The sequence below is a fragment of the Devosia sp. SL43 genome (assembly GCF_021729885.1).
GTDB lineage: Bacteria > Pseudomonadota > Alphaproteobacteria > Rhizobiales > Devosiaceae > Devosia.
The window spans coordinates 1821295-1934554 of the sequence record NZ_CP063401.1; the positions used below are offsets into that span (position 1 = coordinate 1821295).

A 113260-nucleotide genomic window follows, 5' to 3' on the forward strand; every position below is an offset into this window, starting at 1 on the left:
CCTGCTGCTTGAGCACTGCCAGCAATTGAAGAGCCGCCACAAGGCCATCGCCCGTGGTGGTGAAGTCCGACAGGATGATGTGGCCCGACTGTTCGCCGCCGACGTTAAAGCCCTTGGCGCGCATGGCTTCCAGCACATAGCGGTCGCCCACCTGGGTGCGTTCCAGCGTCAGCCCTAGCGTCGTCAGGTAACGCTCGAGGCCCAGATTGGACATGACGGTGGCGACAATGCCCCCGCCCAGCAGCATTTCGCGCTCGAGCCAACTCTGGGCGATGACGGCCATGAACTGGTCGCCATCAACCACATTGCCCTTTTCGTCGATGATGATGACGCGATCGGCATCGCCATCGAGCGCAATCCCGATATCGGCCCGCATTTCGCGCACCTTGTCGGCCACTGCCTGCGGTGCGGTGGACCCGACCTTATGGTTGATGTTGTAGCCATCGGGCTCGACACCGATGGTGATGACTTCGGCACCCAGCTCCCAGAGCGCAATGGGGGCGACCTTGTAGGCAGCGCCGTTTGCGCAATCGAGAACCACGCGCAGCCCGGACAGATCGACGTTCCGCGGCAGGGTGCGCTTGGCATATTCGATGTAGCGCGTGCGCGCTTCCTCGTCGCGATGCGCGCGTCCGATATTCATGCCATGCGCCAGCATCGACGTACTGTCGCTATCGATCAGTCGCTCGATATCGGCCTCGACCTCATCGGAAAGCTTGTAGCCGTCGGGTCGGAACAGCTTGATCCCGTTGTCGTCGTAGGGATTGTGCGACGCCGAAATCATGACGCCGAGATCGGCGCGCAGCGACCGTGTCAGCATGGCAACGGCCGGTGTCGGCATCGGGCCGAGGAAGTACACGTCCATGCCCACCGCCGTGAATCCGGCACCCAGTGCGCTCTCGATCATATAGCCCGAGCGGCGTGTATCCTTGCCGATCACCACGCGGTTACGATGTTCACCGCGGACGAATTTGTGCCCGGCAGCCATGCCGATCTTCATGGCGAGTTCAGGGGTCAGCTTCTCGCCATTGGCGAGTCCACGAATACCGTCGGTGCCGAAATATTTCCTGGCCATGTTCTGCCCCTCATTCGTCCTGTCGCAACCGTAGCGCGCAACTGTTAAGACCGCTTTTCGGCGGAAATAACGCAGAAATCGTCAATGCAAAAGGGCCGCCTCGCGGCGACCCTTCCAGATTGTCTATGCGCCTCAGCTACCCGGCTGAGGCTCAAGCCCACCCTCTGGCGGCGCGTCGGGGCGTTTCTTCCCCGACTTGCCGGCCGATGGCACGCCACTGGCCTTGTTGGACGGGCCGCTATCATCCGGACGAACCGGCTGCTGGCCATCCATCAGGGCGCGCAGCTCGTCGCCGGTCAGCGTCTCGTATTCGAGCAGCGCCTGGGCAATCGCCTCCCACTGATCGTGGTATGTGGTGAGGATGTCCTTGGCCGAAGCCTCGCCATCCTCGATCAGCTTGCGCACTTCCTGGTCGATGATGCGGGCCGTGTCGTCGCTCATGTTGGTCGACTGCGTCACCGAGTGGCCGAGGAACACTTCCTGGTCGTTCGACTTGTAACGGACGCGGCCGAGCTTCTCGCTCATACCCCATTCCATCACCATCGAACGGGCAAGGCTCGTCGCCATCTGGATATCACCCGAAGCGCCCGACGTGACCTTTTCCGGACCGAACTTGATGATCTCGGCTTCGCGACCGCCGAACAGCATGGTGAGGCGAGCCAGCGCCTTTTCGCGCGAGAACGAATAGGTATCGCTCTCGGGCAGGGTCATCACCATGCCAAGGGCACGGCCGCGCGGAATGATCGTCGCCTTGTGGATGGGGTCGATGCCCGCAACCTTGAGCGCGATGATGGCGTGGCCGGCTTCGTGATAGGCGGTCAGCTTCTTCTCGTCCTCGGACATAGCCATGGTGCGGCGCTCGGCGCCCATCATGATCTTGTCCTTGGCATCTTCGAACTCGGCATGGGTGACGAAGCGCTTGTTGCGCCGCGCCGCCATCAGGGCCGCCTCGTTGACGAGGTTCATCAGATCGGCGCCGGAGAAACCGGGCGTACCGCGAGCCAGAACCTTGAGATCGACATCCGGTGCAAGCGGCACCTTGCGGACGTGAACCTTGAGCACCTTTTCACGGCCCGACACGTCGGGGTTCGGCACCACGACCTGGCGGTCGAAGCGGCCGGGACGCAGCAGAGCCGGATCAAGCACGTCGGGGCGGTTGGTGGCGGCGATCAGGATGATGCCTTCATTGGCTTCAAAGCCATCCATCTCGACGAGGAGCTGGTTGAGGGTCTGTTCGCGTTCGTCGTTACCGCCGCCCAGGCCAGCGCCACGCTGGCGACCGACGGCGTCGATTTCGTCGATGAAGATGATGCAGGGTGCGTTCTTCTTGGCCTGCTCGAACATGTCGCGGACGCGGCTGGCGCCAACGCCGACGAACATTTCAACGAAGTCCGAACCCGAAATGGTGAAGAACGGCACGTTTGCTTCACCTGCCACCGAGCGGGCAAGCAGCGTCTTACCGGTACCCGGAGGGCCGACCAGCAGCACGCCGCGCGGGATACGACCGCCCAGGCGCTGGAACTTGCCCGGATCGCGAAGGAATTCGACGATTTCCTCAAGATCCTGCTTGGCTTCGTCCACACCGGCAACGTCCTCGAACGTCACCTTGCCATGCGACTCGGTCAAGAGCTTGGCGCGGGACTTGCCGAAGCCCATAGCGCCGCCACGACCACCGCCCTGCATCTGGCGTATGAAGAAGAACCACACGCCGATGATGACGATGAACGGCAGCCAGGAGCTGAGCAGGATCGACCAGAACGGGCTCGATTCAGGGGCACGCGCCGTGATCGACACGCCCTTGTCTTCGAGCCGGTTCACGACATCGGCGCCATCGGGCAGCACGGTTTCGAACCGCGTGCCGTCGCGCAGGGTGCCGCCGACGATATTGTTGGTGATGGTGACGCTGGTGACGCTGCCGGCGTCGACGTCCTTGACGAATTCGCTGTAGCTCTTGTCGGCAACCGAGATCGAGCGGGTCGAAGACTGGAAGACCTGGAACAGGCCCATCAGCATGAAGAGTATGACCAGCCAGATGGCGAAGTTGCGGAAATTTCCGTTCATCAATCCTGTCCCGGAGAGGGCCTGCGCGAGACGGCGCGGCGCGTTTGCCGAATGTATGTCCGGCAATGGGGCGTTACAAGGGCAAGACCTGCGGCCCTTTGGGCGCTCCGTCCAGTCATAATGTCGCGATTGGGTTAATACGCGGTGGGGATTTGGAAGGTTCCATCCGGTCGTGCGAAAGCGCCGCCTGGGATGCGGTTGTCGAATGGAGCAGCGATGGCGAGACCGCAGTCTCGATGGGTAGTCAAAAAATGATGAGGCCGAAGTCTCGCCATCGCGCCGGGATTTTCGCGAGTTTGGACCAGGTACGCTGTATCGCAAGCGCAGCTGCCAGATTCCCCCCGCTCGATGGAAGCGACCTCCCATCCCCGACTATCCCCAGCGCAGATCACTCGTCATGACCGGGCTCCTACGCGGGCGACGGGCACACTGTACGCGCCGATTTGCCGGTGGGGATAAGGGGGATAACCGGAGTTGACTGCGAGATCGGCGCACGCGCCCTCAATCGATCAGCAACTGCACCTTGATGCGTTCGTCGAACGACCAGCCGCCTAGCGCCAGCACCCCGCCGGCTGCATCCCGAACGATCGGCGCCGTGCGGATGGCCTCCGCTGGGGCCGTGACCTTGAAACCCAAAAACTCCTCCAGCCGGTGGCGCGGAAGGTAATCGGCCACGCTGGCGGTCAGGCCGGCTTCGTCCGAGCCGTTGATGATGCGGAAGCGTTCATCCCAGACCAGTTCGCCATGCGGGGGCAGAATTGAGTCGGGCGGCAAGACCCGGCCCGGCTCGCGGGCCACGATCACGGCGCCATCCTTGATGCGGATGACACAGCCCAACACGGTGGTCGCCTTGGGCAGGCCCGCTTCAGCGATGGTCTGGCGCAGCCGCTCGACCTGACCCAATGCGCGCGGCTTTTGCCGTCCGCCGACGATATTGAGCACGCGACCCAGCAGGCGCGTCGAGATGGCTGGCGAGAGGCCAACCAGTGGCGTCAGCTCAATGCGCGCGGCGCCAAAGCCATCAAGCCGCACAATTTCGCTGAAACAGCCATCGGCCATCTGCGCGATGGCGGCATCGGCCTCAGCCATACGCTCGGCGAAGGTTGCGATGGTGGCCGCATCGAGGCCCAGCTCGGCCAGACCGGGCATGGCCTGGCGCCAGCGCACGCGCTCGTAGTGCGTATCGACATTGGACGGGTCGTCAGCAGGGATCAGGCCCGCCGCAACCACCACGGCGCGCAGGGCCTCGGGGTCGATATCGAGCAGCGGGCGATGCACGCGGATGCCTTCGACTTCGGCAATTGGCGCCATGCCCCGCAGGCCCTCGATGCCGCTGCCATGGGCCATGCGCATCAGCACGGTCTCAGCCTGATCGTTGCGATGATGCGCCGTCAGCAGCAGGCCGACGCCGTCGGCAGCCATGGCTGCACCCATCAGACGATAGCGCGCGATGCGAGCCGCTTCCTGCACCCCGCTCTGCGGCTTCTCGCCGGTCCAGGCCAGCCCTGTAGCCGCCAGGTCGAGCGAGCGCGCGAGATCGAGCACCATGGCGACTTCGCCTGATGCTTCGGGCCGCAGGCCATGATCGACCGAATAGACGTGGAGCCGCGGTGGATTGGGGCGGTCCGCCGCCCAGCGCTGTACCAGCAGCAGCAGCGCCAGGCTGTCGGCACCGCCGGAAACGGCCAGGCCAATGGCAGGTTCGCCGGCAATCCCGGCGAACAGCGCTTGGAGGCCCGCTGGCGACGCGATGTCAGGTGCTAGGCGGGCGGGCATTCGGCTCCAGTCTTTTCGGCAGCCAGACGTGCTGCCAACTCAGGCGTGAGGCTGGTATAGGTGGCCTCTACCTGTGCGAAGGTGCGGCAGGCGACCTCGCGCTCCCCGACCCCGGCCATGGACGCACCGAGCTTGATCAGCAGGTCGGGGGCACGCGGGCTGGATGGCGCGGCCTGATAGGCCTTGAGCAGGACATCGGCCGCTTCATTGTAAGCTGATCGCTGCATCAGGGCATCGCCCAGGAAGCTGGCGACATCCGGCGCTTGCGCGTTGTCGGGGTAAAGCGACAGGAACTGGCTGAACTGGTCTTCCGCAAAGGCATAATCGCCCGCGGCCAGGGCCTGATAGCCGGCGGCGAACTGCGCATCTGCGTCCGGATTGCCGGTATTGGCGGCAGCCGGATCATAGCTCAGGTCGATGGGTTGGCCGGTGTTCAGATCGACACCGCCGCTGGCGCCAGTGCCAACCAGCGGATCGGCGGAATTGCCGACATCATCCATCGGCGCGGCTGCGCCTTCGTCAAAGGTCGGATCGAACTCAGCTTCGCCCGGCAGCGGCTGTACGCCCTGTTCGGGGATGACAGTCAGCGGCACGCCGTTGGCGTCGGTTGGCACGGCATTGGGGTCCTGCGGCAACGCCTCGGGCTGCGTCACGCTGCCGGGTTGGGTTGCCGCATCAGGTTTTGGGCCGGCACCGCTTTCAAGTGCCTGCAGGCGCGCCTCGTTGCGGCTGACCAATTCCTGCAATTGCGTGAGCTGGAAGGTCAGGCCTTCGACCTGGCCATTGAGCACGCGGTTCTGCTCTTCGAGCTGCTGCAGGCGCACCAGCAGCTGCGCCACGTCCTGGCCCTGGGCTACGAGGATAGGCGCCTGCTCGTCGCTGCGCACCTGCCCGACATTGGCCGGCGGCGTGTTGAAGATGGCGGCATTGACCAGCGCCGGGGTTGCGATCCCGATGGCCAACGCGGCGGCAAAGGCCACACCCATGCGCGCCTTGGTGGATTTGGTCGTCTTCAAGAAACTGCCTCCAGTCGTCCTGCCTTATGGCAAGGAACCATGAACCTTCGAAGGCACGCGGATAAAGGCAAATTTTGGTCAAAAGAAAGCGCCCGGGCCAATTACGCGGCTCCGGGCGCTCTTGCCTCCAGTTTGCACTGGATCGCTTCGGCTCCGCCCTAGGGCAGAGCCGGTTTATTGTTACTGGACGACGGTGACCGCGCGGCGGTTCTGCGACCAGCAGGAGATGTCGTTACAGATCGCCACCGGGCGTTCCTTGCCGAAGGACTGGCTGGTTATGCGGGCCTGGTTGACGCCACGCGACACCAGGTAGTTCACCACGACCGAAGCGCGGCGGGCGCCCAGGGCGATGTTGTATTCACGGGTACCGCGCTCGTCGGCATGGCCTTCGATCATGATGCGGTAGTTCTGGTACTGGTTGAGCCAGGCAGCCTGCTTGTCGAGGGTGGCCGAGGCTTCCGAGGTCAGAGAGCTCGAATCGGTTTCGAAGAACACGCGGTCACCGACCGACACCAGGAATTCCTGCTGGCTGCCCGGAGCGCCACCGCCCGGCCCGAGATTGCCGACACCGGTCGGCATGGTGTTGGGCGTGCGCGAACAGGCCGCAATGACCACGACGAAAAGCAGCATGGCGGCAGCGCGCAATGCGGTGTTGAGGGGTGCGGTAATGACCACGGGGAGCTCCTGAAAGGCGATAATCTTAAGTACGGCATTTACCGCGCTTAATCTTAAGGCCGGGTTTTCCAGGAAGGTTAATCTTGTCCTATCGCGGCGCGAATGTGGCGGGAATCCTGGCTTTTTCGTGATGGTGCTGAATTGCCACAGGATATGGGGGCGTTCACGTTAAGGTTAAGTGGGGTGGGCGCACTGTTGCCCGCCACTGCCACGATGTCATTCCGGCGAAGGCCGGAATCCATGCGGCGAGCCAACCGCAATCTGGATGCTGCGGGTAGCCACGGACCTGGATCCCGGCCTGCGCCGGGATGACATCGTGGGTGTTGGTTGTCAGGCGGACGATAGCCGGTAGAGCGCCGAACCATGGCTTGGCAGCGTCGCGGAGACATCGCCGGAGACAATGCCAACGTCCCGCCCGGCCCACAGATCGCGCACGGCGACCGTGCCGGTTACACCCAGCCGCGAGAGCTTGAACGGCACCACTTTCTCCGCCTTGGACGTATTGAACAGCGCCAGGTAGTGATCGCCATTCTCCGCCCGGGCGCTCCAGATGCGCGTGCCGTCCAGCTCGAAATGCGGCCGGTTGTCGGTGGAGCTCTGGTTGACCGCGAGCACTTCGGCATTGGTCAGAAGGGCCAGCGTGGCCTCGTCGAGATGGCGCAGGTCGCCGCCCATGATCAGCGGCGAGCGGGCGATGGACCACAGGGTCATCAGCGTCTGCTGCTCGTCGGGCGTGAAATTGGTGTCGCGGTCGCCGAGCGCGAGACGGCCGAGCGGCAGCATGTCGGCATCGGGCCAGGCGCCTGGCTGGCGCCAGGGGTTCCAGTTTTCGAGACGGGTGAACTGGGCATCGAGCATGGCCCATTCGTCCCAAAAATCGTCACTGATGCGCCACATCTGGGCATGTTGCTGCACATGGGCACCGCGCAGCAGCGGCGTTTCGCCGGGCGACAGCGACAGCACCATCGGTCGGCCAGAGTTGCGGGCCGCCAGCGCGGAGGCCTCGATCTCGGGCGCATGCGCATCGTAGGGCCGGCTCATATCGTCCATCTTGATGAAGTCGACGCCCCAGGAGGCGTAGAGCGCGAAGATGGAGTCGTAATAGGACTGAGCGCCAGGCTTGCTCATGTCGACGCCGTACATGTCAGGGTTCCAGCTGCAGATGCTGGAGGTGTCGGCGATATCGGCGGCGTGGAGATTGGTGCCGAGGACTGGCAGGTTCTGCTCGACTGCGAGCCTGGGGATGCCGCGCATAATGTGGATGGCGAATTTCAGACCCAGCGCGTGGACCTTGTCGGCGATGGGCTTGAAGCCGGCACCATTGGCGGCTGAGGGGAAGCGGTTGAGCGCCGGCGTCACCCGGCCATAGCCGTCCATCGTCGGGACGGGCTTGGCATTGTAGGTGTAGCTCTGCGCTGCCGGCTCGTACCACTGGATGTCGATGGTGAAGACATCATAGCCCGACGGCAGCAGCTTGTCGGCCATGATGGCAGCTGTTTCCAGCGCCTGCGCCTCGTTGATCGTGGTGGCAAAGCTGTTCCAGCTGTTCCAGCCCATGGGCGGGGTCGGGGCGAGGATGGTCATGGAGACACCTGATCTTGAAAACAAGCGCGACTATTCAGTCGACCTTCCCTCCCCCTTGAGGGGAGGGATCGAGGGTGGGGGTCCGTCGGCAGTCCACTAAAACGACCCCCTCCCCAGCTTCGCTATGGCCTGCGGCCAAGCTGCGCTACCCTCCCCTCAAGGGGGAGGGTGGGCAAGAGCCCAAGTTTTCGGACTAAGCCCGCAAGCCCGACCAGGCCGGATCGCTGGCATAGCTCTCGGTCGGGATGGTGAGCAGGTTGCGGCCCCAGATGTCGACGCTCATCAGCTTGGGGCCGTCATTGCCGCCCGGATCCTGGAAGAACATGATGACGCGGCCGTTCGGGGCCCAGGTTGGGCCTTCGGCGTGGAAGCTCGAATAGAGCATGCGTTCGTTGGACCCGTCCGGGTTCATGACGCCGATATTGAACTGGCCGCCCGACTGGCGGGTGAAGGCGATCATGTCGCCCGTCGGCGACCAGACCGGGGTCGAATAGCTGCCCTGGCCGAAGCTGATACGCTGGGCATTACCGCCGCCAGCACCCATCATGTAGATCTGCGGCGAGCCGCCACGATCGCTTTCGAACACGATGCGCGAGCCATCGGGCGAGAAGGACGGACCGGTATCGATGGCCGCGCCCGAGGTGAGCTGGGCCGGGCTGCCGCCGCCAGTGCCCACGGAGTAGATGTTGGTCGCGCCGCTCTGTTCGACCGAGAACACCACCGTGCCACCATCGGGCGAGAAGCGGGGCGCGAAGGTCATGGCGCCGACATTGGCCAGGCGCTGCTGACGGCCGGTCGACAGCTGCAGCAGATAGACCTGCGGATTGCCCTCGGCGAAGTTCATGTAGACGACCATGTCGCCATTGGGCGAAAAGCGCGGCGTCAGCGCCATCGAGCTGCCGTCGGTCAGGTACTGCACATTGGCGCCGTCCTGATCCATGATGGCGAGGCGACGCACGCGATTGGCCTTGGGGCCGCTTTCCGCCGTGTAGATGACGCGGGTATCGAAATAGCCCGAACCGCCGGCCAGCGCTGTGTAGATGGCGTCGGAAATGATGTGCCCGACCCGTCGTGAGGAATTTGGATCGGTATTGTAGCTCTGGCCGACCACCTGCGCCGCCTGCCGCGTGTCCCAGACACGGACCGAGGACGAGATCGTGCCACCACGTTCGACGCCGCCCATGACCAACGCGTCGACATTGGCAGTGCGCCACACATTGAAATCCGGGGTGGCATTGACGTCGCCGACAGCGACCGGGAGCGATGCCGGATCGAGCGGCAGGAACAGCCCCGAACGGCGCAAATTGTTGCGCACGATATCAGCGATTTCGCGGCCGAAGGTCGGATCGGACGACGCGAAATCCGGGACAGCGATCGGCAGCGGCTGAAAGTTACCACCACGCACATCTACTTCGACCTGCGCTGAAGCCGTACCGCCGGCCGCCAGAATAGCGCCGGCCGCTAGGCCGAGTTTGAGTGTGTGTCGACGTGTTACGAGTGTCATTTGCCGTGCCTTGAATTGTCTCTTGTGTCGGTGGGGTTTGAAGAACCCGATATTATTCTCTCGCGTCGAAGTTGAGGCGAACGTTCATGCCTGCCGCCATCACATATGGACCGCAGGCGCTCACCGCGCGCATGGCCGCATTTGCATAGGCCAGAGTAGTCGAGTCAGATACTTCGCTCGCCAGCTTTGGCGCGCTGGGCTGTCCCTGGGCGTCGAAAATGACATCCACTTTAGCAGTGGAGCCCATTTCCGGCGCGCCTATCGGCATGACCAGACATCCCTTGATCTGCGCTGACAAGGCCCCAATCGCTGTTGCACTTAGGGTAGCCGACGTGCCTGTCGTATCGCCCAGTGTCGGCGAGCCGCCCTGGCCTGTCGTCGCTCCCGTTGTGTCGTCCCGATTGATGATGTTGGAAATGTCGTCGGCAAGTGTCGCATCGAGCTGCGGCGCTGGCTGTTCCTGTTCGACCTGCTCCGCCGCAGCCGCCTGGCGAACCCGCTCCTCTTCCTCACGCTTCTTGCGCTCGGCTTCGGCGGCAGCAAATTGCTCGCGCAACTGGGCCAGATTGCTCGGGCGCGATGCCGGAACGGGGGCCGCGACAGCCGGCGTCACCGGCTCCGGCGTCGGTTCGGGCGGCGTCGGCTCAGGTTCGGGCTCCGGCTGTGGTTCAGGTTCAGGCTCAGGCGCAGGTTCGGGCTCCGGTGCAGGAGCAGGCGTGGCGACCGGCGTCGGCCGGGTCTGCGGCGTGGGCGGAACCACGGGTTCGGGTGTTGGCTCGGGCACTGGCTCCGGCTGCGGGGCAGGCTCGGGAGTGGGCTCTGGTTCCGGAGTCGGTTCGGGCTCGGGTGCCGGGGTCGGCTCCGGCTCGGGTTCCGGCGTCGGCTCGGGCGTCGCCTGTGGCGCAGGGGCGCTATTGGTCACGGGTGCCGGCGTTGGCAGATCGGCGGGCGACGGGGTCGGCTGGTCCTGCTCGGTATTGCCGGTAGGCTGGGCGACCTCGGCCGGCTGATCGTCTTCGACGATCGAGGGCGTATCGGTCTCGACGACGGTGCTGTCGAGCTGGCCGGCGCGGATATTGGCATATTCTTCGATGGGCACTAGATCGACTGCAATCGACTCGACAACCGGCGTCAAAGGCTCCGCAAACCCCAGGTTGATGAGACCTATGGTGAGAACCGCGAGGTGGGCAACGATCGAGACGGTTACGCCGGTACGCATCGGACTGGACTACTGATCCGGCTGCGTAATGAGGCCGATCTTGGAAAAGCCTCCAGCCGACAGCAGGCCCATGACCCGCATGACTGCGCCATAGTTGGCGCTGGTATCGCCGCGCAGGAAGATGCGATCCTCGGCGCCGTTGACGCCCATTGTGTTGAGCTGATTGATCAACTCGCCTTCAGCAACCGGCGTCTCGTCGATATAGACCGCGCCGTCTGGCGTGACGCCGACGGTGACCGGATCGGCCTGGTTGGGCATGGCTGCAGCCGACGAGGTCGGCAGGTCGATCGGCACGCCAGCGGTCATCATCGGCGCGGCGACCATGAAAATGATCAGCAGCACCAGCATGACGTCGACCATCGGCGTGATGTTGATCTCGCTCATCACCGCTTTCTTGCGGCCGCGACGACGGCGACCCCCGCCTCCGCCACCTGCTGAAACACCCATCGCCATATCAGCGGCTCCGCGCTTCGAGCTGGCGGGAAAGGATGGTGGAGAATTCGTCGGCAAAGCCCTCAAGGCGCCCGATCATCTTGGAGGCGTCAGCGGAGAGCTTGTTATAGGCGATAACCGCCGGGATAGCGGCAACGAGGCCAATGGCGGTGGCGAACAGCGCCTCGGCGATGGGGCCGGCGACGACGGCAAGGCTGGTGTTGGACGAGGCTGCGATGGCGGTGAAGGCATTCATGATGCCCCAGACCGTACCGAACAGGCCGATAAACGGGCCGGCCGAGCCGATGGTGGCGAGGAAGCCGAGGCGCTTTTCGAGGGCTTCGCTCTCGCGGGCAATCGCGACATCGAGCACCTTGTCGAGGCGCTGCTGCATACCGACGAAGCTAGCGGCATTCTGCTCGTGGCTGCGCTTCCATTCCTTCATCGCAGCGACGAACACCGCGCCGAGGCCGCCCGAAGGCTTCTCGGCCTGCTGCTGATAGAGCTCTTCCAGCGACTGGCCGGACCAGAATGTGCGCTCGAACCGGTTCATTTCGCTATTGGTACGGCGATAGGTGATTGTCTTGTCCACGATGATGGCCCAGCACCAGATCGAGGCGCCCAGCAGCCCGATCATCACCGATTTGACGATCCAGTCGGCGGCCCAGAACAGGCCCCATATGGACAAATCGGTGTGCGGAGCAACGGCCCCCACAGCATCCATGGCTTCCATGTCGTGATCCTTTTCGGCCCGGTTCGTATCGACCGACCCACTAGCATCAGGCGATGGGGTCGAAATCTGTCAAAATTAAGAGAAATGCCCGGTTTACCGGGCCTTTGCGGACCGACATACGAGCACGTGATCGCTTTGCCGCAATTATGGTCAAGAACTGGTTAACAAATGGAGTCCGAGGGACTGTGGCAGCTGCATGGCGGGCATGATGCCACCCACTAAGCTTTGGTACCAAACCGCTCGATGATCGCCCGCGGCATCCGCGCCGGGCCGCCTGATGTCTTGATGGCCACAACCATGACCGTGGCACGCGTCAGCACCGTCTCATCGCGCAGAATGGACTGGGTCAGCGTCAGCCGCGCCCCGCTGATGGCGGCGACTTCCGTCGTGACCGTCAGCAGATCGTCGATATGGGCGGCGCCATCGAACTGGATATCCATCGAGCGGACAGCAAAGGCGATGCCCTGCGCTGCCAGTTCGGAATGGTGGATCCCCTCATCGCGCAGGAATTCGGTGCGGCCGCGCTCGAAGAACTTGAGATAGGCCGCGTGATAGACATTGCCGGAAAAGTCGGTGTCTTCGTAGTAGATGCGGACCGGAAAGCGGTGCTGCGTCATGTGGTGCCACCCAGTTCGACCAGCACGATTTCGGGGCGCGTGCCCAGCCGGATCGGCCAGCCGGAATAGCCCAGACCAGCGCTGACGATCAGGTGGCGCTGCCCCTCGACGTAGTGGCCATGCACATATCGGCTGCCATGGCGCGACGGCACCACCGGCGTCTGTCCGAACAGCCGGACCTGACCGGCATGAGTATGGCCCGACAGCGTCAGCGCCACGCGATCGGGTGTGTCGGGGAACAGGTCGGGCTCATGCGCCATCAGGATGATGGGTTCGTCGCCATCGATCTGCGCCAGGGTGCCGTCGAGGTCGTCGACGCCCAGACCGCGGCCATGATCGGAGTGGCGCGGCTCGAAAGCGAACTGGTCGCCCAGACCCGCCAGCCAGAACGCTCCGCCGGGGGTGGCGATGCGCTGCGCCTGGTTGGTATAGACCGGGATGCCCACCCCCTGCAGGGCAGCCTCGGCAGTCGTGATCCGCCCGGCGGGAAGATCGGCGCGCCGATAGCCGTCGTAGTCGTGATTGCCGAGTACGGCATGGACGCCCAGCGGTGCCTGAAGTGTGGACAGTTCGGCGGCCCATTCCTTCGGGCGAAGATCGCGGCTGAAGCGCGGACCGGCGGCATAGTCACCCAGCAGCAGGATGATATCGGGGTTGAGCGCATTGGCCTCGGCGCAGATGGCGCGCAGCCGCGCCGCATCCATGAAGGGCGTGCAGGCGTGGAAATCGGTCAGAACGGCGATGCGGAGCCGCATGCCGGGGGACCAATTGGCCAACCGTGGCTGATAACGGGCGACGTGGGTCAAGCCGGGGCTCGCTCGTCGTGGACGATATGCGCCGGATGGCTCGGCAGATTGCGCAGAAAGTCGGGCAGCCAGCGGGGCAGCAGGTTGACCGTTTCCAGGGCATCGCCGGCCAGCGGCACCCAGTGGAATTTCAGCTCATGCCCCTCATCATGCCGCATTAGCCAGGGCGACTGTCCGTTTGGCGCCTGGCCGGGCAGATGCACGGCGTAGAAGAACCCGAGTTCGTGGAAGTCCTCGCCGACCCGGTGGTAGAAACTCTCCGAGGTAGCCACCAGCGCGCCGACCTCGCCGGGCATGTCCAACTCTTCGGCGATCTCGCGTTCGAGGCTGAGGTGGCTGGGTTCACCCAGCTCGACGCGCCCGCCCGGCAGCATGAAATAGTCGTCATCATCCTCGCTGGTGATCAAGACGTGGCCATCGACAATGATGATGCCGGCGACCCGATAATTGAAGCGCTGCCCGGCGATGGGGAAGCTGATGATGTGGCGGTCGCTCATTCTTCGGGCTCCTCGAACAGGCTCGCCTGCATGCCGACAAAGCCCTGCGGCACGATTTTTCCCAGGTGCTGGAAGGCAGCGCCTGTCAGCATGCGGCCGCGTGGCGTGCGCTGGATGAAGCCCTGCTGGATCAGATAGGGCTCGACGATTTCCTCGATGGCATCGCGTGGCTCCGAGAGCGCCGCAGCAATGGTCTCGATGCCGACCGGGCCACCATTGTAGAAATCGGCAATGGTCGTCAGATAGCGCCGGTCGAGCTGGTCGAGGCCCCGCGCGTCGACATCAAGCCGCAGCAGCGCCTTGTCGGCAATGGCCCGGGTGATCTCGCCGGCATTCTCCACCAGCGCGAAATCGGTGACCCGGCGCAGCAGTCGCCCCGCAATACGCGGCGTGCCGCGCGAGCGACGCGCAATCTCCATCGCCCCATCGGGCGCCATGGGCATGCCAAGCAGGCGCGCACCGCGCTGCACGATCAGCACCAGCTCCTCGGGCGTATAGAAATTGAGCCTCACTGGAATGCCGAAGCGGTCACGCAGCGGCGTGGTGAGGAGACCGGCGCGGGTGGTGGCGCCGACCAGGGTGAACTTGGCCAGATCGATGCGGACGGAGCGGGCGGCAGGGCCCTCGCCGATGATCAGATCGAGCTGAAAATCCTCCATCGCCGGATAGAGGATTTCCTCGATCGCCGGGTTGAGCCGGTGAATCTCGTCGATGAAGAGCACATCGCGCTCTTCGAGATTGGTCAGCAATGCCGCCAGATCGCCGGCCTTGGCAATGACCGGACCGGACGTGGCCCGGAAGCCGACGCCCAGTTCGCGCGAAATGATCTGCGCCAGCGTCGTCTTGCCCAGCCCCGGCGGACCGACGAACAGCACGTGGTCAAGCGCCGCGCCGCGCTGCTTGGCCGCCTGGATGAAGACCTCGAGATTGGCCCGCGCGGCGGCCTGGCCGACGAACTCGGAAAATCCGGATGGGCGCAGGGAGACATCGAGCGGATCGTCACGGCCGGCGGCGGGGGAAGTCAGGGTCACAGGAGCCCCTCTACTGCGGTCATGGCATCCAGGCGTGTCGCCTTTCGGTCGAACGTCGCGGTCGTGCTGCAACCAGCCGTCTGGTTCTGCAGGGCAATGAGCGCGTCGTTGAAGCCGCAGCGAGCGAGTTGTCCCAGACCCAAGGCACGAGACACCAGCCGCGGATCTTCAACCTCGATGCCCGGGCTACGCAGCAGTTGCCGATAGCCTTCATGGACCGCGTCCATGGGAAACTTACGCACCTTGGTCAATACGTTGAATGCCTCCGCAAGGACGATGAGACTTATCCGAATGGGCTGGTTGTCGAGATTGCCCATGAGCAGCTTTGCCTGCTTCGACTGCATGTCGTCATCAGCGGCCAGGAAACGAACAAGGACGTTGGTATCAACGCCCAGCACGAATACGCTCGTCGTCTTCCGCCAGCGCCGCAGCGTAGGCTTCCTCTTCTTCATCGATCGACATCGAACCAGCCGGCGACTTACCCAAGATGCCCGCCAGCGAGGCGACTGGAACATTGCGGGGCATGATGATGTATCTGCCGTCCCGCTTGATGAACTCCACTTTGTCGCCCGGCCTTAGTCCAAGGTCATCCCTGACATCCTTAGGCAAGGTCATCTGGCCCTTGCTTGTAACAGTTGCCGTTGCCATGTAAGACGATCTCCTTACCAAATCAAAATAGTAAGGAGTTGCGGATAAAACAAGGCCATCAAGAGCTCAGCTCCCGCAATCCCATACGGATCAGCGTCTCGGTCTTAATCCCATCGCCCTCACGGGCCACAATCCTGGCGAGGGCCGCCGAGGCCTGCGCGCTGGAATAGCCCAGATTGGTCAGCGCCGAGACGGCGTCAGTGATCGCCGACGGTGCCACGCCTTCGCCTAGCGCTGCCTGGAGGCCCAGCGTGCCAGCATCGATGCCCGGGCCTGACGGGACCTTGCCCTTGAGTTCGGTGACCAGCCGCACAGCAAGCTTGGGCCCCACGCCATTGGCGCGGCCAACCATGGCCTTGTCCTGCAGCGCAATGGCGCTGGACAGTTCAGCGGGCGACAGCGCCGAGAGAATGGACAGCGCCACCCGCGCGCCAACGCCCTGCACGGTCATCAGCAGGTTGAACCAGCCCTTCTCGCCTTCGCTCGAAAAACCATAGAGGCGGATCATGTCCTCGCGGACGATGGTCTCGATGAACACCACCGCTGACTCGCCAACTCGAGGGAGCGCCTGCAGCGTGCGGCTTGAGCAAAAGGCCTCGTAGCAGACGCCGCCGCAGTCGATCAGCACGAAATCGTCGCCGAAACTGTCGACCAGACCCTTGAGCTTGCCGATCATGCAATGGCCCTCAGGCGTTGATTGGAAACGCGGTGATGCGCGTGGCAGATGGCGATGGCCAGCGCATCGGCAGCGTCAGCGCCCTTGAAATCTGCTGCCGGCAGCAGCGTCTTGACCATCAACTGGATCTGTCCTTTGTCGGCATGACCCGTCCCGACAACGGACTTCTTGACGAGGTTGGCGGCATATTCGGCGACCAGCAGGCCACGTGCAGCTGGCGCCAGCAACGCCACGCCGCGCGCCTGCCCCAGGAGCAGCGCGGAGCGCGCGCCAGCATTGACGAAGGTTTCTTCCACCGCAGCCTCATGCGGCGCAAAGCGGTCAAGCACCTCACCCAGCCCCGCAAACAGCAAGGCCAGCCGCTCAGCCAGCGAGCCATCGACCGGCGGTGTCACCGTGCCGGCCGCGACGAAGGTCAGGCGATTGCCCTGGGTCTCGATAACGCCCCAGCCGCAACGGCGCAGGCCCGGATCGATGCCGATGATTCGCGTAACGAGGTTCATGCGCAATCCTTATTGAGCGGCACCCAGCCTACCAAGCCCTATGTGAACAAAAAGGCAACAGGATCAGTGGAAAACCCATGGACCGATAAAATTGAATCTATCGCGCAAACACCATCTTCAACAGGCGGCCCTAGCTTCCCCCGTGGGAATGCAGGGACAGTATTGATGACGGGACTTGGGACTGAGCTACCGAAGCGGGCGTGGCTGCGAATCCAGCGGACGACGGCAATGATCACCGCAGTTTCGGTGGCGCTGTCAGTTATCTTCACCAACATGATCATGGAGACCTTCTCGGCGGGCGTGAATGTGCAGGGGCTCGCGGTTTCGATCGTGATGCCGCTGGCTCTTGGTGGTCCGATGGTGTTCTTCCTGATGCACAAGCACGAACAGCTGCGCCACGCCAACCAGCAGCTGGTGCACCTGGCCTCGACGGACTGGCTCACCACCTGCCTCAACCGTGGCGCCTTCACCGGCCTGGTGATGCGACATCTGGATCGCCGGACTGCTGACAATGAAGGCGGCGCGCTGCTGATCGTTGACGCCGACGAATTCAAGAGCGTCAACGACCGCTTCGGACACGACAGCGGTGATGAAGCCCTGCGCCAGATTGCCGATGCCATCCGCTCGGCTGTCCGCAGCACCGACGTGGTCGGGCGCCTGGGCGGCGAGGAATTCGGGATCTTCCTGCGCGGCGCCGATCTTGCCGCTGCCGATCATGTGGCCGAACGCGTCCGCCATGCCGTCTCGAGCATCCAATTTATGCCCAACGACGTAACCTGCCCGCTCTCGGTGAGCATTGGCGGGGCCGCCTATACCACCAGCACGCAATTTTCCGACCTCTACCGCCTGGCCGACCAGCGTCTATACGACGCCAAGAACACCGGCCGCGACCGCGTCGCCATGATGCAGGCCGCCTGAGCGATGGGGATCCCGCCAGCCTGATTTCTGCCGCCTCGCTTTTGACCGCTCCATTCCGGCGCCCCGGCATCGGACAAGCACTTTTTGAGAAGCCGGAGATTTTTTGCTCATGCTGCCTTCCAAGACTTTGACCGCAATGCAGAGCTGGTCCAGCGTTGGGCGGTGGACATTGTTCGGCACCATGGCCTGCGTCCTGGTCTGCGTCACCTTCAACGCAGTGATCTTTGATGGGTTGGGCACCCTGGCCCTGCAACGCGCCATTTTCAGCGCCATCGTGCTGCCCATCCTGCTGGGCGTGCCGTTGTTCTTCTATATGAGCATGCGGCTGCGCGGCCTCGCCATCACCAACCTGCGGCTGGGCCTTGTCGCCCGTACCGATAGCCTCACGACCTGTCTGAACCGGGGTGCATTCACCAGCAAAGTCACAACGCTGCTGGCGCAGCGCGAACCCCACGCCACCGGGGCCATGCTGATGATCGACGCCGACAACTTCAAGGCCATCAACGACCTGTTTGGCCATGATGCCGGCGATGAGGCCCTGACCATCATCGCCCGCTCCATACGCGCCGTCCTGCGCAATGGCGATCTGGTCGGTCGCATGGGTGGGGAAGAATTCGGCGTCTATCTGCCCAGTGTCGATCAGCGCGGCGCCGAGATGATCGCCGAACGCATCCGCCGCTCGGTCAACCTGGCGGTGTTTGCGCCCGATGGTCGCCAGCGCCTGCTGTCGGTCAGCATTGGCGGCGCGGTCTTCGAAGGGCCAGCCAGTTTTTCCGAGCTTTTCCGCATTGCCGACCAGCGGCTTTACCGTGCCAAGCAGACCGGCCGCAACCGCGCGACCGTCGTCCATGTAGCGGACCATCCGTTCATCGACCTCAAGCGCACGGCATGAAAAAGGGCGGCGCCATTGGCACCGCCCGGACATTAGTCGCCGCCTGCCACAATCAGGCCTCGAGTTTGGCCGCGTCTTCGTCGCTCATCTCGAAGTTCGAATAAACGTTCTGCACGTCGTCGTCTTCTTCGAGCGTCGCGATCAGCTTCATCAGCGAAGCGCCCTTGTCGGCATCGATGGGCGTATTGGTCTGCGGCTTCCAGATGGCCTTGACCGATTCGGCCTCGCCCAGCACCTTTTCCAGGGCTGCTGCCACTTCCACCATCGCCTCGAAGGAGGTGGTGATGTAGTGGCCTTCCTCGTCGCTCTCGACGTCGTCGGCGCCCGCCTCGATGGCCGCTTCCATGACCTTGTCTTCCGAGCCGGCCTTGAGCGGATAGGTGATCTCGCCGACCTTGTCGAACATGAAGCCAACCGAGTTGGTTTCGCCCAAGGCGCCGCCGCTCTTGGAGAAATAGGAGCGGACGTTGGAGGCGGTGCGGTTGCGGTTGTCGGTCAGCGTCTCGACGATGACGGCGACGCCGCCCGGGCCATAGCCCTCGTAGCGGATCTCGTCATAGTTCTCGCCATCCGACCCGATCGCCTTCTTGATGGCGCGATCGATGTTGTCCTTGGGCATGGAGAGGGCGCGCGCATTGACCACCGCCAGGCGCAGGCGCGAATTGAAGGCCGGGTCGGGCATGCCCATCTTGGCGGCCACGGTGATTTCGCGAGCCAGCTTGGAAAAGACCTTGGAGCGCGCCGCGTCGGACTTGCCCTTGCGGTGCATGATGTTTTTGGCGTGTGAATGGCCGGCCATCGGTCACTCCCCTCGTGGTAAGAATGCTGAAATGTGGTGGCGCGTTATAGGCAAGCGCGCGACGCTTGTGAAGTCGGGCTAGTGCGGGATCGGCGTCAGCACGATCCGGGCGCCGTCTTCGGCGAGGCGCTCGGCGATGGCCTTGGCATCGGCCTGGCTCAGCTCGCCAGTGATCATCAGCATGCCACCCAGAATGGGGCTGCGCACGGTGGGGGAAGTCAGCAGTTCCCCATCGACACGCAGCTCGATGACATTGCCGACATTATCAGTGGTCAGCTCACCAAACACCTTGGCCGCCTCCGGGGTCAATGTGACCTCGATGCTTGGCTGAGCCGAGATCGGGTCGAACGTGGCTTTCGCGCTCGCCACGGCGAGTTCGAAATCGGCCGCCAGCACGGGCTGAAGAAGCATCAGGCAAGCGATGATAAAACGAGTGAGAAAGCGCATGCTATTCCTCCGCGAAATCGGGTTCGGCCTGCGCCAGCGACCCACCTATGCGTACCGGCAGCACCCTTGTGGCCAGCCCCGTGCGCGGATCGGTTTCGACAGCCACGCCGCACAGCGTCGCCTCCCCTTCGGCAGGGGTAAAGCGGCCATTGGCAATACCGGTGAGGAACCGGTTGAGCGGCTCGTCGGCCTCGACGCCGATGATGGAATCGAAATCGCCGCACATGCCGGCATCGGCCATCAGCGCGGTGCCGCCCTTGAGGATACGCTGATCAGAGGTGGGGATATGGGTGTGGGTGCCGACCACGAGGCTCACCCGTCCGTCCATGAAAAAGCCCATGCCCTGGATTTCCGAGGTCGCCTCGGTGTGGAAATCCACGATGATGGCATCGGCCTGCTCGCCCAGCGGACAAGCGGCGACGGCGGCCTCGACGGCGCGGAATGGATCGTCGACCGGCCCCATGAAGACGCGGCCCAGCGCGTTGATGACAAGCACGCGGTGGCCGTTTCGGCCCTCGATGAACATCGCACCGCGGCCCGGCGTGCCCGGAGCCATGTTGATCGGACGGATCAGCGTGGTCTCGCGCTCGATATAGCTGAGCGTGTCGCGCTGGTCGAAGGCGTGGTCGCCCAGGGTCACGATATCGGCGCCGGCATCACGCAGGCTTTTGAAATGCGGCTCGGTCAGGCCGCGACCATGGCTGGCATTCTCGCCATTGATGACGACGAAGTCGAAGCCATAGCGCTCGATGATACCGGGCAACCGCTCGGCAACGGCATCCCGGCCGGAACGGCCCACCACGTCACCCAGAAATAATAGCTTCATGCGGAATTGCCGAAATGGCGAATACCGGCTTCGGTGACGACGGCGTCGAGCGGCACGTCATGGGCTTCGCGCGGAATGGCGTCCAGCTCCTGCGCCGCAAAGGCCAAGCCAATCAGCTTTGGCTTCTTCTTCATGCTTGCCAGCGTGCGGTCATAGTAGCCGCCGCCATAGCCAAGGCGGGTGCCCAGCCTGTCAAATCCAAGTAGGGGCATGATGACGATGTCAGGCTCGGCCTTGGGCGCAAGTTCGGACGGTGCCAGTGTGCCGAAGCCGGCCTCGTAGAGCGAGGCCCCCTGCTCCCAGACGCGCAGGTCGAGCGGTTCATCGGGGCCGAGCACCACGGGCAGGACAACGATTTGGTTCCTGTCCATCAGCCGCACCAGAATGGGTTGGCAATCGAGCTCGTCGCGGATGCGCCAATAGGCGGCCACGACGTCGCCGGCATGCAGGGCAATGCCTTCAAAGAAATGATGCGTAACCGCCCGCGCGGCATCAGCCCGATCGGCCTGCGGCAGGGCGGCGCGGGCCGCATGTGCCTTGATCCGCAGCGCGGCCTTGGCTTCTTCGATCTTGTCGTCAACCATGCGCCGCGCTGCACTCTCGAAAATAGGGGCCACCCTGGCCGTGGGATAAGCGATCCCGGGAACCTACTTACGTAGGTGGGCGCCGTATGTCCGAACCCACGGGTCCGGTCAGGGACAGCTCCCTAGAGATCGATTAAGGCCCCGGGGATATTGGTATCCTCACGCACCGGGCAGCTAGCAAGATATAGGCGCTTTAGCGCAGAGTGCAAAGGGCCGTCAGAGCAGTTCGAACCAGTTTTGCAGGCCATGTAACACACGCAGGACGATCACATCCTCGTTCTCGACGATGTAGAGGATGTTCTGCGAGCCGCAGGTCATGAGGCGGACGAGGCTGTTGGCAGCCTGACGCTCACGAGCCAAATAGGGCATCGCCGCGAGCTGGTCGAACATCTCGACGACCTTCAGCGTGTACATTCGGGCATGGTTGTCACCGAAGTTGAGTATCCCGTCTTCCGCAACGTGCTGCATATCCACGGCCGCATCGTCAACGAACCGCCAAGCCATTGCTTACGCCGACTTGCGCGCTTCGGCGGCCGCCTTCGCGCGAGACATGACGCGCTCTACCAACTCATCCCGGCTGATCTCGACGATCCCACTCGCCAACGCATCATCCACGATTTGTTGCAGCTTCTGGCGCGCCTCCGCTCGCTCCTGGTCGCGTCGGACCAGATCGCGGACATAGTCGCTGCTGTTGCCATAGCGGCCGGTCTGGACCTGCTCTTCCACCCAGGCTTTCATTGCGTCGGGCAGGGATATGTTCATCGTGGCCATGTCGAACTCCTTGCCGACATTTTAGGACATTTGGCAAAGATTGCCAATGCCCGACCACTTGCTCTCCCCGCCGACGACCACCACTATGTCTCCAGCAAAGCGAGGTGTGACAATGCGGCTGGCCCTCGCGACGATCCTGTTGTTGATGGTCGGGCCAGCCACAGCAGAGGATGCGGCCACCCCGCCCGAGGCGCCCCGATGCGGCACCTATATTGGCCAGTCGGTCTGCATCGCCGCCGATAGCTATGTCGCCGATGTCTGCGCTGCGATCGAGACCTATGCCGATCACTACATGCTGCCACCGGCCTTCTTTGCCCGGCTGATCTGGCAGGAGAGCCGGTTCGATCCCAACGCCATCAGTCCCGCAGGTGCCCAGGGCATCGCCCAGTTCATCCCATCGACGGCCGCACTGCGCTCGCTGCAGAGCCCGTTCGATCCGGTCGAGGCGCTGTTTCGATCGGCCGAATACCTGCGGTTCCTGGAGATCAAGTTCGGCAATCTGGGCCTGGCGGCGGCCGCCTATAATGGCGGCGAACGCCGCATCTCCGACTTCCTTGCCGGAGCAGGCGGCGTGGCGGCCGAGACACGCGGCTTCGTTTCCGTCATCACCGGGCAGTCCATCGACTACTGGCGCAGCGACATCGCGGCGGTCGACTACGACCTCCACCCGGACAAACCCTTTGCCCAAGCCTGCGCCGACATGGCCAGCCGCGTTGCCATCCCCACCATCATGGCCAAGTCAGGCGAGTGGCAGCCCTGGGGCGTGCTGATTGCCGAGAACTTCTCGCCCGAAATCGCGCGCGCCGCGTTCACGCGCGTTCGGGCCCGGTATGCCGAGCTGTTCGACGGGCACGACATGCTATTCATCACCGGCCGGAACCTCAGCCTGGGCACGCGATTGCGCTATGCAGCGCAGGTGGGGTTTCCCGATCGCGAACAGGCAAATGCCTTCTGCTCGGCGCTGACCGCGCAGGGTGGCGCCTGCCTGGTACGGCGCAACGAATAGTCAGGAATGCGGCAGCGGCGAGGTTTCGTCGAGCACGCCGGCAACGCCTTCGAGCGCCTTGGCGGCTTCGGCCAGCTTGCCGGCAAACTTGCCTTCCAGTGCCTCAATTTCGGCAGCCACTTCCTGGCCGGCACGGGTCAGCACGGTAACCTCCCGCTCCAGTTCCTTGATCTTGCGCTCGGCCTCGGCCAGCTCGTCGACAACGGCAATGCCAGCCATGACAGTCAGCCTGTTGTCGCCGATTTCACCGACGACGCCCTTGAGAGATTCAACATGGCCGTTGAGCCGCTCGGCCAGCCCGATCAGACGCTTCTGCTGACCCTCTTCGCAGGCCATGCGATACTTGCGGCCGTTGATCTCGACATTGACCTCGGGCATATCAGCTACTCCGCCTTGGCCAGGACTTCGCGCACCGTTTCCATGGCTTCCACCAAGCGGCGCGACACATCATGCGCGCTGTCGTCGAGCCGCTTGGCGCGCGCGGCGGCCTTGTCGAGTTCGGTGGCCAGCCGCGACCGCTCATGCACCAGGCGTTGCGTATCGATTTCAATGCGATTGTGCTGACGTAGGCGAGTGCTCAGATTCTTGACCGAATTGTCGAGCCGCGCCATGGCGCGATCGAACCGCGCCGTAGCGGCGGCAAGACCGTCTTCAAGTTCCGTGTCACTCATTGCTACTACGGTCCTCAACCTGCGGCGATTCCAGCGCCCACAGCGTGCCCCAGCACTAGCTGCAATGCAACCTTGTGTGCAACCGGCGAAGCTGGCCTTGTCATTGACAGGCAATCCGAACCTGTTATGCCTCGAACCCGCCTTTGGGAGGAGGCTTCCGGCGCCTCTTCTCCCCAGTTTTCCAGCCTCAGAAAGCGGTTTGCCCGATGACGAACACAGCCCAGCAGAACGATTTGGCCAATGCGATCCGCTCCCTGTCGATGGACGCGGTCGAGAAAGCCAATTCCGGCCATCCCGGCCTGCCCATGGGCTGTGCCGATATCGCGACGGTGCTGTTCACCAAGGTTATGAAGTTCGATCCCGCGGACAGCAAGTGGGCTGACCGCGACCGCTTCATCCTCTCGGCAGGCCACGGCTCGATGCTGCTCTATTCCAGCCTCTACCTGCTCGGCTACGAGGACATGACCATCGACCAGGTCAAGAACTTCCGCCAGCTCGGCTCCAAGACCGCCGGCCATCCGGAATACCATTTCGCCCAGGGCATCGAGACCACCACCGGGCCGCTCGGCCAGGGTCTGGCCAATTCGGTCGGCTTTGCCGTCGCCGAAGCCAAGCTGGCTGCCGAGTTCGGTTCCGACATCGTCGATCACCACACCTGGGTGCTGGCCGGCGACGGCTGCCTGATGGAAGGCATTTCGCAGGAAGCCATCGCGCTGGCCGGCCACCTCAAGCTCAACAAGCTGACCGTGATCTGGGACAACAACTCGATCACCATCGACGGCGCGGTGTCGAACTCAGACTCCACCGACCAGATCGCCCGCTTCAAGGCGTGCCAGTGGAACACCATCGAGATCGACGGCCATGATCAGGACGCCATCGAGAAGGCGCTGCTCCAGGCCAAGAAGTCGGACAAGCCGACCCTGATCGCCGCCAAGACCACGATCGGTTTCGGCGCCCCCAAGAAGGCCGGCACTGAGAAGGTGCATGGCGCCCCACTCGGCGCCGAAGAACTGGCAGGCGCCAAGGCTGCGCTGGGCATCACCTATCCGGCTTTTGAAATCCCGGCCGAAATCCTCAACACCTGGCGCGCCGCCGGCACCCGCAGCCAGAACATCCGTGGCGAATGGCAGTCGCGCCTCGCCGCATCGGCGCACAAGGCCGAGTTCGAACGCCGCATGAAGGGCGACCTCCCGGCAGCCTTCGGCCCCGCCATGGACGCCTACAAGAAGAAGCTGGTCGAGGATAAGCCCAAGGTTGCGACCCGCAAGTCGAGCCAGATGGCGCTCGATGTCATCAACGCCGTGCTGCCCGAGACGCAGGGCGGTTCGGCCGACCTGACCCATTCGAACCTGACCAACACCAAGGAAATGGTGCCGTTCCAGGCCGATAACTACAATGGCCGCTACATGATGTACGGCATCCGCGAGCACGAAATGGCCGCGGCCATGAACGGCATCTCGCTGCATGGCGGCCTGATCCCCTATGGCGGCACGTTCATGGTCTTTACCGACTATGCCCGCCCTGCCATCCGCCTTGCAGCGCTGATGGAACAGCGCGCCATCTATGTCATGACCCATGACTCGATTGGTCTCGGCGAAGACGGCCCGACCCACCAGCCGGTGGAACACCTGACGGCCCTGCGTGCTATCCCGAACCTGCTGGTCTTCCGCCCGGCCGATGCTGTGGAAGCCCTCGAATGCTGGCAGTTGGCACTGGAAAGCACCACTGCGCCGTCGATACTGGCCCTGTCGCGCCAGAACCTGCCGGCCCTGCGCACCGAGTACCAGGCCGAAAACCTCTCGGCCAAGGGTGCCTATGTCATATCAGGCGACAAGAACGCCGACGTCGTGATCTTCGCCACCGGCTCGGAAGTCGCCATTGCCGTCGAAGGCCAGAAGCTGCTGGCCGTGCAAGGCATTGCCGCCAAGGTCGTGTCAGTTCCCTCGATGGAACTGCTGGCCAAGCAGTCGGACGCCTACAAGGCCGAGCTCTATGGCAATGCCAAAGCCCGCGTCGCCATCGAAGCCGGCATCGAAATGAGCTGGAGCAAGCTGCTGGGCGACAAGGGTCGCTTTGTCGGCATGCACAGCTTCGGCGCGTCGGGCCCGATCGAGAAGCTCTACGAACACTTTGGTATTACGGCCAAAGCCGTTGTTGATGCCGTCACCGCGCAGTTGTAAGACGGCGCTGCCCTCCCTTTCCTAACTCCCTCCCTCCCTAGGAGCGTCTAATATGGCAGTCCGCGTCGCCATCAACGGTTTTGGCCGCATCGGCCGCAACGTCCTGCGCGCCATCATCGAATCCGGCCGCACCGATATCGAAGTCGTGGCCATCAACGATCTCGGCCCAGTCGAGACCAATGCCCACCTGTTCCGCTTCGACAGCGTGCATGGGCGCTTTAACGGCACCGTGACCGTTGCCGGCGACACCATCGATGTGGGTCGTGGCCCGATCAAGGTGACCGCCGTGCGCGACCCGGCCGAGCTGCCGCATGCCGCCATGGGCGTCGACATCGCGCTCGAATGCACAGGCATTTTCACCTCCAAGGAAAAGGCCAGCGCCCACCTCAAGGCCGGTGCCAAGAAGGTCGTGATCTCGGCCCCTGGCGACGGCGCCGACAAGACCATTGTCTATGGCATCAACCATGCGAGCCTCACCAAGGACGACGTGGTGATCTCGAACGCCTCGTGCACCACCAACTGCCTGGCGCCTGTTGCCTATGTCCTGCACAAGGAATTCGGCATCGAGAAGGGAATGATGACCACCATCCATTCCTATACGGGTGACCAGCCGACGCTCGACACCATGCACAAGGATCTCTATCGCGGCCGTGCTGCTGCGCTCAGCCAGATCCCGACCTCGACCGGCGCTGCCAAGGCCATCGGCCTGGTGCTGCCCGAGCTCAAGGGCAAGCTCGACGGCGTGTCGATCCGCGTCCCCACCCCCAACGTCTCCTGCGTCGATTTCAAGTTCATCACCAGCCGTGATGTGACGGCCGACGAGATCAACGCCGCCGTCAAGAGGTATGCCGATGGTGAGCTCAAGGGCATCCTGGGCTACACCACCCAGCCCAACGTCTCGATCGACTTCAACCACGACAGCCATTCCTCGACCCTGGCCTTCGACCAGACCAAGGTGATGGGCGGCAATTTCGCGTCGATCCTGAGCTGGTACGACAACGAATGGGGCTTCTCCAACCGCATGGCCGATACGGCCGTTGCGCTGGGCAAGACGCTGTAGAAGCGCGACACGACTACTGTTGAGGGCGCCGAGGCGCCCTCTTTCGTATCTTCTGCTCAGTGCTACAGGAGATAGCCGCCTTGAAGACAACCAGTAGGCTTATGGCGGCAGCGCTCATCGGCGCACTTTGTCTGGCTACCCCGATTAGTACGTTCGCCTGCCAGTTGGACTATCCCCCGGGCATGACCCACCCGACCTGGGAAGACAAGATTGTCGACGCGGAAGAGATATTCATCGGCCGCGTGATTTCCATTCAAGACAACGTCAACAAAGAAGATGAAGTCGTCTTCAGCATAGAGACCCCTATCAGGGGGAACCTCGGACCAATTTTTGAAGCGCTCCAGGGCTCCGGTGGAGATTGCGGCATCCCATTCGAGGTCGGTCAGTTTGTGCTATACGCGGGAAACGCAATCTGGAGCCCGACAGAGTTTCTCTCGGACCCGCTGACCACAGAACAACGTCGCAAACTGGCTTTTGTTAAAGGAAGGTTCTTTGGCTCGCCAGGTGTCCAATGAGCCTTGATCGAACCATCCGCTGGCGTGGCCTCGACCCCGAGACACTGGAGCAATGCAACGTCGTGGCCAATGGCCGCGATACGCGGGTTCGCGGCGCCATCATCACGCCGGACTACGGCCTGTTCTACCGGCTCAAGCTCGACGAGAACGGCCACCTGCGCACCGCGCGGCTGGAGCGCACCGATGGCAGGATATTGGAGCTGTTCTCGGACGGTGCCGGCAACTGGTCGGACGACCGTGCCGAGCCGCTGCCCGATCTGCGCGGCTGCATCGATATCGATATCTGGCCGACGCCCCTGACCAATTCACTGCCGCTGTGGCGTTGCGACTGGGTCGTGGGCCAGCCGCAACGCTTCGGCATGGCTTGGGTGGACGGCGATGCGATGACCGTGCGCCGCGATGTGCAAATCTACACGCAGTTGGACGGCCGCCACTTTCGCTATCAGGGCGCCGAGGGTTTCGAGCGGGTGCTGGAAGTGGACGATGACGGGCTCGTCGTGAGCTACCCGGGCCTGTTCGAGCGCGCGTGAGACCTACTGTGCAATAGTGGTTTGGCTCGGCCGCATGGCGACCACCCCTTCCGTCCGCGCCCGCACCTCTGGTGTGGCGAGGCAGGTCGCGACGGCCTCGTAACCCGGCGCGCCGGGATAGGCATCGACCAGCGTCGGCGGGCTGTGATTGGCGGGACAGAGGATGATCGCCTCGTCCGGACCGACGGCGGCCAGGTCAAGGATGGCGCTGGAGCGCGTCATCAGCATGAGGGGGCGGTTCGGCGAACGGCGCGCCCGCAGCAGCGCGATCAGCGCCTCCTGCGTCGCGTGATCGAGCCCCTGCTCCACCATGTCGACGACCAGCACACGCGGGCCTTCAGCCTCGATTTCGGTCAGCAGCGCGAGCAGGGCGTCGGAAACCGCTCCCCCCTCCTCGACAAGCCAGGCCATGGCCTGATCCACCCGTTGCCGCAAAGCCGGATCGGCAGCCAGCCTGCCTTCGACACCGTTGCCGCGATCCAGCCCAACAAAGCGCCCACCTGGCAATTCCTCGGCCAGCCGCATGGCGAGCCACGTCTTGCCGCTGCCCAGGGGACCGATGATAAAGCTCAGTGGTTGCAGCGCGCCGAGTTCGAACCACTCCCCGCCCCAGGGCCACGGCAGCGCGAAGCCAACGGCGGGCGCCTGGCTCTCGGCGAGAATTGCCGTCAACGCCCCGACATCGGGCACTTTGCCTGCCGCGAGGTCCGACCGTAGCGCTCGCACCCGTGCGAGCGTCTCGCTCATCTGCCGCGACTGACCCTCAAGCCTGGTTTGATGCACCGCCAGCGCCGCACTGAGGTCACCGGGCTCGCCACCGAGCACCCGTCCGACTTGTGCGAGGCTGAGGCCAAGCTGCCGTAGCGTAACAATCTCACTCGCCCGTTCCATGGCCTCGGGCCCATAGGCGCGCCAACCGGCGGCACTGCGCGTTGGCGAGAGCAGGCCGCGCTGCTCGTAGAGGCGCAGCGCCTTGGTGGAAACACCCAGCCGCTTGGCGGCCTGGGTCGGATTGAGAAAGACTGCGGAAGAGGGCATGGAATCGCCTCGCTGTTTGCTGACCGCCTGATCTATCGAGGCTGCCCCAGGGGACGGGTCAAGGCACAAACAGTTGTCGTGCCAGAGTCATCAGATCGGGCTAGAAGGGCCGCATTGATGGTTGCGGGGGCCTAAAGCCATGTTCCACATCATGCGCCGCATCTTTGCCGGCCTGCCGGTCGCCTCGGTCCTGATCGGCTTTGCCGGCCAGCCGGCGATGCTGATGCTGCCACCCGCGCTCACCGCGAGCTATGTGCTGATCCGCGACCGCATCATCCGCCGTCGTGTCGGCCTCGCCGCCTGGCCCAGCGACGGCTTTGCCCGGCATGTGCTTGTCGACGACCTTGGCCGACTGGTCTGCCTGACCATAGCGGGCATACCGCTGTTCTTTGTCGGCCACGCCCTGCGCGGGCTGCTGCCAGCAGCCTGAGATTTTTCGCCCCGTTGCCTTCCCCCCTGCGCGCACCTCTGCTACGCCACGGCGACTAGACCGGAGGCCATCGCCATGAGCGCGCATTTCAAGACTCTCGACGAGCTCGATCTCACCAACAAGCGCGTGCTGCTCCGGGCCGACCTGAATGTGCCGGTGGCCGACGGCAAGGTGACCGACGCCACCCGCATCGAACGCCTGGTCCCCACTATCAGAGAGATCGTCAAGCGCGACGGCAAGGCGATCCTGCTCAGCCATTTCGGCCGCCCCAAGGGCAAGGTCGATCCGGAATTCTCACTGGAACAGGTCTGCGAGGCCGTCGCCAACGAGACGGGCCATCCGGTCGGCTTCGTCGCCACCGATTGGATCGATGTCTCAGCCGCCAAGGCGGCGATCGACTCGGCGCCTGCAGGCTCGGTGCTGATCCTCGAAAACACCCGCTTCCATCCCGGCGAGGAAGCCAATGATGTCGAGCTGGCCCAGCGCATGGCCAGTCTCGGCGACGTCTATGTCAACGACGCCTTCTCCGCCGCCCACCGCGCCCATGCCTCGACGGCTGCGCTGGCCCATCTGCTTCCGGCGGCCGCTGGCCTAGCCATGCAGGCCGAACTGGAAGCGCTCGAAGCCGGCCTCGGCAAGCCAAAGAAGCCCGTCGTCGCCATCGTCGGCGGCGCCAAGGTGTCGTCCAAGATCGACCTGCTCGAAAACCTGGTGACCAAGGTCGATGGCCTCGTCATCGGCGGCGGCATGGCCAACACGTTCCTGCACGCCCAGGGCTATGGCGTCGGCAAGTCGCTGTGCGAGAAGGACCTGGCCGAGACCGCGCTCCGCATCATGGACAAGGCCATCGACAGCGGCTGCGCTATCATTCTGCCGATCGACGCTGTGGTCGCCTGGCACTTCAAGGCCGATACGCCTACCCGCCTCTATGGCGTCGACGCCATCGACAATGACGGAATGATCCTCGATATCGGCCCCTCCTCGATCGAGCGCATCATTGGCGCCATCGACGATGCCCACACCGTGGTGTGGAACGGCCCGATGGGCGCCTTCGAAATGAACCCCTTTGATGCCGGCACCGTCGCCATCGCCAAGCACGTCGCCAAGCGCACGCATGACGGCAAGCTGACCTCGGTCGCCGGCGGCGGTGACACCGTCTCCGCCCTCGCCCATGCCGGGGTGAAGAACGACTTCACCTATGTCTCCACCGCCGGTGGCGCCTTCCTCGAGTGGATGGAAGGTAAGCCCCTGCCAGGCGTGGACGCGCTGAAGAAGTAATTTCCGCGATCGTCATCCGGCCAGCCGCGCCGGACGACGTGGCCGCGCTGGTTTCACTGGATAGCGTCGCGACCCTCGAACCGGCTCGCGTTGCCGAAATCGCCGCATGGATCGATGCCGGCTTCTGCTTCCTGGCCAGCCGCGACGGCCAGCCGGTCGGCTATGGTGTCCTGCACCACCACTTCTTCCATCGCGGCATGCTCGAATTGGTCATGGTCGATCCCCGGCATCGGCGGAGCGGCATCGGGCAGGCCATCATCCGCCATGCCATAGCGAACTGCCGGACCCCGCAGCTCTGGACCTCCACGAACCAGTCCAACGCCGCCATGCAGGCGCTCTTGGCCCAAATGGGTTTCGTGCCGAGCGGCATAATCGAGGGACTGGATGCCGACGATCCAGAAATGATCTATCGCATCGAGACGGCCGCTCCTCCGCCTTTCGTCGCATAACCACAGGTCTAATCGCGCGGCAAAAAACGAAAGTCTAATCTCCGGTCAAATCCAGTTCCCGAGGTCAGACCGATGCCGAAGTCCCTCAATGCCATTGCCCAGAAGCTGATGGAGCCCGGCAAGGGCATCCTGGCGGCCGACGAATCCGAAGGCACGATTGCCAAGCGTTTCGCCAAGATCAACCTGCCCAATTCGCTCGATCTGCGCCGCGACTATCGCGAGATGCTGTTCCGCTCGACCGACGCGATGACCAACTACATCTCGGGCGTCATCCTCACCGAGGAAACCCTCGAGCAATCGGCCGCCGATGGCTCCTCGTTCCGCGCCATTCTTGCCGATGCCGATGTCATTCCGGGCATCAAGGTCGACCGCGGCGCCTTCCCGATGCCTGGCGACAATGGCGAGAAGATCACCGAGGGCCTTGATGGCCTGCGCCAGCGCCTCGAACGCTACGCGGCGCTCGGAGCGGGCTTTGCCAAGTGGCGCGCCGTGATCACCATCAACGACGTAGCCCCGACCCGCAACAATATCCGCGCCAATGCCCACGCCCTGGCCCGCTACGCCATCCTCTGCCAGGAAGCCGGCATCGTGCCGGTGGTCGAGCCGGAAGTGGTTGGCGACGGCGATCCGGGCAATCACTCGATGGAACGCTGCGCCGCTGTGACCGGCGACGTGCTGGAAAACACCTTCAAGGAACTGCGCCTCGCCGGCGTGGACCTGGCCGGCATGCTGCTCAAGCCCAACATGATCATGCCGGGCGTCAATTCCCGTGAGCGGCCGAGCTACGAAGACGTTGCCAAGCGCACCGTCGCCGTTTTGCGCGAGCATGTCCCGGCTGCCGTCCCCGGCATCGCTTTCCTGTCGGGCGGCCAGACCGATGAAGAGGCCACCGCGCACCTCTCCGCCATGAACCAGATCCAGGGCAAGCCCTGGCCGATGACCTTCTCCTATGGTCGCGCCCTGCAGAACGTTGCTCTGCGCACTTGGGCCGGTCGCCGCGAGAACTTCCCCGCCGCCCAGGCCGCCTTCACCCATCGCGCGCACATGAACTCGCTGGCAGCCCTCGGCAACTGGACCGGCGAGCTCGACCGCGCCGCATAATTCCTGTTCTACCGACGTCCCAACGTCATAACTGATGCGCGTCCTCCTCCCAGGGGGCGCGCATTTTCTTTTGCGCCGGTTCCTGGCTTCGCCTATTGGAGAAACGTCCTCTTTGTCGCCAAAATACCCGGCCACATGAGGAGCGCGCGTCGAGTATCCGGAACCCCATGCCCCCCCAGCTCTATCTGATCACCCCAGTCGCTGCCGATCCGGAAACTTTTCCCGCCACGCTGATGGCCGTGCTGAGCAAAGCCGAATTCTCGGCCCTGCTCGTCCGCCGCGGCGGACTGGACGATGCCAGCTATGCCAGGCTTGCCACCGCGCTGATCAATGTCGGCCAGGGCGCCGGCTGCGCGGTGCTGCTCGAAGACGACGCCGCCTTGGCCAAACGCCTCGGCGCCGATGGCCTGCATGTGACTGGCGGTCCCAAGGCCGTCAAGGATGCTGTGGCCGCACTCAAGCCTGATCTGATCGTTGGCGTCGGCAATGTCGGCAGCCGTCACGACGCGATGACCGCGGGCGAAATGGATGTCGATTACCTGATGTTCGGTCCGCTGGATGGCGAGAGCGACCCTGCTGCAATCGACCTCACAGAGTGGTGGGCATCGACGTTCGAAATTCCCGCCGTACTGAGCGATCCGCAGGCCGGCGCCGATGCCGATAGCCGCGGCGCCGAGTTTCTGGCTTTGTCGACCAGCGTCTGGTCTTCCCCTTCACCCGCCGCAGCCGTGGCGGCCATCGTTTCCGCATTGGGAGAGAGTGCATGAGGCGCCTGTTTCCCCTGCTGGTCCTGCCGCTGCTGACCCTGCCGGCGCTGGCCCAGGATGCTGCGGCGCCAGTCGAGCCCGCTGCGACCGAGGATACCCAACCCAACCCCGCCGAGCTCATCAGCGAGCAGGTCTTCGGTCCGCGCGTGCCGACCGATCTGGCGTTCGGTGCCTTTCAACGCGGCTATTTTCTCACGGCACTGGAATTTGCACTGCCCCGCGCGGAGCAGGGCGACGCTGCGGCCCAGACACTGATTGCCGAGCTTTACGCCAAGGGCCTGGGCGTGGTGCAGAACGATCAGCGCGCCGCCGGCTGGTACCAGCTGGCCTCCGACAATGGCGACATGCTCGCCACGTTCGAGCTGGCGCTGTTCTATCAGGATGGCATCGGCGTGCCCAAGAACCGCGCGCGTGCCGCCGATCTGTTCAAGAAGTCGGCAGATGCGGGCTACATTCCCGCCAAGTACAATATGGCCCTGCTGCATGTGGAAGGCACCTATGCCGCGCCCAGCCTCGTCACGGCCGCCGGCCTGATGAAAGAGGCCGCCGATGCCGGCCTGCCGGAAGCGCAGTATGACTATGGCAGCATGCTGATCGAAGGCGCCGGGCTGGCGCCCAATCCGACCGAAGGCACGCGCTATATTGGCCTCGCCGCCGAGCAGAACCTGATCGCCGCGCAGATTGACTACGCGACACTGCTCTATATGGGCCAGGGGATCGAACGCGACGTGGCGGCCGCAGTGTCCTGGTATGCCCGCGCCGCCGATGCCGGCAATGCCGTGGCCCAGAACCGCTATGCCAAGCTCCTGGCTGTCGGCGAAGGCGTGCCGCTCAATCTCGAAGACGCCGCCATGTGGCGCGCGCTGGCCCGCCGCCAGGGGCTGAGCGATCCGTCGCTCGATCGCTTGCTGGTCTCCATTCCGGAGGCCGAGCTGGCCAGCGCCGAGGAACGGGCGCGCTTCTGGCCGTCGCGCCCGCCCACCGAGGAAACCATCCTCGAAATCCCTACCACCGGGGTGCCTGAGACGACCGGCCCGACCCTGCCGGTGCCGACCGAGGTGCCCTCCGCCGAGACACCCGCGGCGCAAGACCCTTGAATATCAGGGCGTTCTGAGGCAATAAGCCGGCACGCCAACCAGCTCAATCAACCTTCGGCCAGCCGCATCCGGCGCGCGTGGCCCGCTCCGACAATTTCGCGTACCCGAAAGCAGCATCCGCATGGCCAAGATCAATGGCAACGAAATCCGCCCCGGCAATGTCGTCAACCACCAGGACCGCCTCTGGGTCGCGGTGAAGGTTGACCATGTGAAGCCCGGCAAGGGCGGCGCCTATGCCCAGGTCGAACTCAAGGCCATCCTTGGCGGCACCAAGCTCAACGAGCGCTTCCGCTCGGCCGAAACGGTCGAAACCGTCGAACTCGAATTCCGTGACTTCACCTATCTCTACGAACAGGGCGACAGCCTCGTTTTCATGGACCAGGACAGCTACGAGCAGGTCGAGCTGCCCAAGGACTTCGTCGGCGAGCGCGCTGCATTCCTGCAGGACGGCATGAAGATCACGCTCGAAATGCACGAGGAAACCCCGCTCGGCATCAAGTTCCCCGCCAACGTCATCCTCGAAGTCACCGAGGCCGACCCGGTGCAGAAAGGCCAGAGCGTTTCCAGCCAGTTTAAGCCGGCTATCCTTTCGAACGGCCTCAGGGTCCTGGTGCCCCCCTTCATCGCTGTGGGCGAACGCATCGTCGTCGATACGACCGAGGCCACCTACATGCGCCGGGCCGACTAATCATGGCACGCTCAGCAATCCTCAATGTCATGGTCAACGCCGCCATCAAGGCCGGCAAGTCGCTGACCAAGGACTTCTCCGAAGTCGAGAACCTGCAGGTTTCCCGCAAGGGCCCGGCCGATTTCGTGTCCAAGGCCGATCTCCGGGCAGAGCAGATCGTCTATGACGAACTGCTCAAGGCCCGCCCGACCTACGCCTTCCTGATGGAAGAAGGCGGCGAGGTCGCCGGCACCGACGGCCAGCACCGCTGGCTGATCGATCCGCTCGACGGCACCACCAACTTCCTCCACTCGATCCCGCTCTTCGCGGTCGCGATTGCCCTGGAGCGCGCCAACGAGATCGTCGCCTCTGTCATCTACAATCCGGTGATGGACGAGCTCTACACTGCCGAAAAGGGCGGCGGCACCTGGCTCAACGATCGCAAGCGCCTGCGTGTCGCCGGCCGCAAGTCGCTGGCTGATGCCGTGATCTGCACGGGCATCAAGACCCAGGGCACAGCCAACGACGCGCTGCAACTGCGCCAGCTGGCCCATATCAACCCCGCCGTTGCCGGCATCCGTCGCTCGGGCTCCATCTCGGTGGACATGGCCTGGCTGGCCTCGGGTCGCTACGACGCCATTTGGGAAGCCGGCCTTGCCCCCTGGGACGTGGCGCCGGGCCTGTTGATGGTCAAGGAAGCCGGTGGCTTCGTGTCCGATTATGCCGGCAGTCCGGGCTCGGTTTGGAATGGCCAAGTTGTCGCCGGCAACGAAAGCATCCAGGCCGCCCTGCTCAAGCAGTTGCGCTCGATCCAGTAGGTATTTGACTCTTTGCCCCCGCCCGGAGAGGCTGGGGCATGGGCCATCTCTACGACATCTTCGTTGGAACGATCTTTATCGCCGGCACCGTGGCGCTGTCGCTTGCCGTCTACCTGACGGCGCGTTGGTTCACGCGCAAGGCGCCGCCGGATCGCCACCCGGAAATGGCTGGCGCCATGGTCATGCGCATCGGCGCCCTGCACGGGTTGATCCTCGCCCTCGTCTTCGCCCAGGAAATGGCCGGATATCAGCGCCTCGAAACGCATACGGCGACCGAGGCCAGCGCCATCGCCGATGTCTATAACGACGCGGCGCGCTACGACCCGGTGGCACTGATGCCGCTGCAGCAGACCATGGTGTCCTACACGCGGGAAATCATCGAGTCCGAATGGCCATCGCTCGGCCGCGATGAAGGGCTCAGCGCCGAAGCCTGGCTGCAATGGGAGCGGGCCTATGCCATGGCGCTGGACCTGGAACCCGCGAATGCGCGCCAGACCAGCCTGCGCGACCACATGATCGCCCAGCTCCATGCCATCGCAACCGCCCGCAATCTGCGGGACGCCGATGGCAGTGGGTCAGTCTTCGTTTTGTTCTGGTTCGCCGCCCTGTCAGGAGTCGTGCTGATCGCCCTGGGCTACTACAGCCATCGCCCCGAGCCGCACAACCTGGTGCTGATGAGCCTGTTCAGCGCCTATACCGGCGTCATCCTGTTCCTGATCTACGGCTTTTCCAACCCCTATGCAGCGCCAGCGGCGCTGTCGCCGGCACCGATGGAGCGGCTATACGAGCAGATCTCGGCGCCGTCTCAGTAAGCGGGCTCAGGCCGGTTCAACTGCTGTCGAATGCGGGCTGTTCTCAAACACACGCAGCTCCTCGAACCAATTCATGTCCTCGAAACTGCAGAAAGCTGGGGCGCGCAGTTCGATGACAGGCGCACGACGCCGAATGTCGGCAAAGGCCTGATCGAGCGTGGCCTTCCAGCCCGGTAGCGCCGCATCGTCGAGCCAGTCGATGACATAGGCCATGGTGATGTGGAACTGGTAGCTGTCATGGTCGGGATGGCGATAGCCGAACGCCTCGGCAAAGCCATTGCGCCAATCAGCCATGGCATAGCGGTCTTCGTCCGTAACGCCGTCGACGATCAAGCCTGTCGGCACCACAGCGGTAACCTCGACATTGAACGGCCTGCGTGGCGCGAACAGCTCTAGGCGCTTGGCGAACAGTTCGGTCATCTCGGCGATCGGCGTATCGCCAGCCACGTCCGCCGGCCAATAGGGCATGTTGCGGCGGCCCTCGATAATGCCCTGGAACAGGGTCATGTGGTAGCTCTCGATCGGTGTGAAGGCGAGCTTGCCGGCATCGGGCATGGCCCGGAAGCGGTCGCGGACGTCCGCGAGCACGCTCTGTGTTTCGGAGCCTTCCACCAGATGACAGACCACGGTATTGCCCGGCTCAGGCTGGAAGACACCAGACCGGTCATAGCGGGTGCCCAGATGCCGCGGCGGCAAAGCATGCGCTGTTTGGCCATAGTGGGCGGCGAGTTCGTCCAGATTCAGAGGCATCAGCAAATATCCGGGTTGTGATCGGCCAACCGCATAGTGCTGCAAGACGAAGCTTCCATGACGCTTGGCCACTCGTTAACCTTTGTCATTGTCACGCCTAACTGCGCTGACTAGTCTGCGCACTGTGATTTGCGCGTATGGGCAAGGTTTCAGGCAAGATGACGCAAGGCTACGATCCCTACCACCTGGCCAGCCCGACCGTTTATCTCGTCAAGATCCTGATATTCCTCGTGCTGGTGGCGCTGGTTGCCGCCATTCTCGGCACCCAGATTCTCACATTCTTCTGGGCCAACCCCTTCATAAACTCGCTGATCTTCTTTGCCCTGTTCGTCGGCATCTTCCTCAGTTTCCGCCAGGTCATCCGCCTGTTTCCCGAAGTGAAATGGGTTAATTCTCTGCAGGACGGCAGCACCACCAATGTGCGCCCGCCCATCCTGCTCGCCCCGGTTGCCGGCATCCTGCGCGAGCGGATCGGCGAGGCGGTGATCACCCCGTCCTCGATGCGCTCCATCCTCGATTCGGTGGGTAACCGCCTCGACGAAGCCAAGGACACCTCGCGCTACCTTACAGGCCTCCTGGTGTTCCTCGGCCTCATGGGCACGTTCTACGGCCTGCTCGAAACCGTCACCTCGGTGGCCGGTGTCATCAACGCCCTCGATGTCAGCAACGGCGATTCCGCCTCCCAGTTTGCCAGTCTGCGCGAGGGCCTGTCCGCCCCGCTTGGCGGCATGGGCACGGCGTTTTCATCCTCGCTATTCGGCCTCGCCGGCTCGCTGGTGCTGGGCTTTCTCGACCTGCAGACCAGCCAGGCGCAAAACGCCTTCTATACCGATCTCGAAGACTGGATGACCTCGATGACCGAGCTCGACCATCCGGTCACCGCCATGCAGGCCAATGCCGGCGGGCCGGAAATGCAGGCCATGTTCGACAAGCTCGGAAGCTCGATGCAGAACCAGAATTCGAGCCAGAACGCCATCCGCGCCATGGCCGAGCTGGCACGCGGCATCGACGGTCTGGTCAAGCATATGCGCACCGAGCAGGATGACCTGCGCAAGCATATCGACGAGCAGGGCGAGACCAACCGCAAGCTGCGGGAGCTGATCGACGCCGTGCTGACCCAATCCGACACCGATCGGCGGAACTAGCCCATGCCGGGAGCCCGTTCCCGCCGGCGCGTCGAGGCCAATTACTGGCCCGGCTTCGTCGACGCCCTGTCGAGCCTGCTGCTCGTCATCATCTTCATGCTGTCCCTGTTCATGCTGACCCAGTTCTTCTTGGGCCAGGAACTGGAAGGCCGCGACACCGCCCTCGCCCGCCTCAACAGCCAGATCGCCGAGCTGACCGACCTGCTGCAGCTCGAACGCGCCAACGCGGACGACCTGAACACCCAGATCGCCACGCTGACGGCGACATTGGGCTCCGCCCAGGCTGACAATGCCAATCTCAACACGCAGCTGGCCGGCATCGGTGCTGGTATCGACGGCAAGGACGAAACCATCGCCGGCCTCCAGGACGATCTGCTGTCGGCGCAGGAATTGTCCGACGAGGCCAATGCACAAGTGGCCCTGCTCAACCAGCAGCTGGCCGCTCTTCGCACCCAGATCGGCGCGCTGGAGGCCGCGCTCGAAGCCTCGGAAACTCGCGACACCGAATCCCGCACCCAGATCGCCGACCTCGGTCGCCGCCTCAACCTGGCGCTGGCCCAGCGCGTGCAGGACCTGACCCGTTATCGCTCCGACTTCTTCGGCCGCCTGCGCGAAATCCTCGAAGGCCGCGCCGATGTCCGCGTCGTCGGCGACCGCTTCGTGTTCCAGTCCGAAGTGTTGTTCGAGCCCGGCCAGGCCGACGTCCAGTCCGAAGGTCTGCCCGATCTAGACGCCCTGGCCGACGCCATCCTGCAGCTCGAAACCGAGATTCCACCTGACATCAACTGGGTGCTGCGCATCGACGGCCACACCGATAGCCGCCCGATCAGCAATGCCCGCTTCCCCTCGAACTGGGAACTGTCAGCCGCCCGCGCCATCTCGGTGGCGCAGTATCTGGTGACGCGCGGCGTATCGCCCAACCGGCTGGTCGCCGCAGGGTTCGGCGAATTTACGCCGCTCGATCCGGGTGAGACGGATGAGGCCTATCGGCGGAACAGGCGCATCGAGTTCAAGCTGACCGAGGGTTAGCGCCACGCCCTCGTGGTTCGAGGCGCTAAAGAAGCGCACCTCACCATGAGGGCTGTCGTTGGCTCGGTGTCCCAGTAGTCCTCATGGTGAGGTGCGAGCTCTTGCGAGCCTCGAACCACGAGGGCGTGGCTCTCAGCCCGCCACGTCATCCAGCCGGAACTGCAACCGGGCCAGCTCCGCGTAGCGCCCGCCCTTGGCCACCAGCTCGTCATGCGTGCCCTGATCGATGATATGCCCGGCATCGAGCACCAGTATCTTGTCGGCGTCGCGGATCGTGGCAAGGCGATGTGCGATGACCAGCGTAGTGCGGCCCTGCATCAGATGTTCAAGCGCCGTCTGCACCAGCCGCTCGCTCTGCGCGTCGAGGGCACTGGTAGCCTCGTCCAGCAACAGGATCGGCGCGTTCTTGAGGATGGCGCGGGCAATGGCGAGGCGCTGCTTCTGCCCGCCCGACAGCATGACGCCACGCTCGCCGACCATCGACTGATAGCCCATCGGCAGGTCCGTGACGAAGTCATGCACCAGCGCAGCCTTGGCCGCCGCTTCGACCTCGGCATCGCTGGCTTCGGGTTTGCCGAAGCGGATGTTGTCGGCCACCGTGCCGGCAAAGATCGTCGGCTCCTGCTCCACATAGGCGAAGCGCTGGCGCAGATCGCGTAGCCGGACCTTGCGCAGGTCGACGCCGTCGACCAGGATTGCCCCGGACCCGACATCGTAGAAACGCTGCAACAGCGACAGCGTCGTCGACTTGCCCGAGCCCGAGGCCCCCACCAGAGCCACCGTTTCACCCGAGCCAACGGTAAAATTGAGATCGGTCAGCACCAGCTCGTGCCCACCGGTCTGATAGCCAAAATTGACATGCTCGAACGTCACCGTGCCCAAAGCCGGCACCGGCAGGGCAACCGGATTGACCGGATCCTTGATGGCCGGTTCGGTATCGAGAATTTCGGTCAGCCGTTCGGTCGCGCCCGAAATGGTGGCCAGCATGCCCATGACTTCGCTGACATTGGTCAGTGCGCCCGACGCCATCAGCGCATAGACGAGGAACTGCGCCAGCTGACCCGCCGTGACCGTACCCTCGAACACCGAGCGGGCGCCCCACCAGATGAGGAAGACAACGGCAGCCGTGCCGAGGAAAATGACCATGCCAACCAGCACGGCGCGAGCCCCGAGCCGCTTGACCTCGGCACGATAGCTGTCCTGGCTGCGCTCGTCATAGATGGCCGACTGTACCGGCTCCTGCGTGAACGCTTTGACGGTTCGCGTCGCGCCCAGCATCTCCGTCGCCATGGCCGAAAGATCGGCCAGCGCATCCTGGGTGCGGCGGGACATGCCACGCAGCCGACGAGAGAACGCGATGATCGGGAACAGCAAGGCTGGCGCCGCAATAACCACAGCCAGTGTCAGCACCGGGCTGGTGAGGAACATCATCACCAGCGCACCGATGATGGTGACGATGGAGCGCAGGGCCAGCGAGAAACTCGAACCGACCGCAGCCCGGATCACGCCCACGTCGCCATTGAGCCGACTGGTGAGCTCGCCCACCCGGTTGGTATCGAAATAGCGGGCGTCGAGCCCCAGCAAATGGGCAAAGACGGCCTGCCGCAGATCGGCCAGCACTTTTTCGCCGATGATCGAGATGAAATAGAAGCGCGCGCCGCTGGCCACGCCCATGATCAGCGCGATTCCGACGATCAGCCAGCCATAGCGCGTGACGTTTTCAAGGTTCTTGGTGAGGAAGCCTTCATCGATCGCCCCGCCCAGCACCGCCGGGATCGCCAGCGACGACGTCGCCGACACCAGCAGAAACAGCACCGTCAGCGCCAGTCGCACCGGATAGCGCAGCACAAACGGCATCAGGCGCCGCAGCGGCTGCAGCTTGCGCGGCGTGATGACGTCCTTGGGCACAATCTTGTCTGGATCGGCCTGAACCGGGACCGCCTGGTCTGTCATCGATCGGTTACGCCATTCTGGTCGAGGTCCGCCCGGAAGCCCCGGGCGCGCTGAGGCACCGATATAGGCACTGCACCCGGTACGGGCAACAGCTTTGTCCGGCAGCAAATTGCCGCGGCACGCCCTTGCAGATCGGTCAGGCTTTCTGTATGAAGCCGCCAACACGAAGTTCTAGATGGCTCTCCGGGCGCTCAGGCGCCCGTTTGATTTGAGGCGACTGCGATGAAGGCTGATATCCACCCGGACTACCACTTGATCAATGTGGTGATGACCGACGGCACCAAGTACCAGACCCGTTCGACCTACGGCAAAGAGGGTGACACCCTTCAGCTCGACATCGATTCCAAGACCCACCCGGCCTGGACCGGCGGCACGGGCCAGCTGCTCGACCGCGGCGGCCGCGTCTCGCGCTTCAAGGAACGCTTCAAGGGCCTCGGCATCTAAGCCGATCTCTGTTGGAATTCGAAAAGCCCGGCCATTGCGCCGGGCTTTTTGTTTGCCGTGGGCTCGGCATGCCACGATCGAGAAGCCTCAGGCCCGCGCGAAAGCCGCCTTGAGCCGTGCCAGCTGATCGGCAATGCCATTGGCCGTGCTTGGATCGAGTTCCGGCATCTTGCCGCGTTCGAGCGTATCGAACTGCATCACGCGATCGAACAGGCGGTCGCCTTTGTCGACGAAATTGCGCAAGACTTCGGGCAATTGGTCATAGCCCGGGCCGCCGCGCTCGGAGGGCGTCGCCGAAAACTTGACCTTCTCCTTCTCGGAGCGGGCATTTTCCTTGGTGATCTCGCCTTCGTTGACGGCACGTTGCAGCAGCAGCCAGGAGGCGAGCTGCATCAGTCGCGTCGTCAGGCGCATCGATTCGGTGGCATAGAGGAATGAGGCTTCGCGACCCAGGATACGGCTGTCGGCGCGTCCGTCGCCATCAAGATAAGCGGCCACTTCCTCGATCAGGGCCATGCCTTCACGATAGAGCAGGTCGAAGCCGCCGGAGGCCACGATACGCGGCCCGATGGCAATGGCTGGTCCTGTCTCGTTCAGATCGGTCAAGCCATCGGCTCCTCTCGCATCGTGTCATGCTAGGCGCAAATGCCCACCCCGTCATCCCCAGGCTGCAATCAACCTGAAAAGAGCTTTAAGATCAGGGCGATACGATGACCAGACCATACCCCAGAAAAGAAAAAAGAGCGGTAAGAACCGCTCTCGAAGTTAACAGGGAGGCGTCAAACAGAGGGAGAAACCACTCTGAAAAATCCAGAAGATCTGAATAACCTCAAGTTAGCAGCAAGAGATTAATTGCTAGTTAACAGGAGTCGATTTCTTAACCTTGGAACTTTTGCCTTTGTTGACTGTTCTCGCTTCCAGCAAGTCATGGTGAACAGATTATGAATGACCCGTTCCGATCCCGTGCAGCCCGACCAGGGCATGGTGCGGATATTGGCGCTATGCCGAGATGGGAGACGACGATGACAACGATATCCGCTGGAGCAGCCGCTGGCCTTCTCGTCGCGCTGATGGTGGTAGCAACCGATGGCCGCGCCGCCGAGGTGATGACACCAGCCAAGCTGGATAGTGCCGTCACGCAGCCCAGCTCGACGCGCACGGTCTATCAGCTGCGGTCGCCCCGCACGCTCGGCAAGGTCGACGCCGAAAGCGCCTTCGCCGCTAGAATTTGAAGATCGAATCGGCTGCCTTGCGCGTCGCGCCTCTCGCGTCGATTGCGACGCGCAGGCGGGCAATCTCGCCTTCCAGCAGGCTGATCCGATCTGTCAGCTCTTCCACCGACATCGTATCGATTGCCATCCCGACTTCGTGGGCCTTAGGCTTCTTGATGTCTTCGTCGTCCATGCCAGCCTCCTTGCGCCTCTTGTTCTCCCAATAGTCTAGCGCACGAGGCTTGCCCGGCAAGCCCGCTTCGACGAGCATGCGCGCATGACAACTCCCGCTAACATGCAAGCAGTCGCGATTAGCAGTCCCGGCGGCCCCGACGTCCTTCAACGCCAGACTTGGGCCATGCCGCCCTGCCGCGTCGGCGAGGTTTTGATCCGCGTCGCGGCGGCCGGCGTCAATGGTCCCGATCTGGCCCAGCGTCGCGGCCACTACGATCCGCCACCGGACGCATCACCGCTGCCGGGGCTCGAAGTGGCTGGCGAAATCTTCATGGTTGGCGATGGCGTGACCGATTGGCAGGCCGGCGACCGCGTCATGGCGCTCTGCAATGGCGGCGGCTATGCCGATTTCGTGGCGGTGCCGGCTGGGCAGGTTCTGCCGGTCCCCACTGGCTTGACGCTGATCGAAGCGGCCGCTTTGCCTGAGACCTGGTTCACCATCACCCAAACCCTGGTGATGCGCGCGGGCCTCGCGCCCAGCATGACCGTGCTGGTCCATGGCGCAGCCGGTGGCATCGGCGGCGCGGCGATCCAGATCGCGACCATCCTCGGCGCCCAGGCCATTGCCGTGGTCTCCTCGACCGACAAAGCCGCCTATGCCATACGGCTCGGCGCCATCGCGACGATTGACTACACAATCGAAGACGTCGCCGCCCGCGCGCTGGAGCTGACCGCCGGAAAGGGCGTCGACCGCGTCGTCGACATTATCGGCGGCGCGATGACGGAAAAGAACATCGCGGCCTCCGCACGCGGTGGCCATATCGTGCAGGTGTCAACGCTCGACGGCGCCACGGCGCCCGTATCGCTACGCGCCATCATGGCCAAGCAGCTGACCCTGTCCGGCTCCACGCTCCGTCCGCAGACGCCGGCCACCAAGGCCGCCATCGCCGACCGCATCCGCAAGGACCTGCTGCCGGCGCTATCGGCGCCCGGTTTCCTCAAACCTGATATCACGACCTTTCCGATTGACGACGCTCCAGGCGCCCATCGGGCGATGGAAGGGCGGCAGCATATCGGCAAGATCGTCCTAGTCACGCCGTTCGGGGCAGGGAAATAGCGACAGTAGAAGTGGATCATATCCACAATCCCATTGCGGATCGGGGACCAAATCCATATATTGCAACCTGTTCCCCCTCAGCATGAAGCAAAGAGGCGGAGCGGCCCGGAGGAAAACCGGCCGCGCCTGCAGGAGAGATTTATCATGACCACGCCACTGTTGATGCCCAAGGCGACCGCCGTCTGGCTCGTGGACAACACGGCGCTGTCGTTCGAACAGATCGCAGCCTTCTGCACTTTGCATCCGCTTGAAGTTCAAGGCATTGCCGATGGCGATGTCGCCGGCGGCATCATGGGCGTCAACCCGATCCAGAACGGTCAGCTGACCCGCGAAGAAATCGAGAAGGCCGAGGGCGATCCCAGCTATCGCCTCAAGCTCAGCGAGCCCAAGGTTCGCGTCGCTGCGGCAAAGCGCAAGGGTCCCCGCTATACCCCGATCTCGCGCCGCAACGAGCGCCCCAACGCCATCAAGTGGCTGGTGCGTAACCATCCCGAGCTCAAGGACGCGCAGATCATGCGTCTGGTCGGCACCACCAAGTCGACCATCGACTCGGTGCGTGAATCCACCCACTGGAACTCCGCCAACCTCGCCGCCATGGACCCGGTGACGCTGGGCCTCTGCAGCCAGATCGACCTCGACCTCGAGGTCAAGCGCTCGAGCAAGGGCGGCCCGGGCGTCGACGAGCCGGAAGAAGGCACGATGCTGATGACGGCCGAGGAAGCCCTCGCCCGCTCCGGCGCCCGTGGCCACTCGGAAGGTCCGGATGGCGAATTTGCCGCCAACGATCACCGCCCCGAGCAGGCGCAGGACGATTTCGACGCGGACTCCGTGTTCTCCAAGCTCAAGTCGCTCAAGAGCGACACCGACAACTAAGAAGGTTCGGCCAGCGGAATGGAAAACAACATCCTGCTGGCCATCTTCGTTTTGTTGGCAGCCAGCGTCGCGCTGGTGCCGCTGGCCAAGGCGGCAGGCCTTGGCACCGTTCTGGGCTACCTTGCAGCGGGCGTGCTGATCGGCCCCTACGGCCTCCGCCTCGTCGCCGATTCCGAAACCACCCGCCACGTCGCCGAATTCGGTATCGTCATGATGCTGTTCCTGATCGGCCTCGACCTGCAGCCCTCCGAAATCTGGCGCATGCGCCACAAGGTGCTTGGCGTTGGCGTGATGCAGCTGGTGCTCACCACGGCCATCATCGCCGTGGCCATGCTCGCCGCCGGCTTTGCCTTCAACGTTGCCATCATCGTGGGCCTGGCCTTGTCCATGTCATCCACGGCTATCGCCATGCAATCAGCACAGCAGCGCGACATCACCCGCTCCGATTCCGGCCGCACCAGCCTCGCCGTGCTGCTGGTGCAGGACGTGGCAGTGATCCCCATCCTCGCCGCCATTCCGCTGCTCGCCATTGCCGCGAGCCCGTCCGAGGTCAATCAGGAGATCGAGCAGGCCGTCCAGGTCATGGACACGCCGAGCGACTGGCTGCTACCGCTGACGCTGATCGGCGCCTTCCTTGCCGCCATCGTGCTCGGCCGCTACCTCGTCCGCCCGTTGCTCGGCTATGTCGCCCGCACCGGCGTGCGCGAGGCCTTCACCGCGCTGGGACTGGCTCTCGTGGTCGGCGCGGCCTTGTTGACCCAATATCTGGGCCTGTCACCGGCCCTTGGCGCCTTCATCGGCGGCGTGCTGCTCGCCGACAGCGAATACCGCCACGAGCTCGAAAGCAATATCGAGCCGTTCAAGGGCCTGCTGCTGGGCCTGTTCTTCATCTCGGTCGGCATGTCGATCGCCTTTTCGGTGCTCGTCACCGAACCGCTGCGCATCCTTGCGATCGTGCTGGGCTTTGTCGGCATCAAGATCGCCGTGCTGTTTGTGCTGACCTCGATCTTCCGCATGCATCTGGCCGACCGCCTGCTGGTCGCCATCCTGCTCAGTCAGGCCGGCGAGTTCGCCTTCGTCATCCTGCAGTTCGCGCAAAGTGCTGGGGCCATCGCGGCAGCCGACTACGACGTCATGAGCGTCGCCGTTGCCCTGTCGATGATCACCACGCCACTCTTGCTGCTGGCCTTTGATCGCCTGGTGGCGCCGCAACTGGATGCGCGCCATGACGCTCGGCCCAGCGACGCCATCGACCATCCGCGCAACATCGTCGTGCTGGGCTACGGCCGCTTCGGCCAGATCGTCACCCGCATGCTACGCGCCCAGGGTTTCGAGATGACGCTGATCGACGACGATCCGGCGCAGATCGATCTGGTGCGCAAGTTCGGCGTCAAGGTGTTCTATGGCGACGGGTCGCGGGTCGACCTACTGCATTCTGCAGGCGTCGCCCAGGCCGAACTGGTGGTAATCGCCGTCGGCGGGTCCGACCGCATCTTGGCCATTGCCCGCAATATCCGCCGGCATTTCCCGCAGGTGCAGATTGCTGCCCGCGCCATCGATCGCGGCCATGCCCACGAACTGATGGCCCTGGGCGTGGAAGTGTTCGAGCGTGAAACCTTCCTCTCCGCCATCAGCCTGGGTGCCAAGGTGCTGGTCAAGCTCGGCCGCTCACCAGACGAAGCCGAGCGCACCGCCCGCGCCTTTGAGACGCACGACAATCAACTGCTGCAGGACAGCTTCGCCGTCCGCGATGATGAAGACGCCTATGTCGGGATGGTCCGCAGTTCGATGGGCCTGCTGAACGACGCCATGCGCGCCGATCGTCCTACCATTCCAGTTGACAATGCGGAGCCGAAGCGTACCGAGTAGTACGACGCCCTCCGGACTATCCCATGCCCATCTTCGATCCCTATTTCGTCACGGTCGCCGTGATCGCGGTACTCATTGTCGGCCTCAGCAAGGCCGGACTGCTCGGCAGTCTCGGCATGGTTGCCGTGCCGCTGCTCAGCCTGGTCATGCCGGCTCGCGACGCTGCCGGCATGATGCTCCCGGTCCTTTTGGCCATGGACGCCATCGCTGTCTGGACCTATCGCAAGGACGTCGACTGGCGCATCATCCGTATCATGCTGCCGGGCGCCGCTGTCGGCACGCTGCTGGGCTGGCTACTATGGTCCGTGGTGTCGGACGATGGAGTCCTGCTCTTTGTAGGCGTCGTGACGCTGCTCTTCATTCTCGATGCCCTCCTGCCGTTGCGCAAGAAGCTTGAGGGCCTGCGGCCCTCAAGGGCCTGGGGAAATTTCTGGGGTGGCCTTTCGGGCTTCACCAGCTTCATAAGCCACACGGGCGGCCCGCCCTTCCAGATCTACGTGCTGCCCCAGCGCCTGTCGCCTGCGCTCTATGCCGGCACTTCCGCGGTGTTCTTTGCCATCGTCAACACGGCCAAGCTCGTGCCCTACTTCTTCCTGGGCCAACTCAGCCTCCACAGCCTGCAGCTGTCCGCGACCTTGGTCCCGGTGGGCATTGCCGGCGTGCTGATCGGAGTATGGCTGGTGCGGCGTATCTCGATGGTCTGGTTCTACCGCATCGCCTATTGGCTGGTATTCCTGCTGGCGCTCTACATCATCTGGAAAAGCACAACCGGGCTGCTTGCCGGCGCCTGAGGCAACAAAAAAGGGCCGCAGCATGTGCTGTGACCCTTCATCCCCTATCGGGAAATTCTGCGCCGCTTTTATTGGGTGGTTGTAGTGAACTTGTAGAGTTCGTCCTTCACTTCGAGCTTCTTGCGCTTGAGCGCCGCTACCGTCAGATCGTCGTACCGGGTATTACTCATCTCGGCCTGGATCTGGCGGTCCAACTCTTGATGGCGCCGTTCCAGCGCCGCGATATGCCCTTCAGTCGTCATGACAACTCCTTGAAAGCCTAGTGGACGAATCAATCGTCACAAATAATTCACGACTTGTCGACTGCCTTGATGGGCCTGTTGGAAAACGGGTGCAAAACACCGCGTGATCGGTTAACCAAGGGTAAGTATGAGGCGTCGGGGACACGCTGGATCTATGTTCGATTTGACCAAGGAACAGGAAGCCAGCTTGGGTCTGGAACTGGCGACAAAACGCCAGGAACACTCGGACCTCAACGCGGCCATCGATACGCTGACCGAGTCGCATGTGGCCGACCGCATGCTGATCCAGCGCCTCAAGAAGCGGAAGCTGGCGCTCAAGGATCGCATCGTCCAGCTCGAGAATATTCTCCTGCCCGACATCATCGCCTGATGCCCCGCGCCGCCTTGATGTGTGGCCGAAATTGGGCTAGTGGCGAGCTTTGTGGAGCTTGAGGGACGACTCCATGCTGACCAAACCACCCGTCGCCATCGTCATGGGCAGCCAGTCCGACTGGCCCACCATGCGCCTCGCCGCCGAGACGCTGGAGGCGCTCGAAGTCGAATACGAGGCGCGCATCGTGTCCGCCCACCGCACCCCCGAGCGCCTGATCGATTTCGCCACCAACGCGCGGGCCGAGGGTTTCAAGGTGATCATCGCAGGGGCCGGTGGCGCTGCCCACCTGCCGGGCATGATCGCCTCGATGACCCCCCTCCCCGTCTTCGGCGTTCCGGTGAAATCCAAGGCGCTCAACGGCCAGGATAGCCTGCTGTCCATCGTCCAGATGCCAGGCGGCATTCCCGTCGGCACATTGGCCATCGGCGAGCCGGGCGCCATCAATGCTGCGCTGATAGCGGTAGCCGTCCTAGCGCTTTCCGACGATGACCTGGCCGACCGGCTGGACGCCTTCCGCGCCCGCCAGACCGCCGCCGTCCCGCTCTTTCCCGCAGATACCGAGTAAGCCTTGGCCAACGACTCTTCTCCGCTGCCGGCAGGCAGCATGATCGGCATTCTCGGCGGCGGTCAGCTCGGCCGCATGCTGTCGCTGGCCGCGAGCAAGCTCGGCATGCGGACGCATATCTATTGCCCCGACGCCAATAGCCCGGCCTTCGAGGTTACCCCCCACAAGACTGTCGCCGCCTATGATGACGAGGTAGCCCTCGCCGCCTTCGCCGATTCGGTCGACGTGATCACCTACGAATTTGAGAACGTGCCATCGGCGACCGCCGAGTTTCTCGCGGCCCGCAAGCCGTTGCGCCCCGGCGCCAATGCGCTGGCCATTTCGCAGGACCGGCTGGCGGAAAAAAGCTTCCTCGCCAGCAAGAACATTCCCGTAGCGCCACACCGTGCGGTCGAAACCCTGGCCGACCTCCAAGCCGCTATCGACGCCCTCGGCCTGCCCGCCGTGCTCAAGACCACACGGCTGGGCTATGACGGCAAGGGCCAGCGCGTCATCCGCGAGCGCAGCGAAGCAGCCACAGCATTTGCCGAGCTCGAACCCAAGCCGCTGGTGCTCGAAGCCTTCGTGCCCTTCGACAAGGAAATCTCGGTCGTCGTCGCCCGCAACGCCTCGGGCGAAGTCCGCGCCTTCGATGCTGCCGAAAACGTGCACCGCCACCACATCCTCCACACCAGCACGGTCCCGGCCGATATTCCGCCGGGCCTTGAAAAACACGCGGCCATGCTGGCCAAGGTCATCGTCGTGGCGCTCGATTATGTCGGTGTACTCGGCGTCGAGTTCTTCGTCATTCCAGGCGAGCGGCCGACGCTCATGGTCAACGAAATCGCCCCGCGCGTGCACAATTCGGGCCACTGGACCGAAGCGGTGTGCCTCACCGACCAGTTCGAACAGCACATCCGCGCCGTCCTCGGCTGGCCCCTCGGCGACCCCGCTCGCATGGCCGACGTGGTGATGGAAAACCTTGTCGGCGACGAGGTTCTGATCGTTCCCGGCGGGCTGGATGGCAACACCCAGCCGCATCTCTATGGCAAGACGGACGTAAGGGCTGGCCGGAAGATGGGGCATATCAATCGCATCGTGCGGCGGTAGCGGCACGCCCTCGTGGTTCGAGGCTCGCGAAGAGCTCGCACCTCACCATGAGGGCTACTGAGACTCCGAACTAATAACAGCCCTCATGGTGAGGTGCGCTTCTTCAGCGCCTCGAACCACGAGGGCGTGGCACTACCGCCCCAACCACCCCCGCATGGCCGCCACCACCGCCCCCGGATTTTCCATCGTCGGCAGATGCGCACTGTCGGCAAACGTCACCAGCGCCGCCCCGGCAATCCCCGCCGCGATCTCCTGCGCCAGCTCGGGCGGTGTCATCTTGTCCGCCTCCCCCACGCCCACCAGCGTCGGCACACTGATAGCCCCCAGCGTCACCCGCGAATCGATACGCCCCAGAATCGCCACCTGCTGCCGCATGTAGGCTTCCGGCCCCACACGCTCCGACATCGCCTGCACCTCGGCAGCCACAAGCGTCCCCATATGCTGCGGCGCGATCAGGCTGGCCAGCAGCCCGCGCGACACGCCGATGAAGCGCCCCGTCTTTGCCAACTCGATACCCTTGCGCCGTGTCTCCCGGCGCGCCTCGTCATCGGCGCGTGCCGAGGTATCGAACAGCGCCAGATGCGTCACCCGCTCGGGCGCCTGCCGCATGATCTCGAACGCCACATAGCCACCCATGGAGAGCCCTGCGAGGGCAAACCGCGCTGGCGCCGCCGCCAAAGTCTTCGCGGCCATGGCGGCGATGGAATCATCCTGCGTCAGGTCAGCCACCATCGATCGGGCCGGCAACTCGGACATGACATCGCGCCACAGCCGCTCGTCGCAGATCAGTCCGGGCAGCAGCACGAGATCGCTTGTCATATGGCCGCTCCATGGGCAAAATCACTGGGCTCGACTGTTCCGCCCGATTGCCGCAAGAGCAAGCACGGACATGACGCTTCCGCGGTTTTTCTCTTGCGCATGGTGGACAAGCCCAGATTGCTGGGCTATAGAGCAGCCCACGGTGACTGGCTCTGCTGGTCGGCGACGGTGCTTTTTGGCTTCGGCGCTCTTATCCAAACCCACATGTCCAAGCTTCGAAAGGGCGGTTGACCTTTGCAAGTAGTCGTTCGCGATAACAATGTTGACCAGGCGCTCCGCGCGCTGAAGAAAAAGCTCCAGCGCGAAGGCGTCTTCCGCGAGATGAAGCTGCGCAACTACTACGAGAAGCCCTCTGAGAAGAAGGCTCGCCAGAAGGCCGAGGCCGTTCGTCGCGCCCGTAAGCTGGCCCGCAAGCGTCTGCAGCGCGAAGGCGGTCTGCCCGCTCCGGCACCGACGGCACGGCCCGGTCAGCCTGGCGCAGGTCGTCCTGCAGCGGCAACGCCGCGCACTTAGGCTGGTCGATATCAGATTTGAAAGCGCCGTCCTTCGGGGCGGCGTTTTTGTTTGTCAGGACTTCGGTCTGCTGCGAGCAAAGTCCAGCAGCGCCACTCCGATCACCAGCGCGGCAACCACCGGCAGTTGGATGACCAGCGCGGATCGCGCGTCACCGAACAGCGTGCCGGCGGCAAGCGATCCCGCAAACCCGCCGCCCACCTGAAAGAAGCCGGTCAGCGCTCCGGCCGCCCCGGCGATCGCCCCAAAGCCGGCCATCGCTGCTGCCGTCGCTGCGGGGCTGATGAAGGCAATGCCCAGCATCCAGATGCCCACGGGGGTCATGATGGCAGCGACTGAGTCGGGAAATATCCGGGGCAGAATCGCAAAGGCCAGCCCGCTCAGCCCAAGCAGCACCAAGGCAATCACCAGCAACCGACTGCCGCTGATGCGCCGGGACAGATAGGTGACGACCAGGTTGCCCGCGATGAACGACGCCGTCTGCACCAACATGGCCATGGCAAACTGGAACGGCGTCAGTCCCATCCCGTCGATCAGGATGAAAGGCAGCAGCGCCGTGAAGCCGTGAAACCCGGTAAAGGTGAGCCCCAGCAGCAGCGATGGAAACATAAAATCGGGCGTCGACAGCAGCATCCGATAATTGCGCAGGATGACGGATGGCCGGAACGGAATGCGCGCCGCTTCGGGCAGTGTCTCCCGCACATTGGTAGCCATCAGCGCCAGGATGGCGAGGCCGAAGCCGGCCATCACCACGAACATATGGTGCCAGGTCCCCAGTTGCAGGATGACGCTTCCCAGCGTCGGCGCCACGGCCGGCGTAACGGTGAGAATGAGGTTGATCAGCGTCAGGATGCGGATTGCCTCGCTGCCCACGAACTGGTCGCGCACCATGGCGCGCGACAGCGCGACGCCCGCCGACACGCCAAATCCCTGCACAAAGCGCCCGATAAACAGCACTTCCAGCGACGGCGCCGCCACCGCGATCAGGCTGCCGACCACGTAGATGGCAAAAAATGCGATGCCGACGCTGCGGCGGCCATAGCGGTCCGACAACGGCCCGCAGATCAGCTGCGCCAGTGCAAACGCGGCGAAATACACCGTCAGTGTCAGCTGGATACCCACATCGCTGGCGGACAGGTCCTTCACCAGCGTCGGCAGCGCAGGCTGATAGAGCGTCAGGCTCAGGGGCCCCGTGGCCACCATCAGGCCACCCACCAGGGCGGTGCGGCGGGCGCTCATCGGAGTAGGGCTTGGAGAGGGCATCGAGGAGGGAAGCGACATGACGTCCGCTCTTGCGCCCTCGCCCTTGGCAGGGTCAAGCGCTATTGCGGCATCGCCCGTTCGAAGAACGGCAGGGCATGGCCCCAGATGCCGCGGGCCCAGAGGTCGCTGTGACCGGCCCCGGGTTCGATCCACAATTCATCCTTGTTGGGCACCAGCGCGTAAAGCCGCTCGCCATTGCTGACGCCGATCGTCAGGTCAGCTGTGCCATGCGCCACCAGCACCGGTTCGGCAACATCGGCGATCCACTCATTGACCGGATACTGATCCTGCATCACCAGCCCGACCGGCAGGAACGGATAGCGTTCCCAGGCGACGGTGAGTGCCGACAGGAACGGCGTCTCCAACAGCAGCGCCTTGGCGTCGCGCAAACTGGCCACATAAGTCGACGGCCCCGAACCCAGCGACCGCCCCCAGATCACCAACGGAAAGCCCTTGGCCGCCGCCCAGTCGAACATGGTGGTCGCGTCCTCGAGAATGCCGGCCTGGCTGACACTGCCGGGCGAGGCGGGGAAGCCGCGATAGTCGAACGCCACAAAGCCATAGCCATCGGCCACGAACTGCTCGTAGCGCTCATGCTCCTTGCTGAAGCTGCCCGAATTGCCCTTGAAATAGACAATCACAGGCTTTCCCGGCTGCGGCGCCTGATACCAGCCATGGACTTGGCCGTCGCCGGACGGCACCACGATGTCCTCAGCCCCGTCTAGCGCCGTCTCGGCCAGCGGCGTCACCGGGCCCGCGGCGTCATATTGCAGCGCCCGCTGGTTGACATACATGTAGCCAACCGCCGCCGCGTAGAGCACGGCAGCGATGACGACGAGACCAAGCAGGATGCGACGCAGCAACTTCACGGGCGGACCTCGGAACGCACAGGACGTGGCCCCTTCCTTACCTCTCCCTGGGGGGAGAGGTCGACCCTCTTGGGTCGGGTGAGGGGGCCTTCAACGCATCGAGCCAGGAAAAGGCCCCCTCACCCGGCCTATGGCCGACCTCTCCCCCAAAGGGAGAGGTTAAGGAAGCTCACAACTCGCTGATCGTCCGCTGCAGCGCCTGCTCGAACACTTCGTCCGGCTGCGCTCCCGACAGCGCATACTTTTCCCCGAACACGAAGAATGGCACGCCGCGAATGCCCTGCGCTGCCGCGTCGGTCGCCAGCTGTTCGGTGATCGCCAACTCATTCTCGTCATTCATCGCATCGAGGGCGTCACCGCGATCAAAGCCGTACTCTACCGCAATATCAGCCAGCACATTGTCATCGTTCACCTGCCGGTGCTCGAGGAAATAGGCATTGGCGATGGCATTGGCCAATTCGTGCTGAATGCCCAGCGGCTTGGCCAGCCGGGTGATCGTATGCACCTTCTTGGTCGGGAACATGCGCGGCTGCTGGCTGAGATCGAGCTCGATCTCGGCCTTCCTGGCCTCGCCCTCGACGCGCGCCCACATATCCTTGGGATCCTGCCCATACTTCTGGCGCAACATGTCGGCGACGACGACGCCTTCCGCCGGTGTGTTGGGATCGAGATAGAACGGATGGTTCTCGACAATCACCTCGATATCGTCAGGCAGGGCAGCGATAGCTTTGTCGAGCCGCGCCGAACCGACCAGGCACCAGGGGCACACCACATCGGTGAACACGTCGATCTTGAGCTGTTTGGTCATGGCAATAGTCCTCTTTGCCCTGACATGGCGCGGAAGCCGCGCCACTGCAAGAACGCACGTCGAGGTAACTTAGTTCTGGCTGCCACCATGGGTCAGCGCGAAGGGCGGCGACCAGCCGGCCACGAAGCTGAGGCCGACAAAGGCGCTAAGCCCCATCCACGCGAGGCCCGGCAGCATCACCAGCGCGGCACGCGTCGATACCAGCGCGGTCCGCACCGCAGCCGACACGCCCAGCAGCAGCAGGCTCATCGAAACGATGCTCAGCATCAGTGCGTCGAGCGGCAGCACCACGAACGGAAAGGCGATCGTACCCGCCATCAGCGCCACCAGCCACCACCCGGCACTGCGACCAGCCTGACCACGCTCCGCCACCATCCAGCGCGCAATACCAAACAGCGGCAGGCTGCCGATATGGAGCGCGGCGCCCACCCAACCGGGCAGGCCGAAGGGCGCGAAATACAGCGGCAACACGCCGTTCAGTTCGGCCACGCCATTGGCAATCATGAACACGGCGAGCGGCAGGGCCGCACTGAGCACGAGCCCAAGCAGGTCGTGCCTGTCGGCATCGAGCGCCGATTTATGCGCTGGAATGGGTAGGGCCATCGTCAAGGTGCGGGTTGCCATATCCGGCTCCCATTTGTTGCATCGCCTGGCAAATTAATGCGGCGTGCGTCCAAAGGGTTCCCGTTACGTCAACTCAGGTCGGGTTGAACGCCATCACCGAGCAGAAGATGATGCTCAAGAGGAACACCCGCGTCACGACGCCGAACGTGGCCGGCTTGACCCGGGCAAACACCGGCAGACCACGCGTCAACAGCAATCCGAGCAGACACAGCACGATGGCGATCTTGGCGATGAACCAGGGACTGGGGCTGGTGACACGCCCTTCCGCCACGACGATGGCCACCATGGCAAGGCCCGTCAGCACCAGCACCATCAGCGCACGTTGGGAATTCCGCGACATGGTCTGCGCCACGCTGCCCAGCACGGGCCCCAGTTGTGCCCCCGCCGCAGCCATGCGGGACATCAGCAGCGGCATGACGACATTGGTGCTGGCCCCCACGACCAGCGCCACGAGATGAGTGAACAGCAGCAGATTGAAGACGATCGACATGAATCTTGACCCCGGCCTGGACCGGCGACCACCGCCGGCCTTGTCTTTGCCGGCTCCACTGCTACAACCTCAAGTAAACTTCAGGTCAAGTACATGCTGCAACATTTTCTGAGCGTGGGTGAGGTGGCGGCGCGCAGCGGCGTCGCCGTGTCGGCGCTGCATTTCTACGAGAGCAAGGGGCTGATCAGCAGCCATCGCAGTGCCGGGAACCAGCGACGCTATGACCGCACCGTTCTGCGCCGCGTGGCCGTCATCCGCGTGGCGCAGGATCTTGGCCTGTCGCTGGGCCGCATCGCCGAGGCCCTCGCCACCCTTCCAGCCGACGCAGCGCCGGGACCCGAAGATTGGGAGCGACTGTCCCGGCAATGGCGCGACGAGATCGATCAACGCATTGCGCGGCTGACGCAATTGCGCGATGAGCTGACGGGCTGCATCGGTTGCGGGTGCCTGTCGACTGGCACCTGCCCGATGCGCAACCCCGGCGATCGTCTCGCCACCAAGGGCAGCGGCCCGCGCCTGCTGCTTGGAGATTTGCCATGACCGATTTCGCCGACCGCCTCGAAGCGCTCGAAACCCGCATCGCCTTCCAGGACGAGACCATCGAGGAGCTGAACGCCACCATCACCGCGCAGTGGCGGCAGATCGACCTGCTGACCCGCAAGCTGGATCAGATGGAGCAACAGGTCCGCTCCGGCGTGCATATCGCCGACCCCAGCACCGAGCCGCCACCGCCGCACTACTGAAGCGGCGGCCCTCACTCTCCCAGTCGCAGCGCCAGCCGGAGTTGCTGGATATGCTCGGGCACCTCGCTCCATAGCAGCTGCTGCAGCGCCGCCTGATTCTGTTGTGAGGGCTGCGTCGCCTGTTGGGCTTGGCTCACTTTCAGCGCCTCGCCGGCGTCGATCGTCGCCTGTTCCGGCTCGTAGTTCCTATGCCACCGCCAATATTGCGTATGGGTGAATATCCGCCCCAGGAAGCCCGGCAGGCCCGGTCGTCTGATGGCGACATTATGCTCATTGATGCCCGGCCCGAAACTGCCGCCCAGCCGGCCCGACACCAGGTCGCCCAACAGCGGGTTGCGGCTTTCGTCATAGATATTGGTCCACTTCACCGCGGCGAACTGCGCGGCGAAGTGTGGAAACAATGGATCGGTTATCATGCGCCTCGCCTTGGCCGGTCTCCTGGCCGGCGCTGGCGTGGTAACCGAGAACAGCATGCTGCCGTCGCGCAGCGGGTCGGGATGTGGTGGCGCTGTCGCAAAGCGTCGCTCGACAAGGGCGTCTTCGACTTCCTCCGGGCTATCCGCCAGCAGGAACTCGGCGTGGGTCAGCGGACTGCCCAAAGTGATGAAGTCGGTGATCCGCCAGCCCGGATTCTGAGCCGCCAGCGCCGCCGACAGCGTCTCTTGCGCCGTCTGGAAGGCCGCCGGGTTGAAGGACCTGCCGTGCTTGCCCCACGCCGCCTTCACATGGAAGTCGCAGGAAGCGAGCGCCGCCTGCACGCCTGCGGCATTGGGGTCCCAACTGTGGTGATGGGTGGGACCATATTTCTCCCAGAACAGTTGCAGGATGTCGTAGCCAACAATAGTCCCCAGGCTATGACCGACGATGACGATGCGGTCATAGAGCGGCAGGTCGCTGCCGCCCGCCCGGCTCGGATCACTCAGCCGCTTGCTGTGCAGCGCCTCCAGCAGCGCCAGCCCACGCTCCCGCACCAGCCGGCGGCGCTCCACCGTGCTCGGGGTGGCCCGCACGTAGCGCACCACGTCGCCCGCATAAGGCGCCACCAGCGCATTCATGCCCCAGCCCACCGCGGCCGTCAGGCCGGTCGCCCAGAACCGGAGGGAACTGACTGTCTCGGACGGCAGGAAAGACAGCGCCAGGCCGGCCACCAGCATGGCCATGGGCAACAGGATCGCCACCTTGCGCAAGACGCCGTGCGCCTGGAAAATGCGCACCGCCAGCACAATGGCCGCCACGGCAATCAGGATACTCGCCACCAGCGGTCGGTACGGCGCCAGCCAGGCGCCCACTGTCCGCAGCGCGTCCGCAAAGGGCAGCCTCTCGGGATCGGGATGAACCGCAATGAAGCCGGCAACCACGATGATGGCCGCCAGGATCCACAGGATCAGCCACGCGCGCCGGACCTTGGTCGAATCCGGCAAGCGGAACGGCGAGCGCAGCAACAGCGTCCTGATCCAGCCCGTCACCATGTCGAGCGGCGTACCGTCCATGATGTCGGCCCAGTAGAACTCAAAGAAGTCGGTGCGCTTCTGCGGGCCGTCCTTGAGCGTGGTGATGCGCCGTAGTTCGCCCGAACCAGTGGTGATGTCGGGCACGATGGACACGTCCAGCATGCCGTTCGGCCCGACCGGCATACTGCCCAGTGTCAGGTCGCGCCGATAGACCGTCTCGACCAGATCCCGGAGTGTCTCCAGCGGACGCTGCTCACCCATGCCGTGGATGACCACCACCGCTGTCTTCTGCTGCGCAAGCGCCGCACCGGGCTCGCGTTTCATCGCTCCCCTGGAACGTGCCGCAGTCTCCGCCGCCGTCCGTCCCGTCGGTGCTCGTGCCATGCCATCCTCCCCGGGGCCCCGGAAGAATAAACAATTCGCGCGAAGTAAAAGGGCCGCCCGGAGGCGACCCTAGATTACTCCGCGATAGCAGGCAAATCCGTCAGTGGCCGAGCGACTTGACGATATCCTCGGTGACCTTCTTGGCGTCGCCGAACAGCATCATCGTGTTGTCGCGGAAGAACAGCTCGTTCTGCACGCCCGCATAGCCAGCCGCCATGCCGCGCTTGATGAACAGCACCGTGCCTGCGTCTTCGACGTTGAGCACCGGCATGCCGTAGATCGGCGAGGTCTTGTCGGTCTTGGCCGAGGGGTTGGTCACGTCATTGGCGCCGATGACGAAGGCCACGTCCGACTGGGCGAATTCCGAGTTGATGTCTTCGAGCTCGAACACTTCGTCATAAGGCACGTTGGCTTCCGCCAAGAGCACGTTCATATGCCCCGGCATGCGACCCGCCACCGGATGGATGGCGTATTTGACAGTGACGCCTTCCTTCTTGAGCAGATCGGCCATTTCGCGCAAGGCATGCTGGGCCTGGGCCACAGCCATGCCGTAGCCTGGCACGATGATGACCTTGCCGGCATTCTTCATCAGGAACGCCGCGTCTTCTGCGGCGCCCTGCTTGACCGGACGGTCGTCTTCCGCCGCACCGGCGGCCGAGCCACTGTCGCCGCCGAAGCCGCCCAGGATCACCGAGATGAAGCTGCGGTTCATGGCCTTGCACATGATGTAGCTCAGGATCGCGCCCGAACTGCCCACGAGAGCGCCGGTGATGATCAGCGCCGTATTGCCCAGCGTGAAGCCGATGCCTGCCGCCGCCCAGCCCGAATAGGAATTGAGCATGGAGACGACCACCGGCATGTCAGCGCCGCCGATCGGGATGATCATCAGCCCGCCCAGCACGAGAGCCAGGATAGTAATCGCCCAGAACAGCCAGGGATCGGCCGACGTGGTGAAGGCCCAGACCAGCAACACGATGGCCACGCCCATCACGATATGGATGGCATGGCGCGCCGGCAGGATGATCGGCTTGCCGCTCATATTGCCGTTGAGCTTGGCGAAGGCGATGACCGAACCGGTAAAGGTGAAGGCGCCGATGGCCACGCCGATCGACATTTCGACCAGCGCCTGCGCATGGATAGCGCCCGGCGCGCCGATGCCGAAGGCCTCAGGCGCATAGAGCGCTGCGGCGGCCACGAACACGGCGGCCAGGCCGACCAGCGAGTGGAACGCGGCCACCAGCTGCGGCATGTCGGTCATCTTGACGGTGCGGGCCATATAGGCGCCGATACCGCCACCTATGCCGATGCCGCCGATGATCAGCACCCAGCTGACCCAGTCGGAGGGCGCCGCAACGGCAAGCGTTGTGACGATGGCGATGCCCATGCCGACCATGCCGAAGGTGTTACCCTGGCGTGACGAGCGCGGGCTCGACAGGCCGCGCAGCGCGAGAATGAACAGCACGCCGGAGACGAGATAGAGAAGGGCTGCGATATCTGCAGAGATCATCGGCGTTAGCCCTTCTTCTTGTACATTGCCAGCATGCGCTGGGTGACGAGGAACCCGCCGAAGATATTGACCGAGGCGAAGACCAGGGCGATGAAGCCAAAGGCCTTGGAGACCCAGTTGCCGTCAGCCGCAAGCTGCACGCCCACAGCCAGCAGTGCGCCAACCACGATCACTGAGGAGATCGCGTTGGTCACGCTCATCAGCGGCGTATGCAAAGCCGGGGTCACCGACCAGACGACGAAATAGCCCACGAAAATCGCCAGCACGAAAATGGCGAGGCGGAAGGTGAAGGGGTCGATGGCGCCGCCGATGGCCGCATGCGCGACCGCGGCGATGGCATCGGCGGTCTGTTCTGCCGTGGCTTCCATTTACTGGGCTCCCTTGGGTGCAGCCGGCTTGGTCGCCGGCTTCTTGGCGGCGGGCTTCTTGGCGGCTGCGGGCGCTTTGGCCGCAGGTGCTTTGGCGACTGCAGCAGGCTTGGGTGCCGCTGGCTTCTTGGCCGCCGGTTCTTTGACAGTTGCAGCAGCCTTGGGCGCGACAGGCTTTTTCGCCGCCGGCCTCTTGACGGGCGTCAAGACCGTTGGCGATGCGGCAGCAGCGGCATCCATCACGCCTGCGGCCTTCTCGGTCGCTGCCTGCTTGGCCGGCGTCGCTGCAGGTTCGGCGGCATCGGAAATGGACTGCTCCACGCCCGGCGCGGCCTTGTTGGGCGTATCGGCCATGGCAGCAACCACAGGCTTCTTGGCAGGCGCCTTCTTGGGCGCGGCCTTCGGCTCGACCGACTTGGCCGGAGCCTTCGGCGCAGCCTTTGCCGATGCCTTGGGAGCAGGCTTGGCCTCGACCGTCGAGGCAGCCGTCACGAAGCTTGGATGCACCACCGCGCCATCGCGGGTCAGCACGGTCGCCTTGACCAGTTCGTCATCCCAGTTGATGGCGAGCTTCTTTTCCTTGGCGTCGATCAGCGTGGTGAGGAAGGCCAACAGGTTGCGCGCATAAAGCTGGCTCGCTGTGGTCGGGATGCGACCCTGCATGTTGGTATAGCCAACGATCTTGACGCCGTTATGCTCGATCACCTTGCCTGGCACCGTCAGCTCGACATTGCCACCGCGTTCGGCCGCGAGATCGACAATAACCGAACCCGGCGCCATCGATTCCACCATCGCCTTGGTGATCAGCCGTGGCGCTGGGCGCCCCGGGATCAGTGCCGTGGTAATGACAATATCCTGCTTGGCGATATGGCTGGCGGTGAGCTCAGCCTGCTTGGCCTGATAAGCGGCGCTCATCTGCTTGGCATAGCCGCCAGCGGTTTCGGCCTGCTTGAATTCCTCGTCCTCCACGGCAACAAACTTGCCGCCCAGCGATTCCACCTGCTCCTTGGCGGCGGGGCGCACATCGGTTGCCGACACTACGGCACCGAGGCGCTTGGCCGTCGCAATGGCCTGGAGGCCGGCAACGCCCGCGCCCATCACGAAGGCCTTGGCCGGACGCACCGTACCGGCTGCGGTCATCATCATCGGGAAAGCGCGTTCGAATTCGGCGGCGGCTTCGATAACGCCCTGATAGCCGGCAAGGTTGGCCTGGCTGGACAGGATATCCATCACCTGCGCGCGGGTAATGCGCGGCATGAATTCCATGGAAATGGCGGTCACGCCAGCCTTGGCCAGTGCGGCGACATCCTTGTCATTGCCATATGGGTCGAGCGCACCGATCACCAGCGCGCCTTTGTTGACGCCACCAAGCGACGCCGCCGTCGGACGGCGCACCGTCAGCACCACATCGGCGCCCTTGAGGGTCGCATCGGCGCTGGCGGCAATGGTCGCGCCGGCAGCCGTGTAGTCTTTGTCGAGGATGCGCGAGCCCATGCCCGCGCCCTTCTCGACAGCTACGCTGGCGCCAAGCGCAATAAACTTGCCCACCGTTTCGGGGGTGGCCGCAACGCGGTTCTCCCCCTCGAAACGTTCGCGGACGATGGCAATTTTCATGAAAGACTCCTACCCGCCTGCCCGACGGACAGGCTCGTTTCTGCCTGCGTTGGTTCGCCGATCAGGGCTTGATGAGGAAGTAGAGAATGACCGCGGTGATGGCCAGGCTGATGATCGACCACTTAACGGCGGTCAGGAAGCCATTATAGGTGGCTTCGTGCTGTGCGTAGTCCATCGGCGATTCCACCTGCAGCTCGGTGTGGTGTTCGGGGCGGTGCTTTGTGGCCATGTCGTCCTCGTTCGTCCAGTCGTCTCAAAGTCTATGCGCCGAAAGGCCAACCTCAGGGCGAAGTCGCTTCCAGCTCGTCGATCAGGCCCTCGATCATCGACAGGCCGAGCGACCAGAATTGCGGGTCCTTGGCATCGAGCCCGAACGGCGCGAGCAGTTCGGAATGATGCTTGCTCCCCCCGGCCTTGAGCAGCTCGAAATAGCGCTCCGCAAAGCCTTCATTGGCCTTCTCATACTGTGCGTAGAGCGAGTTCACAAGGCAGTCGCCGAAGGCATAGGCATAGACATAGAACGGCGAATGGATGAAGTGCGGGATGTAGGCCCAGAACGTGTCATAGCCCTCGTTCTGAATGATCGCATCGCCCAGGGACTCCTTCTGCACGTCGAGCCAGATCTGGTTGATCTCCTCGGTCTTGAGCTCACCCTGCCGCCGCGCTGTATGGACCCGCCGCTCGAACGTATAGAACGCGATCTGGCGCACCACGGTATTCAGCATGTCCTCGACCTTGCCCGACAACAGCGCAAAGCGCTGCTTGGGGTCGGTGGTCTTGGCCAGCAGCGAGCGGAAGGTCAGCATTTCGCCGAACACTGAGGCCGTCTCGGCCAGCGTCAGCGGCGTGTTGGCCAGGATCGGTCCTTGCGCCGCTGCCATGCGCTGATGCACGCCATGACCCAGTTCATGCGCCAGCGTCATGATATCGCGCGTGCGGCCCAGGTAATTGAGCATCAAGTAGGGATGGGCGCTCGGCACGGTCGGATGCGCAAACGCCCCCGACAGCTTGCCGTCGCCTGTGGGCGCATCGATCCAGCCGGAATTGAAGAACGGCCGCGCCCATTCCTCCAGCTCCGGGGAGAACTTGCCATAGGCTTCCAGCACGGTCGACACCGCGCTGTCCCAGTCCCATGTCCGCTCGTCGCTGGTCGGCAGCGGCGCATTGCGGTCCCAGGCATTGAGCTTGTCCTTGCCGAACCACTTGGCCTTCATCGCGTAGTAGCGGTGGCTCAACCGCGGATAAGCCTCCTGCACCGCCGCCTGCAGCGCATCGACCACTTCGCGCTCGACCGAATTGGCCATATGCCTGGAATCGGCGATATCCTCATACCCGCGCCAGCGGTCCGAGATTTCCTTGTCCTTGGCCAGAACATTGGTGATGTGGGTAAACAGCCGCCCATTGGCTTTGAGCGTCTTGCCCAGCGCCTTGAATGCCGCCTCGCGCTTCTTCTCGTCCTTTTCGGACAGCAGATGCAGCGTCGCTTCCATGTTGAGCACCTCGCCATCCACCTCGAATTCGAGGCTCGACAGCGTCTCATCAAACAGCCGGTTCCACGCCGAATAGGCGGTCACCGACTTGTCGTGGAACAGCTCTTCGAGCTTGTCGTCGAGCTGATAGCGTTTGGCCTTGCGCAGCTCGGCAAACCAGGTGCGATAGCGCGCCAGTTCCGGATCGGCGGCAAACGCCGCTTCGAGATCGGTATCCTCGATGCGGTTCAGTTCCAGTTCGAAGAACAGTACCTTGGTCGAGAGGTTCGTCAGTGCCTCATTGGTATCGCCCATGAATTTGGCGCGATCCGCATCGGTCGATTTCTGCGCGTATTGCAGGAAGGAGAACGAACCGATCTTGCCCGTGAGATCGCCGAGTTCCTCGCTGTCCTTGATCGCCTTGACCAGCTTGCCTGACTTGGTCAGCTCGACCAGCTTGCCCTTGTACGTCGCCTCGAACCGCGCCGCATCGGCCTTGGCCTTTTCGAGGTCGGCCTTGAATTCAAGACTGTCGCGGCCGGGATAAAGATCGCTGAGATCCCAGACCGGCAAAGCGCCCAATTCATTGTGGCCCTTCTGAGCGGCTGCGGTCATGGCGATCTCTCCGGCTGGTCAATTGAGCGCGGACCTTAGCCAGCGTCCTGTCCGATGGAAAGAGGGGCACCCGGTGGGATGCCCCGCTTTTGATCAATCGAGCAGTCCGTATTCCTTGGCCGTGGTCACGACAGTAGTCGGATCGCCATCGATGGCCAGTTCGATTTCCGGCACCAGCTTGTCGAGCATGCTGTTGATGCTGAGGGGCGATGCATAGGAGAAGGCGCCCGAAAGCTGCTTGCCCGCAAAGATTTCGCGTCCTTCCACATGCGCCCGCATGCGATCGCGCAAGGCCAGCCCCTTGACGCTGGCCGGATCGTCCTCGCCGTTGAACCAGATGACCACGTCTGCATCCACGACATCGGTCTGTTCCATGGACAGGTCGGTGACGAAGTCCTCCGGCGAACTGCTCGCATCAATGACTGCTGGCGTGACGAAACCCAGCTCCGCCATCATCTGCGAACGCACATCGTTGGAGCGATAGGCGCCCAAAGTGTCGCCGACCCAGGCTATGGCAGCTGTCTTTCCTTGCCATTCCGGATGCGCCGCCGCGCTATCGGCAAACCGCTGATCGATGCCGGTCACCAGCGCCTCGGCCTGCTCTTGTTCGCCCACGATCCGCCCGAACGTCTTGGTGATGACCTGCCATGGCGTGCCATAATCGGCATAATCCAACCCGGTCGCGACGACCGGGGCAATCTTTGACAGTTCGACATATTCCTCAGCAGTAATGCCGGCCCACACCGCCTCAATGACGTCAGGCTCCAGCATGGCGATCTGCTCGTAGTTGAGATCACCAATCATCTGCGGCTGCGAGTCACCCAGTGCAGCCTGTGCCCAGGGCCAGGCACCATATGGATAGTCGCCGTACCAGGTCCGCACGCCGACCGGATGCACCCCGAGCGAGAGAAAATGGTCTTGTCCGAGATACGACAGGCTCACGACGCGAACTGGCTTTTCATCCAGTGTCGTGACGCCAAACTTGTGTTCGAACACCTGGGGAAAATCTTGTGCCGCGACAGGAACGGCAATCAGCATAAAGGCTAGCGGGATCAGTCTTGAAAGCGGCAGCAAGGCAAAGCTCCGGGGGTGGACCAACCGCGCATCCGCGCGAGGCGACCCCGTGGTTACATAACATGACTACAATAGTCAATTTAATGCCGAAGCCCGTGAAGGCGCTCTTCCTGTGACCAAATTCCCCATGATTAATCGCCCCTTAACCCCCTCCGCTCACATTCTTCCCAAAACGGCACACGATTCGATGCCGCCTCAAGAAGACTGGAGTTTGGATGACGCGTGTTCTGGTAGTCGACGATGATCGGGTCCAACTGCGCCTCACCGCCGAGGTCGCCAACCGGGCCGGATTCAAGCCGCTGACCGCCACCGGCGGCGAGCAGGCGCTCACCATCCTGCGCGAAGACCGCAATATCGGCGCCATGATTCTCGATCTCGTCATGCCCGATCTCGACGGCATGGGCGTGATGGACGCCATGCGCCGCGAGGGCCTCACTACCCCCGTCATCATCCAGACCGCCAACGCCTCGCTCGAAACCGTCATCTCGGCCATGCGCAACGGCGCCGCCGACTATTTCGTCAAGCCGGTCGCCCCCGAGCGCCTCGTCATCTCGCTGCGCAACGCCATGAAGCTCGATGCGCTCGAAGCCACTATCCGCTCCGAACGCGCCCGCAAGGCCGGCACCTTCTCGGCTTCCGACATGATCGCCAAGGCCCCCGCCATGGCCCGCGTCATCAGCCTCTGCGCCAAGGCCGCCAAGTCCAACATTCCGGTGCTGATCGAAGGCGAAACCGGCGTCGGCAAGGAGCTGATCGCCCGCATCATCCAGGGCAGCGGCGACCGCGCTGGCAAACCCTTCATCACCGTCAACTGCGGCGCCATCCCGCCGAACCTGGTGGAGTCCGTTCTCTTCGGCCACAAGAAGGGTGCCTTCACCGGCGCCGTCGCCGACCAGGCCGGCAAGTTCGCCGAAGCCCATAACGGCACGCTGTTTCTCGACGAAGTCGGCGAACTGCCGCTCGAAACGCAGGTCAAGCTGCTACGCGCTTTGCAGGAAGGCGAGATCGAACCCGTCGGCGCCTCCCGCGCCGAACGCGTCAATGTCCGTGTCATCTCGGCCACCAATCGCCGCCTGCTCAACCTCGCCAAATCAGGCGAGTTCCGCGAAGATCTCTACTACCGCCTCAACGTCTTCCCCATCTACACGCCGCCCCTGCGCGAGCGTATGGAAGACGTGCCTGCCCTCGTCGCCATGTTCATCGCCCGCTTCGCCGCCGAAGCCGGCAAGCGCGTGCTGGGCATCTCCCCGGTCGCCCTCGATTTGCTTATGGCCTATGACTGGCCGGGCAATGTCCGCCAGCTCGAAAACGCCGTCTATCGCGCCATCGTGCTGTCAGACGGCGCTTTCCTCGAATCCGTCGATTTCCCGCAGATCGTCGCCCAGGCCAATGGCCGCGACATCGCCAGCAAGGCGATTGAAGCGGCGCCCGTGGCCGCCGCCCCGACCCATATCGACATGGCCACCGCCCGCCAGCGCATGTTCGCCGAACCGCCCAGGGCGCAGGACCGCTTCCTCGACACATCTGGCGAAATGGCCGCCCTGGCAGAAATCGAACGCGCCGCGATCATCTTCGCCATCGAACACCATGGCGGACGCATGTCCCGCGTGGCGCGAGCGCTCAAGATCGGGCGTTCGACGCTCTATCGCAAGCTGCACGAATATGGGCTGGCGGAAGAGCTGATCAACGACGCAGCTTAGGCGCATTGCTGTCCGCATACTGGATCGTCACCCTCGGGCCTGACCCGAGGGCTCTTCACTTGCCAGATGCTGAGGAAGTACAGTGCCCTCGGGTCAAGCCCGAGGGTGACGGCCGGTGGGATGACAAACTCCAGTAGACCTCATGGTGAGCCTGTCGAACCACGAGGTCGTGGCACCCCGTTGCACAACGGCGTGTCACTTGCATGCTGCCCTGCTGCCACCTGGAAGTGCCGAGCCACCATCTGCCGATAGGTTCTGATCGCATGTGAAGAGGCCCCAGCGCGGCGCCCCAAGAAGGTGCGCCCCGACCATCGACAAGATAATTAGGACAACCGCCACCACGGCGCCTCCCAACCAGCGTCTCCGGGTTTCAAAGTCAGTCATCATGCGCTCCTGAGATCGACGCTACCCCATCCCCCGCACAATCTCCAAAAACTCCGCATGCCCCAGCGCATGCTTTGCCGCCTCGCGATACTCCTTCACCAGCCCCTCATAAGCCTCCCGTGCGAACTGCCGGAGCTTGGGGTCCTTGTCCATTTCCTTGCGCGCCAAATCCTGGCTCAACAGCCCCAGCCCGGCCAGCACCGGATAGTGCAGCTGCGTCTGGATATGCGGCAGGCCGAACAGGTCTTCCGGGAAATGCTCGTGCCGCGGCATGTGCTGCTGCCAGTAGTCCAGCCGCTGTTTCGTCTCGGGATGGATGCGATTGGCCCGCACCTCGCGCCAGAACGGGGTATCGTCGCGCTCGACCATGTAGTGGGTGTTGACGAACGTCCGGAAGTCATCGACCTGCCGCCCCACCCGCGCATTGTAGTCGGTCCGATCGGCGGGGGTCATGTCCGCCGCATGCTTGAGGTGCCGGTCGGCAAACAGCATCATCTGCACGATCGTGCCGTGGATCGACGTCGATTCCAGCGGCTCGAGGAAACTCGAACTCAGCCCCACCGCCAGCACATTGCCGACCCAGGCATTTTCCAGCCGCCCGATCTGGAACCGGATATCGCTGCGCACCTCGATCTCGCGGCCCAGTACCCGCTCGACCTCGGCCTTGGCTTGCTCCGGCGTCGAGAATTCGTCCGAATAGACATAGCCGCAGCCATAGCGGGTCTGCGTCGGGATCATCCAGATCCAACCGCTATCCTGCGCCCAGGCGCGGGTATAGTTGGCGATCTCCTCGCCGGGCTTGATATCGAGCCAGAACGGCAGCGCCCGGTTGACCGGCAATTCATGCGCATAGGAAATCCACGGCGCCTGCATTTCCTTGACGATGAGCTGCTTGCGGAAGCCCGTCGCATCGATAAAGAAATCGGCTTCGAGCGTCTGCCCGTTGTCGAGCTGCAAAGCCGTCACATCGCCCGTCTCGGCATTGCGCTGCACGCCCGACACCACCGCATCGATGATCTCGACACCCTTGGACTTGCTGGCAAAGAACCGCCCGACCTTGGCCTGGTCGAAATGATAGGCGTGATGAAACGGCCCCAGCGGGATCAGCGATCCATCGGCCTTTTTGGCATAAGGCGCCTTCTTCTGCTCCAGCAGCGGCCCAAACAGATGCATGTCGGTGATAGGCTTGCCCGCTGCGATGGCATAGACATTGAGATAGTCCGATGGGGCCCCCTTGGGCGCAGCCACAACCTGATGCGGGTCGTCGATCGGCCCGTAATAGGTAAAGCCCTTGCGCCGCCAGTCCTCGTGCCGGATGCCCAGCTTGAAGGTCGCCTCGGTCTTCCTGAAAAACTCGAATTCGTCGATGCCGAAATGCTTGAGCAACACGCGGAATGCCGCCGTCGTCGCTTCGCCCACCCCCACGGTTGGAATGCTCGAAGGCTCAATCACGCTGATGCGCGCATTCAGCCCCTTCCGCCGTGCCGCATCCTGAATGATGAAAGCCGCGATCCAGCCGGCGGTGCCCCCGCCGACGACCACGAAATGCGATTGCCGATCCATGATAGTCCTCCAAGGACAAGGCTATGGGGCAGCCTCGCCGCGTGCAAGCCGGTCTTAGAAAACCGGAAATCTCCGAGGCGTTAGCGGACCCTCCTCCCACCGCGTCATTCCGGCGAAGGCCGGAATCCAAGTCCGGCTTTCCGCACCATCCAACTTATGGGCAGATGCGAACCAGGATCCCGGCCTTCGCCGGATGACATCGTGGTTGTGGAGCGGAATAGGGTTGCCGCCCTACCCCACTGGTATGGTAGTCACTGCGCCAATCGAGGAGACACACATGACCTACCAGGCCGCCCCCGGGCGCTACGAGACCATGCAATACCGCCATGCCGGCAAATCGGGCCTCAAGCTCCCGGCCATCAGCCTCGGCCTCTGGCAGAATTTCGGCGGCACGCGCGATTACCCGTCCGCCTTCGCCATCCTCGGCCGGGCCTTCGATGCCGGCATCACCCATTTCGACCTCGCCAACAACTACGGCCCGCCTCCCGGCGCGGCTGAAGAGCTGTTCGGCATGGTCATGGCGCGCGATTTCAAGCCCTATCGCGACGAGCTGATCGTCTCGTCCAAGGCCGGCTACAACATGTGGAATGGCCCCTATGGCGAATGGGGCAGCCGCAAGAGCCTGATTGCCTCCTGTGACCAGTCGCTCAAGCGCCTCGGCCTCGACTATGTCGACATCTTCTATTCGCACCGCTTCGATCCCAAGACCCCACTTGAGGAGACCATGGGCGCGCTGGCCAGCATCGTCGCGCAGGGCAAGGCGCTCTATGTCGGCATCTCCAACTATCCGGAAGCCGAGACGCGCGAAGCCCACCGCATCCTCAAGTCATCAGGCGTCCCCTGCACCATCCACCAGCCGAGCTATTCGACGCTCAACCGCTGGATCGAGAACGACAAGACCATCAATGCCTGCGGCGACCTCGGCATCGGCGTCATCGCCTTCTCGCCGCTGGCCCAGGGCGTGCTGTCGGGCAAATACAATACCGGCGACACCAAGGGTTCGCGCGGCACGTCCAACAACCCGTTCCTCAAAGCCGAGAACATCAAGCCGGAAACCTTGCAGGCCGTCGACGCCCTCGGCGAGATCGCCAAAGCCCGCGGCCAGACCATGCCGCAGCTGGCACTGGCATGGGTCCTCCGCCGCAAGGAAATGACCTCGGCGCTGATCGGTGTGCGCACCATCGAGCAGCTCGAAGACAATCTCGGTGCCTTGGACAACCTCGATTTCACTGCTGAAGAACTGGCCGCCATCGACAAGGCTTCCGCACCCGGTTTCACCGACGGCAAGCCGCGCTGGTAGGGCGGTCAGCCATCCCACCCACTGCACGTCACCCTCGGGCTTGACCCGAGGGCACTGTACTTATCGATGGGCCCGCAAGTGTAGCGCCCTCGGGTCAAGCCCGAGGGGGACGACCGGTGGGTGTGGGGCCCCTTGGAACTCTCAAAAAATATCCGGCTCCCCCGCCGTCGCACCAAACGATGGCTCCAGAAAATCAAAGTCGCAGCCCTGATCCGCCTGCGTCACGTGCCCGGCGTACATCCAACCATAGCCCCGCTCGAACCGATCCGCCGGCTTGACCCACGCCGCCCGCCGCGCCGCCAGTTCCGCCTCATCCACCAGCATGTCCAGCCGCCGGTTGGGAATATCGATGGCCACGATATCGCCCGTCCGCAGCAATGCCAGCGGCCCGCCGATATGGCTCTCGGGCGACACATGCAGCACACAGGCGCCATAGCTCGTGCCGCTCATCCGCGCGTCCGAAATGCGCACCATGTCGCGATAGCCCTGCTTCACCAGCTTGGTCGGCATCGGCAGCATGCCCCATTCCGGCATGCCCGGCCCGCCCAGCGGCCCGGCATTGCGCAGCACCATCACATGGTCGGGCGTCACGTCCAGATCGGGATCGTCGACCGCCTTCTTCATCTCGGGATAGCTGTCGAACACCAAAGCCGGCCCCTGATGCACCAGATATTTCGGGTCGCAGGCCGCAGGCTTGATCACCGCGCCGTCAGGCGCCAGATTTCCCCGCAGCACCGCCAGCGAGCCCTCGTGATAGACCGGGTTATCCAGCGTCCGGATCACATCGTCATTGTAGATCGGCGCATCGCCAATCGCCTCGCCCAGCGTCAGCCCCGACACGGTCAGCGCCGTCAGATCGAGCTTGCTGCCCAGATTGCGCATCAGCGCCAACAGACCACCCGCATAGAAGAAATCCTCCATCAGGTAGCCCTTGCCTGATGGCCGCACATTGGCAATCAGCGGCGTCGTCCGCCCCAGCGCATCAAGGTCGTCCAGGGTAAACTCGATCTTCGCCCGCCGCGCCATGGCCAGCAGATGCACCACCGCATTGGTCGAGCACCCCGTGGCCATCGCTACCGTGGCTGCGTTTCTAAACGAGGCCGGCGTGACGATCTTGTCCGGCGTCATCTCCTCCCACACCATCTCGACGATGCGCCGCCCGCAGCCCGAAGCCATGCGGATATGGTTGGCGTCGGCAGCCGGGATCGACGACGCCCCCGGCAGCGTCAGCCCCATCGCATCGGCAATCGCCGTCATGGTCGAAGCCGTCCCCATTGTCATGCAGTGGCCGTAGCTCCGGGCGATCCCCGACTCCATCTTGAACCACTCGGCGTCGGTGATATTCCCCGCCCGCCGCTCGTCCCAATACTTCCACGCGTCCGAGCCCGAACCCAGCTTCTGCCCGGCATAATTGCCGCTCAGCATCGGTCCGGCCGGCAGGAAGATCATCGGCAATCCGGCACTCAGCGCCCCCATGATCAGAGCCGGGGTGGTCTTGTCGCAGCCACCCATCAGCACCACGCCATCCACCGGATGCGCCCGCAACTGCTCCTCGGCTTCCATGGCGAGGAGGTTCCGGTACAGCATGGTCGTCGGCTTCATAAACGTCTCGCCCAGCGTCACCGCCGGCATTTCCACCGGCCAGCCGCCCGCCTGCAGCACGCCGCGCTTCACATCCTCGACGCGCTGCTTGAAGTGCGCGTGACAGGGATTGAGGTCCGACCAGGTATTGAGAATGGCAATAACCGGCTTGCCCACCCAATCCTCCGGCGCGTAGCCCATCTGCAGCAGCCGCGACCGATGACCGAAGCCACGCAGGTCGTCAGGCGCGAACCAGCGTGCCGAACGCAAATCCTCGGGCTTCTTGGTGTGGGGATGGCGGGAGGTCATGGGCTAAACTCGCGAATATCGCGCCTCGACGGCGCGGCGCGATCATGGCCCAGCCCGAACTTCCATACAAGATACTCAGACCGGTCGATCAGCAGCCTTGGCGTAGAGCCGCACCATCGACATCACCTGTCCCGGATGCTGGAAATATACCCGCACGCGCAGATCGCTCTTGCGACCGCTGCGCACCAGCACTTCACCAAGCGCCTTAAGCGCCGCATCCTCGGGCGAACTGGCATTGTCCACAATCACTTCCGCCGGGTCGATAACGTCGGTACGGCAGTCCACTATGCGATAACTGGTCACGGTCTCTCCTTGATAAGGCCCGCGCCATAGCAGAGCCAAAAGCCGCCGGCAGTTAACTATGTTAACTGGAGGGCGGTTTCGGTCAGCCATATGGATTGCGGCGCGCCGGTCTCTCACCGGCGGTTTGCCTAGCTCAGGTATAAACCACTTTGCCGGTCGAAAAGTTGCGAGCGCTCGCTGTCGAAGCCGATCTTGATGGCGTCGCCGACCGCGATCCCTGGCCGGTCGCGCAGCACTGCGACGATGATCTTGCCGCCAATCTGCAGCTGAATATGGGTTTCCGAGCCGGTCGGCTCGACACTCCGCACGCTGGCCTCAACGCCATTGGCCTGCACATGGATATGCTCGGGCCTGATGCCCAACTGCACCGAACGGCCCGCATAGACCGCAGCACGCCGCGGCAAAGGCCAGAGCGCGCCCTCGCCATCTCGCAAGGCCGGCCCATCAACCACCGTGCCCTCGATCAGGTTCATCGCCGGCGAGCCGATAAAGCTGCCGACAAAGCTGTTGGCCGGGGTGTCGTAAATCTCGAGCGGCGTGCCGACCTGTTCGATATGGCCTGCCCGCATCACCACGATGCGATCGGCCATGGTCATGGCCTCCATCTGGTCATGCGTCACATAGATCATCGTCGCGCCCAGCCGCTGGTGCAGCGCCTTGATCTCGGATCGCATCTGCACGCGCAGCTTGGCATCGAGATTGCTGAGCGGCTCGTCGAACAAGAACACCGCCGGATTGCGCACGATGGCCCGGCCCATGGCCACGCGCTGCCGCTGCCCGCCGGACAGCTGGCGCGGATAGCGGTCGAGCAGCGGCGCCAGATCGAGAATCTCGGCCGCCCGGTTGACCTCACTGTCGATCTGCTCCCGGCTACGCCGCGCCAGCTTGAGCGCGAATGCCATGTTGTCCCGCACCGTCATATGCGGATAGAGCGCGTAGCTCTGGAACACCATGGCGATGTCCCGCTCCTTGGGTTCGAGCTCGTTGACCACCCGGTCGCCGATCTCGATTTCGCCATCGGTGATGGATTCGAGGCCTGCGATCATGCGCAGCAAGGTCGACTTGCCGCAGCCCGAAGGCCCCACCAGAACCACGAATTCACCGTCGCGCGCGGCTACGGAGACGCCGTGGAGCACCTCTACCGAGCCATAGGCCTTGACGGCGTTGCGGATGGTAATGCTGGCCATTTCAGTTGGCTCCGTGGTTCTGGTGAAGATGTGGAGGTGTGCGGACAGCTGTGGGAGGACTAGTCACTCAGCGGCCCGCACACCTACCGGCCGCCCATGCCGGCATTCAGTGCAATCGAATTGTAGATGAGCTTCTGCAGCAGGATGGCGAGGACGATGCCCGGCAGCATGGAAAGCGTCGCGCCGGCCATGATGTAATTCCACGCCGTGCCCTGCTGCGTCTGGAACTGCGTCAGCCCCACCGGCAGCGTCGCATTGTCCGCCCCGGTCATCACGATCAGCGGCCACAGGAAGTTGTTCCACTGCCCGATGAAGGTGAACAGCGACAGCAGCCCGATCGCCGGCATCGACAGCGGCACGATGATGCTGATGAGAATTCGCAGCCGCGAGGCGCCATCGATGCGCGCCGCCTCTTCGAGCTCCATTGGGATGGACAGGAAGAACTGCCGCAGCAGGAACGAACCGAACGTCCCGAACGCCACCGGCAGGATCACCCCCTGGAAGGTGTTGACCATGCCCAGGCTGTTAACGATCAGGAACAGCGGAATGATCAGCATGATGGACGGCACCATCAGCGTGCCGAGATACGCCATCAACAGCGCATCGCGTCCGGGAAACTTCAGCCGCGCAAAGGCGTAGCCGGAGAGGCACGACACCACGACCGTGATGATGGTCACGCTGCCAGACACTATCACGCTGTTGAGGAAAAACCGTCCGAACGGCAGCTGCGTCCAGGTCGCAGCGAAATTGCCCCATTCGAACACGTTGGGCAGGATGCGCACCGGAATGGCCAGCACCTCGGCATTGCTGCGCACCGCGTTCGACACCATCCAGAAGAATGGGAACAGGAACAGCAGCGCCACCAGCCCCAGCGCCCCATGATTGAGGATATCGAGCGCCAGCGTTCCGGCGCGGGATTTGGACCTAGTTGTCATAATGCACCCACTTGCGCTGCATCCAGAACTGGAAGGCAGTCAGCGCCATGATCAGCGCAAACATCACCCAGGCGATGGCCGAGGCGTAGCCCATCTGGAAATTCTGGAAGCCCTTCTGGTAGATCGCATAGCCCAGCGTCGCCGTGGCATTGCCCGGCCCACCGCGCGTCATCACATAGATTTGGTCGAACACCTGCAGCGAGGTGATTGCGGTCATGACACAGCCGAAGAACAGCGTCGGCGAAATCAGCGGCAACCGGATTTTCCAGAACCGGTCCCACGCCGTCGCGCCATCGATCCGCGCCGCCTCGAGATAATTCTGCGGCACCATGTCGAGCGCCGCGTTGAAGAGCACCGTATTGTAGCCGACCCCGGCCCAGAGCGAGACCACGACCACCGCCTGCATGGCCAGCGTCTGGTCGGTCAAGACGCTCGGGATATGGATCGACATGGCGCCCATGATGAAGTCGAAAAAGCCGCCCGGGGCGAAGATCAGCATCCAGACGATGGCGACGGCGATGCCGGGCGTGAAGGTGGGCAGGAAGAAGATCACCCGGAACCACTTCTGGCCGACCTTGAGGCTCGATATCCAGACGGCGAGGCCAAGCGAGATGACCAGGTTCAGCACCAGATATTCGACGGTGAAGAACAGCGTATTGCGCAGCACCGGCCAGAATTGCGGATCGGCGGTGAACAGCCGAACATAGTTCGCAAAGCCGACAAAGGCTGGCTGGCCGAGCAGCTTCCAGTTGGTGAAGCTCAGCACCACCGATGCGATGATCGGCAGCACGAGGAACAGGATCACCCCGATCAGGCTGGGCAGCAGGAAAAAGAACGCGGTGCGCCCTTCCCTCACATCCAGCCGATTGCGGCGGCGCGTGTCTGGCCGGCTGACCGTCACGGCAGTCTCTTGAGCAATCGTCATGGGCTCCTCCTTCCGCCGCGCCGTTCTTCGGCGTCGATGGCAAACCCGGCCGGACGATACCGGCCGGGCCCCGTTTGCTTACATCGGCAACTGGCTCTGGATGTCGGCCAGCACGCCTTCGGTGGTGTTGTCGCCATTGAGCGCCAGCGGCATGTACTGGGTCAGCAGGTTCTCGAAATCGTTCCAGTATTCGTTAAGGCGGAAAGGGGTCGAGTGCTCGAACATGTATTTGAGCGTTTCGCGCGTGCCGCTCACATCCTTGGCCGCCACATCATACCAGAAGTCCTGTTCGGCCAGGCGTCCCGGCAGAGCGCGCCCCGCCGAAGCCAGGATTTCTGCAGCCTTGGGACCGGTCAGCACCTTGAGCGCCTGGAAGGCTTCTTCCTTATGCTGGCTGGCCGCCGCAACACCCCAGCCCGAACCGGCGGTAATGAACCGCGACTCGCCTTCGCCACGCGGCAGCGGCGCCACGCCCATCTGGAAGTCGACGCTGTCCTTGGTGTTCAGCAGCACCCAGGGCCCGTCGATATACATGGCCGCGCTGCCCGCCGCGAAGCGTCCGCTGCCGGTAATGGCGCCCGATCCGGAAGCAAACACCGGCGACGCCTTGTCCACCGCCGTCAGGTCGGCGTATTTGGATACGGCGTCGACATAGCCGGCATTGGTCACGTCGAACTGGTTGGCATCGTTGAAATATTCCGCACCCAGCGCGATCGGGCCGGCCACATAGTCGAAGGACTGGGTGGCGTAGCCGTAATTCTCGCCTTCCGTCAGCGCGATGGCAGCCGCCTTGAAATCGTCGAAGGTCCAGTCTAGCGCCGGCTCGGCAATGCCGGCTGCCGCGAACTTGTCGCGGTTGTAATAGACCAGCCACGGACCCACGTCATAGGGCAGCGCATACTGCGTGCCGTCATGCGAAAGGCCGTCCATGATCGAGGATTCGAACTCGGCCTTATCGAGACCGTCGGCCTCGATATAGGAATCGAGCGGCTCCAGGATCGAATAGAAGCTCGGCATGCGCATCGACTGCATGGCGACCAGGTCGGCGATCTGGCCCGACGACGCCAGCACCGGCAGGCGCGTCCAGTAATCGGTCCAGCCCGAGAACTGCGGCGTCACCTTGATATTGGGATATTCGGCGGTGACGAGATCGGCCAGGCTGGTAAACAGTGCGGTATCGGCCTCGTCGCCCCACATCTGCCAGGTCAGGTTGACCTGTTCCTGGGCATGAGCGGTTGCAGTCAGTGAACTGCCAGCCAGTGCGGCGGCAGCCAGTACCATCGAAAGTCTCACGATAGTCTCTCCTCTGTCATATCGTTTGCGTTTCAGTCGTCTGCGGTCCGGGGTCCTCCACCCCGGCATGGATGGCGGCGGTCAGGCCGCGATCAGCACCTCCAGATCGGAGATCATGGCGATGAGCTCCTCACGCTGGCGTCGAAGAGCGACGGCGTCGCTGCCGGCGCTCAGAATCGACGTCATGCGGACAACAAAGTCCGGCGGCAGGCGCTCTAGCTCTGCCGCCATGGGCAGGTTCCAGCCATCGCCGGGGAAGTAGGCGCGATTGAGCGCGAACACGACCTGCAGGATCGCATTGGCCAGCTTGCCGGTGAGGCCCACCAGAAACACCAGGTCGCGCCGGGCGACCTTGCTCTCATAGTGATAGTCACCGGCCCAGTAGTGCAGCACCTCCCGATACTGCTGCAGCACCGAGGCCCGCAGGGCTTCGGGATAAACCGCGAGTTGCCGCTTCCATCCGTCCAGAGCGCCCTCGGGATCGAAGGTGATCTGCTGGTTGGCGAGATCGGTCGGCAGGTGATAGCCCCAGATCGTCCATTCGAACGTCTTGGGCACCGCCGTGCCGGATAGCCAGGCATCGAGATCGCGCCGCACCCCGGCATAACTGCGCATCCACACGCCATCCATGCGGAAGCCCCTGGCCTCCCATTCATGCATGGCGCTCTCGAACCGCTTCCACTGCTCGGTCTCATGGATATCGGGCCCGCGATAGGCATCGGCATAGACGCGGAAGTCGTAGTCCGACTGCTCGTCGGACCGCCCCTTGCCGCGCGACCCCGCCAGCGCCACCGCCCCAAGGCCATTTTCGGCCAGGTCGGCGATGAGCGGAGTCATGGTCGCGATCAGGTCGGCCTCGCGCATCTCCACACCGATGTCGGGCTCGAACACAGCGTCAATCCTTGAGGATCAGCTCGATGACGGGGGTCACGACGTCCGGCTTGAGGACGGGCAGTTCGAGCGTCAGCATGTTCTCGCCGACGGCGACGCCGATATTGGAATCGACCTCTGCCTTGGGGTCGAGCCAGTGGATCTCGCTGGCATCATGCAGGAACTGCGCATACTTGATCTTGCCGCCCAGTCCCTCGATGTGGATGTGGCGGAACGGCCAGGTCTGTACGTGCAGGTAGAGCCGGTTGCCGCGCTGGGTGAACTTGGTGCCATTGGGCGCCTTGTGCTCGGACGGCCCGGCCCCGTAGATCGACCTTCCATTTAGATGCAGCCAATCGCCATAGGTTTCGAGCGCCGCGATGGCCCGCTTGTCGAACGTCCCCCGCGCCGTCGGCCCCACATTCATCAGCAGGTTGCCGCCAAGCGACACCGTATCGACGAGGATGTTGATCAGTTGCCCGGCATCCTTCCAGGTGCTCTCGTCGCGGTGATACCCCCACGAGCCCGAGAAGGTGTGGCACACCTCCCAACGCACCGGCTTGCCATTGGCCGTCGGCGCCACGCGCGGCGTGTACTGCTCCGGCGTCGCCAGGTCCTTGGGGAAGTTGCCATCGGTCGGCAAATCGAGACGATCGCCGACGATGATATTGGGCTGCAACTGCCGGACCAGGCCGATCAGCTCCTCGCTCTGCCAATCGGCACGGCCCTTGCCGGGCATGCCGCGATAGTCGCGCTTGGGATAGCTGAAATCGAACCAGATGACGGCGATGTCGCCGAAATCGCTCAGCAGCTCGGTGACCTGGTTGCGCATATATTCCGCATACTTGGTCACGTCGCGCGTCTTGTTCATCTCGAGCGCATCAGGGTGGTTGCGCAGCGGATGGATGCCGTCGATCGGAAACTCGGGATGGTGCCAGTCGATCAGTGAGTAATAGAAGCCGACCTTAAGCCCTTCGGCCCGATAGGCATCGACATAGGCCTTGAGCATGTCCTTGCCGTAAGGCGTGTTGGTCGCCTTGTAGTCGGTAAACTTGCTGTCCCACAGGCAGAAACCTTCATGATGCTTGGCGGTCAGCACCACATATTTCATCCCGGCTTGCTTGGCGCGCCGCGCCCATTCGCGCGGGTCATAGAGGTCCGGATTGAAGTTCTCGAAATACTTCCGATAGTCCTCGGGCGCGATTTCCTCGCGATGCTGCAACCACTCGTGCCGCGCACCCAGTGCGTACAGGCCGAAGTGGATGAACATCCCGAAACGGTCATTGCCAAACCAGGCCTTGCCCGGCGCTGCGTCGATGCCGCCACCAAATGTGAGTGCGCTGTCCAAAACTGGATCCTCCTATTCCGGCATAATCGAACCGGTTCGATGATTATCCTCTTTTGGCTAGGTTCCGAAGTCAACCCCGATTCTGAACCTTATGCAGAACCAACATTTGCATTGCACAAAGTGGCAGAAATGGTAGGTATTTCGACAGGATACGACAGAATGTGACACGCTTTAGATTTTCTAGAAACGCTTCGAGAAAGTTCGAATGGCCACCATCCGCGATGTTGCCAAGCTTGCCGAAGTGTCTGTCTCGACAGTCTCTTTGGCGTTGAGCAATCCCGGCCGGGTCAGTGCCAAGACCCTCGAACGCATCCGCGGCGCCGTCGCCGCCGTCGGCTATGTGGCCGATCCGCTGGCCCAGAGTCTGGCGCGCGGCAAGAGCCGCATGATCGGCTTCGTGGTCGGCAATGTCGGCAACCCCTTCTTCGGCGACATCCGCCGCGAACTCGAAAACTATGCTCTCGAGCACCAGCATTTCGTCGTCATCACCGATTCCTCGGGCAAGACCGACCGCGAACGGGTGATGCTGGAACACCTGATCGGCCTCAAGGTCGCGGGTCTGGCCCTGGCGCCCTCAAGTTTCGGGCCGGACTACGTGGATTTTATCCAGAGCCTCAAAATCCCCATGGTCTGCTTTGACCAGAAGGTGGCTGGCATCGAGCGCGATTTCGTCGGCTCCGACAATTACCTGGCCGGCGCGATGCTCACCGAGCACCTGCTGCAAATGGGCCATCGGCGCATCGCCTTCATCGCCGGGCCGCAACATATGCACACCGCCTCCGAGCGCTACCGCGGTTTCGCCGAAACCATGGCCAGTTCAGGCGTCGAGGTCATTCCCAACTATGTGGTCGACGGCCAGTTCACCCGGTCCGCCGGCTACGAGGCCGCCATGCGTCTCCTCATCCAGCCGGAGCGCCCCACCGCGATCCTGGGAGCCAACAATGCCGTGGCCCTGGCCGCCCTCCAGGCCATGCAGGAGCTTGGCTTCAACTGCCCCGACGACATTTCCCTCGCCATGATCGACGACGTCGCCTGGAGCAACGTCATCACCCCGCGCATCACCATGGTGGTGCAGGACACGCTCAAGCTCGGCGGCATCATCGCCCGCCGCCTGCTGCACCGCATCACCAATGCTGACTCTGCCGGCGAACCCCCGCAGGACTTCGTCCTGGCGCCAAAATTCGTTCCCGGCAATTCATGCCGCAGGATCGGCTAGAGCACGGCGCAGCCAATTACCAATGCTAACGATCGCGCCAGCGATGCACCCGCGCGCCACGCACCGGCGCATCCGCAATCAACAAGGCGCCGTCGAGCACGCCGGGATTGGCCGGCATAAGTGACGTCACCACCATCCTGTCGAGATCTGGTCCACAAAAGGCCGGCATGCTTGGCGCCGCGACCGGTGTCGGGATCACCGCTTCGATCGCCCCATCGGTCCCGAACACATTGAGCCGGCCAGCCGAAACGCCCGCGCTCCAGTAGCGCCCACGCACATCGCAGGCGGCACCATCCGGCCGTCCCAAAGTCTCGCTGAGTTCCGCGAACCGAACCCGATTGCGCATGGTGCCGGTAGCAGGATCGAAGTCGAACCGATCCACCCACGGACCGCGCGAGTCGGAAAAATACATGACCCGGCCATCGTCAGACCAGGCCAAGCCGTTGGAAATCTCGGTCTCCTGCCGCAGCACCAGCGTCACCTCGCCCTTGCCGCTGACGCGATAGAGCGAACCCAACCTCTCGCGCGCCGGCCGCATATCCATGCTGCCGACCCAGAAGGCGCCATCCGGCCCCACCTTGCCGTCATTGAGCCGGTTATCCGCCGGTTCGCCGACAATCCGGGCCAGCAATTGCGTTTGGCCGCTATCAGGGTCGAGTATCAACAGGCTCCTCGGCTGGGCGACGATCAGCCGTCCGCTTTCACCAAGACCGATGCTGCTGGCAAGTTCGGGCATCGGCCAGTGCCTATGGCCACTGCCATCGAGATTGGCGCAGCGCACCGCCGGCTGGGTGAAGTCGACGAAGAAAACGCATTGCCGCCGATCGTCCCAGACCGGCGACTCCGCCGAGCAGCGATGCTCCAGCAGCGGACGAAATTCCATGCACCCCTCCCCCGAACATCTGTTCGGTTGTTGAATGCACTCATCGCCGCTCAAGCGCCGACTCGTCAATCACCGGGCGCTAGGCCTCATCCCTTGACGCCCGCCGACAGCATGATCGCCTGCGTCACCCGGCGCTGGAAGATCAGGTAGACGATCGCCACCGGCAGGCCCGCCACCACAGCCGAGGCCATCAGCTTGCCGAACACGATGCCATAGGCGTCCTTCACCTGCGTGATACCAACCGGCACAGTCATCGTCGCCTCGCCCGTCGCCGCCAGGAATGGCCAGAGGAAGCTGTTCCAGGCCCCGATGAAGGTGATGATGGCCAAGGCGGCCGTGACGCCCCAGTTCATCGGCAGATAGATGCGGAACAGAATCTTGAAATGCCCCGCCGAATCCATCTGCGCCGCTTCGCGGAACTCCTTGGGCACGCTGTCGAAGAACTGCTTGTAGACGATGATCACCACCGGCACGATCAGCTGCGGCAGGATGATGCCGGCCCAGGTATTGAGCAGCTTGAACTGCGCCATCAGCACGAAATGGTTCACGATCAGCGCCTGCATCGGCACCATAAAGCAGGCCAGGATCAGCACATAGATGATCCGCCGTCCCGGGAAGTCGAGCTGGCTCAACGCATAGGCGCAGCCCGCCGAACTCACGATGACCAGCGCAGTGATGAGGATCGAGGTCACGAACGAATTGACGTACCAGGTGGCGATATTGGTGTTGTTCCAGATGTGGATATAGCTGTCGAACGACAGCCGTCCCGGGATCAGCGCGTTGTCGCCGGAGATGATGTCGCCATCCGGCTTCACCGACGTGATGATGGCCCAATAGATCGGGAAGAACGATGCCAGAGCCACGATAAGCGTGATGGCGGTCAGCACGATCCCGATGAGATCGAGCGGCCGGTCGCGACGGCCGCGGGTCGCCACGGCGGCCTGGCTGCGCGGAAGAGCTTCGGCGGTCATTTGTCACCTCGTGTGCGCAGCACCTGATATTGCAGCACCGACAGGACCACGATCATGCCGAACAGCAGCACCGCCGCCGTCGCTGCCTCGCCGCCCTTGTTCTGCTGGAAGGCGAGCTTGTAGACATACTGCACCAGCGTAATCGTCGCGTCCTGCCGCCCGCCGATCGAGAACAGGTACACCTGGTCGAAAATCTTGAGCTGGGCGATCAACTGGATGGTCAGCACCAAAGCCGTGATCGGCCACAACAGCGGCCAGGTGATCCGGCTGAACTGCCGCCACCGCCCGGCACTATCGAGCTGCGCCGCCTCATAGATCTCGGGCGACACATTGCGCAATCCGGCGATGAACAGCAGGATATTGAAGCCCATCGTCCACCACACGGTGACAAACGCCACCGTCGGCATGAAGGCCGGAATCGTCCGCGTCAGCGACATCGGCTCGCCGCCATTGAACGGCCGCACGAACACCTGCGCCAGCCCATATTGCACGTCGATGATCCAGTTCCACGCCAGGAACACCACCGACACCGGCAGGATATAGGGCAGGAAGAAACAGGCCAGCACGAAGCCCTGGACCCAGCCATTGAGCCGGTTCACCGCCATGGCGATGAGCAACGACACCAGCGTATTGGGAACGACCGTCAGCAGCACGAAGTAGGCGGTGTTCCAGAACGCGGAATGAAACAGCTTGTGGCCAAGGATCTTGACGTAATTGTCGATCCCCACCCAGTCGCCGGGCCCGATCAGCGGCGCCTTGGTAAAGCTCAGCATCACCATCTGGATGGTCGGCCAGACGAACAGCGCGCCATAGATGAGGACGAACGGCCCCACCAGCACCAGCGCCGTCAGATATTCGCTTCGTTTGTCCCTGAGCATTGCACGATCCTAGGTGATCCGGTCTGTCAGTCGACACCCTCCCCCTTGTGGGGAGGGATCAAGGGAGGGGGTGGTTTGGCCCCTATATCGGGGCTCTCGCACCCCCTCCCAACCTCCCCATCAAGGGGGAGGTGCCGCGCGGTGTGTGTGGCGCGATGTGCGCCTACAGCTGCCCGTTCAGATCGTCCCGCATCTGCGTCGCCGCATCGGCAGGCTCGATTTCGCCCGTGGTGGCCGGGTTCACATAGTTGCTCCAGGCATCGCCCAGCGGCGCGGCAGGGCCGGCCAGGATGGTGCGCGGATCGAACACGGCGGTGTCGGCAAAGCCGGCATAGTCCGACTGGGGCTTCAGCGTCTGGAACTCGGCGCTGTCACGCACCGCGTTGTAAGCCGGGATATGGCCCGCGCCGGCCCAGTCCAGCGAATGCTGGTCCATCCAGGCGATGACCTTGAGCACGGCAGCGCGCTTGTCGGCATCGGCTTCCTTGCCGGCATTGGCCGGGATCACGAAAGCATGGCTGTCAGACCAGGCGGCCTTGGTCTCGAACAAAGTCGGCAGTTCCACTGCACCCCATTCGAACAGCTCGCCCTTGGCATGGAGATCGACGAAAGTCGGGATTTCCCAGTTACCCATGATGAAGAATGGCGACTGCTGCGAGGTGAACAGCGCCAGCGCGGCAGGCGATTCCACCTGAACCGGCGTATAGCCGCTATCGACCCAGCCTTTGACCACATCGATGGCCGCCGTCAGCTTGGCAACATCCTCGTCGGTGGGGAAGAAGCCACCGGCCGCTTCGTCGAACATCGTGCCGCCCTGCTGGCCGAACAGGCTATAGATGGTGCGGTAGCGATCGCCCGTCGGGGTCGACACGCCATACTTGCCGTCGCCGGTGAACTTGGCCAGCACGGCATTGAAGTTCTCGAGGCCGTCGAGCCCGGTTGGCAGGCCATCGTCGCCGATCAGCCCGGCTTCGGCGAGCATATCCTTGTTGTAGTAGAGGATCAGGCCATGCTGGTCGAACGGCACGGCATAGCGGGTGCCATCCACCTTGCCGGCGTCGGATGCCGCGGCGGTGAAATCGGCATCGGAAATGCCGGCGCCGGCCATATCCTCGTCGGTGATTTCGCTCAGCGTGCCGCTATCGACGGCCAGCGGAATGCGGCTGAGGTGGTAGGTCGCGATATCGGGACCTTCGCCGATGGCAGCCGACGTCTGCAGCTTGGTGTAGAACGGGGTGCCCCATTCCAGCGTCGTGTTCTCGATGGTGATTTCGCCGGCATGTTCGGTGTTGAACGCCTCGATCAGCGCCTTCATGCGCACGCCGTCGCCGCCGGCCAGGAAGTCCCACCACACCACGGTCTGCTGCGCCATGGCGCCGGTTGCGAGCGCGAAAAACGCGGTCGAAGCCAAAGCCAGGCGACGTAGAGATTTCGTCATTCTTTCCTCCCAAAAAGGTTGCTGCTCTATGCTCGTCAATCGGCTGGTGCGTCGCATTGAGCTTGTAGTCCGCACCGCCGAAACTGGTTGTCTCAGCTCGAGTGGTAGGCGACGCCCTCTGCGTCGAAGATGTGCGTCTCGCTCCGCGCCGCCGCGAGCGACACCGTCACGCCCGGCTCCAGCGCGCTCTTGCCACCGTCCTCGGCGATGACAAGCGATCCATCGGGCAGCCGCACATGCACCAGCGTCCGGTCGCCCAGTCGCTCCATGATTTCGACATTTCCCGAAATCGAACCGCCTGCTGTGACCCTCAGGGCATCCGGGCGCACACCCAGCGTCAGCCCTTCGCGCGACGGCAGGCTGGCAATCGGAATATCGGTAGCGATCGCAACACCGCCGGCATTGACCGCCGCCTTGCCGCCGCTCTCGGCAATCGACGCCACCGGCAGGAAGTTCATGGCCGGCGAGCCGACAAACGCCGCAACGAAACGCGACGCCGGCCGGGAATAGACATCCATCGGCGTGCCGATTTGCTCGATCCGCCGGTTGTTCATCACCACGATGCGGCTCGCCAGCGTCATGGCTTCGGTCTGGTCATGCGTCACGAAGATCATCGTCGTGCCGATGCGCCGGTGCAGCTGCGCCAGCTCCACCCGCGTGCGGACACGAAGGCTTGCATCCAGATTGCTGAGGGGCTCATCGAGCAGAAAGGCCTTGGGCTCACGCACAATGGCCCGACCGATGGCGACACGCTGGCGCTGACCACCCGACAACTGGCTCGGCCGCCGTTCGAGCAACTGCCCGATCTCCAGCATGCGGGCCGCATCTTCGACCCGACGCACGATCTCGGCCTTGTCGGTGCCCACATTCTGCAGGCCAAAACTCATATTCTCGCGCACCGTCATATGCGGATAGAGCGCGTAATTCTGAAACACCATGGCCACGCCGCGCTGATTGGGCGGCAACTGGTCGACCCTGGTGTCCCCGATATGGATTTGCCCGTCATTGACCTCTTCGAGGCCGGCGATCATCCGCAGCAAGGTCGATTTTCCGCAGCCTGATGGCCCGAGGAAAACGATGAACTCGCCCGACTTGATATGCATCGAGACGCTATCGAGCACCTGCACCTGCCCGTAGGACTTGCTGACGTCGGACAGCACGATATCGGCCATGTCTTCCTCCTCGTTGTGCCAGCGCAGCTTTGCTGTCTTCTGGCCGTTATCGGGGCAAACCCCTCATCCGCCCTTCGGGCACCTTCTCCCGCAAAGGGGAGAAGGCGATCACTTGAGAGCCCTCAGTCGTCACCCTTCTCCCCTTGCGGGAGAAGGTGGCGCGCAGCGCCGGATGAGGGGGTGGGGCACAAGACTCAAATCGTCCCTTCGTCCCGCTGCAATTCCTTCGTCGCCACGACCAGCGCATCGAACAAAGCCGCCGCCACCGGATCGGCACCCGGCGCTTCCCGCATCAGCCGGAAGGTCGTCGCGACCACGCCGCCACGCCCCACGCGCTTTTCGCCGATGATCGCCGCCGGCTTGTGGACCCAGCCCACCACCGTCCCGGCATGCACGTTGTTGCCAAATTCCCAGGGCCGGAAACCGGTCAGCAGGTGATGCGGCACAACATCGGAGAAGCTGAGATCGAAGATCGGGCCGCCCGGAATAGTGGCGAACGGACCATCGCGGCGGATCCACGAGAAGCCGGCGATCCAGTCGCCGCGCCAGATCGTGCCGTCGCGTTCGACCAGGCTAATGCCCGGCAAATGCTGGTCGAGGCTGGGGCGGAATTTTTTGCCATCGGCCACGATGCTGCGATGCGGCAGTTCGCCATCGGGCATATCGGTGCGCAGGTTCTTGTTGGTCTCGACGGTGCCGTCGGCCAGGATCAGGAAACGGCCACCGGCCTTCATCACTTCGACCTGGGCACCGTCAACCGCGTGGCAGAGCACAATGTCAGCCTGGTCGGCTGGCACGACATTGTAGCCGAGCCCCGTCGCATAGGTGGCGAGCGCTGCGTCCGCAGCGGCGATGGTCGGCAAGTCCGACGTATCCCGCCTGGCATAGAGGGCGATGTCGCAGCTGTTGCGCGCCACGACATCGCCGCCAGCCTCGAGCACAAATTCAAGTCGTGCCATGCGGCTCGCGCCGGTGGCCGGGAGGTCGATCTTGAGCGCTTGCGGGCTGGTAGTGGAGACAGGACCGGTCGCGGCGATCGCAACAGAACCCGAAGCATCGCCCGACCAGCGCAGTGTCGCGCCGTCAGGCAAGGCCTTGCCGCCCGTCGCGATCGTGACATCGACGACAAGCGTTTCACCGGCATAGGCCGAATAACGCTCTGGCCGCGGCACGATGACCGTATCGGTATTGATCTGGGCAAACACGTCGTGGAACACGCGCGGATTGCGCTTGAGGTCCATCAGGCCATTGGCTTCCCAATGGACGTCCGTCAGCTCGGTGATCACATAGCCCATGATCGAGGGATAGCGACGCATCTCCTCGATCTGGTAGCGCAGGTTCATGAACTGGTACCACTGCACGTTCTCGATGAAGCCATCGAACGAGCCGAAGGTTCTGTGAAGATCGAGAGATGCAAACCGCTCCTCGATGCCATGCGGCAGCGCCACACCATCGCCCCAAAGCGAGCCCGTCTCGAACCAGTCCGGCTCGCTGCCGTCTTCGTTGCGCAGCAGTTTCGGATCGGGCAGGCCCCACACGCCGAATTCGGAAACGATCAGCGGCTCGTCGCCGCGCCGCTCGGCATCGCCAAGCGGAGAGAAGGTCCAGTCGGCACCACCGGCGAACTGGGCCGTGATGTCGTCCCACTCCTGCCGCCGCTCGGGCACTGAGCGGTAGTAGTGATAGTCGTTGAGGTCCGTCTTCATATGGAAGTTGGGGAAGCAGGCCGAGTTGTCGACCACGAGACGCGTCTTGTCCTCGGCCTTCAGCCAGTCATAGCTGTCCTTGAGCCACTGCCGGTGCTCGGCATTCTCCATCAGCCGCGTGCCCCAATCCTCGTTGATCAGCGTCCAGGCGATGATCGAGGGGTGGTTGCGGTCGCGCTTGAGGATGCCTTCCATCGTCTCGCGCATGCGCCGAGCCGAATTGCTGGTGAAATTGGCGACATTGGGCACCTCGGTCCAGACCAGGAGCCCCAGGCGGTCGGCGACTTCGTAATAGCGCGGATCCGGCACCTTGATGTGGCAGCGCAGCAGGTTCAGCCCCAGATGCTTGGCCTTGCGCGCCTGGTCTTCGAGGAACTCCAGCGATGGCGGCGTGTAGATGCCATCGGGGTAATAGTCCTGGTCCAGCGCACCGCGCATATAGATCGGCTTGCCGTTGAGCAGGATTTGCCCGCCCTTGGCCTCAACCGTGCGGAAGCCAAAAGTCTCGACCCGCTTGTCGGTCCCCAGATCGACAACCAGCGAATAGAGGTTCGGCTCATCCGTCGACCAGAGTAGCGCCCCGGCAACCGTCAGGCTCGCGGCTGTTGACGCGCCAGCAGTGGCCGAGGCCTCGGCCACGACATCGCCCTTCGCATCGAGCACCGACAGTTTGACCGGCTTGCCATTGGCAGCAGCCGACGTGCCGAGCTCGACATGCGCCACGCCATCCATGCCGGCCGTGATCACGATGCTCTCGACATGAGCCGGATCGCGCGCTTCGAGCGCCACCGACTGCCACAGCCCGCCGATGCGGCCATACCAGGAAATCTTGCCATGCGGCACTTCGCCAAACGGATAGTCGGGATAGGCGCGGTGATCGGCCGACGGCATGGTCACGCGCACTTCGAGCTCGTTGTTCGCCTTGAGCGCCGAGGCCGGCAGCACGATCTCGAACGGCAGGAAGGCACCCTCATGGCTGCCCACCACCTGGCCATTCAGCAGCACGTCGCAGAAATAGCTCACGGCACCGAACTGCAGTGCCAGTTCCTGGCTGCCCCAGCCTTCTGGCAGCGCGAAGCTGCGCTTGTAGACGGCGCGACCGCTCGTATCGACCAGGTCGGAGAATTCGGCCTGCCACGGACCGGGCACATGCGCCTCGCGCCACGGCCCATCCTCATGGCGGAACTGCCAGACGCCATCCAGCGACAGGCGACGACGCGCACCCGAATCATTATCGGCAACCTGCGCAAGGTTCGTCCGCTCCATCCCTCAGCTCCTCAACCAATATTAGTTATATATTTATCACCATAGGTCGACTGCGATGGCCTTGGCAAGGGGTCTCGTGTCTGTGCGTTTTCGGTTAGCACTCCGGGCACATTTCCGGGTAGAAAGCGGCGTTACATCGAATGGGATGTTGGTGAGGGCCGGTGGAAAAACGCGCGACGATGGTGGACGTGGCCGAGTTGGCCGGTGTGTCGCAGGCCACCGTGTCTCTCGTCCTCAACGGCGTGCCGAACGCTCGCGTTTCCAAGGCCACACGCCGCCGCGTGCTGGAAGCTGCTGAACAGCTGTCCTACCGCCGCGGCAAGGCCCATCCGGTGCCCAAAGGCCGCAAGCGCGTCATCGGCCTCTTCCTCGACGAAGTCTCGACCACACCCTTTGCGGCGCAGTTCATCGAAGGCGCCCGCGACGAAGCGGCCCTGCAGGACGTCACCGTCGCCATGTTCTGCACCCAGTCCGACCCGGCTCTGGAACAGGCGGCGATCGATCTGCTCGTCTCGCAAAAGACCATCGGCGTCATCTATACGACGCTCATCACCCGCCAAGTCACTGTTCCGGAAGCCTTTTCCGAGCTGCCGCTGGTTCTGCTCAACTGCTACGAGCGCAAGCTTCGCTTCCCCTCGGTCGTGCCCGGCGACATCGTCGGTGGCTACACCGCCACCCAGGCTTTACTCCGCGCCGGCCATCGCCGCATCGCCCACATGACCGGCGAAATCTTCGTCGAAGCCGCCGTCGACCGCGAAAACGGCTTCCGCCAGGCCATGGCCGAATGGAATGTCCCGGTCGACGAAGACCTCGTTAAACAAGCCGGCTGGACCATACGCGGCGGCCGCGAAACCGCACTCGCCCTGATGTCGCGACCCAACCCGCCCACCGCCATTTTCTGCTTCAACGACCGCATGGCAATCGGCTGCTACGAAGCCGCCCGCATGCTCGGTCTATCGGTGCCAGCAGACATTTCCATCGTCGGCTTCGACAACGAAGACCTCGCCGCCAACATGGATCCGCCGCTCTCAACCCTGGTCCTGCCGCATGACGAAATGGCCCGCTGGGCCGTAGCCGAACTGCTCGACAGCTACGAAGACGCCGACCAGGACGAGCGGCTGCAAAAGGTCAAGATCGAGTGCGAGTTTATCGAGCGTAGCTCAGTGGCGGCGGTGAAGGGCTAGAAGCGCCGTGCCACGCCCTCGTGGTTCGAGGCTCGCGAAGGGCTCGCACCTCACCATGAGGGCTACTGGGACATCGAGCTAGTAGTAGCCCTCATGGTGAGGTGCGCTTCTTCAGCGCCTCGAACCACGAGGGCGTGGCACACTAACCCCTTGGCCCCGCAACCGAATCTCGCTCGACCAGCGGGCATTCCAGCTTGACCAGAGGATAGCGCTCCTGCCCGGGCACGAACTCGCCGAGTTGCTCGACGATCCACTGCCCCATGGCCCGATGCGGTAGGATGGAGGTGGTCAGCCGCGGATGCAGATGGCGCGAGATTTCTTCGTCGTCATACCCGACCACAGCCATATCGCCGGGAATGTCGTAGCCGGCCTCCTTCAGCGCCTCGTAACAGCCGATGGCGGTACGGTCGTTCTGGCAGAAGATCGCCGTCGGCGGCTCCGGCAGCGCCAGCAATTGCCGCGTGGCGTCATAGCCAGCACTGGCTGACCAGTCGCCCTCCACCACCAGCCTGGGGTCGAACGGGATGTCCGCCGTTGCCAGCGCCCGCCGATAGCCCTTGAGCCGGTCTTGCGCCGCCTCCATCCAGATTTCGCCGGTAATGGTGGCAATGCGGCGATGGCCGCTCTCGATCAGGTGACGCGTACTGCGCTGCCCGCCGGCAATTTCGCTCGGCACCACAGCGGGATAGGTCTGGTTGGTCGTATAGCAATTGAGCAGATAGACCGGCATGTCCAGCCCGACCAACGCCTCCGGCAGCACCACCTCGCGCGTGAAAATTGTCATGTAAACCAGCGCCGAAACCCGCTGCTCGACAAAGGTCCGGATCAGCTCCGCCTCGAGCTCGGCGTCATTATGCGTCTGCGCCACCAGCACCACATCGCCACCGGCCCGCGCCGCCTGCGTCAGCCCCTCGATCGCCACCATAGCCTCGGGGCTGGTCGCCAGCTGATCGGCAATAAACCCGATCCGCCGCCCCCGCGACGCTGGCACCGGCATAGCCGGCACCGCATAGCCCAACCGCCGCGCCGCCTCGAACACCCGCTGCTTGGTCTCGGGCGAAAGTTTTATCCCTGGCGAATGATTGAGGACAAATGACACGGTCGCCTGCGAGCACCCTGCTTCGCGCGCCACGTCGGTCATGGTCACCCGCCGCCGCCCATTCCGCTTTCCCCGCGCAGCAAGCGGCTCGATTGTGTCGGCTGACCTTGGCATAATGAACTCGTTTCGACAGCTGACATGCTAATGCACAATCAGTGTCTATTATCAAGTATTAGCAACGATGGTCGGCGGCGCATACAAAGGGATACGGCTGCCGCATATCATGCAGCAGCCGCAGGAAGGATACCCAAGAGAGTGAGTGAGGACTACGACGTTACATTCACGCCGCCATGGCAGCGCCCGGCGCGTTCTTGGCTCCGGTCATGAAGGCCACGGCATCAGACATCGTGTAGTCCTTCGGATCGATGACGCAGAGTCGGCGACCCAGCCGATGCACATGAATCCGGTCAGCAACTTCAAAGACATGCGGCATATTGTGGCTGATCAGAATGATCGGAATACCGCGCGCACGCACATCCTGGATCAGCTCCAGCACGCGCCGCGATTCCTTGACGCCCAGCGCCGCCGTTGGCTCGTCGAGGATAATGACCTTGGAGCCAAAAGCCGCAGCACGCGCCACAGCCACACCCTGCCGCTGCCCGCCCGACAGCGTTTCAACGGCCTGGTTGATATTCTGAATGGTCATCAGACCCAGTTCGCTGAGCTTCTCGCGGGCGATCTTCTCCATTCGCGGCCGATCAAGTTGACGGAACAGCGAACCCATGATGCCAGGCTTGCGCAGTTCCCGGCCCATAAACATGTTGTCGGCGATCGACAAAGCCGGCGACATGGCCAGCGTCTGATAGACCGTTTCGATCCCGGCATGCCGTCCGTCGATCGGCGAGGAAAAGCTGACCTTCTGCCCTTCGAGAAAGATATCCCCGCTATCGGGCGTGATGGCGCCCGATATGGCCTTGATCAGTGACGACTTGCCAGCGCCGTTGTCGCCGATAACCGCCAGGATTTCGCCAGGCATCAGGTCGAAGTCGCAATTGTCGAGAGCCGTTACGCGACCATAACGCTTGGACAGGTTGCGGGCCTTGAGAATGGGTTCCATCAGAGCGATACCTTCCTGATCCACTGGTCCACCGCAACGGCCGCAATGATCAGCGCGCCGATCAGCAGATAGGTCCACTGTGCGTCCGCGCCGAGCAGGCGCAGCCCGAGCGAGAACACGCCCACGATCAACGCACCGAACAGCATGCCCAGGATTGAGCCGCGTCCGCCGAAAAGCGAGATGCCACCGATCACCACCGCAGTAATGCTTTCAATATTGGCCGATTGGCCCGAGGTGGGCGATACTGAGCCGATACGACCGATCAGCGCCCAGCCGGCAAAGGCACAGATCAGGCCGGACAACATGTAGACCGAGATGAGAATACGCTTGGTGTTGACGCCCGACAGCTCGGCCGCATCAGGATCGTCACCCACCGCATAGACGTGCCGTCCCCACGCTGTGTGGCGCAGTACATAGGTCAGCAGCATGACCAGCAGCACGAAGAAGATCACGCCATAGGTAAAGACAGCGCCGCCGATATTGATCGACCGCCCGAAAAACTGCAGCAGCGGCGCGTTGGTCTCGATTTCCTGGGCACGGATCGTCTCGTTGCCGGAATAAAGGAAGTTGATTGCCAGCGCGATCTGCCACACGCCAAGCGTCACGATGAAAGGCGGCAGCTTGATGCGCGCGATGAGCCAGCCGTTGATGAAGCCGACAAAGGTTCCCACTGCAAGGCCGGCGGCGATGGCAACGGCCGGTGGCATGCCATAGCGGAACGTGAACTGACCCATGATAACCGAACTCAGCACCATGATGGCGCCCACCGACAGGTCGATGCCTGCGGTCAGGATCACCAGCGACTGGGCGGCGCCGACGATACCGACAATGGCTACCTGCTGCAGGATCAATGTCAGGGCGAAGGACGAGAAGAATTTCGATCCCAACAGCGCGCCGAAAATGGCGACCGACAGCATCAGCACGATCAGCGGCACTAATGCCGGCGTGCTGTGCAAGGCATGCTGGACGCGCGACAGCACTCCGGCAGGCTGGCGATCGAAAACAGCAACGGCTTCGTTGCGCGCGGCGACGCTCGCGTCCAACTCATGTTCGCTCACGGGTTCTCCTCCCCTATGCATTGGATGAGGGGCGAACCGGCGGTCCGCCCCTCATAGTGTCAGTCAGGCCGGCTTAGCCCCAGCAGAGCTCCGCGCCCTTGGCGCTGTCAATGGACTCGACGCCGTCGACGGCGGTATCGGTCACCAGCGCCACGCCGGTATCGAAGAAAGCCTTGCCTTCGGTCGGCGCCGGCTTTTCGCCGGTATCAGCCCAGGCCTTGATGGCCTCGACGCCCAGAGCCGCCATCTGCAACGGATACTGCTGGGAGGTCGCGCCGATCACGCCGTCCTTGACGTTGGCAACGCCCGGGCAACCACCGTCAACCGAGACGATGATCACGTCGTTCTCGCGACCGATCGACTTGAGGGCTTCGTAGGCGCCGGCAGCAGCGGGCTCGTTGATGGTATAGACCAGATTGATCATCGGGTCCTTGGCGAGCAGGTTTTCCATGGCCTTGCGACCGCCTTCCTCGTTACCGGCAGTCACGTCGTGGCCGACGATGCGTGGATCGGTTTCGTCACCCCACTTGTTGGGATCGCCCAGCTCGATGCCGAAGCCCTGCAGGAAGCCCTGGTCGCGCAGCACGTCGACGGTCGGCTGGCTGATGCCCAGATCGAGCATGGCAATCTTGGCATTGGCCGCTTCGGCGCCCAGCTTGCCTGCGGCCCACTTGCCGATCAGCTCGCCGGCCAGGAAGTTGTCGGTGGCGAAAGTTGCATCGGCAGCATCGGCTGGGGTCAGCGGCGTATCGAGCGCAATGACCAAGAGGCCCGCATCGCGCGCCTGCTGGACGGACTGGGCAATGGCGGACGTGTCCGAAGCCGTCAGCAGGATGCCCTTGGCGCCATCGGCGATGCAGGTCTCGATAGCGGCGACCTGCGTTTCATGGTCGCCGTCGACCTTGCCGGCATAGGACTTGAGCGTCACGCCAAGCTCAGCGGCCTTGGCTTCGGCACCTTCACGCATCTTCACAAAGAACGGATTGGTGTCGGTCTTGGTAATCAGGCACGCCGAGACATCGGCCGCCATTGCGGTGGTCGACATAAAGGCGAGACACAGCGCAGTACCCGCAAGAATCTTCTTCATTTGGCTCTCCCCAGACTATCGCGGAACGGGCTCCTCCCTGCTCCTGCAATGTCCGTCTTTCACTTGACGAGCATCATGGTGGCCAATTTGAAATCGCCCGTCAATATATAACTCGCATTTATTTATTTATTCGATTCCTAGCATCTTTCGCTCTGAAAACGTCGCCGATATGCTCGCTCGAATGGAAACCACCAAAATTCGCGGCCTCAGTTCCGGCGTCAATCAGCGAGGCGTGCGCGACTTCAACGAGCGTCTGCTGCTGACGCTCTTGCAGCGAAATGGCCCGACGGCAGGCGTCGACCTGGCCAAGCTGACAAACCTGTCGCCGCAGACGGTTTCCATCATTCTGCGCGAAATGGAGGCCGAAGGCCTGATCGCGCGCGGCACGCCCATCAAGGGCAAGGTCGGCAAGCCGTCCGTTCCGATGCGTCTCGCCGATGGCGGCCTGCTATCCTTCGGCTGCAAGATCGGCCGGCGCAGTACCGTGCTGTTGCTCGCCGATTTTCGGGGCACCGTCCGCCACCAGCTGCAGCTCAGCTACAAGTATCCAATGCCGGAGCCAATTTTTGCCTTCGTGCAAAGGGGAATGGAATCCATCCTCGAACAATGTTCCGCCGCCGAGCAGCAGCGGATCTGCGGCGTCGGAGTCGCGGTCCCGTTCGAACTGTGGAAATGGAACGAGCTTGTCGGTGCGCCCGCCGAACAGTTCTCGTCCTGGAAGGAAGTGGATTTTCGCGGTGAGCTGGCCAAGTTCACCAGCCTGCCGGTCGACGTGGTCAACGATGCCACCGCGGGCTGCCAGGCCGAGCATATCTATGGCCGCGGCAAGGAATTCAGCGACTACGCCTACTTCTTCGTCGGGGCCTTTATCGGCGGCGGCATCGTGCTCAACCATTCGGTCTATCAAGGCCACCAGGGCAATGCCGGCTCGCTCGGCTCGCTGCGCAGCTTCGGCCCGCAGGGCGAAAGCCGGCAGCTCATCGACACAGCATCCATTTATCTGCTGGAGCAGCGCTTCGTCGAAAATGGCCTCAACCCGCTGGACCTTTGGGAACAACCGCAGGACTGGAGCCGCTTCGCCCGCTTCGTCGAGCCCTGGATCGGCCAGACGGCCCAGGAACTCGCCAAGGCAAGCCTCTCGGCCTGCGCGGTCATCGATTTCGAGGCCATCCTGATCGACGGCGCTTTCCCCGAAGCGGTCAAGCATGCGCTGGTCGAACGCACCCGACGCTACCTGGTCAACCAGGACATGCGGGGCCTGATCGCCCCGCGCATCGAGGCAGGCATCGTCGGCGGCAACGCTCGGGCAATCGGCGCCGCCACCAACCCATTCTTCGGCGGCTACTTCATGAACAGCAACATCCGGCTGCAAAACGTCGCCAGCGAACCCGCACCCAAGTCCCACCCGTCCAAGATCAGGGCCTGGTAGCACGAAGCGGAAGAGGATGGCCTCTCGTACGCCATCGTGATTGACGCAGTTACCAAGCGACTGATTTTGCTGGAAAAACGTCGCACGGCGTTTCGACCAGCTCTCACCAGGCCAATGTGCGGCTCCTGGCGGCCGGCACCGCATCCTTCGTCAAAGAAACAATTTTCTGCGCAAAAGGGATTGCAAAAACCAACTTAGTTGATAACGTTTCAACTACTTGAGGAACGGCGAAATAGCCGCATCAAGGAGGAGGAGAAATTATGTTCAACCGCACTTTGCGGCGCCGTACCGTGTTGGCCGGCGCCATGTTCGCAGCTCTTGCAGGCGTCAGTTCCATTGCCCTGGCGCAGGAACTGAGCGGCGAACTCGTCATCCTGCAGTGGCAGACGGGCACGGACGGCCAGATGTGGAAAGACATCGAAGCCAAGTTCACGGAACTGAACCCCGGCGTCACCATCCGCGAGTTCCAGCCCGCCGGTGGGCAGGGTGATGCGCGTGGTGGCATGCGCACTGCGCTGCTGGGCGGCGAAGTTGTCGACATCATCATCAATACCTGGCCGGCCTTCCGCGCCGAGCTAGTCAATTCCGGCATCCTGCGTCCGGTCGATGACCAGTGGGCCAGCTTTGGCCTGGACGACAAGCTCAGCCAAGCCTGGCGCGACCTGGGCAGCATCGACGGCACAACCTATGGCGTGACCTATACATACGGCGACCGCTCGGCCATCTGGTACAAGACGGCACAGCTCGAAAAGGCGGGCATCACCCCGCCCCAGACCTGGGAAGAATTTCTCGCCAGTTTCGAAAAGCTCAAGGCGGCTGGCTATCCGGCTCCCGTGGTGATCCCGGCAAAATACTGGGCCCATACCGAGTGGTTCGAAACGCTGCTGCTGCGAACCGCTGGCGTCGAATTCGCTGCCGACCTGGCCAGTCACCAGGTCCCCTGGACCGACCCCAAGGTCAAGGTGGCACTGATGAAGTATGGCGAAATGCTGCAGGCCGGATGCTGCGCCGATGCGGCGACGATGCTCGCCACTGAGGAGCCCTATCCGACGCTCTACACGTCCGAAGAGTCCAACTACCTTCTGTTCGGCATGTGGACCAATTCTGCGCTCAAGAACGATCTTGGGCTGACCGAAGGCGTCGACTATTCGATCTTCCAGTTCCCCTCGCTCGGCATGGGATTTGACGACACGGCAAGCGTCGATGCCAAGGAACTGAACGTCACCACCAACGGCGCTAACCCGGCCGCCGCTGATGCCTTCCTCGACTTCATTGTCGGGCCAGAGGCATCAACAATCCTGGCCACCTACGGCTATGCCTCGCCGAGCACGGCGATGGATGCGTCCCTGCTGGGGCCGGTCCAACAGATCGCTACTGGAGCGGTTGCCACCTCCAAGGTGCAGTTCGTACTGGGTGACCTCCTGCCGGGTGATCTGGTCGACGAATATCGCGTGCAGTTGCAGAAGTTCCTGCAGGATCCGAGCGAGGCAAATGTCGACACGGTGCTCGCCGCGATCGAGGCCAAGGCAGCGACGGCCTACTGATGGAACAAACTGTCGCTCATCACGCGGCAGGCCCTGCGGGGACTTCCTCCCCCAAGGGTGGTGGGCGGCTCCGGCTGCCCGCCACCCGCGGCTTTCGCCTCAAGGACGCGCCAGCCGCCTGGCTGCTGATCGCGCCCGTCATCGTGCTGTTCGGAATATCGGTGATCTATCCATTGATCGACACCATCCGGCTGTCGTTTTTCGACATCAAGGGACTGGCGCCGGCCAAATGGGTCGGCCTGGGAAACTATGTTACACTCTTCGGTGACGCGACGTTCCGCAACACGCTGCTGACGACGCTGACCTTCACGCTGGGCACCACCGCGATCTCGGTGAGCCTTGGCTGGGCGCTGGCCATGCTGTGCGCCTTTGCACCCGTTCACACCACGCCCTTCCGCGGCATGATGTTCGTGACCTTCGGCATTTCCGAGGCCGTGTCGGGCTATATGTGGCTCAACATCCTGCGGCCCGACAAGGCCGGGATGCTCAACGCCTTTATCGGAATTTTCTCGCCCGGCTTTACCCATTCCTGGCTGGGCGACCCCAATACTGCCTTGTGGGCGCTGATCTTCGTCGCGTCTTGGAGCGGCGTCGGATTGCCGCTGATGCTGTGCTTTGCCGCGGTACAATCCATCCCCAAGACGGTACTGGAAGCCGCCTATATGGATGGCGCCAAGCCGACATCGATCATGCGGCATATCATGATGCCGCTATCGCTGCCGGGCGTGCGCGTTGCTGTCTTCATCAACCTGCTCGGTGCGTTGCGCGCTTTCGACATCATCTACGTGATGACTGGCGGCGGACCGGTCCGCGCCACCGAAACGGTCGGCTATTTCATGTACCGGGAGTCGATGACGCAGTTCAAACTCGGCTATGGCGCCGCCGCCACGGTGGTGCTGCTGATTGCGGTGCTCGTGATCTCCATACCGGCCATCATCCAGCGTACGGCAGGTGCCAAATGATCGGTCGCGTTCCGTGGTGGACCGTCATCCTCGTCGGGGTGGTCGCCACCATCTGGGTCATTCCAGTATTGGGCATCGTCGTCACCTCCATCCGCCCACCCAGCGAGGTGCAGTTGGGCTGGTGGCGCCTCGACACGGTGAGCTTTACCCTCGACGCTTGGACCCGCGTGTGGTCGGAATACCCGCTGGCGCAGGCATTCTGGTTTACCGGAATGCTGGCAGCCATCGCGACGCTTGGTACTATGCTGTTGGCACCCGTCGCGGCCTATGCGTTCCACTTCCTCAAGTTCCGTTTCCGACGGCTGCTGCTCATCATCATCATCAACGCCTTCGTGCTGCCGCAGCAGGTGGTCGTCATCCCGCTATTCATCCTGTGGCGCGATCTCAAGCTCATCGACAACATAGCAGCGGTGTTGATTCCCTATGTCGGCCTCAGCTTTGCCTGGTCGATCTTTCTCGTGAAGAACTTCCTTGAGGACTTTCCCAAGGAGCTGATTGAGGCGGCAAAGATTGACGGTTGCGGGCCGATTTCGACGCTGCGCCACGTGGTGCTGCCCAATGCCACGAGCCCGATCTTCGCGGTTGGCGTATTGCAGTTCCTTTGGACCTGGAATGCCCTGCTGCTTCCGATGCTTTACCTGCGCAGCATGCAGCCGCTGCCAGTCCTGCTCACCAAGGTATCGGGCACCTACGAGAGCAACTGGGACCTCCGGTCTGTCGCAGCCATCGTCACCACCATTGTGCCACTGATCGTCTTCGTGGTCTTCCAACGTCAATTCGCCGCCGGGTCGCAGACCCGCACAGGGGCAAAAGAGTGACCAATATCCGTACCAACAAGCCGCTGCGCTATCGCCAGATCCACCTCGACTTCCACACCTCGGAGCATATTCCGGGCATTGGCCAGGATTTCGACGCCGCCGACTTCGTCGCGACCTTCAAGAAAGCCCATGTGGATTCGGTGACGATCTTCGCCAAGTGTCATCATGGCTGGGCCTATTACCCGACCGAAGTCGGCGCGCCGCATCCGAACCTGGCTCGTCCGGACCTGCTCGGCGAGATGGTCGACGCGCTCAACGCGGCCGATATCGAATGCCCTATCTACATCACCGTGCAGTGGGACGAGCGCAACGCTCGACTGCATCCGGAGTGGCGCGCCCGCTCGGCCACGGCCAATCGGTTCGATCCCGGCCAGCTCACGGCCGGCTGGCACACGCTCTGCCTCAACCACAAGGCCTACCGTGACGAGTTGCTGGCCATGGCGCGAGAAGTGGCGACACGCTACGCCACGCCCGGCATCTTCTTCGATATCGTGCTGACGCCGGATTGCGTCTGTCAGGCATGCCTCGACACTATGACCGAGCAGAACCTGGACCCGGAGAACCCGGTTGATCGTCTGACCAAGGATGAATGGGTCAACGAGGTGTTCCGCACCGAGATGAGCGCGGCGCTCAATGCGGAGTTCCCCGGCCTGCGCATCTTCTACAATTGCGGTCACATCCATAAGCAGGGCCCGGAGCGCTTTGCGCCCTACAGCCATCTCGAACTCGAAAGCCTGCCGACAGGCGGCTGGGGCTACAGCCACTTTCCGGCAAGCGCCCGCTATGCGGCAACGCTTGGCCTCGACTTCGTCGCCCATACCGGCAAGTTCCACACCTCTTGGGGCGAGTTCGGCGGCTTCAAGCATCCCGATGCTCTCGAATACGAAGCGGCACAGATGGTGGCGATGGGCTCGAAATGCCTCGTCGGCGACCAATTGCACCCTAACGGCGCGATCAACCCAGATACCTATGCCTCAATCGGCCCCGCTTATGCGCGAGTGGAAAAGCTTGAGCCCTATCTTGAAGGCGCCAAACAGGTTTCAGAAGTCGCAATTCTCTCGGCGGAATACTTCCACCATGCCGGCGACCGCAACAACAATGCCGACGACGGCGCGGCGCAGATGCTGCAGGAACTCCAGCAGCCATTCGACGTGATCGATCCGAGCGCCGATTTCGCACGCTACCGCGTCATCATTCTGCCCGATGAGGTGCCGGTCGAAGGCACTCTGGCGAACCGGTTCCGCGACTACCTCGCCGGCGGCGGCACAGTTTTGATGAGCGGCATTTCGGCGCTACAGGACGATGGCTCCTTCTCGATTCCAGCGGGCATCCGCAATACCGGCCCAGTAGCGTTCGATCCGTCTTACCTGCACGCCAGCCGCGATCTTGACGCGTCGATGACCGAGACGCCGTTCGTTGTCTATGGCCGAGCCCAGACTATCGTCGCCGAAGGCGCAAAGGTACTGGCCGAGGTGGTCCCACCCTATTTCAACCGAAGCTACCAGCATTTCTCGTCCCATGCCCATGCGCCCGATGACACCACCGCCGAGCCGCTCGGCGCGGGCGTGACCATCCACAACGGCGTGGCCTATGTGGCCTATCCGATCTTCTCAATCTATCGCGCTATGGGCCAGCCGCTCTATCGCTATCTGGTGCGCGGCCTGCTCAAGAGGCTCCTGCCTGACCCGGCCCTCACCACCGATCTTCCGAGCTCTGGTCGGGCTTCCCTGACCCACCAGGACGAACGCAGGCGCCACGTTCTGCACCTGCTCTACGGCGCGCCACAGGTGCGCGGCAATGCGGTGCCCACCAATAGTGGCGTTCGGGTGATGGAAATGATCGAGGACATTCCCTCCATCGGTCCTGTCACCGTCAAAGTCCGGCTGCCCAAGGCACCCAGCCGAGCCTTCGAAGTGGTGTCGGGCGAGCCCGTGGCCGTTACCGATCTGGGTGGTGGGCAGTATGGCGTGACGCTCGACCGGCTGCGCATCCACGCCGCGGTGGTATTCGAGCATGGCTAGGACGAACCGGGTTTGGGCCCAGGCGGTGGCTTGTCGGCCGAACCCGGACTATGCAAGCAGGAGGCGCCCCTTCATTGGCGAGCGGGCGCATTCACGCAGGACCTCTAGACGGATGACCGACCAGACCATCACCAGGCCACGCCCGGCCACCATCATCGACGTTGCCAGGGAAGCCGGTGTCGCGGTGGGTACGGTATCGCGCTACATCAACGGCCTGCCCATTCGCGGCGGCAATCGCGAGCGGATCGCCCAGGTGATCGAGGAGCTGGGTTATCGCCGCAACAGCGCAGCTGCGTCGATCAAGACCAATACAACCCACATCGTGGGCCTTTTGGTGCCGGCGATCGGCGAGTTCCACGCCGCTTTGCTCGACCAGTTGACGCGCCGCATGCGCCAGACCGGGCGCGCCGTCCTCTGCTATTGCCACGATACCGAGCCGACCTCCTTCATGGAGGGGCTGGAATTCTTTGCCACGCATCGCGTCGACGCGGTGGTGATGGACGGTCACGAGGAGCTGCGGCAGCGCCTCGCGCCCTATATCGCCGAGGGAATGCTGGTGGTGCTTTATGACAATGACCTGCCTGGCCTGCACGCCGACCGCGTCATTGTTGAAAACCGCCGCGCCAGCAAAAGGCTGGTCGATCACGTGCTCGATCTCGGGCACAAGCGCGTCGCCATTCTCCACGGCAACCTGCGCGACTCGGTGGCGCGCGATCGCCTCGAAGGCTATCGCGATGCGCTCAAGGCTCATGGCGTGGCCGAAATTCCCGAGCTGCTGATGGATGCCGGCTGGAGCGAACAGCGTGCCTATAGTGGCATGGGTGACCTGATGGCGCTGCCCAATCCGCCCACCGCCGTGTTCGGCGCCAATTACAACATGAGCATCGGCGCACTGCGCTGGTTGCAGGATCACGGCGTGTCTATCCCCGAAGACATGTCGCTGGTCAGCTTTGACGACGTGCCCGCTTTTTCGGTGCATCTGCCCGGCATTACCGCGGTCGGCCAGCCAGTCGAAAAGATCGCGGAGACCATCGTCTCCACGCTACAGCAGCGTCTGATGCAGGGGGCCCCCTCGGGCAAGCGCACCGTCCGCATCGACGCAGATATCACTTTAAGGGGCTCGACCCGTCGCCTGCGACGCTAACGAGCCCAGCCGGAGGAGGCGAAAATGGCGAATGTCGTGCTGAGTAATGTCAGCAAATCCTATGGCAATCTCGAGGTGATCGAGGGGCTCAATCTCGCCATCGACGACGGCTCCTTCACGGTGTTCGTGGGGCCGTCGGGATGCGGCAAGTCGACCTTGCTGCGCATGATTGCCGGGCTCGAACCGATCACCAGGGGCACACTTGAAATCGACGGTAAGGCGATGAACGAGGCCGATCCGATCGAGCGCGGCGTGGCCATGGTGTTCCAGAACTACGCGCTGTATCCCCATATGACGGTCGAGCAGAATATCGGCTTTTCGCTGCGCATGGCATGCCTCAGCAAGGAGGATATCGCCAGGCGCGTTGCCATCGCGGCGCAGACCTTGCAGATCGAGCCGCTGCTCAAGCGCAAGCCCGGCCAGCTGTCCGGTGGCCAGCGCCAGCGCGTCGCTATCGGCCGCGCCATTGTCCGGGATCCCGAGGTCTTCCTGTTCGACGAACCGCTCTCCAATCTCGACGCCGAGTTGCGCGTCTCGATGCGGGTGGAGATCGCCAAGCTGCACAATACGCTGGGTTCGACGATGATCTATGTCACCCACGACCAGACCGAGGCGATGACGCTGGCTGACAAGATCGTGGTGATGCGCGACGGCAAGATCGAGCAGGCGGGGACGCCCGAGGAGCTCTACGACAACCCGGACAATCTGTTTGTCGCCGGTTTCATCGGCTCACCCCGCATGAACTTCCTGCGCGGCACGTTCGGCGCTGGCCAGCTGCGGCTTGAAACCGGTGCCGAATGGACGGCAAAGGGTCCGGATGGTCCCGTGCTGGTCGGTGTGCGCCCCGAACATTTTGTCGACGCCGGCCAAGGGGCTGGCGACATCTCAGTCAAGGTCGACGTGGTCGAAAACCTGGGCGGCACGCGCTTCGTCTATGGCACGCTCGGCACCGGCGAAAGTGTCGTCGTCGAGGCGCGAGAACGGACCGGCATCAGGGCCGGGGAGCAGATTTCCTTCGGCATCACGCCCGATCGGGCGATGCTGTTTTCACCCACCGGCACCCGACTGCGGAACATCTGATGACCCACGAACTCTGGTACAATAAACCGGCCACCGAGTGGACGGACGCTCTACCTGTGGGCAATGGGCGCCTCGGCGCCATGGTGCATGGCGGCGTCGGGCGTGAGGAACTGCAGCTCAATGAGTCCACCCTCTGGTCCGGCGGCCCCTACCAGCCGACCAACCCCGAGGCGCTGCCAAATCTGGCACAGGTACGCGAACTGATTCTTGCGGGACGCTATGAGGAGGCGCATGCGCTGACGCAGGACCATCTCCTCGCCAAGCCATATCTGCAGATGAGCTACCAGCCGGCAGGCAATCTGTTCCTCGATTTCAAGCAGCATGAAGCTATCGCCGGCAGCTATCGGCGCAAGCTCGACCTGACGACTGGCGTTGCAACCACAAGCTATGGTCTGCTCGGCAGTGGCCTCGATCCAGACGCGCCGCAGTTCACCCGGCAGGTCTTTGTCTCGGCAGCCGATGACCTGATCGTGTTGCGCGTGGTGTCCTCGGTTCCAGGTACGCTGGCCTTCGAAGCCTGGCTCGACAGCCCGCAGGAGGGCGACATCGTCGCGGGCGACGCCAGTGTCTTGTCCTATCGCGGACACAACTTCGGCAAACATGGCGTGCCCGGGCAGCTAACCTTTGGCATCGATTTGAACCTGCGCGTCGAAGGCGGCAATGTCGAGCGTCGCGGCAGGCGCCTCGTGGTCCGCGACGCGACTTCAGCGCTCTTGCTCATCGATATGGCCACCAGCTTCACCCGCTTTGACGATGTTTCCGGTGACCCCGAAGCGCGCCTCGTCGCACGACGCCAGAAGCTGGACGCACTCGATTTCGACACCTTGCTGGCCAAACATATCTCAACACATCGCGCCCAATTCGACCGGCTGGAAATCGATCTCGGCACCGGCCGAAGTGATCTGCCGACCGACGAGCGGATCGCCAATTTCGCCAAGGGTGACGATCCCGCATTGGCAGCCCTCTACGTGCAGTATGGCCGCTACCTGATGATCAGCTCCAGCCGCCCCGGCACCCAACCGTCGACCTTGCAGGGCATCTGGAACAAGGAAACCAGGCCCCCCTGGGGCAGCAAATACACCGCCAATATCAATCTGCAGATGAACTATTGGCTACCTGACGCGGCCAACCTGCCTCAGATGATGGAGCCGGTCATTGCTCTGGCCGAAGACCTCGCCATATCAGGCGCAGAAATGGCGCGGTCGCATTACGATGCTCGTGGCTGGGTGATGCACCACAATACCGATATCTGGCGGGCCACCGGCCCCGTCGATGGCGCAGCCTGGGGCGTCTGGCCCACCGGTGGCGCCTGGCTCATGGCACAGCTCTGGGATCACGCCCGGTTCGAAGGGCGTCCCGAGTCACTCGTGCGACGGCTCTATGAGCCGCTCAAGGGCGCGGTGCAGTTCGCGCTCGATATTCTGGTGCCGCTGCCAGGGACCGACTATCTGGTCACCGTGCCCTCCATTTCTCCGGAAAATCGCCATCCCTTCGGCTCGTCACTTTGCGCCGGACCAACCATGGACAACCAGATCCTGCGCGACTTGTTTGGAGCCTTTGCCGAAGCCGCCACGCAACTGGGCAAGGATGCCGACTTGTCGTCCGCGGCGCTGGCAGCGCGCCAGCGCCTGCCCGAGCATCGCATCGGCAAAGCCGGCCAGCTTCAGGAGTGGATGGAGGATTGGGACATGGATGTTCCCGAAATCCACCACCGCCACGTCTCACACCTCTATGGCCTCTATCCGAGCGACCAGATCGACTTGGATAGGACGCCCGAACTGGCAGCTGCGGTACGCCGATCCCTCGAAATCCGCGGCGATGAGGCCACGGGTTGGGGCATTGGCTGGCGCATCAACCTCTGGGCTCGCCTGCGCGAGGGCGACCGTGCCCATGCGGTGCTTCAACTGCTGCTCAGCCCGTCCCGCAGTTATGCCAACCTCTTCGACGCCCACCCACCCTTCCAGATCGACGGCAATTTCGGCGGCGCTGCCGGTATTCTGGAAATGCTGGTGCAATCGAGCGAGGGTGTAATCCGGCTGCTGCCCGCTTTGCCACCAAGCTGGCCGAAGGGCGAGTTGCGCGGCGTGCGAACGCGGGGTGGCGTCGAGCTCGATTTCGCCTGGGACAACGGCATGGTCTGCTGGCTCAAGGCACGAAGCGCAACAAACCGGTCGATCACGGTCCATGCCGGGCAGACTATCAAAATGGATCTACACGCAAATCAGGTCACGCAGCACGAATTCAGTACAGACCGGTCCTAATTGACACGCAAGCTATATGGGTTCTTTGGTGCGGTGGCTGTCGTCTGCCTGAATTTTGCTCACTTGGGCTCGTGGTATTGAACCAGCGAAGCGTGGCCCTTTCACATCTGCCAGGATCCGTCGTCCCGACGGCCGAGATTTCTGTTTTAGTTTTGAGGCGGGAATTCGCCCGCAGTCCCACATATGCGGGATACGCAGGTCAGCAGCCCACCTTCGTTGGTTGACCTGACGCTCGTGCCAAGCCCTACTCGACGGGTAGTTTGACTGAACCTGAGAGGCGCGAGCCATGCTCTATAGTCAATGCCTTGACGCAGGCATGGCCCGAACCGCGCGCCTGTTCGGCGCTCCCCACGCGTGGCAGGCCTGAGCATGCTCAAGGTGCTCTACCTGACGCCCAATCTGGCGGATCCGGCGGCAGCACGGCGGATATCGATGATGCGAACCGGGGGCGCCTCGGTGGCCGTTGCCGGCTTCATCCGCAAAGGGGCAGCTCTACCCAGCCTCGATGCCAGTGATGTGGTCGTGCTGGGCGAAACCTTCGATGGCCGGTTCGGGCAACGGCTGGTTGCCGTCGCCAAGGCCCTGGCAACCATCATGCGCACCCTGGGTGGCCGGGATGTTCCCGACATCATCATGGCCCGCAACCTCGAAATGCTACCCCTGGCCAACCGCCTGCGCGCCTTATGGGGCGGCCATCACCCGATCGTCTATGAGTGTCTCGATATCCACCGGTTGCTGCTGCGCCAGGATTTCGTCGGCCGCGGCATGCGCGCGGCAGAGCGCTACTTGTCAGCCCCAGCGGCGCTCCTGACCACCAGTTCGCCTGGCTTTCTGCGCAATTACTTCGACATCTATGGCGGCCCGCCCGCCTTGATCGTCGAGAACAAGGCACCCATCGGCAATGGCGAACGTGGCCGCAATCCGGCGCTGCATAACGTGGAAGCCCCGTTGCGCATCGGCTGGTTCGGCGCCCTGCGCTGCAGCCGGTCCCTCGATGCCCTGTCCCAGCTCACCGCGGACATGGGGGGGCGGCTGGAGGTCGTGCTGCGTGGCCGACCGGCGCTGACCGAGTTCGACGACTTCCATGCCCGGGCCGCCGCGCAACCCGGTCTGACGTTCGCCGGACCCTATCGCAATCCGGACGATCTGCCCGCCATCTATTCGGACGTGCACTTCTCCTGGGCCATCGACTTTTTCGAAGCCGGGCAGAACTCGAGCTGGCTACTGCCAAACCGTCTCTACGAGGGATGCCTGCACGGCGCCATTCCCATCGCGGTGGCCGGTACCGAAACGGCGGCTTTCCTTCAACGGCATGGCATTGGCCTGATCGTGCCCGATATCGAGGCTGAAACGTTGCGCGGCACCCTGGGCGGGCTCGATGCGTCGACGGTCCGCATGATGGCGGGTCGTGTCGCGGCGCTTGACCCTTCGCTGTTTTCTTATGGTGAGGCCGATTGCGAGGCCCTGGTCTCTCGCCTTTCCAGCCTTAGAGCCGATATCAACCTAGCCACGGAGGTCGCATGACCATGCCGAGCAAGACGTGCCTGATCGTCATTCCGACGCTGAACGAAGCCAAGCATATTGCCAGCCTGCTGGAGGGCTTGTTGCCCGAGGCAGAGGCCCTGGACGCACGCATCATCGTCGCCGATGGCGGTAGCGATGATGGCACGCTCGACATCGTCCGCGACTTCGCGCGGCGTAGCGCGCGGGTCGAGCTTCTGCCCAATCCCAAACGCATTCAGAGCGCGGCGATCAATCTTGCGGTTGAGCGCCATGGCGCCGGTGTCGACTATGTCATCCGCGTCGATGCGCACGGCGCCTATCCACCTGACTATTGCCGGGCGCTGGTTCGCGAGGCGCAGGAGCACGGTGTCGACAGCGTCGTCGTGCCGATGAAGACAGTTGGCACCAGCCTGTTCCAGCGTGCGGTAGCGACGGCACAAAACTCGATCGTCGGCACCGGCGGTTCGGAACATCGAACCGGCAGGTCCGGGCGCTTCGTCGCCCATGGCCACCACGCGCTGATGAGCATCCCGGCCTATGTCGCCGTCGGAGGCTACGATGAGACGTTCCGGCACAATGAGGATGCCGAACTCGATTTCCGGCTGACCCAGGCGGGCTTCCGCATCTGGCTTACCGATGCCACAACCATGACCTATTTCCCACGGGCCTCGGTGACCGGCCTGTCGAAACAGTATTTCGGCTATGGCCGGGGCCGTGCCCGAAACCTGCTCAAGCATCGGATGCGACCGCGGTTGCGCCAATTGCTGCCATTGGCCATCGTGCCGGCAGCTGCATTGGTGCCGCTGGCCCTGGTTCACTGGACGGCGCTGGTGCCGCTCGGCCTCTGGGTCGCCGCTTGCCTGGGACTGGGCGGTCTGTCGGCGCTGCGCATGTCAGACCGCTACGAGCTGCCGCCCCAAGGGGCGCCGCTGGTCGGCATCAGTGCCATGATCATGCAACTGGCCTGGTCGACCGGCTTCTGGCTGCATCTGGCGGAGTCGCTGCCGCAGAAGCGGACACCGGGGCCGGCATGAACAGGCACAGCGTCGATATCTGCGTCTGCACGTTTCGCCGCGCCTACCTTGCCGAAACGCTGGCGTCTATCGCCAGACTCGATGCAAGGGACATCGCCATCCGCGTCGTGATCTCGGACAATGACCACACGCCCAGCGCCCGGGCCTTGGTGGAAAGCGTGGCTGCAGGATTCCCGTTTCCGATCACCTACCTGCACAGCCCGGCAGCCAATATCTCGATCGCCCGCAATGCGTGCCTCGATGCGGCGACGGCAGATTTCATCGCCTTTGTCGACGACGACGAAGTAGTCTCCCCGCTCTGGTTGCAGCACTTGCTCGCCAAGGCTACCGAGACCGGGGCTGGCGTCGTGCTTGGCCCGGTACGAGCGGTCTATTCACCGTCAGCACCGCGCTGGCTGACGGAGGGCGACTTTCATTCGACACTTCCCGTCCAAGTCGGCGGGACGATACGGACCGGTTATACATGCAACGTGCTGATGCGCTGGCAAATGCCGCTCAGCGCGCAGCGCTTCGACCTGTCCTTGGGCAAATCAGGCGGCGAGGACACCGACTTCTTCTACCGATACAGCGACGCCGGCGGCGCTATAGCCTTCGCCCCAGAGGCCTGGATCGACGAACCGGTACCGACAAACCGGGCGGCCATGAATTGGCTGCTCAGCCGCCGGCTGCGCTCGGGGCAAACACATGGCGCGCGTCTGCGTGCGAAGACCCGATTTGCTATCCCTGCCGCCTGCATTGCCGCGGCCAAGGCAGCCGCCTGCCTGGGCATGGCCGTAGTCTCGGCCTATTCGCCCATCGGCTGGCGCAAGAACCTCCTGCGCGGCGTGCTGCATCTGGGTGTCATCGGCGGGCTCTACGGCGCTGCGCAGCCCGCCCTTTATGGTCAGCAAAGACCGAGTTGACCGCTGCTATTCAGCAGCGGCCTTGGCCGGCTCGAGCAGGACGTCGTCGAGTTCGAGCCTTTCGAGCGCCGCCAGGAAGCCTTCCCGAATGTCGGCACGATCGAGTGCATAGGCGACATTGGCGGTCAGGAAGCCAACCTTGGAGCCGCAGTCGAAGCTCTGGCCGATATATTTCACGCCGGTAAAGGGCTGAAGCGTCATCAGCGTCTGCATGGCGTCCGTCAGCTGAATTTCGCCGCCGGCGCCGCGCGGCTGGTCGGCCAGCAGCGAGAATATCTCCGGCTGCAGGATATAGCGCCCGGAAATGATGAGGTTGGAGGGAGCGTCCTCGGGCTTGGGCTTTTCAACCATCTGGGTGATCTGGAAGCCGTTGTCCTCACCATGGCCACGTCCCACGACACCGTAGGACGAAACCTCGGCATGGGGCACTTCCTCGATGGCGATGATGTTTCCCGCGCTTTCTTCATAGGCGTCCATCATCTGCTTGAGGACGCCTGGTTTGCCCTTGAACAGCATGTCGGGCAACAGCAGCGCAAACGGGTTGTCGCCAACGATATCGCGGGCGCACCACACGGCGTGGCCCAGACCGAGCGGCTCCTGCTGGCGGGTGAAGCTGGTTCGTCCGGCCGAAGGCAGATCCCGGCGGAGCTCTTCGAGAGCCTTCGTCTTGCCTCGGATTTCCAGCGTCGTTTCCAGCTCGAATTGCCGATCGAAGTGGTCTTCGATCACACCCTTGCTTCGACCCGTCACGAAGACGAAATGTTCGATTCCGGCCTCTCTGGCTTCATCGACAGCGTATTGAATCAATGGCCTGTCGACCACTGTCAGCATCTCTTTTGGTAGGGCCTTGGTCGCAGGCAAGAAGCGGGTTCCCAAACCTGCGACTGGGAATACCGCAGTCCTAACGCGCTTGGTCACGAGGAAAGCTCCGTTGATCGCCGTCAGTCACGTCATGCGACCACAACGGACCGCCAAAGTCTATCAGCGGACATCTGCGCTCACTGCATGGCACTGCCGCAAAAATGGCAGATGTCCCATCGTCAACAAAAGTCCACACTTCTGACTTACAACCGCCGACTGAACCAGCAGCTTTATCCACACTGCTGGCATTTTGCTTTTGATTGCAAAACCTACTGATGGCCAACCTGTCCTTTGGTGTAGTCGCGCTGTCGTTTTCGAGTATATTTACTGTCGCTAAGTATGAAGCTCGCCATAGATGACCGCCGGATGCGAAAATGCGCCGCCCCGGAACCTTCTCGCGGCACGGGCCCATCAATAAACACACGCACAATGTCGTTGAATTGACCAGGCGTTGCTCCTCGAGCAACTCGCTTTAGTTCTGATTTACCGTTATGACTGCTTCTTGTGTCGGTCAGCTGCAGGCGCGGCGCGTCTTAAAGTTGCGCTAATTCGATGGGCTGTACACCAGATACAGCAGGCCGCCATTCGCGAGGAACTTATGGTACAGAGGGAACAGGCGGACAAGAAGGACCTCGAAAGCGGGGTCGGAGCCGTCCCCCATCGCCGGAGAATATGGCAGAGCTGGCCAATGGGCCTGACTGCCCTCGCCTTCATTGTCCTGTCGTGGTTCGGCCTCTATCTGCTGTGGCGCGGCATCGCTCCACTTATCGGCCTCTAGACCCCACAACCCCGAAAAGGGCCTCTTGCCCACGCAACAACGGCACCACCTCGCAGGGCCGCACTGATGATGAATCAGTGCTATGCGCAGTAGTTGGCAATCTAGGCAATTTTGGGAATCGTCTTCATCAACACGCTGCGATGCGCGCATGACTGCCATGCGCCCGATCTGTTGTCATGCCCGGCTATTCATGGTTCCTTAATTGCATAACGAACTGCAATAGTGGTCACAGGAGTGGCTAATATTTAGGCACAACCGCATTCGTCGCTAATACAGTTTGCGGCAGCAAAGTAAAACCGAGACCGGTACGCCGGTTGATCGAAACCAGAAACGTCTTTCAGCACGCAGGTGGCCAGATGTCGGTAATGAACTACGAAATTGATGCATCAAACTCGGCATCCGATGTTCGCTTTCCCAAGGGCGGCGCTGCGAAGCGGGCATTCGATATATCCGTCGCCTTGACGCTACTGCTCTTTGCTCTGCCCGCCATGTTCTTCATCGTGGTCATCATGATCTCCACCGATCGCGGCCCGGTCTTGTTCAGTCATGAGCGCATCGGACACAAGGGGCGCCGCTTCCGTTGCTTGAAGTTCCGCTCGATGGTGACCAATTCTCAGGAAGCTTTGGCGCGCCATCTTGAGACCTTCCCGCAGGCCAGGGCCGAGTGGGACGCGAACCAAAAGTTGCGCGACGACCCGCGCATTACCCGGCTCGGCGCTTTCTTGCGAGCAACGAGCCTGGATGAACTGCCCCAGCTGATCAACGTCATCCGGGGCGACATGAGCCTGGTGGGGCCACGTCCCATCGTGCAGGCCGAAGTTATTCGCTACGCCAACGACATTGCGTCCTACGTCAGCACGCGCCCCGGTATCACCGGCCTGTGGCAGGTGAGCGGACGCAGCGATGTGGACTACGATCGTCGTGTCCAGCTCGACGCCCAGTATGTTCGCGAATGGTCGTTCCTGGGCGATATCATCATCATGGTTCGAACGATCAAGGTCGTTCTACTGCGGACGGGCAGTCGCTAGAAAGCGGGGGGATCATCGACATGAGCTCCATTTTCTCGCTCCGACCCTCCCTCTTCCGCTCCCGCAACCCCGCTCGCAATTACACGACCGATCTTGAGCGGCTGACCGCCGTGAAGCGGTCGGTGGAGCAGGCGATCGCAAGCGCCGTTTCCGAGCGCGACGGATTGCGGCGACGGGTCGAACTCTACTACGCCCAGGCTGCCAACCTTCTCGACAATACGGCCGAGTTCGGTGCGCGATCAGACGATGACGAGGCCTCCATTACCCTGGCCGAGCGCAATGCCAGCGAGGCGACGCAAAGGGTCAGCGATGTTTCATCGCAGATCGAACAGCTGCAGGCGCTGTCTGCCCAAGTGGACGATTTGATCGCCCAGTTGCAACCAGTCGTGGACCCGGCCGTAGCATCGTCCGGTTAGGCCGCTCTTTTCTGATCGATACACCCGCGCCGAGAGGTTCTCATGTCACATGACCAGAGCGAGGGAGGAGACATGCTGTCCGGCGCCCGCCCCGAGGTGTCGGTCATCATGGCAAATTTCAACGGCAGCGCCTATCTCGGTGCCGCTATCGAGTCGGTGCTGAGCCAGACGCTGGGCAATATCGAAGTCATCGTCGTCGACGACGCCTCCACCGATGACAGCGTTGCGATTATGCAGTCGTTCGCCGCGACCGACAGCCGGGTCCGGCCGCTCCCCCTCACCGCGAATGCTGGCCCCGCCAAAGCGCGCAATCTTGCCCTGGACCTGGCCCGGGGTGAGTGGATCGCCATCGTCGATGCCGACGACCTCATTACCCCGGACCGTCTTGGCCGCTTGGTCGCGCTGGCCAGTGACAACGACGTCGGCATCGTGGCCGACGACCTGTTCTATTTCGTGGATGGCGCAAAGCCGCATGCTCAACTGTTCCAGTCGGCAAGCTATGCCGAGCCCGAATTGATCACGGCCGAACTGTTCGTTGACGGCAGGACCAAGGCCGGCGACCCCGTGGCTTTCGGATACCTCAAGCCACTGATCCACAGCTCCGTGCTGGCAAGTCAGCGCTATGACGAGACGCTCCGGGTCGGCGAGGACTACGACCTGCTGCTTCGCCTGCTGCTGAGCGGCGCGGAGCTCTGCGTTGCTCCCGAGGCGATGTACTATTACCGCCGGCACAGCCAGTCGCTATCACATCGGCTGTCGGTGTCGACCGTGCGCGCCATGATCGCGAGCCAGGATCGGTTTGTGGCTCAAAACGGCCCCTTCCCGGCCGCCATGACCACGGCATTCCAGCGCCGCCGCAAGGCACTTCTGGGACGCCTAGACTTTGAGGAACTGGTCGAGGCGATCAAGGCACGGCGTCTCCTGCCCGCCCTGGGCGCGATGCTCGGCCAACCGAGCCTGCTGGTTAAGCTCGGGCGATCGGTCAGCGAGCGGCTGACGCGCCGGCTTGGCGGAAAGGTTGCCGGATGACCGCCTACGCGCACCCATCGGCTATGGGTTCGGTGCGAGCCCCGGTGATTGAGTTCAATATTGCCGCGTGCCTGACATCGGTCTCGCTTGGCGTCCTTCTCCTCAATCCTTTGTTCGGCGGGCTGGCTGCGCTGATCTTCCTTCTCTGCGGCGGCCTTCTGATGGCCACCAAAATACCGCACACCATCCAATCGCTGGCGCGCTTCTGGTACGTCCTGCTACTACCGGTCTATTGCGCCCTGTCGACACTCTGGTCGCAGGCCCCTGCAGAGACGTTTCGCGGCTCGCTTCAGCTCTGCGTAAGCGTGGCGATCGCCATAGTGATCGCTTGCCGCGTACCGCCCCGCACACTGGTCCGCATCCTATTCGGCATCTTCCTGATGGCGATAATCGCCAGTGTACTATTCGGCAGGGTGCGCAATTCGTCGGGCGCCTGGATCGGCATCTTTGGCAGCAAGAATGCGTTCGCGGCCATCGTTTCTGTCTTCATCCTGACATCGGTAGCCGCCTTAGTGGACAAGGAGGGCTCACGCCTGCAGCGTGTGACTGCGCTGATCTCGCTGGTGGTGTCGGGTCCCATTCTGCTCCTGGCCCAGTCAGCCGGCGCGATCATTATGCTGATGCCGAGCCTGGGTGCCATGCTGTTCGTGTTGAGCGGTCGTTGGCTGACTCCACTACAGAGGGCAGTACTGCTCTGCGTGGTCGGCATGCTAGCGGTGATCGCATCGCTCCTTGCGGTTGGCTATTGGAGCGAATTGATGAACCTGGTGCTCAACACGACCGGCAAGGATACGACCCTAACGGGGCGAACGGACTTGTGGGCGGTGGGCATCGACCTGATCCGCGAGAATCCGTTGTTCGGTGTTGGCTATCGGGCATTCTGGCTCCAGGGCTATTCGCCGGCAGAAATCTTATGGGCGCAGTTTGGTATCGCCAGCCGGTCCGGATTCAACTTCCACAACACCTACATTTCGAACGCAGTCGAGATCGGA

The 113260-nt window shown here is 63.1% G+C and carries 112 protein-coding genes, 1 other RNA gene and 2 pseudogenes (2 of these 115 running past the window's edge); 49 read left to right on the forward strand and 66 right to left on the reverse strand.

Annotated elements, in window-relative coordinates; translation table 11 throughout:
* The 18 genes from glmM to ruvC form a co-directional block, all read right to left on the reverse strand.
* Positions 1-1075: the 5' portion of a phosphoglucosamine mutase gene (glmM, locus tag IM737_RS08920; protein WP_236899565.1), read on the reverse strand. The gene continues 269 nt to the left of window position 1, outside the view; 1075 of the gene's 1344 nt are visible here — the first part of the coding sequence; it begins with the start codon at positions 1073-1075; its stop codon lies beyond the left edge, outside the window.
* Between the two features lie 132 nt (positions 1076-1207).
* Positions 1208-3136, reverse strand: a complete 1929-nt coding sequence (gene ftsH, locus IM737_RS08925) for an ATP-dependent zinc metalloprotease FtsH (protein ID WP_236899566.1) — start codon at positions 3134-3136, stop codon at positions 1208-1210.
* A 501-nt stretch (positions 3137-3637) separates the two neighbouring features.
* Entirely contained in the window at positions 3638-4912 is a 1275-nt protein-coding gene (gene tilS, locus IM737_RS08930) for a tRNA lysidine(34) synthetase TilS (RefSeq protein WP_236899567.1), read from the reverse strand.
* A complete protein-coding gene (locus IM737_RS08935; protein ID WP_236899568.1) occupies positions 4897-5928 on the reverse strand; it encodes a hypothetical protein in 1032 nt (343 codons plus the stop codon). The genes tilS and IM737_RS08935 overlap by 16 nt, the downstream gene beginning before the upstream one ends.
* 180 nt (positions 5929-6108) lie before the next feature.
* The gene (gene pal, locus IM737_RS08940) at positions 6109-6597 is read right to left on the reverse strand and encodes a peptidoglycan-associated lipoprotein Pal (protein ID WP_236899896.1); all 489 of its coding nucleotides are present in this window, start codon (positions 6595-6597) and stop codon (positions 6109-6111) included.
* Positions 6598-6933: 336 nt separating this feature from the next.
* A complete protein-coding gene (locus tag IM737_RS08945; protein ID WP_236899569.1) occupies positions 6934-8187 on the reverse strand; it encodes a glycoside hydrolase family 27 protein in 1254 nt (417 codons plus the stop codon).
* 193 nt (positions 8188-8380) lie between these two features.
* The gene (gene tolB / locus IM737_RS08950) at positions 8381-9691 is read right to left on the reverse strand and encodes a Tol-Pal system beta propeller repeat protein TolB (RefSeq protein ID WP_236899570.1); all 1311 of its coding nucleotides are present in this window, start codon (positions 9689-9691) and stop codon (positions 8381-8383) included.
* A 52-nt stretch (positions 9692-9743) separates the two neighbouring features.
* Positions 9744-10910 carry a hypothetical protein gene (locus IM737_RS08955; RefSeq protein ID WP_236899571.1) on the reverse strand — a complete coding sequence of 389 codons (1167 nt, stop codon included), beginning with the start codon at positions 10908-10910 and terminating at the stop codon, positions 9744-9746.
* Positions 10911-10919: 9 nt separating this feature from the next.
* Positions 10920-11357, reverse strand: a complete 438-nt coding sequence (locus IM737_RS08960) for an ExbD/TolR family protein (RefSeq protein ID WP_236899572.1) — start codon at positions 11355-11357, stop codon at positions 10920-10922.
* 7 nt (positions 11358-11364) lie between these two features.
* Entirely contained in the window at positions 11365-12066 is a 702-nt protein-coding gene (gene tolQ, locus IM737_RS08965) for a protein TolQ (protein ID WP_236899897.1), read from the reverse strand.
* Positions 12067-12293: 227 nt separating this feature from the next.
* Complete coding sequence (gene ybgC, locus IM737_RS08970) at positions 12294-12692, reverse strand: tol-pal system-associated acyl-CoA thioesterase (protein ID WP_236899573.1); 399 nt, start codon at positions 12690-12692, stop codon at positions 12294-12296.
* Positions 12689-13447 (reverse strand): metallophosphoesterase, encoded by a 759-nt coding sequence (locus tag IM737_RS08975; RefSeq protein ID WP_236899574.1) that lies wholly within the window; start codon positions 13445-13447, stop codon positions 12689-12691. The genes ybgC and IM737_RS08975 overlap by 4 nt, the downstream gene beginning before the upstream one ends.
* 47 nt (positions 13448-13494) lie before the next feature.
* The gene (locus IM737_RS08980) at positions 13495-13995 is read right to left on the reverse strand and encodes an NUDIX hydrolase (RefSeq protein WP_236899575.1); all 501 of its coding nucleotides are present in this window, start codon (positions 13993-13995) and stop codon (positions 13495-13497) included.
* Complete coding sequence (gene ruvB / locus IM737_RS08985; protein ID WP_442874197.1) at positions 13992-15020, reverse strand: Holliday junction branch migration DNA helicase RuvB; 1029 nt, start codon at positions 15018-15020, stop codon at positions 13992-13994. Before ruvB ends, IM737_RS08980 begins: the two co-directional genes overlap by 4 nt.
* Positions 15021-15022: 2 nt before the next feature.
* Entirely contained in the window at positions 15023-15424 is a 402-nt protein-coding gene (locus IM737_RS08990; protein ID WP_236899577.1) for a PIN domain-containing protein, read from the reverse strand.
* Positions 15411-15674, reverse strand: a complete 264-nt coding sequence (locus IM737_RS08995) for an AbrB/MazE/SpoVT family DNA-binding domain-containing protein (protein WP_236899578.1) — start codon at positions 15672-15674, stop codon at positions 15411-15413. The genes IM737_RS08990 and IM737_RS08995 overlap by 14 nt, the downstream gene beginning before the upstream one ends.
* A 58-nt stretch (positions 15675-15732) precedes the next feature.
* The gene (ruvA, locus tag IM737_RS09000) at positions 15733-16350 is read right to left on the reverse strand and encodes a Holliday junction branch migration protein RuvA (protein WP_236899579.1); all 618 of its coding nucleotides are present in this window, start codon (positions 16348-16350) and stop codon (positions 15733-15735) included.
* On the reverse strand, positions 16347-16853 hold the full coding sequence (gene ruvC, locus IM737_RS09005) for a crossover junction endodeoxyribonuclease RuvC (RefSeq protein WP_236899580.1): 507 nt from the start codon (positions 16851-16853) through the stop codon (positions 16347-16349). The genes ruvA and ruvC overlap by 4 nt, the downstream gene beginning before the upstream one ends.
* 228 nt (positions 16854-17081) lie before the next feature.
* On the opposite strand from ruvC, the gene IM737_RS09010 reads away from it, so the two are divergent.
* Positions 17082-17771, forward strand: a complete 690-nt coding sequence (locus tag IM737_RS09010; protein WP_236899581.1) for a GGDEF domain-containing protein — start codon at positions 17082-17084, stop codon at positions 17769-17771.
* A gap of 109 nt (positions 17772-17880) precedes the next feature.
* On the forward strand, positions 17881-18663 hold the full coding sequence (locus IM737_RS09015; protein ID WP_236899582.1) for a GGDEF domain-containing protein: 783 nt from the start codon (positions 17881-17883) through the stop codon (positions 18661-18663).
* Positions 18664-18715: 52 nt separating this feature from the next.
* Here the strand turns inward: IM737_RS09015 and IM737_RS09020 are convergent, their stop codons facing one another.
* The 7 genes from IM737_RS09020 to IM737_RS09050 form a co-directional block, all read right to left on the reverse strand.
* Entirely contained in the window at positions 18716-19462 is a 747-nt protein-coding gene (locus IM737_RS09020) for a YebC/PmpR family DNA-binding transcriptional regulator (protein WP_236899583.1), read from the reverse strand.
* 78 nt (positions 19463-19540) lie between these two features.
* Complete coding sequence (locus IM737_RS09025; RefSeq protein WP_236899584.1) at positions 19541-19909, reverse strand: SecDF P1 head subdomain-containing protein; 369 nt, start codon at positions 19907-19909, stop codon at positions 19541-19543.
* Position 19910: 1 nt separating this feature from the next.
* Positions 19911-20735 (reverse strand): TIGR00282 family metallophosphoesterase, encoded by an 825-nt coding sequence (locus tag IM737_RS09030; RefSeq protein WP_236899585.1) that lies wholly within the window; start codon positions 20733-20735, stop codon positions 19911-19913.
* Positions 20732-21319, reverse strand: coding sequence for a 5-formyltetrahydrofolate cyclo-ligase (locus IM737_RS09035; protein WP_236899586.1), 588 nt, complete (start codon positions 21317-21319; stop codon positions 20732-20734). The genes IM737_RS09030 and IM737_RS09035 overlap by 4 nt, the downstream gene beginning before the upstream one ends.
* Before the next feature lie 22 nt (positions 21320-21341).
* A non-coding RNA gene (gene ssrS, locus IM737_RS09040) (6S RNA) lies at positions 21342-21499 on the reverse strand.
* 36 nt (positions 21500-21535) lie between these two features.
* Positions 21536-21823, reverse strand: coding sequence for a type II toxin-antitoxin system RelE/ParE family toxin (locus IM737_RS09045; protein WP_236899587.1), 288 nt, complete (start codon positions 21821-21823; stop codon positions 21536-21538).
* A gap of 3 nt (positions 21824-21826) precedes the next feature.
* Entirely contained in the window at positions 21827-22090 is a 264-nt protein-coding gene (locus tag IM737_RS09050) for a type II toxin-antitoxin system ParD family antitoxin (RefSeq protein WP_236899588.1), read from the reverse strand.
* 112 nt (positions 22091-22202) lie between these two features.
* On the opposite strand from IM737_RS09050, the gene IM737_RS09055 reads away from it, so the two are divergent.
* Positions 22203-23096 (forward strand): lytic transglycosylase domain-containing protein, encoded by an 894-nt coding sequence (locus IM737_RS09055; RefSeq protein ID WP_272906556.1) that lies wholly within the window; start codon positions 22203-22205, stop codon positions 23094-23096.
* On the opposite strand, the gene IM737_RS09060 is transcribed toward IM737_RS09055, so the two are convergent.
* A complete protein-coding gene (locus IM737_RS09060; RefSeq protein ID WP_236899589.1) occupies positions 23097-23474 on the reverse strand; it encodes a cell division protein ZapA in 378 nt (125 codons plus the stop codon). It abuts the gene before it with no gap.
* A gap of 5 nt (positions 23475-23479) precedes the next feature.
* Entirely contained in the window at positions 23480-23767 is a 288-nt protein-coding gene (locus IM737_RS09065; RefSeq protein WP_236899590.1) for a DUF4164 family protein, read from the reverse strand.
* A gap of 206 nt (positions 23768-23973) precedes the next feature.
* On the opposite strand from IM737_RS09065, the gene tkt reads away from it, so the two are divergent.
* The 4 genes from tkt (at position 23974) to IM737_RS09085 (ending at position 28052) form a co-directional block, all read left to right on the forward strand.
* Complete coding sequence (gene tkt / locus IM737_RS09070; RefSeq protein WP_236899591.1) at positions 23974-25947, forward strand: transketolase; 1974 nt, start codon at positions 23974-23976, stop codon at positions 25945-25947.
* A 52-nt stretch (positions 25948-25999) separates the two neighbouring features.
* Positions 26000-27007, forward strand: coding sequence for a type I glyceraldehyde-3-phosphate dehydrogenase (gene gap, locus IM737_RS09075; protein WP_236899592.1), 1008 nt, complete (start codon positions 26000-26002; stop codon positions 27005-27007).
* Between the two features lie 80 nt (positions 27008-27087).
* Entirely contained in the window at positions 27088-27522 is a 435-nt protein-coding gene (locus tag IM737_RS09080) for a hypothetical protein (protein WP_236899593.1), read from the forward strand.
* Positions 27519-28052 (forward strand): putative glycolipid-binding domain-containing protein, encoded by a 534-nt coding sequence (locus tag IM737_RS09085; protein ID WP_236899594.1) that lies wholly within the window; start codon positions 27519-27521, stop codon positions 28050-28052. Before IM737_RS09080 ends, IM737_RS09085 begins: the two co-directional genes overlap by 4 nt.
* 3 nt (positions 28053-28055) lie before the next feature.
* Here the strand turns inward: IM737_RS09085 and IM737_RS09090 are convergent, their stop codons facing one another.
* Positions 28056-29090 carry a MerR family transcriptional regulator gene (locus IM737_RS09090; protein ID WP_236899595.1) on the reverse strand — a complete coding sequence of 345 codons (1035 nt, stop codon included), beginning with the start codon at positions 29088-29090 and terminating at the stop codon, positions 28056-28058.
* Positions 29091-29229: 139 nt separating this feature from the next.
* Here IM737_RS09090 and IM737_RS09095 point away from each other — a divergent pair, with 139 nt between their 5' ends.
* The 9 genes from IM737_RS09095 to IM737_RS09135 all read left to right on the forward strand — a co-directional run bounded on the left by IM737_RS09095 (position 29230) and on the right by IM737_RS09135 (position 36509).
* Complete coding sequence (locus IM737_RS09095; protein WP_236899596.1) at positions 29230-29520, forward strand: hypothetical protein; 291 nt, start codon at positions 29230-29232, stop codon at positions 29518-29520.
* 75 nt (positions 29521-29595) lie between these two features.
* Positions 29596-30798, forward strand: coding sequence for a phosphoglycerate kinase (locus IM737_RS09100; protein ID WP_236899597.1), 1203 nt, complete (start codon positions 29596-29598; stop codon positions 30796-30798).
* A gap of 38 nt (positions 30799-30836) precedes the next feature.
* The gene (locus IM737_RS09105) at positions 30837-31247 is read left to right on the forward strand and encodes a GNAT family N-acetyltransferase (RefSeq protein ID WP_236899598.1); all 411 of its coding nucleotides are present in this window, start codon (positions 30837-30839) and stop codon (positions 31245-31247) included.
* Positions 31248-31319: 72 nt separating this feature from the next.
* Positions 31320-32348 (forward strand): class I fructose-bisphosphate aldolase, encoded by a 1029-nt coding sequence (locus tag IM737_RS09110; RefSeq protein ID WP_236899599.1) that lies wholly within the window; start codon positions 31320-31322, stop codon positions 32346-32348.
* Between the two features lie 167 nt (positions 32349-32515).
* Positions 32516-33115 (forward strand): thiamine phosphate synthase, encoded by a 600-nt coding sequence (locus tag IM737_RS09115; protein WP_236899600.1) that lies wholly within the window; start codon positions 32516-32518, stop codon positions 33113-33115.
* Complete coding sequence (locus IM737_RS09120) at positions 33112-34212, forward strand: tetratricopeptide repeat protein (RefSeq protein ID WP_236899601.1); 1101 nt, start codon at positions 33112-33114, stop codon at positions 34210-34212. Before IM737_RS09115 ends, IM737_RS09120 begins: the two co-directional genes overlap by 4 nt.
* 121 nt (positions 34213-34333) lie before the next feature.
* On the forward strand, positions 34334-34900 hold the full coding sequence (efp, locus tag IM737_RS09125) for an elongation factor P (RefSeq protein ID WP_236899602.1): 567 nt from the start codon (positions 34334-34336) through the stop codon (positions 34898-34900).
* 2 nt (positions 34901-34902) lie between these two features.
* Positions 34903-35697, forward strand: a complete 795-nt coding sequence (locus IM737_RS09130) for an inositol monophosphatase family protein (protein ID WP_236899603.1) — start codon at positions 34903-34905, stop codon at positions 35695-35697.
* 38 nt (positions 35698-35735) lie between these two features.
* The gene (locus IM737_RS09135; protein ID WP_236899604.1) at positions 35736-36509 is read left to right on the forward strand and encodes a bestrophin-like domain; all 774 of its coding nucleotides are present in this window, start codon (positions 35736-35738) and stop codon (positions 36507-36509) included.
* Positions 36510-36515: 6 nt separating this feature from the next.
* Here the strand turns inward: IM737_RS09135 and IM737_RS09140 are convergent, their stop codons facing one another.
* Positions 36516-37259, reverse strand: a complete 744-nt coding sequence (locus IM737_RS09140) for a DUF1868 domain-containing protein (protein ID WP_236899605.1) — start codon at positions 37257-37259, stop codon at positions 36516-36518.
* Between the two features lie 137 nt (positions 37260-37396).
* Between IM737_RS09140 and IM737_RS09145 the strand changes: the two genes are divergently transcribed.
* Positions 37397-38404 (forward strand): flagellar motor protein MotA, encoded by a 1008-nt coding sequence (locus IM737_RS09145; protein ID WP_236899606.1) that lies wholly within the window; start codon positions 37397-37399, stop codon positions 38402-38404.
* A 3-nt stretch (positions 38405-38407) separates the two neighbouring features.
* Positions 38408-39433: a peptidoglycan -binding protein gene (locus IM737_RS09150; protein ID WP_236899607.1), complete on the forward strand. Its 1026-nt coding sequence runs from the start codon at positions 38408-38410 to the stop codon at positions 39431-39433.
* Positions 39434-39565: 132 nt separating this feature from the next.
* Here IM737_RS09150 and IM737_RS09155 read toward each other — a convergent pair whose 3' ends face one another.
* The gene (locus tag IM737_RS09155; protein WP_236899608.1) at positions 39566-41386 is read right to left on the reverse strand and encodes an ABC transporter transmembrane domain-containing protein; all 1821 of its coding nucleotides are present in this window, start codon (positions 41384-41386) and stop codon (positions 39566-39568) included.
* A gap of 222 nt (positions 41387-41608) precedes the next feature.
* On the opposite strand from IM737_RS09155, the gene rpmE reads away from it, so the two are divergent.
* Positions 41609-41830 (forward strand): 50S ribosomal protein L31, encoded by a 222-nt coding sequence (gene rpmE / locus IM737_RS09160; RefSeq protein ID WP_236899609.1) that lies wholly within the window; start codon positions 41609-41611, stop codon positions 41828-41830.
* 87 nt (positions 41831-41917) lie between these two features.
* Here the strand turns inward: rpmE and rcdA are convergent, their stop codons facing one another.
* A complete protein-coding gene (rcdA, locus tag IM737_RS09165) occupies positions 41918-42436 on the reverse strand; it encodes a protease adaptor protein RcdA (protein WP_236899610.1) in 519 nt (172 codons plus the stop codon).
* 416 nt (positions 42437-42852) lie between these two features.
* On the opposite strand from rcdA, the gene IM737_RS09170 reads away from it, so the two are divergent.
* Positions 42853-43062: a hypothetical protein gene (locus tag IM737_RS09170; RefSeq protein ID WP_236899611.1), complete on the forward strand. Its 210-nt coding sequence runs from the start codon at positions 42853-42855 to the stop codon at positions 43060-43062.
* Here IM737_RS09170 and IM737_RS09175 read toward each other — a convergent pair.
* Positions 43052-43234: a DUF1192 domain-containing protein gene (locus IM737_RS09175; RefSeq protein WP_236899612.1), complete on the reverse strand. Its 183-nt coding sequence runs from the start codon at positions 43232-43234 to the stop codon at positions 43052-43054. The two genes, IM737_RS09170 and IM737_RS09175, sit on opposite strands and share 11 nt — an antisense overlap.
* Positions 43235-43336: 102 nt before the next feature.
* Between IM737_RS09175 and IM737_RS09180 the strand changes: the two genes are divergently transcribed.
* The 4 genes and pseudogenes from IM737_RS09180 to IM737_RS09195 all read left to right on the forward strand — a co-directional run bounded on the left by IM737_RS09180 (position 43337) and on the right by IM737_RS09195 (position 47865).
* On the forward strand, positions 43337-44332 hold the full coding sequence (locus tag IM737_RS09180; protein ID WP_236899899.1) for an NAD(P)H-quinone oxidoreductase: 996 nt from the start codon (positions 43337-43339) through the stop codon (positions 44330-44332).
* 144 nt (positions 44333-44476) lie between these two features.
* Positions 44477-44993, forward strand: a pseudogene (locus IM737_RS09185) (DUF1013 domain-containing protein); the annotation flags it as partial.
* 230 nt (positions 44994-45223) lie between these two features.
* On the forward strand, positions 45224-47074 hold the full coding sequence (locus tag IM737_RS09190; protein WP_236899614.1) for a monovalent cation:proton antiporter-2 (CPA2) family protein: 1851 nt from the start codon (positions 45224-45226) through the stop codon (positions 47072-47074).
* 23 nt (positions 47075-47097) lie between these two features.
* Positions 47098-47865 carry a sulfite exporter TauE/SafE family protein gene (locus IM737_RS09195; protein WP_236899615.1) on the forward strand — a complete coding sequence of 256 codons (768 nt, stop codon included), beginning with the start codon at positions 47098-47100 and terminating at the stop codon, positions 47863-47865.
* Positions 47866-47933: 68 nt separating this feature from the next.
* On the opposite strand, the gene IM737_RS09200 is transcribed toward IM737_RS09195, so the two are convergent.
* The gene (locus tag IM737_RS09200; protein ID WP_236899616.1) at positions 47934-48107 is read right to left on the reverse strand and encodes a YdcH family protein; all 174 of its coding nucleotides are present in this window, start codon (positions 48105-48107) and stop codon (positions 47934-47936) included.
* Positions 48108-48270: 163 nt separating this feature from the next.
* Between IM737_RS09200 and IM737_RS09205 the strand changes: the two genes are divergently transcribed.
* The 3 genes from IM737_RS09205 (at position 48271) to IM737_RS09215 (ending at position 50134) form a co-directional block, all read left to right on the forward strand.
* Positions 48271-48477, forward strand: a complete 207-nt coding sequence (locus IM737_RS09205; protein WP_442874198.1) for a YdcH family protein — start codon at positions 48271-48273, stop codon at positions 48475-48477.
* A gap of 73 nt (positions 48478-48550) precedes the next feature.
* Positions 48551-49045 (forward strand): 5-(carboxyamino)imidazole ribonucleotide mutase, encoded by a 495-nt coding sequence (gene purE / locus IM737_RS09210; protein ID WP_236899618.1) that lies wholly within the window; start codon positions 48551-48553, stop codon positions 49043-49045.
* A gap of 39 nt (positions 49046-49084) precedes the next feature.
* The gene (locus IM737_RS09215; protein ID WP_236899900.1) at positions 49085-50134 is read left to right on the forward strand and encodes a 5-(carboxyamino)imidazole ribonucleotide synthase; all 1050 of its coding nucleotides are present in this window, start codon (positions 49085-49087) and stop codon (positions 50132-50134) included.
* Between the two features lie 132 nt (positions 50135-50266).
* Here the strand turns inward: IM737_RS09215 and IM737_RS09220 are convergent, their stop codons facing one another.
* On the reverse strand, positions 50267-50953 hold the full coding sequence (locus tag IM737_RS09220) for an alpha/beta fold hydrolase (protein WP_236899619.1): 687 nt from the start codon (positions 50951-50953) through the stop codon (positions 50267-50269).
* A 234-nt stretch (positions 50954-51187) separates the two neighbouring features.
* On the opposite strand from IM737_RS09220, the gene rpsU reads away from it, so the two are divergent.
* Positions 51188-51466 (forward strand): 30S ribosomal protein S21, encoded by a 279-nt coding sequence (rpsU, locus tag IM737_RS09225; RefSeq protein ID WP_236899620.1) that lies wholly within the window; start codon positions 51188-51190, stop codon positions 51464-51466.
* A gap of 54 nt (positions 51467-51520) precedes the next feature.
* Here the strand turns inward: rpsU and IM737_RS09230 are convergent, their stop codons facing one another.
* The 5 genes from IM737_RS09230 to IM737_RS09250 form a co-directional block, all read right to left on the reverse strand.
* A complete protein-coding gene (locus IM737_RS09230; RefSeq protein ID WP_236899621.1) occupies positions 51521-52705 on the reverse strand; it encodes a multidrug effflux MFS transporter in 1185 nt (394 codons plus the stop codon).
* Between the two features lie 83 nt (positions 52706-52788).
* Complete coding sequence (locus tag IM737_RS09235; RefSeq protein ID WP_236899622.1) at positions 52789-53598, reverse strand: alpha/beta hydrolase; 810 nt, start codon at positions 53596-53598, stop codon at positions 52789-52791.
* A gap of 169 nt (positions 53599-53767) precedes the next feature.
* The gene (locus IM737_RS09240; RefSeq protein WP_236899623.1) at positions 53768-54406 is read right to left on the reverse strand and encodes a DsbA family oxidoreductase; all 639 of its coding nucleotides are present in this window, start codon (positions 54404-54406) and stop codon (positions 53768-53770) included.
* A 69-nt stretch (positions 54407-54475) separates the two neighbouring features.
* Positions 54476-55030, reverse strand: coding sequence for a hypothetical protein (locus tag IM737_RS09245; RefSeq protein ID WP_236899624.1), 555 nt, complete (start codon positions 55028-55030; stop codon positions 54476-54478).
* Positions 55031-55103: 73 nt separating this feature from the next.
* Entirely contained in the window at positions 55104-55520 is a 417-nt protein-coding gene (locus IM737_RS09250; protein WP_236899625.1) for a hypothetical protein, read from the reverse strand.
* Between the two features lie 93 nt (positions 55521-55613).
* Between IM737_RS09250 and soxR the strand changes: the two genes are divergently transcribed.
* Entirely contained in the window at positions 55614-56060 is a 447-nt protein-coding gene (soxR, locus tag IM737_RS09255; protein WP_236899626.1) for a redox-sensitive transcriptional activator SoxR, read from the forward strand.
* Positions 56057-56263, forward strand: coding sequence for a SlyX family protein (locus IM737_RS09260; protein ID WP_236899627.1), 207 nt, complete (start codon positions 56057-56059; stop codon positions 56261-56263). The genes soxR and IM737_RS09260 overlap by 4 nt, the downstream gene beginning before the upstream one ends.
* Positions 56264-56274: 11 nt before the next feature.
* Here the strand turns inward: IM737_RS09260 and IM737_RS09265 are convergent, their stop codons facing one another.
* The 7 genes and pseudogenes from IM737_RS09265 to IM737_RS09295 form a co-directional block, all read right to left on the reverse strand.
* Entirely contained in the window at positions 56275-58098 is a 1824-nt protein-coding gene (locus tag IM737_RS09265; RefSeq protein WP_236899628.1) for a hypothetical protein, read from the reverse strand.
* 100 nt (positions 58099-58198) lie between these two features.
* Positions 58199-59605 (reverse strand): NAD(P)(+) transhydrogenase (Re/Si-specific) subunit beta, encoded by a 1407-nt coding sequence (locus tag IM737_RS09270; protein ID WP_442874180.1) that lies wholly within the window; start codon positions 59603-59605, stop codon positions 58199-58201.
* A 5-nt stretch (positions 59606-59610) separates the two neighbouring features.
* Positions 59611-59973 (reverse strand): proton-translocating transhydrogenase family protein, encoded by a 363-nt coding sequence (locus IM737_RS09275; protein WP_336886236.1) that lies wholly within the window; start codon positions 59971-59973, stop codon positions 59611-59613.
* A gap of 348 nt (positions 59974-60321) precedes the next feature.
* Positions 60322-61587, reverse strand: a pseudogene (locus tag IM737_RS09280) (Re/Si-specific NAD(P)(+) transhydrogenase subunit alpha); the annotation flags it as partial.
* A 61-nt stretch (positions 61588-61648) separates the two neighbouring features.
* A complete protein-coding gene (locus IM737_RS09285) occupies positions 61649-61816 on the reverse strand; it encodes an aa3-type cytochrome c oxidase subunit IV (RefSeq protein WP_236899629.1) in 168 nt (55 codons plus the stop codon).
* A 52-nt stretch (positions 61817-61868) separates the two neighbouring features.
* Complete coding sequence (locus IM737_RS09290) at positions 61869-63671, reverse strand: M3 family oligoendopeptidase (RefSeq protein WP_236899630.1); 1803 nt, start codon at positions 63669-63671, stop codon at positions 61869-61871.
* A 93-nt stretch (positions 63672-63764) separates the two neighbouring features.
* Entirely contained in the window at positions 63765-64745 is a 981-nt protein-coding gene (locus tag IM737_RS09295; RefSeq protein WP_236899631.1) for an ABC transporter substrate-binding protein, read from the reverse strand.
* A gap of 215 nt (positions 64746-64960) precedes the next feature.
* Between IM737_RS09295 and IM737_RS09300 the strand changes: the two genes are divergently transcribed.
* The gene (locus IM737_RS09300; RefSeq protein WP_236899632.1) at positions 64961-66445 is read left to right on the forward strand and encodes a sigma-54-dependent transcriptional regulator; all 1485 of its coding nucleotides are present in this window, start codon (positions 64961-64963) and stop codon (positions 66443-66445) included.
* 405 nt (positions 66446-66850) lie between these two features.
* On the opposite strand, the gene IM737_RS09305 is transcribed toward IM737_RS09300, so the two are convergent.
* Positions 66851-68392, reverse strand: coding sequence for a tryptophan halogenase family protein (locus IM737_RS09305; RefSeq protein ID WP_236899633.1), 1542 nt, complete (start codon positions 68390-68392; stop codon positions 66851-66853).
* A gap of 277 nt (positions 68393-68669) precedes the next feature.
* On the opposite strand from IM737_RS09305, the gene IM737_RS09310 reads away from it, so the two are divergent.
* Positions 68670-69692 (forward strand): aldo/keto reductase, encoded by a 1023-nt coding sequence (locus IM737_RS09310; protein WP_236899634.1) that lies wholly within the window; start codon positions 68670-68672, stop codon positions 69690-69692.
* A 141-nt stretch (positions 69693-69833) separates the two neighbouring features.
* Here IM737_RS09310 and araD read toward each other — a convergent pair whose 3' ends face one another.
* From araD to IM737_RS09350, 8 genes are all read right to left on the reverse strand, one after another.
* Positions 69834-71582: an L-arabinonate dehydratase gene (gene araD / locus IM737_RS09315; RefSeq protein WP_236899635.1), complete on the reverse strand. Its 1749-nt coding sequence runs from the start codon at positions 71580-71582 to the stop codon at positions 69834-69836.
* A 75-nt stretch (positions 71583-71657) separates the two neighbouring features.
* Positions 71658-71885, reverse strand: coding sequence for a hypothetical protein (locus IM737_RS09320; protein WP_236899636.1), 228 nt, complete (start codon positions 71883-71885; stop codon positions 71658-71660).
* Positions 71886-72013: 128 nt separating this feature from the next.
* Positions 72014-73072 (reverse strand): ABC transporter ATP-binding protein, encoded by a 1059-nt coding sequence (locus tag IM737_RS09325; RefSeq protein WP_236899637.1) that lies wholly within the window; start codon positions 73070-73072, stop codon positions 72014-72016.
* Between the two features lie 83 nt (positions 73073-73155).
* Positions 73156-74007 carry a carbohydrate ABC transporter permease gene (locus tag IM737_RS09330; protein ID WP_236899638.1) on the reverse strand — a complete coding sequence of 284 codons (852 nt, stop codon included), beginning with the start codon at positions 74005-74007 and terminating at the stop codon, positions 73156-73158.
* The gene (locus IM737_RS09335; protein WP_236899639.1) at positions 73997-74932 is read right to left on the reverse strand and encodes a carbohydrate ABC transporter permease; all 936 of its coding nucleotides are present in this window, start codon (positions 74930-74932) and stop codon (positions 73997-73999) included. Before IM737_RS09335 ends, IM737_RS09330 begins: the two co-directional genes overlap by 11 nt.
* A 78-nt stretch (positions 74933-75010) precedes the next feature.
* On the reverse strand, positions 75011-76225 hold the full coding sequence (locus tag IM737_RS09340) for an ABC transporter substrate-binding protein (RefSeq protein WP_236899640.1): 1215 nt from the start codon (positions 76223-76225) through the stop codon (positions 75011-75013).
* A gap of 81 nt (positions 76226-76306) precedes the next feature.
* Complete coding sequence (locus IM737_RS09345) at positions 76307-77116, reverse strand: DUF4037 domain-containing protein (protein ID WP_236899641.1); 810 nt, start codon at positions 77114-77116, stop codon at positions 76307-76309.
* Between the two features lie 4 nt (positions 77117-77120).
* Positions 77121-78365, reverse strand: a complete 1245-nt coding sequence (locus IM737_RS09350; protein WP_236899902.1) for an alpha-L-fucosidase — start codon at positions 78363-78365, stop codon at positions 77121-77123.
* Positions 78366-78648: 283 nt separating this feature from the next.
* Here IM737_RS09350 and IM737_RS09355 point away from each other — a divergent pair, with 283 nt between their 5' ends.
* Positions 78649-79659, forward strand: a complete 1011-nt coding sequence (locus IM737_RS09355; protein WP_236899642.1) for a LacI family DNA-binding transcriptional regulator — start codon at positions 78649-78651, stop codon at positions 79657-79659.
* A gap of 25 nt (positions 79660-79684) precedes the next feature.
* Here the strand turns inward: IM737_RS09355 and IM737_RS09360 are convergent, their stop codons facing one another.
* From IM737_RS09360 to IM737_RS09385, 6 genes are all read right to left on the reverse strand, one after another.
* Positions 79685-80542 carry an SMP-30/gluconolactonase/LRE family protein gene (locus IM737_RS09360; protein ID WP_236899643.1) on the reverse strand — a complete coding sequence of 286 codons (858 nt, stop codon included), beginning with the start codon at positions 80540-80542 and terminating at the stop codon, positions 79685-79687.
* An 86-nt stretch (positions 80543-80628) separates the two neighbouring features.
* On the reverse strand, positions 80629-81513 hold the full coding sequence (locus IM737_RS09365) for a carbohydrate ABC transporter permease (protein WP_236899644.1): 885 nt from the start codon (positions 81511-81513) through the stop codon (positions 80629-80631).
* On the reverse strand, positions 81510-82391 hold the full coding sequence (locus tag IM737_RS09370) for a carbohydrate ABC transporter permease (protein WP_236899645.1): 882 nt from the start codon (positions 82389-82391) through the stop codon (positions 81510-81512). The genes IM737_RS09365 and IM737_RS09370 overlap by 4 nt, the downstream gene beginning before the upstream one ends.
* Before the next feature lie 163 nt (positions 82392-82554).
* Entirely contained in the window at positions 82555-83829 is a 1275-nt protein-coding gene (locus IM737_RS09375; protein ID WP_236899646.1) for an extracellular solute-binding protein, read from the reverse strand.
* A 92-nt stretch (positions 83830-83921) separates the two neighbouring features.
* A complete protein-coding gene (locus tag IM737_RS09380) occupies positions 83922-85001 on the reverse strand; it encodes an ABC transporter ATP-binding protein (protein ID WP_236899647.1) in 1080 nt (359 codons plus the stop codon).
* A gap of 194 nt (positions 85002-85195) precedes the next feature.
* On the reverse strand, positions 85196-87973 hold the full coding sequence (locus tag IM737_RS09385; RefSeq protein ID WP_236899648.1) for a glycoside hydrolase family 2 protein: 2778 nt from the start codon (positions 87971-87973) through the stop codon (positions 85196-85198).
* A gap of 161 nt (positions 87974-88134) precedes the next feature.
* Here IM737_RS09385 and IM737_RS09390 point away from each other — a divergent pair, with 161 nt between their 5' ends.
* Positions 88135-89157: a LacI family DNA-binding transcriptional regulator gene (locus IM737_RS09390; RefSeq protein WP_236899649.1), complete on the forward strand. Its 1023-nt coding sequence runs from the start codon at positions 88135-88137 to the stop codon at positions 89155-89157.
* Between the two features lie 142 nt (positions 89158-89299).
* Here the strand turns inward: IM737_RS09390 and IM737_RS09395 are convergent, their stop codons facing one another.
* The 4 genes from IM737_RS09395 to IM737_RS09410 form a co-directional block, all read right to left on the reverse strand.
* The gene (locus tag IM737_RS09395; RefSeq protein WP_336886237.1) at positions 89300-90298 is read right to left on the reverse strand and encodes a LacI family DNA-binding transcriptional regulator; all 999 of its coding nucleotides are present in this window, start codon (positions 90296-90298) and stop codon (positions 89300-89302) included.
* Positions 90299-90536: 238 nt separating this feature from the next.
* The gene (locus IM737_RS09400; protein ID WP_236899651.1) at positions 90537-91313 is read right to left on the reverse strand and encodes an ATP-binding cassette domain-containing protein; all 777 of its coding nucleotides are present in this window, start codon (positions 91311-91313) and stop codon (positions 90537-90539) included.
* Positions 91313-92392 (reverse strand): ABC transporter permease, encoded by a 1080-nt coding sequence (locus IM737_RS09405; RefSeq protein WP_442874181.1) that lies wholly within the window; start codon positions 92390-92392, stop codon positions 91313-91315. Before IM737_RS09405 ends, IM737_RS09400 begins: the two co-directional genes overlap by 1 nt.
* 52 nt (positions 92393-92444) lie before the next feature.
* Positions 92445-93458: a sugar ABC transporter substrate-binding protein gene (locus IM737_RS09410; protein WP_236899653.1), complete on the reverse strand. Its 1014-nt coding sequence runs from the start codon at positions 93456-93458 to the stop codon at positions 92445-92447.
* Positions 93459-93639: 181 nt separating this feature from the next.
* Between IM737_RS09410 and IM737_RS09415 the strand changes: the two genes are divergently transcribed.
* The 11 genes from IM737_RS09415 (at position 93640) to IM737_RS09465 (ending at position 108156) form a co-directional block, all read left to right on the forward strand.
* Positions 93640-94887 carry an ROK family transcriptional regulator gene (locus IM737_RS09415; protein ID WP_236899654.1) on the forward strand — a complete coding sequence of 416 codons (1248 nt, stop codon included), beginning with the start codon at positions 93640-93642 and terminating at the stop codon, positions 94885-94887.
* Between the two features lie 260 nt (positions 94888-95147).
* Positions 95148-96431, forward strand: coding sequence for an extracellular solute-binding protein (locus tag IM737_RS09420; RefSeq protein WP_236899655.1), 1284 nt, complete (start codon positions 95148-95150; stop codon positions 96429-96431).
* Entirely contained in the window at positions 96431-97393 is a 963-nt protein-coding gene (locus IM737_RS09425) for a carbohydrate ABC transporter permease (protein ID WP_236899656.1), read from the forward strand. Before IM737_RS09420 ends, IM737_RS09425 begins: the two co-directional genes overlap by 1 nt.
* Positions 97390-98211, forward strand: a complete 822-nt coding sequence (locus IM737_RS09430; RefSeq protein ID WP_236899657.1) for a carbohydrate ABC transporter permease — start codon at positions 97390-97392, stop codon at positions 98209-98211. The genes IM737_RS09425 and IM737_RS09430 overlap by 4 nt, the downstream gene beginning before the upstream one ends.
* Positions 98208-100232, forward strand: a complete 2025-nt coding sequence (locus IM737_RS09435) for an alpha-amylase family protein (RefSeq protein WP_236899658.1) — start codon at positions 98208-98210, stop codon at positions 100230-100232. Before IM737_RS09430 ends, IM737_RS09435 begins: the two co-directional genes overlap by 4 nt.
* Before the next feature lie 112 nt (positions 100233-100344).
* Complete coding sequence (locus IM737_RS09440) at positions 100345-101376, forward strand: LacI family DNA-binding transcriptional regulator (protein WP_236899659.1); 1032 nt, start codon at positions 100345-100347, stop codon at positions 101374-101376.
* 24 nt (positions 101377-101400) lie between these two features.
* Positions 101401-102456 (forward strand): ABC transporter ATP-binding protein, encoded by a 1056-nt coding sequence (locus IM737_RS09445; protein ID WP_236899660.1) that lies wholly within the window; start codon positions 101401-101403, stop codon positions 102454-102456.
* Positions 102456-104717, forward strand: a complete 2262-nt coding sequence (locus IM737_RS09450; RefSeq protein WP_236899661.1) for a glycoside hydrolase family 95 protein — start codon at positions 102456-102458, stop codon at positions 104715-104717. Before IM737_RS09445 ends, IM737_RS09450 begins: the two co-directional genes overlap by 1 nt.
* A 369-nt stretch (positions 104718-105086) precedes the next feature.
* A complete protein-coding gene (locus IM737_RS09455) occupies positions 105087-106241 on the forward strand; it encodes a glycosyl transferase family 1 (protein WP_236899662.1) in 1155 nt (384 codons plus the stop codon).
* The gene (locus IM737_RS09460) at positions 106238-107254 is read left to right on the forward strand and encodes a glycosyltransferase family 2 protein (protein ID WP_236899663.1); all 1017 of its coding nucleotides are present in this window, start codon (positions 106238-106240) and stop codon (positions 107252-107254) included. The genes IM737_RS09455 and IM737_RS09460 overlap by 4 nt, the downstream gene beginning before the upstream one ends.
* The gene (locus IM737_RS09465; RefSeq protein ID WP_236899664.1) at positions 107251-108156 is read left to right on the forward strand and encodes a glycosyltransferase family 2 protein; all 906 of its coding nucleotides are present in this window, start codon (positions 107251-107253) and stop codon (positions 108154-108156) included. The genes IM737_RS09460 and IM737_RS09465 overlap by 4 nt, the downstream gene beginning before the upstream one ends.
* Before the next feature lie 6 nt (positions 108157-108162).
* Here the strand turns inward: IM737_RS09465 and galU are convergent, their stop codons facing one another.
* Complete coding sequence (gene galU / locus IM737_RS09470) at positions 108163-109074, reverse strand: UTP--glucose-1-phosphate uridylyltransferase GalU (RefSeq protein ID WP_236899665.1); 912 nt, start codon at positions 109072-109074, stop codon at positions 108163-108165.
* A 1035-nt stretch (positions 109075-110109) separates the two neighbouring features.
* Between galU and IM737_RS09475 the strand changes: the two genes are divergently transcribed.
* The 4 genes in view from IM737_RS09475 to IM737_RS09490 are tightly spaced (at most 42 nt apart) and all read left to right on the forward strand, a layout consistent with a single transcriptional unit that may run on beyond the window.
* On the forward strand, positions 110110-110823 hold the full coding sequence (locus tag IM737_RS09475; RefSeq protein WP_236899666.1) for a sugar transferase: 714 nt from the start codon (positions 110110-110112) through the stop codon (positions 110821-110823).
* Positions 110824-110843: 20 nt separating this feature from the next.
* Positions 110844-111239, forward strand: a complete 396-nt coding sequence (locus IM737_RS09480; protein ID WP_236899667.1) for a hypothetical protein — start codon at positions 110844-110846, stop codon at positions 111237-111239.
* Between the two features lie 42 nt (positions 111240-111281).
* Complete coding sequence (locus tag IM737_RS09485) at positions 111282-112268, forward strand: glycosyltransferase family 2 protein (RefSeq protein WP_236899668.1); 987 nt, start codon at positions 111282-111284, stop codon at positions 112266-112268.
* Positions 112265-113260: the 5' portion of an O-antigen ligase family protein gene (locus IM737_RS09490; RefSeq protein ID WP_236899669.1), read on the forward strand. 225 nt of this gene lie beyond the right edge of the window; only the first 996 of its 1221 coding nucleotides appear in the window; it begins with the start codon at positions 112265-112267; the stop codon falls past the right edge of the window. Before IM737_RS09485 ends, IM737_RS09490 begins: the two co-directional genes overlap by 4 nt.

Excerpts from the sequence above, each read along its gene's own strand:
- IM737_RS09250 (WP_236899625.1), bottom strand. The coding sequence starts at position 55,520 with ATGTCGATCGTCTTCAATCTGCTGCTGTTCACTCATCTCGTGGCGCTG.
- IM737_RS09260 (WP_236899627.1), top strand. The coding sequence starts at position 56,057 with ATGACCGATTTCGCCGACCGCCTCGAAGCGCTCGAAACCCGCATCGCC.
- IM737_RS09060 (WP_236899589.1), bottom strand. The coding sequence starts at position 23,474 with ATGCCCGAGGTCAATGTCGAGATCAACGGCCGCAAGTATCGCATGGCC.
- IM737_RS09085 (WP_236899594.1), top strand. The coding sequence starts at position 27,519 with ATGAGCCTTGATCGAACCATCCGCTGGCGTGGCCTCGACCCCGAGACA.
- IM737_RS09420 (WP_236899655.1), top strand. The coding sequence starts at position 95,148 with ATGTTCAACCGCACTTTGCGGCGCCGTACCGTGTTGGCCGGCGCCATG.
- IM737_RS09120 (WP_236899601.1), top strand. The coding sequence starts at position 33,112 with ATGAGGCGCCTGTTTCCCCTGCTGGTCCTGCCGCTGCTGACCCTGCCG.
- ruvA (WP_236899579.1), bottom strand. The coding sequence starts at position 16,350 with ATGATCGGCAAGCTCAAGGGTCTGGTCGACAGTTTCGGCGACGATTTC.
- ybgC (WP_236899573.1), bottom strand. The coding sequence starts at position 12,692 with ATGACGCAGCACCGCTTTCCGGTCCGCATCTACTACGAAGACACCGAC.
- tolQ (WP_236899897.1), bottom strand. The coding sequence starts at position 12,066 with ATGGATGCTGTGGGGGCCGTTGCTCCGCACACCGATTTGTCCATATGG.
- IM737_RS09115 (WP_236899600.1), top strand. The coding sequence starts at position 32,516 with ATGCCCCCCCAGCTCTATCTGATCACCCCAGTCGCTGCCGATCCGGAA.
- IM737_RS09190 (WP_236899614.1), top strand. The coding sequence starts at position 45,224 with ATGGAAAACAACATCCTGCTGGCCATCTTCGTTTTGTTGGCAGCCAGC.
- efp (WP_236899602.1), top strand. The coding sequence starts at position 34,334 with ATGGCCAAGATCAATGGCAACGAAATCCGCCCCGGCAATGTCGTCAAC.
- IM737_RS08980 (WP_236899575.1), bottom strand. The coding sequence starts at position 13,995 with ATGAGCGACCGCCACATCATCAGCTTCCCCATCGCCGGGCAGCGCTTC.
- IM737_RS09285 (WP_236899629.1), bottom strand. The coding sequence starts at position 61,816 with ATGGCCACAAAGCACCGCCCCGAACACCACACCGAGCTGCAGGTGGAA.
- IM737_RS09155 (WP_236899608.1), bottom strand. The coding sequence starts at position 41,386 with ATGACAGACCAGGCGGTCCCGGTTCAGGCCGATCCAGACAAGATTGTG.
- IM737_RS09425 (WP_236899656.1), top strand. The coding sequence starts at position 96,431 with ATGGAACAAACTGTCGCTCATCACGCGGCAGGCCCTGCGGGGACTTCC.
- tkt (WP_236899591.1), top strand. The coding sequence starts at position 23,974 with ATGACGAACACAGCCCAGCAGAACGATTTGGCCAATGCGATCCGCTCC.
- soxR (WP_236899626.1), top strand. The coding sequence starts at position 55,614 with ATGCTGCAACATTTTCTGAGCGTGGGTGAGGTGGCGGCGCGCAGCGGC.
- IM737_RS09220 (WP_236899619.1), bottom strand. The coding sequence starts at position 50,953 with ATGACAAGCGATCTCGTGCTGCTGCCCGGACTGATCTGCGACGAGCGG.
- IM737_RS08945 (WP_236899569.1), bottom strand. The coding sequence starts at position 8,187 with ATGACCATCCTCGCCCCGACCCCGCCCATGGGCTGGAACAGCTGGAAC.
- IM737_RS09370 (WP_236899645.1), bottom strand. The coding sequence starts at position 82,391 with ATGCTCAGGGACAAACGAAGCGAATATCTGACGGCGCTGGTGCTGGTG.
- IM737_RS09365 (WP_236899644.1), bottom strand. The coding sequence starts at position 81,513 with ATGACCGCCGAAGCTCTTCCGCGCAGCCAGGCCGCCGTGGCGACCCGC.
- IM737_RS09310 (WP_236899634.1), top strand. The coding sequence starts at position 68,670 with ATGACCTACCAGGCCGCCCCCGGGCGCTACGAGACCATGCAATACCGC.
- IM737_RS09460 (WP_236899663.1), top strand. The coding sequence starts at position 106,238 with ATGACCATGCCGAGCAAGACGTGCCTGATCGTCATTCCGACGCTGAAC.
- IM737_RS09015 (WP_236899582.1), top strand. The coding sequence starts at position 17,881 with ATGCTGCCTTCCAAGACTTTGACCGCAATGCAGAGCTGGTCCAGCGTT.
- IM737_RS09445 (WP_236899660.1), top strand. The coding sequence starts at position 101,401 with ATGGCGAATGTCGTGCTGAGTAATGTCAGCAAATCCTATGGCAATCTC.
- IM737_RS09145 (WP_236899606.1), top strand. The coding sequence starts at position 37,397 with ATGGGCAAGGTTTCAGGCAAGATGACGCAAGGCTACGATCCCTACCAC.
- gap (WP_236899592.1), top strand. The coding sequence starts at position 26,000 with ATGGCAGTCCGCGTCGCCATCAACGGTTTTGGCCGCATCGGCCGCAAC.
- IM737_RS09270 (WP_442874180.1), bottom strand. The coding sequence starts at position 59,605 with ATGATCTCTGCAGATATCGCAGCCCTTCTCTATCTCGTCTCCGGCGTG.
- IM737_RS09095 (WP_236899596.1), top strand. The coding sequence starts at position 29,230 with ATGTTCCACATCATGCGCCGCATCTTTGCCGGCCTGCCGGTCGCCTCG.
- IM737_RS09375 (WP_236899646.1), bottom strand. The coding sequence starts at position 83,829 with ATGACGAAATCTCTACGTCGCCTGGCTTTGGCTTCGACCGCGTTTTTC.
- IM737_RS08960 (WP_236899572.1), bottom strand. The coding sequence starts at position 11,357 with ATGGGTGTTTCAGCAGGTGGCGGAGGCGGGGGTCGCCGTCGTCGCGGC.
- IM737_RS09110 (WP_236899599.1), top strand. The coding sequence starts at position 31,320 with ATGCCGAAGTCCCTCAATGCCATTGCCCAGAAGCTGATGGAGCCCGGC.
- IM737_RS09355 (WP_236899642.1), top strand. The coding sequence starts at position 78,649 with ATGGCCACCATCCGCGATGTTGCCAAGCTTGCCGAAGTGTCTGTCTCG.
- IM737_RS09395 (WP_336886237.1), bottom strand. The coding sequence starts at position 90,298 with ATGACCGACGTGGCGCGCGAAGCAGGGTGCTCGCAGGCGACCGTGTCA.
- IM737_RS09450 (WP_236899661.1), top strand. The coding sequence starts at position 102,456 with ATGACCCACGAACTCTGGTACAATAAACCGGCCACCGAGTGGACGGAC.
- IM737_RS09415 (WP_236899654.1), top strand. The coding sequence starts at position 93,640 with ATGGAAACCACCAAAATTCGCGGCCTCAGTTCCGGCGTCAATCAGCGA.
- IM737_RS09240 (WP_236899623.1), bottom strand. The coding sequence starts at position 54,406 with ATGACCAAACAGCTCAAGATCGACGTGTTCACCGATGTGGTGTGCCCC.
- IM737_RS09430 (WP_236899657.1), top strand. The coding sequence starts at position 97,390 with ATGATCGGTCGCGTTCCGTGGTGGACCGTCATCCTCGTCGGGGTGGTC.
- IM737_RS09265 (WP_236899628.1), bottom strand. The coding sequence starts at position 58,098 with ATGGCACGAGCACCGACGGGACGGACGGCGGCGGAGACTGCGGCACGT.
- IM737_RS09100 (WP_236899597.1), top strand. The coding sequence starts at position 29,596 with ATGAGCGCGCATTTCAAGACTCTCGACGAGCTCGATCTCACCAACAAG.
- IM737_RS09330 (WP_236899638.1), bottom strand. The coding sequence starts at position 74,007 with ATGACAACTAGGTCCAAATCCCGCGCCGGAACGCTGGCGCTCGATATC.
- IM737_RS09275 (WP_336886236.1), bottom strand. The coding sequence starts at position 59,973 with ATGGAAGCCACGGCAGAACAGACCGCCGATGCCATCGCCGCGGTCGCG.
- IM737_RS09335 (WP_236899639.1), bottom strand. The coding sequence starts at position 74,932 with ATGACGATTGCTCAAGAGACTGCCGTGACGGTCAGCCGGCCAGACACG.
- ruvC (WP_236899580.1), bottom strand. The coding sequence starts at position 16,853 with ATGAACCTCGTTACGCGAATCATCGGCATCGATCCGGGCCTGCGCCGT.
- IM737_RS09300 (WP_236899632.1), top strand. The coding sequence starts at position 64,961 with ATGACGCGTGTTCTGGTAGTCGACGATGATCGGGTCCAACTGCGCCTC.
- IM737_RS09245 (WP_236899624.1), bottom strand. The coding sequence starts at position 55,030 with ATGGCAACCCGCACCTTGACGATGGCCCTACCCATTCCAGCGCATAAA.
- IM737_RS09380 (WP_236899647.1), bottom strand. The coding sequence starts at position 85,001 with ATGGCCGATATCGTGCTGTCCGACGTCAGCAAGTCCTACGGGCAGGTG.
- IM737_RS09175 (WP_236899612.1), bottom strand. The coding sequence starts at position 43,234 with ATGGACGACGAAGACATCAAGAAGCCTAAGGCCCACGAAGTCGGGATG.
- IM737_RS09305 (WP_236899633.1), bottom strand. The coding sequence starts at position 68,392 with ATGGATCGGCAATCGCATTTCGTGGTCGTCGGCGGGGGCACCGCCGGC.
- ftsH (WP_236899566.1), bottom strand. The coding sequence starts at position 3,136 with ATGAACGGAAATTTCCGCAACTTCGCCATCTGGCTGGTCATACTCTTC.
- rpmE (WP_236899609.1), top strand. The coding sequence starts at position 41,609 with ATGAAGGCTGATATCCACCCGGACTACCACTTGATCAATGTGGTGATG.
- IM737_RS09195 (WP_236899615.1), top strand. The coding sequence starts at position 47,098 with ATGCCCATCTTCGATCCCTATTTCGTCACGGTCGCCGTGATCGCGGTA.
- IM737_RS09135 (WP_236899604.1), top strand. The coding sequence starts at position 35,736 with ATGGGCCATCTCTACGACATCTTCGTTGGAACGATCTTTATCGCCGGC.
- IM737_RS09130 (WP_236899603.1), top strand. The coding sequence starts at position 34,903 with ATGGCACGCTCAGCAATCCTCAATGTCATGGTCAACGCCGCCATCAAG.
- IM737_RS08955 (WP_236899571.1), bottom strand. The coding sequence starts at position 10,910 with ATGCGTACCGGCGTAACCGTCTCGATCGTTGCCCACCTCGCGGTTCTC.
- IM737_RS09410 (WP_236899653.1), bottom strand. The coding sequence starts at position 93,458 with ATGAAGAAGATTCTTGCGGGTACTGCGCTGTGTCTCGCCTTTATGTCG.
- IM737_RS09350 (WP_236899902.1), bottom strand. The coding sequence starts at position 78,365 with ATGTTCATCCACTTCGGCCTGTACGCACTGGGTGCGCGGCACGAGTGG.
- purE (WP_236899618.1), top strand. The coding sequence starts at position 48,551 with ATGCTGACCAAACCACCCGTCGCCATCGTCATGGGCAGCCAGTCCGAC.
- IM737_RS08975 (WP_236899574.1), bottom strand. The coding sequence starts at position 13,447 with ATGCGGCTCCGCATCGCCGTTCTGACCGATTTCCACGCCTGCACGCCC.
- IM737_RS09180 (WP_236899899.1), top strand. The coding sequence starts at position 43,337 with ATGCAAGCAGTCGCGATTAGCAGTCCCGGCGGCCCCGACGTCCTTCAA.
- IM737_RS09325 (WP_236899637.1), bottom strand. The coding sequence starts at position 73,072 with ATGGCCAGCATTACCATCCGCAACGCCGTCAAGGCCTATGGCTCGGTA.
- IM737_RS09055 (WP_272906556.1), top strand. The coding sequence starts at position 22,203 with ATGCGGCTGGCCCTCGCGACGATCCTGTTGTTGATGGTCGGGCCAGCC.
- IM737_RS09150 (WP_236899607.1), top strand. The coding sequence starts at position 38,408 with ATGCCGGGAGCCCGTTCCCGCCGGCGCGTCGAGGCCAATTACTGGCCC.
- IM737_RS09455 (WP_236899662.1), top strand. The coding sequence starts at position 105,087 with ATGCTCAAGGTGCTCTACCTGACGCCCAATCTGGCGGATCCGGCGGCA.
- IM737_RS09480 (WP_236899667.1), top strand. The coding sequence starts at position 110,844 with ATGAGCTCCATTTTCTCGCTCCGACCCTCCCTCTTCCGCTCCCGCAAC.
- IM737_RS09200 (WP_236899616.1), bottom strand. The coding sequence starts at position 48,107 with ATGACGACTGAAGGGCATATCGCGGCGCTGGAACGGCGCCATCAAGAG.
- tilS (WP_236899567.1), bottom strand. The coding sequence starts at position 4,912 with ATGCCCGCCCGCCTAGCACCTGACATCGCGTCGCCAGCGGGCCTCCAA.
- araD (WP_236899635.1), bottom strand. The coding sequence starts at position 71,582 with ATGACCTCCCGCCATCCCCACACCAAGAAGCCCGAGGATTTGCGTTCG.
- IM737_RS09140 (WP_236899605.1), bottom strand. The coding sequence starts at position 37,259 with ATGCCTCTGAATCTGGACGAACTCGCCGCCCACTATGGCCAAACAGCG.
- IM737_RS09065 (WP_236899590.1), bottom strand. The coding sequence starts at position 23,767 with ATGAGTGACACGGAACTTGAAGACGGTCTTGCCGCCGCTACGGCGCGG.
- IM737_RS09440 (WP_236899659.1), top strand. The coding sequence starts at position 100,345 with ATGACCGACCAGACCATCACCAGGCCACGCCCGGCCACCATCATCGAC.
- IM737_RS08995 (WP_236899578.1), bottom strand. The coding sequence starts at position 15,674 with ATGGCAACGGCAACTGTTACAAGCAAGGGCCAGATGACCTTGCCTAAG.
- IM737_RS09020 (WP_236899583.1), bottom strand. The coding sequence starts at position 19,462 with ATGGCCGGCCATTCACACGCCAAAAACATCATGCACCGCAAGGGCAAG.
- IM737_RS09050 (WP_236899588.1), bottom strand. The coding sequence starts at position 22,090 with ATGGCCACGATGAACATATCCCTGCCCGACGCAATGAAAGCCTGGGTG.
- IM737_RS09030 (WP_236899585.1), bottom strand. The coding sequence starts at position 20,735 with ATGAAGCTATTATTTCTGGGTGACGTGGTGGGCCGTTCCGGCCGGGAT.
- IM737_RS09405 (WP_442874181.1), bottom strand. The coding sequence starts at position 92,392 with ATGCATAGGGGAGGAGAACCCGTGAGCGAACATGAGTTGGACGCGAGC.
- IM737_RS09360 (WP_236899643.1), bottom strand. The coding sequence starts at position 80,542 with ATGGAATTTCGTCCGCTGCTGGAGCATCGCTGCTCGGCGGAGTCGCCG.
- IM737_RS09385 (WP_236899648.1), bottom strand. The coding sequence starts at position 87,973 with ATGGAGCGGACGAACCTTGCGCAGGTTGCCGATAATGATTCGGGTGCG.
- IM737_RS09465 (WP_236899664.1), top strand. The coding sequence starts at position 107,251 with ATGAACAGGCACAGCGTCGATATCTGCGTCTGCACGTTTCGCCGCGCC.
- IM737_RS09170 (WP_236899611.1), top strand. The coding sequence starts at position 42,853 with ATGACAACGATATCCGCTGGAGCAGCCGCTGGCCTTCTCGTCGCGCTG.
- tolB (WP_236899570.1), bottom strand. The coding sequence starts at position 9,691 with ATGACACTCGTAACACGTCGACACACACTCAAACTCGGCCTAGCGGCC.
- IM737_RS09090 (WP_236899595.1), bottom strand. The coding sequence starts at position 29,090 with ATGCCCTCTTCCGCAGTCTTTCTCAATCCGACCCAGGCCGCCAAGCGG.
- IM737_RS09035 (WP_236899586.1), bottom strand. The coding sequence starts at position 21,319 with ATGGTTGACGACAAGATCGAAGAAGCCAAGGCCGCGCTGCGGATCAAG.
- IM737_RS09010 (WP_236899581.1), top strand. The coding sequence starts at position 17,082 with ATGATCACCGCAGTTTCGGTGGCGCTGTCAGTTATCTTCACCAACATG.
- IM737_RS09230 (WP_236899621.1), bottom strand. The coding sequence starts at position 52,705 with ATGAGCGCCCGCCGCACCGCCCTGGTGGGTGGCCTGATGGTGGCCACG.
- IM737_RS09290 (WP_236899630.1), bottom strand. The coding sequence starts at position 63,671 with ATGACCGCAGCCGCTCAGAAGGGCCACAATGAATTGGGCGCTTTGCCG.
- IM737_RS09215 (WP_236899900.1), top strand. The coding sequence starts at position 49,085 with ATGATCGGCATTCTCGGCGGCGGTCAGCTCGGCCGCATGCTGTCGCTG.
- IM737_RS09025 (WP_236899584.1), bottom strand. The coding sequence starts at position 19,909 with ATGCGCTTTCTCACTCGTTTTATCATCGCTTGCCTGATGCTTCTTCAG.
- IM737_RS09400 (WP_236899651.1), bottom strand. The coding sequence starts at position 91,313 with ATGGAACCCATTCTCAAGGCCCGCAACCTGTCCAAGCGTTATGGTCGC.
- IM737_RS09045 (WP_236899587.1), bottom strand. The coding sequence starts at position 21,823 with ATGGCTTGGCGGTTCGTTGACGATGCGGCCGTGGATATGCAGCACGTT.
- IM737_RS09485 (WP_236899668.1), top strand. The coding sequence starts at position 111,282 with ATGTCACATGACCAGAGCGAGGGAGGAGACATGCTGTCCGGCGCCCGC.